Genomic DNA, 112558 nt, shown 5'->3' with positions numbered 1-112558 from the left:
CATGCGCAAACATGTCGAAGGCCGTGACGGTACCTGCCGGGTTGGCGGCTGTGGCAAACCAGCTTTCCTTAGCCAGTTGGATCATCGGCATAACTGGGCTGAAGGCGGGCCCACCCACCCGAAGAACCTAGCGTGTTTATGCCAGGGTCATCACAACATGAAAACTGATGGCAGCCTCAAATACCTGCTGGACCCGTATAGCGGGGATGTCATCTGGCTATATGAAGACGGTACTTGGACTATTACCGAAGCTGACGGGCCGCTAGCACCAAAGCAGAAGCGGTGGGCACAGACCGTAGCCCAACACATCACCGCCACCAGGAAACGCGTGCGTGAGGAAGCCCAACACTTAAAACAAGAACTCGACGACTACGCACAACAACAAGCCCAAGCCAAAGCAGAAGCCAAGCATGAGAGCAAGACCGACGCTGATGCCGGCACCGACGACATCCCCTTCTAACCCCGTCGTTTCAAACGACGAAACCCGCCCAAGGAAACTGAAAGGAAAAGAGAAAAACTACGAACCAGCGAACACACACCGTCGGATAAAACGACGAAGCAAAGCCACAGCCCAAAGTCCAGCACCGTCGAATCAAACGACGGCTACACCGCCAGGCTCTAGCCGAGGCTCCCGACTGCTGGCGAAGGGGCCGGCTGGTCTTCGTCATGCCGGTTAGGATGGAGTGAATGCAGATCTACATTGCTTCAGTGCCCGTTGATGATGTTGCCCGCGCTCACGACTTCTATGTCAATACGCTCGGATTTCGAGTGAAGGCTGACGTAACCCACGGAGACTTTCGATGGCTCACGGTCGCCAACGCTGAAGGCCAAGGGGATATGGAGCTCCTGCTCGAGCCCAAGGCACTCCCCGCGGCCAAGGACTACGCAGAAGCACTCAAGGCTGATGGTATTCCCGTCACCCAGTTCCTATCTGCAGACGTGGAGAGAGAATATAGCGAGCTCACTGAAAAGGGAGTGCAGTTCACTATGGGGCCTACCGACGTCGGCCCCTCCACCATCGCCGTCTTCGATGACACCGTAGGAAACCTCATCCAACTGGTACAGCTCAAGAAATAGAGAATAAAGAATGTCACACTCACCATCTTCCGTCGCCGTCATCGCAGCCATTAGCGCCGTATGCGTGATGCCTCTAACTGCGTGCGCGGAGCGCGGGTCAGACACGACTCCAGCGCCGCAGTTCAGTGCACTTCCTTCTAGCTCCGCCGCCACCGATGCGCCGGAGCCGCCGCCCAGCGACACGCAGGCTGCTCCCTCACAGCAGGGCGCAAACGTTGCGGCCTTTGCGGGGATGGGGACGGCTGCGCTCGATGACCAACACCACATGCCGGATCAGTTGGGCGGTCTCACTCCGACGGGCGTGCGCGTAGGCGATCACGACGGTTTCACGCGGGTGGTGGTTGATCTCGAAGGTGAAGGTGAGCCCGGCTGGTTCACCGCCTATACCGATGAACCTCGTCAACAGGCATCAGGTTATCCAGTCGAAGTAGAGGGAAACACTTTTCTCAATCTGGGGATCGAGGGAACCCCGTGGCCTTCCACACCGGAGCTCGAAGAAAAGTATATGAAGCCGGGAACTACTCCCGGTACCGGTGTGGTGAGCGAGGTCGTATACACCACCTCATTCGAGGCACAAACCCAATTGATCATTGGACTACAGAAGAAGACGCCGTACTCGGTGACTTTCCTGGAGGACCCTAAGCGGCTCGTACTCGACTTCCAGGATTAACAACGTGTGCAGAAACGATAAGGGCCCTGCCCCCAGCTAATTCCTGGGTTACAGGGCCCTTGTTCTAGGAGGTCCTAACAAGGAGGTCCTAACAGTCCTAGCTAGTCTGGGGATTAATCCTCCTCGACTGGGACCAGGGAGATCTTGCCGCGGTTATCGATGTCGGCGATTTCCACCTGAATCTTATCGCCAACGTTGACGACGTCTTCGACCTTTTCAATGCGCTCGTCGCCACCCAGCTTCGAGATGTGCACTAGGCCATCACGACCCGGGGTCAACGAAACGAAGGCGCCGAAAGCCACGGTCTTCACCACGGTGCCGAGGAAGCGCTCGCCCACCTTCGGCAGCTGTGGGTTAGCAATGCTGTTCACGCGGTCGATGGCAGCGTCAGCGGCTTCACCCGTAGCGGCCGAAATGTAGACGGTGCCGTCTTCCTCGATGGAGACATCGGCGCCAGTTTCCTCGGTGATGGCGTTGATGGTCTTGCCCTTCGGGCCAATGAGCTCACCAATCTTGTTCACCGGGATAGTCACCGAGGTAATGCGCGGAGCCAGGCCAGACATCTCGTCCGGCCCCTCGATGACCTCAGACATCGTGTCGAGGATGGCGGCACGGGCGTCGCGGGCCTGTTCGAGGGCGTCGGCAAGCACGTGCGATGGAATGCCATCCAGCTTGGTGTCCAGCTGCAGGGCGGTGATGAACTCGGAAGTACCGGCAACCTTGAAGTCCATATCGCCGAAGGCATCCTCAGCACCGAGGATGTCGGTGAGTGCCACGAACTTTTCCTTGCCGTTAACTTCACCAGAAACCAAACCCATGGCGATACCCGCCACTGGGGCCTTCAACGGAACGCCCGCGTTGTAGAGGGACAGGGTGGACGCACAGACGGAACCCATGGAGGTAGAACCGTTGGAACCAAGGGCCTCAGACACCTGGCGAATGGCGTAGGGGAAGTCCTCACGGGAGGGGATCACCGGCAGCAGCGCGCGCTCAGCCAGCGCACCGTGACCAATCTCGCGGCGCTTCGGGGAGCCTACGCGACCGGTCTCACCGGTGGAGTACGGCGGGAAGTTGTAGTGGTGCATGTAGCGCTTGGACTCCACTGGGGTCAGGGAGTCGATCTGCTGCTCCATCTTCAGCATGTCCAGGGTGGTCACGCCTAGGATCTGGGTCTCACCACGCTCAAACAGGGAGGAACCGTGAGCACGCGGGATGAGGTCAACCTCTACGCCGAGGTCACGGATATCGGTCACACCACGGCCATCGATACGGAAGCCCTCAGTGAGGATCTTGGCGCGCACGATGTCCTTCATCACGGCGTTGAAAGCGTTGCGGATCTGCTTGGATGCATCGGCCTCATCGAGGTCATCAAAATCGTCGATGAGCTTAGCCTCGACCTGCTCCATGAACTCATTAGTGGCGTCATCGCGGTCCTGCTTGCCCGGGATGGTGAGGAGCTTCTCCAGCTTCTTGGCGGCTGCCTTTTCGACGGCCGCATAAACATCATCACCGTAGGGCGGGAAGAGCGGGAACTCCTGCGTCTCCTTGGCTGCACGCTCCGCCAGACCTGCCTGCGCTTCACACAGAGACTTGATGAAAGGCTTCGCCGCCTCCAGCCCCTCAGCCACGGTGGACTCCTGCGGAGCCGGAGCGCCGTCCTTAATCCGCTCGGCTACGTTCACACCCGCGCCGGCCTCGACCATCATGATGGCGACGTCGTCCTTACGGCCCTTCTTCACGATGCGACCGGCAACGACCATCTCGAAGAGAGCACGCTCGTGCTGCTCGTTGTTCGGGAAGGCCACCCACTGGCCCTTCGGGTGCTTGTCATCGGCAATCAGTGCCATGCGCACGCCGCCCACCGGGCCGGACACCGGCAGACCGGAAAGCTGGGTGGCGGCGGAAGCACCGTTGATGGCAACGACGTCGTAGTACTCCTCCGGGTCCATGGAAAGGACCGTGACAACGACCTGGACTTCGTTGCGCAAGCCCTTCACGAAGGTTGGGCGCAGCGGACGGTCAATGAGGCGGCAGGCCAGGATAGCTTCGGTGGAAGGGCGTCCCTCACGACGGAAAAAGGAGCCCGGGATCTTACCCGCGGCGTACATGCGCTCCTCGACGTCCACGGTGAGCGGGAAGAAGTCGAAGCCTTCGCGCGGCTGGTTGGAGGCGGTGGTCGTAGACAGCAGCATGGTGTCCTCGTCCAAGTAGGTGGTCACGGATCCACCCGCCTGGCGAGCCAGCTGGCCTGTCTCAAAACGAATGGTGCGAGTGCCGAAATCGCCGTTATCCAGGGTGGCGATGGCCTCGGTGATTCCGTAATCGTCGTCGATAAGGAACTCGACGGAATTGTTTGGTTGCTTCTTAGCGTTCTTAGCGCTCATGTATGAAACTCTCCTTGGAGCTGTCATGGCGATCTTCGGTGCCGCCTCTTCTTCGATGTTTTCTGACAACGTCCAAGGATTTTAGCAGATGAGACAAGAAAACCCCCGCACACAAGGTGCGGGGGCCAAAAGTTAAGCGCTTAGCGGCGCAGACCCAGGCGAGAAATCAGGTCGCGGTAACGGTCAACGTCGTTAGCGGCCAGGTACTTCAGCAGGCCACGACGGCGACCAACCATCAGCAACAGACCACGGCGGGAGTGGTGATCGTGCTTGTGATCCTTGAGGTGCTCGGTCAGGTTGTTGATGCGGGAAGTCAGCAGCGCAACCTGTGCCTCCGGGGAACCGGTATCGGTCTCGTGCAGGCCGTACTCCTTGAGGATTTCAGCCTTCTTCTCGGTGCTCAAAGCCATGGAAAATCTCCTATTGTATTTCAGTCCACATGAAATGTTGCGCCATGAGGCGCTGCCCGTGACTACTGTGGACCGCAGTCAGCAAGCCGAAGTAGAAGTATAGAGGCTGCCGAGCTTCGACATCAAATCATCAACAAAGCGCGCGTCATCTACCGCAACGGCCACACGGGTGGTGGGGTTATCCAAGCGTTCCGGGTCACCGATTGTGCGGCCAGTATCCTCACACCGCAGATTGAGGTCGAGGCAGGTGACCAGCGAGGGATCGGCAGCCACAGCTACCGCTAAAGGGTCGTGGAGCCCGCAACCGCCAAGGTGCGGAGAGGTCGTCTTGTAGGCGCGAATGTAGTAGTCCACGATGTCTGCGTAGATACGACCAGTGGGTGTACCGCGCCATTGCTTCGTGTGCTCCCTGGTGAGCAACGTGCGCAGCGTGACATCGAGCCCCACCATCGTGAGGTCCTGAGCATGGCGGAATACATAGTCCGTGGCTTGGGGATCTTGGAAAACGTTGGCCTCGGCATAAGGAGTGACGTTCCCGGGTACGGTCAGCGCCCCACCCATCATCACGATGCGGGCGTTGCGGGCAAAGTCCGGGTCTTTGCGCATGGCGGCTGCAATGCTTGTCGACGGCCCCGTCGGCACGATAACCAGATCCTCGCCATGCTCACGGACCGAACGGATAAGAAAGCCCACTGCGTCCTCGTATGCCTTGCGGCGCGGCGGAGGCAGAAGTACTTCCCCAAGGCCATTGCGGCCATGGATGAAAGCAGAAATGGGAGCAACGCTAAAGCCCGGCCGCGTCGGACCGATGAAGACGGGGACATCCTCGGCGTCGAGAAGCTCGAGCAACGCCAGCGAGTTACGCACGCCCAACGCCACCGGAACGTTTCCATAGGTACCCGTAACCCCGATCAGCTCGAGATCGGGGTGCGCTAAGGCATAGGCGAGCGCAAGGGCGTCATCAATTCCGGTATCAAGGTCGAGGATGATCTTCATTTAAACCTCGCGGGCAAGAATTTCACGAACTCGGGCAACGTCACGTTCCATAGCTGTCAGGAGCTCCTCCACGGAATTGAATTTCTCCATGTCACGCACATGGTCGACGAAATGCACGGTGGCTTCGTGGCCGTAAAGGTCAGCGTCGCGGTCCAGCACGAAGGACTCCACCGAACGCTCCTCGTCACCAAAGGTAGGGTTGGTGCCTACCGAAATGGCTGCGGGATAAGGAATGCCGGGCTCCATGTCACCTTCCAGAGGGGCGCCGGTGGGCTCAACCACGAACCAGCCCGCGTAGACGCCATCGGCTGGAATGGCGACGGATTCCGGGAAATACTGGTTAGCGGTTGGGAAACCAAGCTCCTTTCCACCACGTCCTGCACCACGCACAACGGGCCCAGTCACCGTGAAATGACGCCCCAGCGCCCAATTGGCGCGCGCAATATCGCCCTTGGCAAGGGCGGCGCGAATGTTGGTGGAGCAGATGCGCTCGCCGTCGTCGTCAAGCAAGGGCACGATGTCAACGCCGAAGCCGAACTCAGCGCCGAATTCCGCCAGCGCCTCCGCGGTGCCGGACGCGCCCGCGCCAAAGGTGAAGTTCTCCCCCACCACGACGTGCTCTGTGTGCAAACGCTCCACCAGGAGATCCGTCACATAGTCGCGCGGCTCGACGCCCCGGAGTTCTTCGGTGAAGTCGATGACGAGCACGGCCTCGATGCCCATTTCTTCCGCCAGCTGCATGCGACGCTCGAAAGTGATCACGGAGAGAGGAGCGCGCTCCGGCAAGAATACGGAGACTGGGTGCGGATCGAAGGTCACCATGACCGCGCGCTGTCCATGTCTGTGCGCGTGCTCAACGGCCTTCCTCACGAGCTGTTGGTGCCCGCGGTGCAGGCCGTCGAAGACACCAATTGTCACCGAGGTCGGGCCAAGGTCAGTGGGGATGCTATCGATTCCGTACCAAATATCCACGGGCACCATGCTATCCCACTGCGGCCGGTGCCCTAGACTGCAGGGCATGACTGATCCGCTCGAACGTTCCGGCCTCGTGGTCGTCGACAAACCCGCCGGCATGACCTCGCACGACGTCGTGGGAAAACTGCGCCGCTTCTTCCGCACCCGCAAGGTGGGGCACGCAGGCACGCTTGATCCGATGGCTACTGGAGTGCTCGTCGTAGGCATCGAGCGCGGCACCAAGTTTCTTGCCCACATGGTGGCCTCCACCAAGGCCTATGACGCAACGATTCGTCTTGGCATGGCAACCCACACCGACGACGCGGAGGGGGAAGCAACGTGGGGCAAACCGGCAACCGCAGTGGAGGATTCCGCCATTGCGCGAGAAATTGCTGCCTTGACCGGCGATATTATGCAGCGCCCAGCAGCGGTCTCCGCCATCAAAGTGGATGGCAAGCGCGCGCATGAAAGGGTGCGGTCAGGTGAAGAAGTTGAGATCCCCGCGCGCCCAGTGACGGTCAGCCGCTTCGATATCCTCGATACGCGGCGCTGCGGCGAGTTCATTGATTTGGACGTGTCGGTCGCGTGTTCTTCGGGAACCTACATCCGCTCGCTGGCTCGGGATCTGGGTGAGGCCCTCGGCGTCGGCGGGCATCTCACCGCCTTGCGCCGCACGGAGGTGGGCCCTTTCACGCTTGACGACGCCCTCCCCCTCTCTGCTCTCGAGGACTCCCCGACGCTGTCCCTGAGTCTCGATGAGGCTCTCGCTCGCAGCTATCCGGTTTTAGAAGTCACCGATGATGAGGCCCAGGCCCTGGCTATGGGCAAGTGGCTGGAGCCGCGTGGGTTGAAAGGCACCTACGCGGCCGTCGATCCGCAGGGACGGTCGATCGCCTTGATCAAAGAAAAAGGAAAGCGCTTAACCACGGTTTTCGTCGCGCGGCCCTCGACGCTTTAATGACCCGGTTTACCTGTCAAAGTTGAGCGCTGGAACGGCAGCAGAAACGATGACATAGCCATCCCGGATGATCCAGTGCCCCGTAATGAACGGCACTGGAGTCGGCCGTGCCAAGAGGTAAGAGACCAGCGTTCCGTCTAGGCGCAGGTCAATTTCCGCTTGGTCAAAATCAAGCCACCGCCGGGTCATGGGGAACCACGTCTTGTAGGTGGCCTCCTTGGCACAGAACAACAGGCGGTCCGGGCAGGAAATACCCGCCGCTTGTAACTGAGCCAGCTGCGGCATCTCCCCCGGCCGAGCGATCATCGTCAGCACATGCTCCGGCAAAGGCTCCGCGGGTTCGGCATCCAGCCCCATCGAGCGCACGTGGGTGGTTGGCGCTGCTACCGCTGCACGCAGGCCTTCGGTGTGCGTCATCGATCCGGTATAGCCCTCCGGCCACAGCGGCATGCCTCGCTCGCCGCGCAGAATCGGCTCATTGTCGGTGTAGTTGAGCTCCTTCAAGGCTTGGTGGGCACACCAGCGTGCATCCCCAAATTCGGACTTACGCACGTCCACGGCTTGGGAGACCACGGAGCGCTCCTCCGGGGATAGGTGGTTGTAATTGAGCAGATCGGTCATCGACTCGTCTGTACGCACATAGCAATAGCGCGCTGACTCCGGGAAGAGGGAAGGCTCAAGCATGCTCTGCCCTCCCTGTCTTCTCATCGATACTCAGCACCGGATATGGCCACGGCTGGAGATGCCCGTGCGCTTGCCACTCACGCGGATAGCCCAGAGACACCTCAATGTGGTCTACTCCATCAATGTTGGCTCGGTTAGGCATATGGAGGTGACCGTAGATGACCGCCTTGGCGTTGTAGCGCCGCGGCCAGGAACGCGTGTGGCGGGTTCCACACCACAACGCCACCTCGGGCCAGCGCAGGTACAAGGTTGGCTCCTGCACCAGTGGCCAGTGATTGATCAGGACGGTCTCGCCCTCAACCCGTGATAGGCGCTTGATGGAATACGCCAAGCGGTCCCAGCACCACGCGCGCACATCGACGAACGGGGCGATAGCAAATTCATCAGTCATGATGATCTGCTTCTGCTTCGCGCTCGCAAGCGCCTGCTCTACCGTCGTTCCCGGCGGACGAAAACTGTAGTCATACAGCGTAAAAAGCGGGACGACAGTAACCCCTCCAAAAACCGGGAAAGGGTCTTCTGGGGTAACCACGCCAATCTCCCGGCAGCCTTCCACGAGCCGATCGTATTTTTCACGTCCCTGATACGCGTCCTGGCCGCGGGAGAAGAGCTCGTGATTGCCGGGCACCCAGATCACGGTGGCGTAGCGGTTTTTCAGCCGCGCCAAGGTGTTGATGACAAGGTCAATGCGCTCGGCCACATCGCCCGCCACAATCAACCAGTCATTCGGATTCGGCGGAACGAGTTCCTCGATACGGTCCCCGTTGACTCGCACCGCCGCGTGGAGATCGGAGACAGCCCACAACGTGGTCATAGCGCCTCCTTCACACAAACATTCTCTCTACTTTTACCACAGGGCTAGACCTGCGCCCACCGCATGGAGTAGAAGCGCCACACCACGCCCACCATGCGGATGAGGATGAACGCGGCGATTCCGCCCCACACCCCGGTCAGGCCGGTGCCGAAAACCAGGGCCAACCAGACACCGGGGAGGAAGCCCAAGAGCACCGATGCGAGGGTGAGCGTGCGGAGGAAGGCTGCGTCCCCAGCGCCTAGGAGAACGCCGTCTAGGGCGAAAACGACGCCGCCAATAATGACGAGGAAAGTCATAACCCACCACGGGCCGGAAATGACCTCGAGGACCTCCGGGCTCGTAGTAAAAATCTGCGGAATGACACCGGCGCCGAGGCCTAGTACCGCTGCGAGCGCGAGGGAGAAAGACGTCGAGTAGAGCGTCACCTTGGTTCCCACCGTGCGGGCATAGCGCGCTGACCCTGCCCCCAATGCCGCGCCGGTCAATGCTTGGGCAGCGATAGCGAGGGAATCCAGAACGAGGGACAGGAAGTTCCACATCTGCATCATGATTTGATGCGCAGCCAACTGGGCAGTTCCGATACGCGAGGCCACCGCTGCCGCCGACAAAAATGCCACTTGGAAACTCAACGAACGCACGATGAGGTCACGCCCCAACACGAGCTGCCGACGCACAACGCTCCAGCGGACCTCCCACGAACCGGCATGCTCGCGGCGCAGCTCCGCCACGAAGAACGCCGCGATGATCCCCATGCCCAGCACCGTGGCCAGAGCTGAGCCCGGCAGACCCCAGAAGTGCACGAAAATAGGCACCGCGATGGCGCCAGGAACCATACCTGCAAGGGTGAAGTAGAGAGGCTTGCGGGTGTTTTGAACACCGCGCATCCAGCCGTTGCCAGCCATGTTGATGAGGGTAAAAGGAATAGCGACGGCCGCGATTCGCAGCCACTGTGCTGTCCCCCGCGCCGTATCTGGATTGCCAGTCAACCACAGCGCAAAGACGCCGGCAAAGAGCCACATGATGATAGCGAGCACCAACCCCACGCCCACGGCAACCCACGTTGCTTGCACGCCCTCCGCCACAGCCTCTTCCCGCTTACCCGCACCGAATAAACGAGAGGCTCGCGCGGTCGTGCCATAAGACAAGAAGGTCAGCTGGGTCGTGACCACGGAATGTAGCGTGGCCGCAGCTCCCAGCGAGGCCAAATCCTCCGCTCCAAGCCGGCCCACCACCGCGGTATCCAGGAGCAAATAAAGCGGCATCGCCGCGAGAACGCCCAGAGCGGGCACAGCGAGGCGGAAAACCTCCGCGGCAGAAACCTTGACTGGTTGCTCGGAAGCCATTTAGGACAACGCACCTACCAGCTGCGCGATAACCTCCTCGGGCGTTCCGTGCGCGGTATAGCCAGCAGCCGGAACATGCCCACCGCCGCCGAAGGTGAGGGCCACTTCGGCGCAGTTGACCGCAGAGGAACGCAAAGATACTGCCCACACATTGGGCGCCTGTTCCTTGAAGACCACTCCAATGTCAGTGCCCTTCAATGCGCGGACATAGTCGACAAAAGACTCAATGGCGGAATCGGCATGAGACGCGACTTCCTCATGCGGCACGAAGAGAACCGCCAGGCGGTGCTCCCCTGCTTCCTCAATTCTGAGGCCTGAGAGCACACGTCCGATCATCTGCAGGTCATCGGCCGTGCTGGAGTCCATGAGTTCCAGCGCAATCTGCTTGGTGTCGAGCCCATAGAGCATCAGGCGCGCAGCGATATCATGCATCGCTGGGCGGCCCCACCGGAAGTTACCGGTATCGGTAACAAGGCCCGCGTACAGGCAGTGCGCGATGACGCGATCGATCTGGATGGAAAGCCTATCCAGGATATCGAGCAGAACCACCGTGGTGGACTCACACACTGGATCCACCACGTTGATGGCACCAAAGCCGTCGTTAGAAGCATGGTGATCGATACATAGGACGCGGCCGACGGCGGCCATTTTCTCGAGCCCCTGCGCTACCGAACCTGTCCGTTCTATCGAGCCACAGTCCACAGTGACATAAAGGTCGTAGCCCTGCGGAAGCTCATCCACCAACTCAATCTCGTCCACGGTAGGAATGGAGAATAGGTTGGCGGAAATATCGCGGCGCTGCCCGATCACGGTGCGGGTCTGCTTCCCGCGCTGGCGCAGCGCCAAGGTGAGGGCCGCCGCAGAGCCGACAGCATCGGCGTCTGGGCGCAAGTGCGTGATAATGCAAATACTGCTGGCCTGCACCAGAGCATCAACTGCGGCTTCGTAGTTGGTTCGTGACACTTAGTCCTCTTCCTTATCCGAGGTCTTGTACGGATTCGCATCACCAGCCGGCTGCGTGCCTTCCTTCAACTTGGCCAACTCCGCATCGCGGGCACGGGCGCGGGCGAGCAAATCCTCCATGTGAGCGGACGCCTCGGGGACAGTGTCAAGTTCAAAGGACAGCGTCGGTGTAAAGCGAACCGACAGTTCGTCGCCCACAATCTTGCGCAACTGCCCCTTAGCTCGCGTGAGAGCCTCGGCAGCCTGATCGTAATCCGGCTCGGATTCGATATCCGCGCCGCGCACCGTGTAGTACACGGTGGCATCGTGCAGGTCACCCGTAACGCGGGCATCCGTGATAGTCACAAGCTCAAGGCGACGATCCTTAATCTGGCGTTCAATAGCGCTGGCAACGATTGTCTGAATGCGCTTTGCCATGCGCGCGGCGCGTGCGTGATCAACCATGGTGAAGCTCCTTTGCGTACGGGTACTGGCAACTAGTCTAGGATACCGATTCTGCACCTTTCGGCCGAAATGATTAAAGCCCAGCCAGGAATGTTTCCTGGCTGGGCTTTTTATCCGAGCGCTCTTAGTGAGCGGAGAGCTCAGATGTGATTAGTCGCGGGGGACCTCGACTTCCTCGTAGGCCTGGATGATATCGCCTACCTGGATGTCCGGGTAGGACAGGACCATACCGCACTCGTAGCCGGCGTTGATCTCGTTTGCGTCATCCTTCTCATGGCGCAGGGACTCGATCTTGGCATCGGAGACGATGACGTTTCCGTCGCGCACGAGGCGAACCTTGCCGTTGCGCTTGACCTTGCCCTCGGTGACCATACAACCGGCAATGGTGCCGACGGCGGAGGACTTGAACAGCGCGCGGATCTCCGCCGCACCGGTATCCCGCTCCTCGTAGATGGGCTTGAGCATGCCCTTGAGAGCTGCCTCAACCTCTTCAATGGCGCGGTAAATCACGGTGTAGTAGCGGATGTCAACGCCCTCGGCATTCGCTTCCTCCGTCGCCTTGCCTTCAGCGCGAACGTTGAAGGCGATGATGACGGCGTCGGAAGCCGCAGCCAGGCTGACGTTGGTCTGCGTCACAGCACCGACGCCACGGTCGATGATGTTGAGCTGAACCTCGTCGTCGACCTCGATGTCCAGCAGGGCATCTTCCAGAGCTTCGACGGAACCGGCATTGTCGCCCTTGAGGATGAGGTTGAGCGTCGAAGTTTCCTTGAGCACTGCATCCAGATCCTCGAGGGAGACGCGCTTGCGGGCCTTGGCCTGCAGAGCAGAACGCTTACGCGCGTCACGCTGTGCGGCAATCTGGCGAGCGACGCGGTCATCTTCGACAACCAAGAGGTTGTCGCCGGCACCAGGCACGCCGTTGAGACCCTGCACCTGGACCGGGCGGGACGGGCCGGCCTCTTCCACGTCGTTGCCAAACTCATCGAGCATACGACGCACACGTCCGTGCGCATCGCCAACCACGATGGAATCACCAATGCGCAGCGTACCGCGCTGAATGATGACGGTAGCCACCGGACCGCGGCCACGGTCGAGGTGAGCCTCGATGGCAGAACCCTGCGCATCCATATCCGGGTTAGCGGTGAGCTCGAGTGCAGCGTCCGCCGTCAGGATGACAGCCTCCAGCAACTCGTCGATGTTGATGTTGTTCTTCGCGGAGATGTCCACGAACATCGTGTCGCCGCCGTATTCCTCCGGCACCAGACCGTACTCAGTGAGCTGACCACGGATCTTATCCGGGGAAGCTTCCGGCTTATCAATCTTGTTGACCGCGACGACGACCGGGATGTCCGCTGCCTTGGCGTGGTTGATCGCCTCAATGGTCTGCGGCATCACGCCGTCATCAGCGGCGACCACCAGGATGGCCAAGTCGGTGGACTTGGCACCACGGGCACGCATGGCGGTAAACGCCTCGTGGCCCGGTGTATCCAGGAAGGTGATGGTACGCGGGCCATCCTCGAGATTCACCGTGGTCTGGTAGGCACCGATGCCCTGGGTAATGCCACCGGCCTCACCCGCACCTTCGTTGGTCTTACGAATGGTGTCCAGAAGGCGGGTCTTACCGTGGTCAACGTGACCCATCACGGTGACGACTGGCGGACGCTTCTCAAGGGCTTCTTCGCCGCCCTCGTCCTCACCGAACTGCAGGTCGAAGGACTCGAGCAGCTCGCGGTCCTCGTCCTCCGGCGAGACGACCTGGACCTCGTAGTTAATCTCCGAGCCCAAAAGCTGCAGGGTGTCCTCGGAGACGGAGGCCGTAGCCGTCACCATCTCGCCGAGGTTGAACAGTGCCTGAACCAATGCCGCGGGGTCCGCACCGATCTTCTCGGCAAAGTCAGCCAGGGAGGCACCACGGCGCAGGCGAACCACCTTGCCGCCGCCGTCAGGCAGGCGTACGCCGCCTACCTCATGCTTCTGCTGCTCTTCAAACTCGTGGCGCTTCTGACGCTTCGACTTCTTGCCGCGACGCGGTGCGCCACCAGGGCGACCGAATGCACCAGCGGTACCACCGCGGCGACCGCCGCGTCCGCCACGGAAACCACCGTGGCCTGGGCCACCCTGGCCCGGTCCGCCGCCACGACCACCTCGGCCGCGACCGCCACCGCCGCTGCCTGCGGCCTTCGACGGCATGCTGGCCGGGTTCGGATGCGAAGGCATCATGGCCGGCGATGGGCGGCGTCCGCCGCTGCGATTGCCATCACCCTGCGGGCGTGCTCCGCCCTTGCCACCGCGGTTATCACCAGGCTTGCCGGCGGAGCGCTGCCCCTTGCTGCCGCCCGGACGTGGTCCGGGGCTGGGGCGATCGCTCGAGCCGCCCGTGGAGAACGGGTTATTGGCGACGCGACGGGTACCACCAGGCTTCGGCATGGAGCGCGGTGTAACTGCGCGCTCGCCAGGCTTGTCCGCATTCTTGCGCTGTGCACCCGGCTTCGGGGCACCGCCCGGCTTAGGCGCAGTTCCCGGCTTCGGGGCGCCGCCCGGCTTGGGAGCGGCACCCGGCTTCGGCGCTGCCCCCGGCTTCGGACCAGGCTTAGCGGCGGTAGCCGGCTGCTTCTCTGCTGGTTTCTTCTCTGCCGCCTTTTTGGCAGCAGAAGCCGGGGAGGCTGCCGGCGCGGTTTTCTCCGCCGGCTTGTCGTTGCCACCCTTAGCTTCATAATGTGCGCGCATCTTCTTGACCACCGGCGGTTCGATGGTCGAGGATGCGGTCTTGACGAACTCGCCTTGTTCCTTCAGCGTGGCGAGTAGTTCCTTGCTGGTTACGCCGAGCTGCTTTGCCAACTCGTGTACACGTAGCTTTCCGGGCACTTGTCTCCTCTTTAATCTTTCTAGGAGCCAAGGCCGCGGAATACGGCTTGACCCCTAGTTAATGGCTATGGACTTTCATCGCTGATGCTGCTTCATGGTTGTGCGCTCATCAGTGTTCGGTCTTCCTTTTTAACTCTGGGTCGCACGGGCTGTTGCCCGCCGACTGCACCTGCTGCCGAGCAGCGAGGTACTCACGTACGTGACCTGTGTCCACGTCTGTGGACAATCGGAGCGCGCGCCTGAAGGCACGGGTTCGCTCCGCCAGCTCTACTGCCTCCAGATCTGGCCTAATCCACGCTCCCCTGCCGGGGAGGCGGCGGCGCGGATCCGGAACAACACGGCTTCCTGTGGGATCGTCCCTATCGGCGACAATCCTGAGCAATTCCGTGTCGGGATGCTTTTGACGCGTGGCGATACAGGTGCGGAGTCGCTGTCCCTGAGACATCCCACTCCTTACGTCGAATCACCACTACTACTACGCCACAGCATTCCTGCATGTGGGCCGTTGTCTAGTCTACGCGAAAATAGGCCAAACCTTTAATCCCACCGCAGGCAGGTTGGAAAGCTAGTCACGAGCGGCATCGGAGTGAATATCAATCTTCCATCCGGTCAGGCGAGCTGCGAGGCGAGCGTTCTGCCCTTCCTTGCCGATAGCGAGCGAGAGCTGGTAATCCGGCACGGTTACCTTGGCTACCTGTGCTTCCTCGTCGAGGATTTCTACGCGCACGACCTTCGACGGTGCGAGAGCATTACCCACGTAGACGGCTGGGTCTTCGTTGTAATCGATGATGTCAATCTTTTCACCGCCGAGCTCACGCATCACGTTGCTGACGCGGGAACCCTTCGGGCCGATGCATGCACCCTTGGCGTTGAGGCCCTTGGCGTGGCCGCGAACGGAGATCTTGGAGCGGTGTCCAGCCTCACGGGCGATGGCGATGATCTCGACTGCGCCGTCGGCCACCTCTGGGACCTCCAGCTCGAAGAGGCCGCGAACCAGCTCTGGGTGGGTACGCGACAGCGTAATCTGCACCTTCGCCCCGTTGCGGTTTACCCCCACGACATAAGCCTTAACGCGGTCACCGTGCTCGAGCTTCTCCCCCGGCAGCTGCTCGGCCGGCAACAGGAAAGCATCCTGCGAATCGTGCTCGGTACCCAATTGCACCACGATAACGCCGCGCTTGTTGGCGTGGATATCGCGCTGGACGACGCCCGACACCACCGTGCCGATCAATTCTGAATAGGAATCATAGGTCCGCTCCGCTTCGTTTTCGCGCAGCTTGCGCAGGATGGCATCGCGGACAGCCTGGGCGCCGATGCGCCCAAAGTTATCCGGGGTGTCGTCGTACTCGCTGACGACCTCTCCGGTCTCCAGATCGCTTTCCGTCACGATGACGGCAACGGCGCCGGTATCGGCGTCGATATCCACGCGGGACTTTGTCCCCTCCGCCTTCGTCTCAGCGGACTCAGCACGGTGATCCAGGTAGGAATACAAAAGGGCACCCGCGATTGCTTCGAGCAGGTCCTTCACCGGGACGCCTCGCTCGCGCTGAATCGTGCGGAGTGCCTCTAGATCAATATTCACTTGTTAGTCCTCTCGGGTTGCCGAGTTCTGCTCGGCGAAGTCGAACGTCTGCATTGCCGCCTCCAGCTCCTGTGCTGAAGGTTGAGCAAATTCAATTTCTACCACTGCACGGCTCACATTTTCCAATCGCTCGACCTGATAGCGCACCTCCTTCTTCACGGTCGTGATGAGCGCCACTGATTCTTCGTCCGCGGAGAGAGCACCGATTCTGGCGACACGGGTGGTGCCGGGCTCGTCGCTCAACGCATAGCCGACCAGCCTTCCTTGGTTCCGACGCCAATGGCGTGGTGCGCTGAGCGGAAAATCCACGCCGGGGGTCGACACCTCTAGGGTGTAGCCTGCCCCAAAGTTAAGAGTGCCCGCTTCCTCCTGTGCATCAAAAAACTCGGAAATCTCCTGCGAAAGTTCCTCGATGAGATCGGAGCTCGGACGCTCATCACCATCAATGCGGATGATGACCTGCGACTTTTTACCAGCTCGTGTAGTCTTCACATCTTCGATGTCGAGGCCGCGTGCGGCGGCAACAGGCTGGAGGATTTCGGTCAGTTGCGCGGGTGTTGGGAATGCCATGCGCTCTAGACTAGGTCACACGGGTAGGGTCTATCGCGTGAACCGCCGAGTAGTTGTGCCCGCCCTCCTTGTCTGCGCCGCCCCATGGTTGGGCGGCTGCCAAGCCACCGACGCGATCGTGGACTATTTTGGCCCCCACGCGGACCCTACGTTGACCTCTCTGGCTCACGATGCCAGCGCCGACGCCCACGCACTGCAGGAACTCGATCCCGATGCCGCGTCCCTGCGCGCGCAGCACGCAGACGAGCTTTACTCCGAAATTGAGCGGCTCTGCGGCCGCGACGAGGAAGGACACGTTCCGCGCTCCTGCGAAGTGAATCGTGAGGGTGAAGCATACGAGGCCACTGATGCGGCTGCCGTGCTTGCCGCAGCTTCTTCATCGATTGAAGAGCAACTTGACGCGGTCTCCCCGGAATCTCGGCCCTTGCTCGTCGCCCAAGCCATCGCAATGGAGGCCCGCTCCACCGATGAACCGGGCGCTGTGCCGGAGCTGACGGAGGATGACGCTGACCTCGCCACCGAACTCTTGGACTGGGAATACAGGCAGGTGTATGCCTTGGACTTTGCTCGTTCCTATGTCACACCTGACGTCGAAGAGCTGGTTGATGAGCGCCTCGCTCTGCACGAGAACCGCGTCCTCGCGCTCCAAGAAGCAGTAGCCAAAATCGGACCAGTGCCACAGCCCGCAGCGGCCTACACCTCGACCTCCGGTGAGCTGCCCGTAGACGCCGCCTCAGCGCGCGCGTTCCTTGACGACGTCGCGCATAGTGACACGGTGACATGGGCCTCCGCCGCCTCACAGGAGGTGCCCGACCAAGCGGCACCCAATGCTGAATGGCGAAGCTGGCTTATTTCTGTAGCCGCCCAATCTCACCGCATCAGTGCAGCTTAATTCCTCCCTCGCGAGCTCGATTTTCCTAAGCTACCGACGTTTGGCGTTTTTTCGGCGTACAGCGACCAGGCATAGCGCATGACCGGAATCTGCAACGGCAGACGCACCGCATGGTAGATCTTCTTGCCGGTTGATGCCTTACCGCTTTCTAAGTCCCTGTAGGCTTGGTAGAAGTTCGCCGGCCACACGGCAGCGAGCAAAGCTAGGGCTGAAAGGCCGCCTGCAGGCCGCGTCGATGGGTTCGCCAGGAGTGCACCGGTCACCACTTCCCAGGCGCCAGAGGTGAAGTTGTAAAAGCGAGCCGACCCTGGAAGCTGTGGCGGGATGATGGACTCGAAGGGCTTCGGCTTAGCAAAATGCAGCACTCCCATGGCAGAGAGTGCTGCAGCCATTGAATATGTCAGTGCGGGGTTGTGGGAACTCATACCCGCGAGCCTACGCGCTTAACGCACCTAGCCGCGGATGAGCTCCGTTAAGGTGTCCACGATGGAGTCTGCGGGGACCTCACGGGTCTCGCCGCCGCGGATGCGCAGCTCGATGATGCCGTCAGCAAAGGCACGGCCCAGGATGGCGATGAACGGCATTCCCAGAAGCTCTGCATCCTTGAACTTCACGCCTGGGGAGACCTTGGGGCGATCGTCGAAAAGCACCTCCACGCCCGCACGGTCCAGATCCTCCACCAGCTTCTGGCCTGCCTCGAGGGCAGCGGCATCCTTGTTCGCTACGGCCACGTGCACCTGGTACGGGGCCACAGCCACCGGCCAGTTGAGGCCCTTCTCATCGTGGCGCTGCTCCGCCAGCACCGCGAGCATGCGCGTAACACCAATGCCATAGGAACCCATGGTCGGCACGGCGCGCTTGCCGTTCTCATCCAGAATCTGGACGTCGAAAGCCTCGGTGTACTTGCGGCCCAACTGGAAGATGTGCCCTAACTCGATACCGCGCTCCAGCGTCAGAGTGCCCTGGCCGTTCGGTGCCGGGTCCCCTTCCTTGACCTCGGCGGCCTCGATGAACTCATCCACAGTGAAGTCACGGCCAGCCACCAAACCGACGACGTGACGCTGCGGGGCATCGGCACCGGTAATCCACGACGACCCGGAAACAACGCGCGGGTCGGCATAAACCTTCACGTCGTGGGCATTAAGGGCACGCGGCCCAACGTAGCCCTTGACCAGGAAGTCGCTCTTCTTGAAATCCTCATCGCTGGCGAGCTCGAACTCGGCCGGTTCAAGCGAAGCCTCCAGGCGTTTTTCATCCAGCTCGCGATCGCCCGGAATGAGGACGGCCGCGAGCTCCCATTCCTTCTCTTCCTCCGTAGCTGCGGGGGCTGCCACCTTGATCATCATGCACTTGAGGGTGTCCGCTGCGGTGACCTCGCGGTCGGCGACAGTAATGCCGGCGCTCTTAGCCCACTCCACCAGCGTTTCGATGGTCTCGGATTTCGGAGTCTCATGCTCCTGTGCCTCCGGCAGGCCGTCGAAGGGGATTTCCTCTGGAGCCTGAGTGACCACGGCCTCCACGTTGGCGGCGTAATCGCCCTCGGTGGCCCGCACGAAGGTATCTTCGCCTACCTCAGACACGGCGAGGAACTCCTCGGAGGCCGAGCCTCCCATCGCACCAGAGGTGGCCTTACAAATCGCGTAATCAATCTCCAGGCGATTGAAGATGTTCTGGTAAGCCTTGCGGTGGCGGGCATAGGACTCATCGAGCCCCTCATCCGTCATGTCGAAGGAATAGGAGTCCTTCATGGTGAACTCGCGGCCGCGCAGCACGCCCGCGCGCGGACGTTCCTCATCGCGGTACTTCGTCTGGATCTGATACAGCGTGACCGGGAAATCCTTGTACGAGGAGTACATATCCTTCACTGCGGTGGTGAACATCTCCTCATGGGTCGGGCCTAGGAGCATGTCAGCGCCCTTACGATCCTTGAGACGGAAGAGGTTATCGCCGTACTCCGTCCAGCGGTTCGACTGCTCGTAGGGTTCGCGCGGCAGCAACGCCGGGAACAGCATCTCTTGGCCGCCGATAGCGTTCATCTCCTGACGGATTACGTCTTCGATCTTGCGCATGGCGCGCAGCCCCAGTGGCAGCCAGGTGTATACACCCGGCGCGACGCGGCGCACATAACCTGCGCGGACGAGAAGCTTGTGGCTGGGGACTTCGGCATCAGCCGGATCCTCACGAAGAGTGCGGAGGAAAAGCTCAGAAAGACGTGTAATCATGGTTGCTCAGTTTACATCGCTAGCATGTAGCCATGCTGATCATCCTCCCTCCTTCTGAGACCAAAGCACACGGCGGCAACGGCGCGGCCCTGAATTGGGACGAGCTTTCTTTTCCCGCGTTGAATCCGATCCGCCAAGAAATCGCTGCAGAATTGTCCTCCCTCGACGTCGATGAAGCGCTGGAAGTGCTCAAACTCTCTGAGAAGCTGCGTGGGGAAGCCGAGTCTAACCGCGAGTTGGCATCCTCCCCGACCATGCCCGCGCTGGAGCGTTTCACCGGCGTGCTGTACGACGCCCTCGACGCCCCCACCCTTCCCCCGGAAGCGCGGAGCTACCTCGCCGTGGGCGATGCGTTATTTGGTCTAGTGCGCGCCGATGATCTCATCCCGCACTACCGACTCTCCGGTAGTACGAAACTGGGCGGGCGGACGCTGAAGTCGCGATGGGGTACGGCCATCACGGATGAGCTGCGCGCGCTTGTCGCCGCAGGCGAGTTCCTCATCGACATGCGCTCGGGCACCTACCAGCAACTGGGCAAGCTCAAGGATGCCGCCACCGTGCGCGTGGAGACGGTGCAAGAGGATGGCTCCCGCAAGGTGGTCTCTCACTTCAACAAGCACTACAAGGGTGAGCTCGCCCGCGTGCTTGCCCTCCACGGTGAAGGCGTCTCCTCCCTCAAGGATGCGGCCAGTGTTGCGCAGGAGGCAGGTATGAGCACCGAATTGCGCGGCACCGAGCTCGTGCTCGTGGTCTGATTTATCTATTTATCAATTTATCAACGCTCGCCGATTTATCTATTTATCAATTTATCTGCCTCCGGAGAAGCGGGGCCATTCAAACCAATGGGTTATAGCGCAAGCTGTTGCGCTTGAGCTCGCACTCAGTGGCAATCGCGATACCGGAGGCAATCTTGCCGCGCTCGCGCAGGCGGAACATGGCATCCACGATGCGATCGCGCAATCCCCAGGGATCGATGGTGTTGATGTACACCTTCGTGCCGCCCTCAAAACCGGCCAGGGTCGATACCCTGAGCTTGATCATCACACGCCACGGCTGCGGCAGATCCACGCTGGGCGGGCGGTGGTGCCACTCTTCATTGCAGGCCACATCCGGACCCACAGCGGCATGCGCTGCGTGGATAAGGTCCGACATCCCGCGAACCTCACCGGGGGTCTGCTCCCAGGGCTCACAGCGCGGCGACTTGGAGAAGATCTCCAGTGTGGGATAGCGGTGGCCAAAGCCGGCGAAGAGAACCGCATAGTCGTTTTCGGCGATAACGAGGTTGCGCTTTGCCGCGTAGCCAACCGCCCAATCGTTGTACATATTCGGGTGCGCCCGCAGAATCGCGTTTTCCTGGTGGGCAGCCATACCTAAGGCGTCAATAGCGACGAGCTGCTTGTGCAGGTGATCGAAGGACGCGCCCGCCGGTGCTAGCCAGTTCTGGAACACGGCGACATAAGAGGCATAGCGGTTGCGCTGGTAGAGCTCGCGCGTCGATTCCGCAGTGAATGTTGTCAGCAGGAAGTGCTCATCGGGGCTCAGCGTGCCGGAGGACGCGAGCTGACTATCATCGACCGCACCCTCCACAAAGTGGCGCGAAGAAATGATGACGTCGTGGCCACCTCCGAAGAAGCCATCGGCGAGGGCGAGCAGGGATTCGTCGTCCAGCGCGGCATCCTTCCCCGCCGCCTTGAGCTTGGTGCGCACCACATTGAGCACATGCAGGCGCCCAGCTTCGTCGGACTCGTAGCGCTCCTTGTGGCGGGCCACGTCGGGGTCCATGGTGAAGCCATAGTTCTCGTGCCAATAGTCATAGGACACGATCTCAAAAAGGTTGGGCACGCGGCGAAAGGCTGGTACGGACTCATCCAGCTCGTGAGGAAGGAGGCCGCGCTGAATCTCCCCCGAAGCCAGAATACGGGACTTTTCCGGTGGGGTATCCAGCATGCGGCCTGAGCAAAAGGCGCAGGTGTGCGTGAAAGCATCGGCCGCCAGCGGTTGTGGGTCCTGTGCTGGATGCGCGAGCGGGCGGTTGCCGCGGCCAGGCACCGTCCACACCTCCGTTCCGGAGAAGGGGTTGACCTGCTTGACGGTCCCATCAGCCATGGTTTGGATGGGCTCGACGCGGCTAAAGAGTGCTTCGCTCATGCAGCCCAGCGTAGACCTCCGCACCCACCGGTGCGACTAGGCTTGGGGTCCATGCAGCACCGATTCTTTGAAGTAGATGTCTTCGCCACTGGTCCGTTCAGCGGAAATCCCCTCGCCGTGGTCGCGGATGCCGATGACTTGAGCACCGAAGAGATGCAGCGCATCGCGCACTGGACCAATTTCTCTGAGACGACGTTCCTGTGCTCGCCTACGGATCCACGCGCGGACTACCGGGTGAGGATCTTTACCCCCTACGAAGAGTTTCCTTTCGCCGGCCACCCCACGCTGGGCACCGCCCGGGTGGCAGCAGAGCTGCTTGAAAAAAGCGGCACCTTAATTCAGGAATGCGGTGTAGGCCTGGTCACCGTGCGCCAGGAGGACGGACGCTTCGCCTTCGCTACCCCACCCTTGGTGCGCGAGGGGGCTCTCAGCGATGCCGAACGAGCCGATGCAGCTGCAGTTCTCGGAGTTGACGTCGACCGCATCGTTGACTCCGGCTGGGTAGACAACGGCCCCGGATGGCGCCTCATCCAGCTGGATTCCGCCGAGGCAGTACGCGAACTCAACCCCACACCCACGCCTGGCGTGAAGGTCGGCGTGGTCGGCCTCACCGGTGGTGATGCCCCCGCGTATGAAGTACGAGCCATTACCGGGCACTTCGAGGATCCCGTCACCGGGTCCTTCAACGGCGGGGCTGCCCAATTCCTCCGCGCCAAGAATGCAGTTCCTGCTCGCTACACCGCGGCCCAAGGTCGCCAGGTAGGACGCGCTGGTCGAGTCTTCATCGATGACGACGGCGGGAACATCTGGGTGGGCGGCAACGTCCACGTGCGCGTTCGCGGCACTCTGGAGTCCTGCGATGCCTAAACCTTCCCTTCCCTTCGAGCTGCACACTGAGTTCGCCCACCGCCTGCCCCACTTCGTCTCCGAGGCCCGAGGGGAGGAACAGCCCGCGGCGCGGATCGTGGTGCTCAATGAACAGCTGGCTTCTGCGCTCGGGCTCGACCCAGACTGGCTGCGCAGCGACGAAGGCGTGGAGTTTCTCCTCGGCCGCGGCCCCATCGCTCCCCACGCCATGGCCTACGCCGGCTTTCAGTTCGGGCAGTACAACCCATCCATGGGTGATGGCCGCGCTCTCCTACTGGGAGAGGTCACAGGCCCCACCGCTCCCCATAACCCGGCAGGTCTGTGGGATCTGCACGCCAAGGGGACGGGACCCACACCGTACTCGCGCTTCGGCTCTGATGGTCGTGGCACACTGCGCTCGATGCTGCGCGAGTATCTCTTCTCCGAGTCGATGCATGCCCTGGGGGTACCCACTACTCGGCCCCTCGCGGTCCTTGCCACCGGCCGCCCCATTCAACGCCAAGTGGTGGAGGAGGCGGGCGTGCTGGTGCGCGTGGCCGCAAGCCACATTCGCGTCGGCTCCTTTCACTTCGCCGCGCAGTCTCAGCGGCCCGGATTGCTCGAACAGCTCGCTGACTACACCATTGAACGCCACTACCCCGGTGCCGACTATCAGGAATTGTTCATCCGTGCCATGGATGCGCAAGCCGCTACGGTCGCCGGATGGATGCAGCTGGGCTTTATCCACGGCGTGATGAATACGGATAACACCACGCTATCGGGCGAGACCATCGACTACGGCCCCTGCGCATTCCTGGAAAACTATGATCCCGATACCTGGTTTAGTTCCATCGATACGCAGGGCCGCTACCGCTTTGGCCGCCAGCCCGACATGGTGGGATGGAACCTCGCGCGGCTCGCTGAATCCCTGCTGCCGCTTCTCGACGACTCCCCTGACTCCGCCCTCGCTTGGGCCCAGGAAGCCATCAATTCCTTTGCGGAACGCTTCGAGAAAGCACGGCGAGCCGAAGCACTGCAGCGCTTGCAGATGCCTGAAGAGCTTTTTCGGGACTACAGCACCGCACTCACTGAGGCGAGCCCAGACCTCACTCAGGCCCACCGAGCTCTCGTCAGCGCCGCGGCAGGTACACCGGCAGCCGCTTATGAGGCGTTCGCGGGCACGCAGTTCGTTGACGCCTACTGCGCGAGTGGCCCCGACGTTGCGCGACTCGAGCGAAGCGTGCCGCGTGTGATTCCCCGCCCGCGTCTGGTCGAAGCCGCGCTGGGCGATCTTGATGAGTTCTCCCGCCTTCTCCAGGCCACGACCCACCCCTTCGACCCCGCACCGGACTATGAACAGCCCGGTGGCACGGAGGGGTATCTCACCTACTGCGGCACCTAAGAGCGCAAAATAGAAGGACACACACCACCGCCCCGAGTTCTCCGTAGGAAAGGAAACGGAGTCTCGGGGCGGTGGTGTGTCTCTATCTTTCACTGCCGCGCTCCCGGTCGGTTTCTCAGGCCGACCGCCCCGCGCGGCTGGGGTTCTCTCTATCTCTCGCATGCGCTCTCTCAAACGCACAACATAAGTATGGAGCATCCTCCTTGGCGAAGCGTTCCGATGCACTGGACGCTTCCTGCCAGTTACTGAGAGTTACCTGCGAAGCGAAAAGCGGGACTACTTGGACTCAAGCTGCAGGGTCTTCTGCGTGTACTCCCACATCTCCTCGTAGAGCTTCTTGTCCTTGGAGAGCTTGGTGCCGTAGGACGGAATCATTTCTTGGATCTTATCGCCCCACTGAATCATGTGCTCGCCGAAGCAGCGCTCCAGCAGCTCAATCATGATTGCCGGGGTGATGGAGGCACCCGGGGAAGCGCCGAGCAGGCCGGCGATATTGCCCTCGGGGTTGTTGATGAGGGTGGTACCGAACTCCAAGGAGCCGAATTGCGGTGCACCCGCCGGCTTAATGACCTGGACGCGCTGGCCAGCGATGACGGTCTCCCAATCGGCCGGATCGGCGCTCGGGACGTATTCCTTGAGGGTTTCGACGCGCTTGTCGAAGTCCTTGAGGACCTCGGTCACCAGGTACTTGGTCAGACCAAACTCCTGTGCTGCCACGCCCAGGTAAGAGGTGATGTTGTCGGGACGGATGGACTTGAACAGGTCCAGGTAGGAGCCCTTCTTCAGGAACTTCGGGGACCAGCCACCGTAGGGGCCAAACAGCAGGCCTTCTTCACCGTCGATGACACGGGTGTCCAGGTGCGGCACGGACATCGGCGGAGCACCGACGGCAGCCTTGCCATAGACCTTGGCGTGGTGCTGCTTGACCAGCTCCGGGTTCTTGGAGCGCAGCCACAGGCCAGAGACCGGGAAGCCCGCGAAACCAGAGACCTCACGGACACCTGCCTTGCGCAGCAGATCGAGCGCGTAACCGCCGGCGCCGACGAAGACAAACTTGGCGTGGACAGCTTCGTAATCACCGGTGTGCAGGTTCTTTGCTACCACACGCCACTTGGAACCGTCACGCTTAATATCGACGACCTCGTGGCCGTAGCGGATCTCGGTGCCTGCAGCCTTAGCTGCGGTGAAGAACTGCTTAGCCAGGGCGCCAAAGTTAACGTCAGTACCGGCATCGGTCCACGAGATGGCCACCTTCTGGGAGCCGAAATCGCGGCCCTCAGACATCAGGGGCAGCTTCTCCTGGAAGGTGGCGTCATCATCACTGAACTGCATGTTCGGGAACATGTGATTGTCCTTCAGCGCGTCGAAACGGCGCTTCAGGTAATCCACCTGAATGGAACCCTGCGCGAAGGACACGTGTGGAACCGGGTTAATGAAGGCCTTCGGGTCAGTGAGGATGCCGTTATTGAGCTGGTGGGACCAGAACTGGCGAGAAACCTGGAACTTCTCGTTGATGTTCAGGGCCTTGGAAACGTCAATGCGGCCGTTCTTCTCCGGGGTGTAGTTCAACTCGCACAGTGCAGAGTGGCCCGTACCGGCGTTATTCCACGGGGAGGAGGACTCAAGAGCAGGACCGTCCAAGCGCTCGAACACCATCTGAGTCCAGCTGGGCTCGAGTTCACGCAGCATGGCGCCGAGGGTGGCGCTCATGATACCTGCACCAATGAGTGCGACCTCAACCTCGTCTACTACTTGTGCTGTCTTCTTATCGGAGGACACTGTACTTATTACCTCTTAGAGTCGATGTATTCGATGTGGTCAAATGCCCTGCGCATGTGGGTGCGCAGGGCGCGGTGAGAAAGCGCTCGACGATGCTAAGGCCAAGCCGGCATACAGACCTCCACTCAGGAAGATCCGTCAAGCATTAATTCCACCTTACGCCCCTTCCTGCGAAATAGGCATTCCTCGAAACATAAATGCCCGAATCCCAAACCACCCCCCCTTTTGAGGTGCAGGGCATATCAGCTCAGCTCCCCGCCCATCCGGACGGATCTGACCGCACGACCTATCATGAGCTCCATGACATTTGACAAACTCGAATGGTCAGAAGATCTTCTCGGCCCAGACTTTCAGGCTGCCACGCTCGAACTCGGCACCGATCCCGATGGTGAAGGCGATGTCTGCGCGACTCTCGTGCGCTACTGCCCCGCCGCCAACGCCCACGACGATCGCCCCGCCCTAGTGTGGGTCCACGGCATGACAGACTACTTCTTCCACGAGCACGTTGCCCGCTACTTCTATGAGCTCGGCTACGCCTTCTATGCAGTCGATTTGCGCAAATGTGGTCGCTCCCGCCAGGAGGGACAAACCTGGCACTACATCAGTGATGTGCAGTATTACGATGCCGACCTCAACGCGGCCCTCGACGCCCTCCCCAACCCACGTGTCGTCATCATGGGACACTCCACCGCCGGCACCATCATCGCTCTGTGGCTTGATCGTCTTCGCCGCCACGACCCCGCGCGTTTCAGCCGTATCGCCGGTGTCGTTTTCAACAGCCCGTGGCTGGCCATGATGGGAATGTCGGACGGCGCTTATGAGGTGGTCAAGCGCATAGTTTATGCCGGCGCTGCTATCGCTCCACGCGTCGAACTACCCGCCGGGGATCTCACCACCTACGGAGAATCCATCCATTCCCACGAACAGGGCGAGTGGGATTTTGATCGCCGCTTGAAACCGCTGGGCGGGCACGCGAAATACTTGGGCTGGGTCGCTGCTGTTTTCCACGGCTTCGACGCCATCCATTCCGGGCGTATCACCATTGGAGTTCCACTGCTGACGATGACCTCGGCGCGCTCGCAACTTGATCAGCCCTATAACGAGTCCTCCAACACGGCCGATGTCGTCGTCGATGTCCGGCAAAGCCAGCGCTGGGCTAAGGAGCTGAGCTCGCGCTACACCCTCCACGTCGTCAAAGATGGCCGCCACGACCTTTTCCTCTCTCGGCCCGAACCGTTGGAGGACGCGCTGAATTCCGCGGCCGAGTGGCTTCGCGTCGTTGCACCGATAAACGCAGAACAGCGTGCTCAATAAGTGTGCGCGCTGCGCGCTCTTCGACCTCCAGAAGCCGCGGCTGTAGAACCTTTAGAATGGTCGCCATGACTTCTGCACAGCACTTTGATCTCGTCATCATTGGCACCGGGTCGGGAAACTCCATCCCCTCCCCCGAGTTTGACGATAAATCTATCGCCATCGTTGAAAAGGGAACCTTCGGAGGTACCTGCCTCAACGTGGGCTGCATCCCTACAAAAATGTACGTCTATGCGGCCGACGTTGCGCTTGCTGCGCGTGAAGCCACGCGCCTTGGCGTCAGCGCCCACGTGGGCGCTGTGGACTGGGAGGGCATTGTCAAGCGCGTCTTCGACAACCGCATTGATCTGATCGCCCAAGGCGGCGAAGAGTACCGCCGCGGCGAGGAGACCCCAAATATTACGGTCTTTGACCAACACGCGCGGTTCATCGGGCCAAAGACCCTGCAGGTGGGCGATGACATTATCACTGGCGACAACATCGTCATCGCTACCGGTTCGCGCCCGGTACTACCTGAACCCTATGCCAGCGCAACTGCCCCGATCCATACCAACGAAGACATCATGCGTTTGGATAAGCAGCCCCGCAGCCTCATCGTTGTCGGCGGCGGCTACATCGCCATGGAGTTCGCCCATGTCTTTGACGGCCTGGGCACCAAGGTGACCGTGGTCAACCGCTCGGAGACATTTCTCCGCTTCCTCGATGAAGACCTGCGCTCACGCTTCAACGACATCCTGCGAGAGCGTCTCGATGTCCGCATTGGTAGCGCGACGGAGGTGGAAGAAACCGCAAACGGTGTGCGCCTCACCTTGGATAACGGTGACGTCCTAGAAGCAGAGGCAATCCTTGTCGCCACCGGCCGCCAGCCTAACGGCGACCAGATGGATCTCTCCGCCAGTGGGATCGAGATACACGAAGACGGGCGCATCAAGGTCGACGAGTACGGCCGCACCACTTGTGAGGGCGTGTGGGCGCTGGGCGACGTCTCCTCGCCCTACATGCTCAAGCACGTCGCCAACGCGGAGCAGCGAGCAGTGCAGCACAACCTGTTGCACCCAGAGGATCTTCAGCCCATGCCCCACAAGCACGTTCCCGCCGCCGTCTTCACTCACCCACAAATTGCGACCGTGGGTCTCACCGAAGCCCAGGCCCGCGAGCAGGGCTACGACGTGACAGTAAAGGTACAGAACTTCGGCGATGTCGCCTATGGCTGGGCCATGGAGGATTCAACGGGCGTCTGCAAGCTCATCGCCGACCGCTCGACCGGTCAGCTCCTCGGCGCTCACCTCATGGGCCCGCAAGCCTCCACGCTCATACAACAGTTAATCACCGCAATGAGCTGCGGCCTCGACATGCGCACGTTCGCCCGTTCACAGTATTGGATCCACCCGGCGTTGCCGGAGGTCGTCGAAAATGCTGTTTTGGGACTAGAGTGGCTAGAGTGATCGTTACAGATAGTTCAGTGATTTATTTCACACTACCATTGAACTAATTTCCCCTTATTTACCTATTGGCATTACAAGGACGCCTTAACACCTGCAACATCACTCAGCCAGCTTTCAGGGTTTAACCCAATTTGGGGGTACCTCTGCCGCTCGCGTAAAAGAACGCTCCAACTAGCGTGCATTTTGACTGACCGTTGGATAGGTTTTATACAGACACCGGAACGAGTCGATGGTCTCTGTCGGCTCAGTGTGTTTTGGGGATACCAAACTCATCCCTATCCCTGTGAATCGAGGCTCCTCCGCCAGGAGGCCTTGCACGTACGACATTAAGGAATTTTGATATGCGTATCCGCAATGCAGCCCTCGCCGGCGCTACCGCTCTCGCAGTTGCCTTCGGCGGCTCCACCGTTGCCACCGCAGCCACCTTCGACGGCTCCAACACCACCGAAGCTGTCGAAGACGCAAAGGGCGGTCAGCCTTACGACAAGCCTGAGGGCTCCCTGTCCTCCAAGGTTGGCGGCTGGTTCAACGTCGACGAGAACGACAACATCGGCACCGAGGCTGACGGCCGTGCCATCTTTGGTTCCTCCAAGTCTGAGCACTGCGATGAGGGCGAAGCTGGCGAGTGCACCACCATCGGCGACCAGCCGACCTGGGCCAAGACCTTCTACGGCGTAGGCGTTGCTAGCGCCGTCGCTTCCATCGCCGGCCTCATCGGCGTGGTCTACAACTTCTTCGTCCACGGCCCGTCCTTCTAAGACGCCCCACACACACTTTCCGAAAGGCTTAAACTTCATGCGTAACTTCCGCACCGCCGCTGTTGCTGCTGCAACCGCCGCCTCCGTTGCTTTCGCTGGCACCTCCGTTGCTTTCGCTGCTGAGAACACCGAGGAAACCTCCCTCTCCTCCGAGCTGTCCTCCGCAAACGAGAAGGTCAAGGAGGACGACAGCGACGCTACCCTGTCCTCCAAGTGGGGCGACGCTACCGAGGGTGACAAGAAGGTCACCGGCGCTGACCTCTTCGGCGAGAACACCGCTGATGACACCACCAACCCGACCTGGGCTAAGGCTTGGCGTGAGGGCACCTACGCTGCTATCGGCTCCGCCATCGCAGGTGCCCTGTTCGCTGCGTACAACTTCGCTGTGTACAACCACATTATCCCGGCACACGTGCTGGACCCGATCTTCCGCCGCTAATTAGTACGCGGACTCGCTGATTAGCTCAGCGCCTTAGAAAGCGCCCATCTCCTTTTACGGAGGTGGGCGCTTTGTCTATCTCCGACCTCTGGCGCAACGGGCGCACGCACCCCCTCCAAACTGACGAAAGTGCTCCGGATCCTTGAAGAATCCGGAGCACTTTCGTCAACAAGGGCAGCTCTATGCGTCTTAAGAGGTACTGTCTTAAGACCGAGCCTTACCGCCTCTTAGGCTAGTCGAGTTCACCAGGCAGGGTAAGGATCTCGTTGCCGTCATCGGTGATAACGATGGTGTGCTCGAACTGGGCGGTGAACTTGCCATCGGTGTTCTGGACGGTCCAGCCGTTGTCCCAAATCTCATAGTCCAGCGATCCCAGGTTGATCATCGGCTCAATGGTCAGCGTCATTCCCGGCTCAAGGATGTCGCGGTAGGTCATCGAGTCGTAGTGCAGCACGACGAGGCCGTTGTGGAAGGTCGGGCCCACACCGTGGCCAGTGAAATCGGTAACCACGTTGTAGCCGAAACGATTGGCATAAGACTCAATAACGCGACCAATAACGTTAATCTCACGGCCGGGCTTCGCCGCCTTGATCCCGCGCATCATCGCTTCCTTCGTGCGCTCCACCAACAGCTTGTGCTCCTCTGAGACATTGCCGGCGAGGAAGGTGGCATTGGTATCGCCGTGCACACCATTCTTGAAGGCAGTGACGTCGATATTGACGATGTCGCCATCCTCAATCACCGTGGTATCCGGGATGCCGTGGCAGACAATCTCATTGAGGGACACGCAGCAGGATTTCGGAAAGCCCAAGTACCCCAGCGTCGACGGGTAGGCACCGTGATCGCACATATACTCGTGCGCAACGCGGTCAATCTCATCCGTGGTCACACCGGGAGCCACAGCCTTTCCGGCTTCCTGCAGAGCGTTGGCCGCGATGCGTGAGGCCTCACGCATGGCCTCAATGACCTCCGGGGTCTGCACAAACGGCTCGCCCTGCGCTTCCTGGACCGTATCCTTCCACACGTACTCTGGGCGTTCGATATCCTTCGGTACCGTGCGGATTGGAGTATCTTTTTCTTGTTTCAGCATCGCGCGCTTAGTCATAACTACTCATGGTAGCCCTCTTCCCCAGCACCCGACAAAGAGCACCATTGGCGCGCTCATGAGCGCGCGCTACTGCTCTTGTGCAGGAGCAACCTCGCCGTGGCCTTCCGCGCGGAGGGCATCCAAACGCTGCAGGAAGTTATCAGTGATGTTGACCGAAATCGTCGAGCCACCGCCCAACACCACGAGTGTGGCAAAAGCAATGTCATCATCGCGGAAGCCGGTAAACCACGCGTGCGAGCCGTCGTTGATTTCTGCCTCACCGGTCTTTCCATAAATGGTTCCCTGTGCCTGCATACCCGCCGCAGTACCGCTCGCCACCACCTGACGCATCATGTCCCGTACCTGATTCAGCGTCTCTTCACTCGGCGCGGGGACCTCCTCGGAAACCTTGGTCTCCCGTGTCTCGATGAGAGTCGGCGTCGGGGTCTTGCCAGCCGCTACCGTCGAAGAAACAAGCGCCATGCCAAAGGGAGAGACAAGGTCAAGGCCCTGGCCATAGCCGGCTTCCGTGCGTTCAAGCGGGGTTTCTCCCTCTGGGATCGAACCGGTAATCGTCGAGAGCCCCGGCACCTCGTAGTCGATGCCCAGCCCGTATTGCTTGCCCACGTCGCGAAGCTCACCCTTGGGGAGGTCGGTCGAGATCTGCGCGAACGTGGTGTTGCAGGATTGTGCAAAGGCTTGGCGCAGCGGTACCGAGCCGAGCGAGAACCCGTTGTAGTTGGTCACGGTGCGCCCGTACAGATCCATGGTGCCCGGGCAGGGCACGATGGAATCTGTGGACAGGCCTTGCTTGTCGACGCCCGCCGAGGCCGTAATAATCTTGAAGACCGATCCGGGAGGGAACTGGCCTTGGAGGGCGATGTCGCCCTTCTTATCTGCTTCCGGGGTTTGCGCCACGGCCAGAATTTCGCCCGTGGAGGGGCGCATGGCCACAATCATGGCCTCGTACCCGGGGTGCAGATTAATGGCTTCTTGCGCAGCACGCTGAACGTCATAATCCAGCGAAACCTTGATGGACGGAGCCGCTTCGGGCTCGTGATACTCGACGTCGGATAGCGCAGCCCCGTGTTCGTTCACGACAGAGACGGACCAACCATTCTTGCCATCGACTTCTTCAGAAACCATGGATCGCACACGGGAGAGGATGTCGGGTGCCAGGCCGGTATCGCGAGTGATGAGCGCCGGCTCCTCATTGAAGCGAATCCCCTTCTGGTTTTCCAGGACGGGACGCAGCCTCGCTGCCTGGGCCTCGTTGAGCATGGTGACCGAGTAGGAGCCATCGATTCCTTCGAGGTTTGTGGCAAGTTCGCCAGAATCAACCTCCGGAATGGAATCATCCTCCCGATGCGCTTGGCTCAAAGCGCCGGAAATCTTAGCTGCCAGCGGACGCGGGTCATCGACAGCGTCGGTATCGACAACAAGGCGGTATTGCAGCCCCGGTGACATCAGCTCGACGCCATCGGAGGAGACCACGCCCGCGCGCTTCGGCGCGACTGAGCGCAGCTCGAGGTGCTGGTGCGCGCCGAGATCGGGGTGAATGATGCTGGGCTGCCAGCGGACAGTCCAGTCCTTGTCCTTGCGAGTCAAGGCCATAGACGTGTCATAGCGGAGGGAACGATTACGCGGCAGAGTCCACGTCACTGAATAGTGCGCGGTGGCCTGAGCCTCTTCCTGATCTACCCCGGTCAGTTCGACGTCGAGGCCCTCTGCTTGCAGGCCCGCGAAGGTGGCGTCAAGGGTGTTCGTGGCGGTCGAGCCATCGTCGATCAGCTGCACCAGCTCTTCGTTGTTGCGAGTTTCCATGCTCTCGAGAAACTCTTCTGCAATTGGGCGTGCGGACACCGGCTTGGGGGTACATCCCACCACAGACGACGCCGCGAAACCTACCGCACCCAGCAGCGCCACGAACCTCTTCATGCTTGGGCAGCGTAGCAGCCTGGGGCGGCGCGGCGGCCACCCCACACCGCAGGCGTGCTACTTGGTAACGCGAACCTCAGCCTTGGCGCCTTCCACGGCCTCCAGGCCCTGTTCTTCTGCCAGGCGCATTGCTTCTTCGATGAGCGTTTCCACGATCTTGGATTCGGGCACGGTCTTGATGACCTCACCCTTGACGAAGATCTGGCCCTTGCCGTTGCCAGAGGCCACACCGAGATCTGCATCGCGGGCCTCGCCCGGGCCGTTCACCACGCAGCCCATAACGGCCACGCGCAGCGGGAATTCCATACCGTCAAGGCCCTCGGTGACCTCGTTGGCCAGCTTGTACACGTCCACCTGTGCGCGACCACAGGACGGGCAGGAGACAATCTCCAGCTTGCGCGGGCGCAAATTGAGGGACTGCAGAATCTGGTCACCGACCTTGATCTCTTCGACCGGGTCCGCGGACAAGGACACGCGGATGGTGTCACCGATGCCTTCGGCAAGCAGGGCACCGAAAGCGACCGAAGACTTGATGGTGCCCTGGAATGCGGGGCCGGCCTCGGTAACGCCGAGGTGCAGCGGGTAGTCGCACTGAGCGGCGAGCTGGCGGTAGGCCTCCACCATGACGACCGGGTCATTGTGCTTTACGGAAATGGCGATATCGCCATAACCGTGCTCCTCGAAGAGCCCGGCCTCCCAGAGTGCAGACTCGACGAGGGCCTCCGGAGTGGCCTTGCCGTACTTCTCCATGATGCGCTTGTCCAGGGAGCCTGCGTTAACGCCAATGCGAATCGGAATACCAGCATCGCCGGCTGCCTTAGCTACCTCCTTGACGCGGCCATCAAATTCCTTGATGTTGCCCGGGTTAACGCGGACAGCGGCACAGCCGGCATCGATGGCGGCGAAGATGTACTTGGGCTGGAAGTGAATATCGGCAATCACCGGGATCGGGGACTTCTGCGCAATTGCTGGCAAAGCCTCCGCATCCACAGTCTTCGGACAAGCTACGCGAACAATATCGCAGCCACTGGCGGTCAGCTGAGCAATCTGCTGAAGGGTGGCGTTGATGTCATGCGTCTTCGTCGTAGTCATCGACTGCACGGAGATGGGGTGGTCAGAGCCCACGCCAACCTGGCCGACCATGAGCTGACGCGTCTTGCGGCGCGGCGCCAAGGTGGGAGGTGGGCCGTCGGGAATACCAAGACCAATAGGGGTCGACATGTGTGCTCCTTGCTAATTGGGTTTTAACGCCCCTACTCTAGCACCGCGCACGACAGCGGGAGCAGGCAGCCAGATCACTAGCCAAACAGCCGAATTGGGTTGACCACGTCCGCAATCATGATGAGCGCACCCACCGCCATAAGAATGAAAGCCAACACATAGGTCACCGGCATGAGCTTGGTGTAATCCGCCGGGCCCTTCGGTTCCTTGCCCATGAGACGGCGCAGGGCATCACGGATCTTTTCGTAGAAAATCACGGCGATGTGACCGCCATCAAAAGGCGGTAGCGGAATGAGGTTGAACAACGCGAGGAAGAAATTGAGGGTGGCCAGCATCATAAAGAAGGAGGACCACAGACTGCGCTCCACCAGCTCGCCGCCCACACGGGAGGCGCCCACCACGGAAATAGGCCCGTTGACATCACGCTCCTGCCCGAAGATAGAAGCCACCACACCCGGAATCTTTGCCGGGAATTGGGCGATGCCCTGGACGGTGGCGTTCAAGGCATATCCCGAGTAGCGCGCGGTGGCCGGGATAGCGTCGACAAAGGAGTAGGTCTCCCTGATATCGATAATCTGGTTGGTCATGCCGATGGCGCCGACCTTCACCAGCTGTCCCTCCGCGTTGAGTCGAGTCACCGTAGCAAGCGTGATATCGAAATCACGCGCTGCACCATCGCGCTCGACGGTGAGGGTGACGGTGTCACCGGGGTAGTTCATGACGGTATCGCGAAGCTGCGCGAAGGAGTCCATAGTCTCGCCGTTGAGCGCGACAACGATATCCCCCGGCTCCACGCCCGCTTCACCGGCTGGGCCCAGGCCCTGGCAGGGTTCTAATTCACCCTCGGCATTCTGGTTCACAGCACAGGAGACCTCCCCTACGCGTGGACGAACATCCGCGTCTGGGTTAGGCAGGCCGGTGGTCATGGCAATGATCAGCAGGATAATGAATCCCAACAGCAGGTTAACCGTGATACCGCCGGCCAGAACGATGATCCGCTGCCACGCCGGCTTCTTATACATGGCATAGGGCTCTTCTTCCTCCGTGAGGAACTCATCCTGCGCCGTCATGCCCGCGATATCGCAAAAGCCACCCACTGGAAAAGCGGCAAGGCCGTATTCGGTGTGGCCACGTGTAAAGGAGGCGACGCGCGGCCCAAAGCCGATAAAGTAGCGCCGCACTCGCATCCCGAAGGCACGGGCGGTGAACATGTGGCCTGCCTCGTGTAGGGCAACGGTGATGCCGATCCCCAAAGCGAAGAGGATAATACCGAGGACATTTGCCATAAACTCTGAGGCTTTCTAACGAGCGAGCGAATCCACCAGCGCGTTCGCGCGACGGCGGGCCTCACCTTCCACAGCGAGGACATCATCGACGCTAGAGGGTACACCAGCGAACTCCGAGGCCTGACCCACGACGTGGCTAACCACGTCAACAATTTCCGGGAAGTGGATGCGACCCGCCAGGAAAGCCGCTGCTGCCTCCTCGTTCGCAGCGTTATATACAGCGGCATGCGTGCCGCCGGCAGCGGCTACCTCGCGGGCAAGGCGAACGGCTGGGAAGGCTTCGTCATCGAGCGGCTCGAAGCGCCAGTCATGAGCGGCGGAAAAGTCCAACGCCGGCTGAGCGCCGGGTACTCGGTGTGGCCAGTCCAGCGCCAACGAGATCGGCAGCTTCATCGACGGCGGGGAACACTGCGCAATCGTGCAGCCATCGGTGAAGGTGGCCATGGAGTGCACGATGGATTGGGGGTGAACGGTGACATCAATAAGGTCCGGGTGGATGTCGAACAGCAAGGTCGCCTCGATGAGCTCAAGGCCCTTATTCACCAAAGTCGCCGAATTCAGGGTGTTCATCTGCCCCATCGACCACGTCGGGTGCTGCGCTGCTTGCTGCGGGGTGACATCCCACATCTCCTCGCGGGTCCACCCGCGGAAAGGACCGCCAGAGGCGGTAAGAACGAGGCGCTCAAGCTCCACACCGCTGCCCGCGCGCAGGCACTGCGCCATGGCGGAATGCTCGGAATCCACCGGAATAATCTGCCCCTCCCCCGCCAAGCGGGTGACGATGGAGCCGCCGGCGACGAGGGATTCTTTGTTCGCCAACGCCAACAGCTCGCCCTTCTCCAAAGTGGCGATGGTGGATGCCAAGCCCATGGATCCAACAAGCGCGTTGAGAACCTTATCCGCATCGATGGCCTTGACAAGTTGTTCTGCGGAGTCTGGGCCCGACAGCACAGCGCCGCCGAGGGCCTCGGAAACGGTGTGGGCCGCCTCAGGCTTAGCGACGGCCACGTGGTCAAACGAAAGGTTGAGAGCGCGGGCCTGCTCTATGACGAGCTGTGGGTTGGACCCACCGGCAGCGATACCCACGACTGTGAATTTATCGGGATTATCCGCGATAACGTCCAGAGCCTGGGTGCCAATCGAGCCAGTAGAGCCGAGAATCAGAATGCGTTGGGTACTCACCCTGTTCACCCTAGCCGGAGTCATAGGTGCTCCGATAGCGAAAGGCGGGGGTGTTTAATCGCGGTTGTCGGCAGGATCATTTAAACTACTACACAGAATAACTGGCATTTTTCGTGCGCTCGCTCGACTCAACTAGTTCTATCCAGGGTGAGCTGCATGTACACGCAAAGGAGAGCAAGTGTCTTCCCACAAGCCGGCATCGCAGGTTTTCGACGGCGTATCCACCGATGACGTCCCGTCCGCAGGTTTCGGTTGGTCCCGCATCAGCCGCTCGGGCGTACAGATCGCCGGTTGGACGTCCGTCGTGTTCCTGCTTGCTTATAACTTTGGTAACCACAAGGGCCACGTGGAGACGATTTGGCTCATCACCTTGGCAGTCCTTATCGCCCTCGGTTTGGTGATTTACGCTCTGCAGCCGAAGCTCTCCCAGGTGCGCACCCTGACCGCCCGTAACAAGCCGGTAGGCCACGAGGAGCCGGACTGGGCATACGAGCAGAAGACCGTTCACAACGTCTACGCTTCTCTGACTGATGATGAGCTGCGTGCCCTCAACATCGAGCCTTCTCGCGTTGCCCACCTTCGTGGTGTGACCGAAGGCCGCCACGCTGCCAAGCCGGTGGCTAACTAACGCTTCTTCGCTTTAAATAAAGCTCCCTTTCTGCAGTTCACGAATGGCCTGCTAAAAGGGAGCTTTGTTTTATCTTTTCGCCCCCTAGGTCACGTAACGGTTGACCACCGCGTAGATTTCCGGGGTTCGCTCCTGCGCTCTGTTTCCGGCAAAGCGCCAGACAACGGCGTAAACCAGCGCCGGGACCAGCAGCGAAACCATCACCGCAACGTAAAGCAGCCAGCCTCCTCGCTCGTAAACGAGGGCAGAAACCACGATGCCGGGCAGCGCGGGCACCCATACCAACAGCATGCCGACGAACGCAGTGAGAAAAGCACCAGCGGAATAGCCAGATTTATCATTCCACCGGTTCTGCCCAGGAGCGGACAAGGGATAAGGGTTAAGCACAGTAAGGCCCAAGCCCACCGCCGCCGTGGAGATAAATACTCCTAGGGCCACAGCTGTGCTCAACATGCCCAAGGTGCCGTCATCACCAAAGACAAGAACCACTACGGCAAGCAGAACAAACCCAATCAAAGGAATAGTCACGTGTGCGAGGTGGCGCGCATGAAGTATGGTGCGCGGGGCAACCGGCGCCACCATGTGGACCCAGTTCGATGGCCCATCGAAGCCATAATCATTAGCCAAGAGCGAAGAGAGCACGATTGCGCTGAAGCACAGCATGAAATAGGCAGCGAAGTCCTCGCCCTTCCACAGCTGATAGAGCGTCACCACGCCGAACAGAGGCATCATGTACAGCATGCCTGTTTGCCGCTTGTCACGGGTGAGATAACGCAACGCGCGGGTATATTCCATCGCCGCCGGGCTGGAATAAGACCACGCGCCCAACTCCAACTTGGATACTCCCTTGCCCGTCACCTCGCTGGCTGCGTCACCACCCGCTCCCGGATTGCGCATAAGGCCGGTTATCTGACGGGACCACCCCCATACCAACAGGCCAAGGCTGGCCACCGCGATGAGCAGTTGGGCTAGGGCGGTGAGGAAGTGGCCGTCGGCAAGCGCGAGCGCCCACCCCACCCCTGCACCAAACGGGGTCCAAGCGCTGGCAGTGCCCACCGTGTTTAACGGCGGCAAAGACTCCAGGACGCTCTGCGCCTGCAGCATGCCAAAGACCAGCAAGCCCATGACCACCATCGCCGCGATTTGGGTGCGGGATTTCTGGGAATCCGCGATGGCGGAAGCCACTTGGCCAAGGCATTCGCCGAAGATGATGGTCGTCGCACACGAGAGAACCATGCCGACGACGAAGGGCACTGCGGCCCACCCAGGCCCCGTCAGTATAAGGAAGATGCTGCCGATGATCGCATATACCAGGGAAAAGACAACCGACATGATGGCGCGGGTGGTCAGCAAGCTGGAAAGGAAGAGGCCCGGAAGAACCTCGCGGGGAGTCAGAGGAAGAGCTCCCAGGGTTGTCGGGCTCAACTGGTTCTCCCCCGCCGGCATGAAAAGAGCGAGGAGTACGTAGATGAGCATGCCTCCTGCCACCCCGACGGTCAGCGCTTGGTAACCGTGTCCGGGTGTGGTGATATCGGTATACACCATGAAGGCGAGCGAAACGAGACCGATAGCCCCGTAGAGCAGCATCAACAGCCCCATGATGAGCGTCGACGGGTTGGAGGCAACACTGCGCCACCACAGAGTGCGATGAAGCCTGAACAGAGTGGATGTCATTCGCTATCACCCGCCGCTTGCGAGCGCAGCCACCCAAACTTCGAGGCGTCCAGGTCCCGTCCCCCAACGGCCGCGATGAACAGATCGCTCAGGCTTTGGCCCTGCCGGACATCATCCACGTGGCCTGCGGTGATGACTTGGCCGCCGTTGATGATGGCAACGTGGTCACAAAGCCCCTCAACAAGCTCCATGACGTGCGAAGACAAAATAACCGTGCCGCCACGCGCAGCATAGGCGCGCAGCATCTGCTGGATGAGGCGCCCGGAGACCGGATCCACGGCTTCCAGCGGCTCATCGAGAATGAGCACCTCTGGGTTGTGCAGGACGGCGCCGGCCAAGAGGATCTTTTTGGTCATGCCGGCGGAATAATCCGAGATGCGTTTGTCGGCGGCATCGGAGAGGGAGAGGGCGTCGAGAAGCTCCTGCGCACGGCGCAGCGACTCGGCGCGTTCCAGTTTGTGCAAAGCACCGAGGTAGTGCAAATACTCCGCGCCCGTCAGGCGGTCGAAGACCGGTGCCCCATCCATGAGCAGACCCATGGCCCGCTTGGCGGGGATGGGATCCTCCCACACATTGTGACCAGCGATGAAGCTGTGGCCAGAATCCGGGCGCTGGAGGCCACAGGCCATGGTCAGCATCGTGGTCTTGCCCGCGCCATTGGGCCCCACTATCCCGTAGATGGAACCACGCGGGACATCCAGGTTGAGGTGGTTGACAGCGATCTGAGAACCAAAGGACTTGCGCAGGTCGCGCACCGCAAGAGCTTGGGTGCGCGGATCAGCGGCTAAGTCCGCACGATAAGGATAAGTCATAAGCATTAACGGTATCAAGAACCATTAATGCTTTGTTCTCCGAAAAACTATCGTTAGGAAACTGTAAGCAGAGCCCTTAAGCGGTCTCGCGCTCATCAGCGGCGAGCTGGCCACAAGCCGCAGCGATTTCATCGCCCTTGGTATCACGCACGGTACACGGCACGCCCTGCGCGATGACGCGGCGAACGAACTCGTCCTGGCGCGCCTTCGGGGCAGCGTCCCACTCCGAACCCGGTGTGGGGTTGAGCGGAATGACGTTGACGTGAACCTTAGAGCCCAGTGCCGCATGCAGCTTCCGGCCCAGCATGTCGGCGCGAAAATCCTGATCGTTCTTATCGCGGATCAGCGCATACTCGATGGACACGCGGCGGCCAGACTTGTCGGCGTAGTACTTAGCGGCATCGAGCACCTCCTCGACCGGCCAGCGGTTGTTGACCGGCACGAGAGTATCGCGCAGCTCATCGTCCGGGGTGTGCAGGGACACTGCGAGGGTGCAGGACAAATCCTCATCCGCGAGCTTGCGGATGGCCGGGGCCAGCCCCACCGTCGATACAGTGACGTTGCGCTGGGACAATCCGAAGCCGCTGAGATCAGGTCCGGTAATCTGGCGCACCGCATGAACCACGCGCTTGTAGTTGGCCAGCGGCTCGCCCATGCCCATGAAGACAACGTTGCTTAAGCGCCCGCCTTCCTCTTCCAAAAGGCGAGCAGCGTGCCTAAACTGCTCCACAATTTCCGCGGTGGACAGGTTGCGGTCCAGCCCGCCCTGGCCGGTGGCGCAGAACGGACAGGCCATGCCGCACCCGGCCTGGGAGGAGATACACAGGGTGGCGCGCCCTGGGTAGCGCATGAGCACGGACTCCAGCAGCGTGCCGTCGTGCAAACGCCACAGGGACTTGGTGGTCTCGCCGTCGTCGGTGGAAGTCTGCCGAATGGGTTGCATGAGCGTGGGGAACAAACGCTCCTGGACTGCCTCGCGGGAGGCAGCCGGGATATCCGTCATCTCGGAAACATCGGCGGTGTGGTGGACGTAGTAGTGCTTGGCCAGCTGCTTTGCCCGGAACTTAGGCAGGCCAAGTTCCGCGAGCGCCTCAATGCGCTCGGCCTCGGTCAGGTCCGCGAAGTGCTTCGGGGGTAGCCCGCGGCGCGGAGCGGAGAAATTCAGTTTCAGTGGTTCAGCCATGGTAGAGCCCATTTTCCACGTTTTCAGCCACATTATCCAATCTAGGCTCTGCTGGAGTGGCGAAAGTGACATCTCAACCTATTTAATAGATGCATGACGAATCCAGAAAACTCCCCTGAGGAATTCCGCACCACCGCTCCGGCCGACGAGCCTCTGACCGACCTGTCTGCGGAAACCACTTCCGGTGGCGGTGCGGTGGAGCCGGCTCCGCGCGCAACCGACTATGACAATAAAAATGACGGAAAGGTCAAGGGCTCCTTCGCCGCCAGCACGTGGATTGCCCTCATCGTGGGCTTCTTGCTGCTCATCGTCCTTATCATCTTCATCCTGCAGAACCAGCACCAAGTACCGCTGAACTTCCTTAACTGGTCAGTGCAGTTCCCCGCCGGTGTCACTTACCTCATCTGCGCCATTGCCGGCGCGCTCATTATGGCCCTGGTGGGCGGCTGGCGCATGTTCGAGTTGCGCCGCCAGGTACGCAAGCAAGCGCGCCGGTAAGACCTACGGCGCCAGGGTGGTCAGGAAGCTCATTGCCACCCACGTGACCATCGCGGATGGCAGCATGCCATCCAGGCGGTCCATGATGCCGCCGTGACCGGGCAGCAAGGCAGACATATCCTTGATGCCCAATTCCCGCTTAAACTGAGACTCCACCAAGTCACCGAGAGTGGCGCAGAAAACGAGCCCGAGGCCCATGAGCGCGCCCACCCATGGAGTGTGGTGCAGCAGGAACGCGAAACTCAATGCACCGGTCAGGGTGCCGAAAACTACCGAGCCGGCAAAGCCCTCCCACGACTTCTTGGGGCTCACCGCGGGGGCCATGGGGTGCGATCCAAACATCACGCCGGCGATGAAACCACCGGTGTCTGAGGCGACGACGCAGAGCATAAACACGACAATCGACGCCGCGCCCGAGGCAAAGGGCGTCTCCACCCGCGAAAGCATCGCGGCAAAAGTGCCAAAAAGTGGGATCCAGGTGAGAACGAAAATACCCACGGACATATCGCGCAGATAGTTGATCGGGGGGCGGTGTCTGCCGTTGTGAAAGAGGCGGCCGAACATGAGCGCCAAGACCGCAACCACATAAACCGCGACGAGGCCGGAGGCATTAAGGAACCACGAGACCCACACCATGGCTTGGCCCAGGACGATGAGCAACGTCCGCGGAACGTAGTAGGAGTGCTCCCGCAGCCGAGTAAGAACCTCCCACATGGCTAGGCCCAGCGCTGTGGCTACGACGAGGTACCACACAAGGGGTCCAGCCCACACCGCAAAGACAACGAGCGCACCCAAACCAACACCAACGGCAATCGCCGCGGGCATGTCTCGACCCGCGGAGTTTTTGGGTTTGGGCATTCGGCTCGAGTGCTCAGTGCTCACGCGTGCTCCTCATTCAATCGTGGGGTAAGTCAAGGTCTACACAGAAAAGACCGCCGTGCTGGTCGGTGCCTGGCGCGGCGGCAAGTCAAAACTCTGTGAGTGCGGAGGCTAGACCTCCATGAGCTCTTCTTCCTTGTTGGCTACGAGCTGGTCCACCTGCTCGATGTAGCCGGACGTAATCTTTTCCATCTCCTTCTCGGCGGCGATAACTTCGTCCTCACCCGCGTCGCCATCCTTCTGCAGCTTCTTCAACTGCTCCATAGCACGGCGGCGGATGTTGCGGATAGCAATCTTGCCGTCCTCGCCCTTACTCTTGGCCATCTTGACCATGTCGCGGCGGCGCTCCTCGGTCAGCTGCGGGATGGTCACGCGCAGTACCTGACCGTCGTTCGTCGGGTTCACACCGAGATCCGAATTGCGGATTGCGTTCTCAATCTCATTCATCACGGACTGTTCATAAGGCTTGATGAGCAGCATGCGCGGTTCAGGGACCGAGATGGTGGCCATCTGGGTAATCGGGGTCGGAACCCCGTAGTACTCAGCGACCAAGCCGTTAAACATGGACGGGTTGGCGCGGCCGGTGCGGATGGTGAGCAGCTGCTCACGGGTGTGCTCTACCGAAGCGGTCATGTGCTCTTCAGCTTCGAGCTGGATCTCGTCGATCATGAGGGTTACAACTCCCTTGAAATAGTCAAAAGTTCTGGGAAAGAATTTAGCAGGTCGCAGCCCATTTGTACTAGGACTGAACCAGCGTGCCGATCTTCTCGCCGTTGACGGCACGCTTGATGTTGCCCTCGGTGAGGAGGTTGAAGACCAAAATCGGCATATTGTTGTCCATGCAGAGGCTGAACGCGGTGGCATCGGCCACCTTCAGACCCTTCTCAATAACCTCACGCGGGGTGATTTCGGAATACAGTTCGGCATCCGGGTTGGTCCGGGGGTCGGCCGAATAGACGCCGTCGACTGCCTTGGCCAAGAAGAGGACTTCCGCGCCGATCTCTAGGGCTCGCTGCGCCGCAGTGGTATCGGTGGAGAAGTACGGCATGCCCATTCCGGCGCCGAAGATGACGACGCGGCCCTTTTCCAAGTGGCGGTCGGCACGCAGCGGGAGGTAGGGCTCAGCGATCTGTGCCATGTTGATGGAGGTCTGCACGCGGCAGTCGATGCCCTGCTGTTTGAGAAAGTCCTGCAGCGCCAGGGAGTTCATGACGGTGCCGAGCATGCCCATGTAGTCGGAGCGCGCGCGGTCCATGCCGCGCTGGGAAAGTTCGGCGCCGCGGAAGAAGTTACCGCCGCCGATAACGACGGCGATTTCGGTACCCTGCTGCGCCACCTCGGCAATTTGGCGGGCGACGTTTTCTACCACATCAGGGTCGATGCCGACCTTGCCACCGCCGAACATCTCACCGCCCAGCTTGAGCATGACTCGCTTGTATCCGGTTCGCTTCGGTTCAGGGTTGGTCACGGTCTTCATCGTCTCCTTCACGCATGGCGACGCTTCAGTTAAGCGCTTGAATAATTCTGTTCCATCTTAACCATAGGAAGCCGCTTGCTAATACTCAGCTGCGTGCGAGCCCCACCCTCAGGGGCAGGCTAAAACAGCGAACTCCCTCCCCCACTTCTTTCCTTTGGCCACACGGCGTAGGGAAAAGGAGTGGAGGAGGGAACGGAAGGCAGCCGCCGCACGACATGCGGCCATGACTGCGAAAGCTTCAGAAGCGCTTAGACGCCGACCTCGTAACGGACGAAACCGGTAATGGTGGTGCCAACCTCGTCTGCGACCTGCTTAACGGTCTTCTTGGAGTCAGACAGTGCTGCCTGCTCCAGCAGGACCACGGACTTGTAGAAGCCGTTCAGGCGGCCTTCCACAATCTTCGGCAGGGCAGCCTCCGGCTTGCCCTCCTCACGGGTGGTGGCCTCAGCGATCTCGCGCTCCTTCTCAACGATCTCAGCCGGAACGTCCTCGCGGGTGAGGTACTCAGCGTTCATAGCTGCGATCTGGAGAGCGACTGCGTGAGCGCCTTCTGCGTTGCCCTCGTAGGACACCAGGACACCCACTGCCGGCGGCAGGTCAGCGGAACGCTGGTGCAGGTACACAGCTACGTTGTCACCCTCAATGGTGACGGCACGGCGGGCCTGCAGCTTCTCGCCGGTCTTTGCGGACTCTTCGTCGACGACCTCGGAAACCTTCTTGCCGTCAATCTCCAGGTTGTTGAGTTCCTCACCGGAGTTGACCTTGGCCTCACCAGCAGCCTCAGCGATCTTGGCAGCGAAGGACTTGAAAGCCTCGTTCTTGGCCACGAAGTCGGTCTCGCAGTTGATCTCCACCATCGTGTTGCCGGAGACAGCAATCAGACCCTCAGTTGCCTCACGCTCAGCGCGCTTGGACACGTTCTTTGCGCCCTTGATGCGCAGGTACTCAACGGCCTTGTCGTAGTCACCCTGGGACTCGTCGAGAGCCTTCTTGCAATCGAGCATGCCGGCGCCGGTGGCCTCACGCAATGCCTTTACGTCTGCAGCAGTGTAGTTCGCCATAGTTGGAGCGATCCTCCTTGGATTTAAACGGTATTCGTTGAAATAGCGTAGCTGAATCGCTACCACCACGTCGCGTTGAGGGGGTGTTAGCTTTCTCCCACTCCCCCAACGGAGGAAACCCTCTGCGTGGTGTTTCACCCCTGTGGTGTGTCACGCGCCTTCGCAAGCTTCGGAAAACACGTGAGAAAAAGCCCCCATCTCCGCGGACAGTAGGCGCCGCGCGGTACGGGGGCTTCAGGTATGCAGATTACTCTGCGGACTTCTCGGCGTCCTCGGACTTCTCAGCGGAAGCCGGGTCAGACGCAGCGGCAGCCTCAGCGGCGTCGCGGGCGTCCTTCTCAGCGGTGTCGCCGGCAGCCTCCTTGGCCTGTGCAAGCTGGCGCTCCTCGCGAGCCTTCTTGCCCTCATCCACAGCGGTGGCGATGATGCCGGAGAGCAGCTTGGTGGCGCGGATAGCGTCGTCGTTGCCCGGAATCGGGAAATCGACCTCATCCGGGTCGCAGTTGGTGTCCAGGATGGCAACAACCGGGATGTTAAGCTTCTGGGCTTCCTTGACCGCGATGTGCTCCTTGTTGGTGTCAACGATCCACAGTGCGGACGGAGCCTTGGTCATATCGGAGATACCACCCAGGACGCGCTCCAGCTTGGTGCGCTCGCGGGTCAGCATCAGAACTTCCTTCTTGGTGCGGCCCTTGTAGCCGTCCTCAGCTGCATCCATAGCCTGCAGCTCCTTCATGCGCTTCAGGCGCTTGGAGACGGTCTGGAAGTTGGTGAGCATGCCGCCGAGCCAGCGGTGGTTCACGTACGGCATACCAACGCGGGAAGCCTCTTCAGCAACAGCTTCCTGAGCCTGCTTCTTGGTACCAACGAAGAGGATGGTGCCGCCGTGTGCGACGGTTTCCTTAACGAACTCGAAGGCCTCATCGATGTAGGTCAGCGTCTGCTGCAGGTCGATGATGTAGATGCCGTTACGGTCGGTGAAGATGAAACGCTTCATCTTCGGGTTCCAGCGACGGGTCTGGTGACCGAAGTGGACACCAGCGTCGAGGAGCTCGCGCATGGTTACAACTGCCATGATTCGCTCGCTTTCTATACGTTGTTTCGGTTTTGCAAAAATTGTGCGGTGTTTTATTCCGCACCCTAGCAACGAAGGCCTTGGTCAACACCCCATCATTGTGGGGACCGCGTCAACCACAGACTGTCTCTTCCTTAACCCAGGAAGCGACTACTTCGCCGCGCGTAGTCAGTCCATGTGGTAACCATTCGGTGCCGAGCACAGACTGCTGTGGGCTAGCTTAGTACTGCACACACGGTGATTCCAAACGGCGCGACCGAATCACCTCCGCTGGATTGTTGACAGACTTAACAAACTTTTCCCTAGCGCACCATGAGTTTCTTCAGCACCAGTTTATCCACAGGCGGAGCGCAGCCCCTTCCCTCGAGCCGCGCTCACGCGCAGGCTTGAGGTCATGCGTCACCGTCTACTTTGTTTATCTGCCCTGCTATGCGTTTGGGCCGCGCTTGCCGACGTCCCCCTCGCCGCCGCCTTCGTCGACCCCACCACTGGGGAGCCGGTTGCTTCGCGTGTCTTGCGTGGCTTCGAACCTCCTGAGAAGCGGTGGATGGCCGGGCACCGCGGTGTCGATCTGGATCTACCTGTCGGCGGTAAGGTGCGTGCCGCTGGCGACGGCGTTGTGTACTTCGCAGGCTCCATAGCGGGTAAGCCAGCCCTTTCGATTGCTCATGGCAACGGCCTACGCACCACTTATCAACCAGTGTTCGCGCGGGTTAAGAAAGGTGACCGAGTGCAGGAAGGAGACGTGATCGGCACGCTCGCGCCGTCCGTGGATGGCTATCCGGGACTCCATTGGGGCGCAATTAAAGGTCGCGAGGACTACATCAACCCGCTGGATCTCCTCGGCGAGCCCGTCATTCGACTCAAGCCCGCGGGTGGGAGCGAGCGTAGACGTCCTTAAGGCGCTGGGCAGAAACGTGCGTATAGACCTGCGTGGTCTGCAGAGAAGAATGGCCGAGCAACTCTTGCACGATGCGTAAATCGGCCCCGCCCTCGAGCAGATGCGTAGCCGCGGAGTGGCGTAGGCCGTGCGGGGTGAGCCCCGGCGCGCCCGTGACTTGTGCGGCGCGTTCGACGACGCGGCGGACCTGGCGCGCATCGATTCGGCGTCCGCGCGTGCCCACGAAGACCGCTTCCGTTTCACCGGCGAGCTCGGGGCGCCCCGTCTTCAGCCAGGCGCGCAGCGCGTCGTGGGCCGCGTCCCCGAAGGGAACGACGCGCTGCTTATTGCCTTTACCGGTCACGCGCGCGGTGCTGCGGGAAAGATCCACATCCCCGATGTCCAGGCTCACCAATTCGGCTACACGCGCACCGGTGGCATAGAGAAACTCGAGCATGGCGCTATCACGCAGGAAATGGATCTCATCGGCGGAGACCGCATTGCCCATCAGTTCCCCGGCGGCAGCGGGCGACATCACAGTGGGCAGATGCTTGCCCACCTTGGGCGTAGCCAGGCGCTGGGCGACATCAGTCTCGAGGTGCCCCTCGCGCGCGGCCCACGTGGAAAAGGCGCGCACCGCCGCGGTACGCCGTGCCAGCGTGGAGCGAGACTTTCCCTCATCGACGGCACCCGCCAGCCAGGCACGGAGGGCGTTCAGAGTAAAAGACGAGAAACTCGGGACGTCGGCAGCCAGCAGGCGCAGGTCTGAGCAGTAACCACGGACAGTCGCCTCGGAGCGGCCGCGAACGATGCGCTGGTAATCCGCAAAGTCCTCGATCGCTTCCTCCAGCTGGCCGCCCACGCGCCGTTCGGCGTTACCACTTGCTCCACTCATGTCACATGAGTGTACTCAGGTGCGCTGCCACATCGCGCCCGAGCGCGTTATCACCCCCATCTTTTGCATCGCCACGAGCAGGTGGATGGTCAGCGCCACCCGCATTCCCGCAGCAGCCGCGATATCCTCCGCACTCGCTCCTTCCTCCGCGCTTTCCGGCGGAGTGGAGTCATACACTTTGAGCTCATTGCGGGACAAGCGTTGTACCGGGGTTGGCTGGAACTCAAGTTCATACTGACCCGCAGCGTCCACTTCCCCGACTTTGCCCACGAGTCCACGTATTTCGTCGACTGAGGCCACCAGTTGCGCTCGCCCATCCTGGATGCGTTGGTGGCACCCCAAGGACCCAGACGTCGTGACTGGGCCCGGCACCGCCATCGCAACCCGGCCCAGAGCCTCCGCCCAGTTCAGCGTGTTCAACGCGCCAGAACGAAACCCGGCTTCCACCACCACGGTGCCGCTGGTCATCGCCGCCACGAGGCGGTTGCGGGACAAGAAGCGGAAACGCTGTGGCCGTGTGCCCGGCGCGAACTCGGACACGATGCACCCATTCCCGGCAATCCTGTCAAAGAGACGTGCATTGCGCGCCGGGTAGGAAATGTCAATACCGCAGGCCGCCACCGCGACGGTCTGCCCACCTGCGTCGAGAGCTGCCTCGTGCACCGCTGTATCAACCCCCACTGCCCCACCGGACACCACGGTCCATTGGTGCGCTGCGAGGCCACCAGCCAGAAGTGAGCCCACCTCCCAGCCGTACCGGCTCACGGCGCGCGTGCCCACCAGGGCAACGGATTGGGCTACCGCTTCGCGCAGGTTCCCGCCGCGAACCCAGAGGCTGTGGGGCGGGACTGCTTGGTCATCAAACGTCGCCGGGGCATCGACGAGCCCCTGGTGGTAGAACCCAAAGGCACGGGCAAATTCCTCCCCGGGCCACTCCGCGTCATCGAGTGTGATGAGCCGGGCTCCGACCGCCTCTGCGGCGGCGAGGTCTTCGTCTTGTCGTAGCCAGTCCCGCCGCGATGCCGTAGCCTGCCGCAGGGGTCCGATCCAGTCCTCTCCCTTATAGATTCCTCGCGCTATCTCCTCAGCCGGGTATTGGGTCAGCAGACCGTGGAGGGTTGGTGAGGGTCCTTCCACCACGCGGTTGAGGTAGGCCCAGGTGTGACGGCTGGTCGACACGTTGAGTTCGCTCATGCGGCCAGCCTTTCGATCGTGTCAGCGCCACGGAGATCGAGTGCGCGGCTGACGTGGTCGAGCTCGGGACGGGCGGTTCCATCGAGGTCTGCCAACGTCCACGCCAAGCGCAGCACACGATCCACCCCACGCTGGCTGAGCTCCCCTTCAGCCAAGTAGGCAGCAAGCATAATCATCGCCGACTCCGCTGCTGGGCGATGACGCCGCAAATAGGAAGCAGACACGGCGCCATTGACTACGCTTCCCAGCCCATCGGCCTCCCAGCGCGCCTTCATTCGTTCCCTGGCGGCGGCCACGCGTTGAGCAATGTCTGCGGAGGTTTCCTCCCCTTCTGGGTGCAGTACCGCGGATTGCCCCGACAAAGACACAATGATGTCGAGGCGGTCGCGCAATGGGCCCGAAAGGTTGGATAGGTAGTTCATCCTGTCTGCTGCCCGGCATTCGCAGCGTGACGGTTCCTCAGCGCCACAGCGGCACGGGTTCGCAGCCAACACCAGTTGAAAGCGGGCGGGAAAGATTACCTCGCGGCTAGCCCGAGTCAGGCGCACCTGTCCTTCTTCCAGCGGTGCGCGCAAGCTATCCAGTACTTGCGCCGGAACCTCGCTGACCTCGTCGAGAAAGAGCACTCCATGGTGCGCCAGACTCACCGCACCTGGCCGCGGGCGCCCCGATCCACCGCCGATCAGCGCGGCCCTCGTGACCGAAGCGTGCGGCGCGATGAAAGGCGCCCGGGAAATCGCCGTGCCAACGGCTCCCGCCACCGAGTGGATCGCGGTAGCCTCCACCGCTTCTTCCGTGGTCAAGCGCGGAAGGATGCCCGGCAAACGCGAAGCAATCATTGATTTGCCGGAACCAGGTGGCCCCACCATCATCACGTGATGGCCGCCAGCCGCGGCAACCTCTGCTGCCCACTTGGCTTCCCGCTGTCCGGCTACTTCGCTGAAGTCTGCAACCTGTTCACGCGCGGGCGCCGCAGCGTGCGTGATCAGCTGCGCGTCCGGCAGGCAATCACTCCCGCATACCCAAGTGAAAGCATCCCAGAGGGTCTCGGCCACCAGCACTCGCATGCCGGGAACCAATGCTGCTTCCGCCGCATTACCAACCGGAATGACCAACGTGTCATAGCCTTGCGAACGTGCCGCCAGAATCGCCGGGATGATGCCGGAGACCGGGCGAACCTGCCCGTCCAGTCCCAACTCGCCGAGCACGAGCGCCCCGCTGAGCCGACTTTTCTCGCTCTGGCCTGCCGCTAAGATAGCCAGCGCCATGGGGAGATCGAAATGTGCGCCGGCCTTGGGCAACGATGCTGGTGACATGGACACCACGACCTTTGTTTTCGGCCACGGTAGGTGCGAGTTGCTCACCGCGGTCCGGATGCGATCCCGCGACTCCGAAATCGCGGCATCACCCAGTCCCACCACATGGACACCGGGAAGCCCGGGACCCACGTTGGCTTCCACGGTGACCACCCTGGCCAGCACGCCATCCAGCGCAATCGTGTCGCACCTACCGAGAGCCATGGTCAACCCCCTGGAAATACTCCACGTCGAAGGCCTCCCCCTTCTCAGCCCCTGTGGACACGAGCCCGAGTACATCAAAGCGAACCTTGCTTAAGGGCTGGGTAGTACTCCGCCTTGCGCTCAGCCACTGCGCGGCAGCCTTGCGAAGGCGCTTCAGCTTGCGCGGTGTTACCGCTTCAGCGACGCCAAAGTTGCGGGTTGCCCGGGTTTTAACTTCACAGAAGACGATGGTTCCATCAGGCTCGCGCACAACGAGGTCGAGCTCGCCCACACGGTAGTGGACGTTCGCGGCTATCACCTGAGCCCCGCGCGCTCGGTAAAAGTCAGCGGCGAACTTCTCCCCCGCTTTCCCCAGTGCATCCGCAGGGCGGATGGTCTGCCCCACGCTCGGTGAATGCACGGAAGTCGCTAGATTTTTTGTCATTATGGTGCTCCTTGGAATTGAACGTGTACACAACACGCCGCAAGCACGACACAAGACAATTCCTGTGCCGCACACCCCCTTACGGCACTTCCAGAACACCTCACTCGGCATCCCCCTGGCGAGAGCTTTGAGTCTCGCCACACCAAATCTGTGGATAACTAGTCCGGACTCACCACTTCATTGGCACCCGCACCCCGCACACGAGCTTTACTCTGGGAGGACAAAGTCCGGCTTGTCCAGCTCTTCAATGTTGACGTCCTTGTAAGTGATCACACGGACGTAGCGCACAAAGCGCGCCGAGCGGTACATATCCCATACCCATGCATCGGACATGCGGACCTCGTAGTAGACGTCCGGCCCCGATGTATGCGGAATGAGCTCGACCGCATTGGCCAGGTAAAACCTGCGTTCGGTTTCCACCACATAGGAGAATTGGCTGACTACATCGCGGTATTCGCGGTACAGCGACAGCTCGACTTCAGCCTCGTAGTTATCGAGTTCCTCAGCGCTCACGGTGTGCTTCTCCTTCGCTCACAATCAACCGGGATCACGGTGTCACAGATTGAGCACCAGCTTAGTTCCCGCACCCCGCCTCAGGCTTCAGGCGCGCGCGAGAAATTGCGCATGAGCCCCAGCAACGTTGCGATAACTCATGCGGTGCTCCGGCGTCGCTCCCAACTGCACGATGGCCTCTTGGTGTGCGGCGGTGCCATACCCCTTATGCGATTCCAAGGCATAGCCCGGGTAGCGCTGCGCGAGCTCATCCATCAAGCGATCACGAGACACCTTGGCCACAACGCTTGCCGCAGCGATGCAGCGTGCGGCAGTATCGCCGCCGATGATCGGCAGTTGCGGGGTAGGCAGGCCGGGGACAAAGAGGGCGTCGCTCAGCACATAGCCCGGTCGGACCTTAAGCTGTGCCACCGCGCGGCGCATCCCCGACAGGTTGGCGTGCTGGATGCCAAAGGCATCGATGTCCTTTGCTCCCACGTGCACCACCGACCACGCCAGCGCGCGACGTTTGATCAGCGGCTCCAGCTTCTCCCTGGCCGCCGGCGTGAGCTTCTTCGAGTCATCGAGCCGCTCCAAACCGGGAATGATGCGATCGGGCAAAATGCACGCGGCAATCGTCACCGGCCCGCAGCAGGCCCCACGCCCGGCTTCATCCACCCCCGCGACAGGCCCCAGCCCCGCCTTGGAGAGCGCAACCTCATAGGTTCTCTTCTGTTTGAGACGGCGCATAGCGTTTACACCGGTTGAGCATCGATAGTCTGGGCGCGGCTGAACGGCATCACCACGGCGGAAACCTTCCCGCGCACGTTCTCCACGGGTACGGTGCCCTGCAGTTTGTCTCCGAGGTGAGCGCGCGAATCCAGCGAGTTTGTACGATTGTCTCCCATGACCCACAGGTGACCCTCCGGGACCGTGACGGGACCAAAGTAGGCGCCACCGCAGGCCTGCGAGCCCACGCGTTCATCAACAGGTATCTCCGGCGGATTCAGAACGAAGTCCTGGTTGGTGGGCTTGCCATCCACCATCACGGCTGGATCCCCCTCCTGGCATGACACGGTCTGCCCGCCGGTGGCGATGACTCGCTTGACCAAGATGTTGTCGCCGTTGGGAACGAGCCCCACGGCGGCACCAAGGTTTTGTATGCCGCGCAGGAGCACGTTGCGGGAACGCTTCACCTCAAAAGATGTGTTCCACGAGTCTGGCCCGGAAAAGACCACGACCTCCCCAGGACGCGGGTCGTTGAAGTAATAGCTCACCTTCTGCACGGCGATGCGGTCATTCGTACATCCCGGGCAGCCATGCAGTGTGGGTTCCATGGAGGAGGACGGGATGAGGTACATCCTGCCCACGAAGGCCTGAATCAGCGCCAGCGCCACGAAGGTAACTGCCAGCGCCCATAAGACATCGCGAACTCTAGGACTGGATGTCCGGGTCATCGACTCCACCGATGCGGTTGAAGGGGAAGAAGATGAACATCACCTTGCCGCGAACGTTTTCCAGCGGGATAGTTCCTTGGTACTCATCCTGCATGTGATAACGCGAGTCCGCGGAGGCCGTGCGGTTATCTCCCATTACCCAGATATTGCCCTCAGGCACGGTCACGGGGCCAAAATACGCGCCGCCGCAGGCATAGGAACCGGTGGTCTCATCAACGCGATAGGTTGGCGGATCCTGCACATAATCCTGCTCAATAGGCTTGCCATCCACCATGACTGCCGGATCCCCCTCCTGGCAGGACACCGTCTGGCCACCGGTGGCAATGACGCGCTTTACCAGCGTGTTCTCGTCGGGCGGGGTGAGCGACACGTAGCTCAGGGCATCCTGGATACGGTGGATCACCGGGTTATCGGAGCGTGGCGACACCCAATTGCTGTCCCAGTCCGGGGTCCCCTTAAAGACCACGACATCACCAGGCTCTGGGCTCTTGTCGCCGTAATAAGAAACCTTCTCGGTGAAGATACGGTCGTTGTTACACCCTTCGCAGCCGTGCAGTGTCGGCTCCATGGAGCCGGACGGGATGACATACTGCCGGCCCACGAAGTTCTGGAAAACTCCAACGACCGCGAGCACACAGACCACCACGATGACAGTCTCCAGCAACCAAGGCATCTGCTTCTTGTCCTCAGTTGGGGATGCCGCGCTTTCCGACGCCTCTCCCCCAGCGCCCTGGGAACCTTCAGTAAAGTCGTTTTCTTTTTCCACGGACTAAATCCTAGCAATGTGTCTTATCCTCACGGGCCTTGTGGGCCCCGCGCGGCGCGCGCTAGACGGATGAAACCAAAAAGAAAGCCCTTCACCTTTCCTCGCGATGAGGATAAGGCGAAGGGCTGTGACGCGCTGTAAATTAGCGGCGCTCCTTGATGCGGGCCTTCTTGCCACGCAGGTCGCGCAGGTAGTACAGCTTGGCGCGGCGGACACGGCCGCGGCGGACTACCTCGATGGAGGCAATGTTCGGGGAGTGAACCGGGAAGGTACGCTCAACGCCGATGCCGAAGGAAACCTTACGCACGGTGAAGGTCTCGCGGATGCCGTCGCCCTGACGGCGGATGCAGACACCCTTGAAGAGCTGGGTACGCTCGGTGCTGCCCTCGATGACCTTGACGTTGACGTCAAGGGTATCGCCCGGGCGGAAGGACGGGATATCGTCGCGCAGCGAAGCTGCATCAACCTTATCAATGAGGTTTGCCATTGGTGTTTTCCTTTTCAGTTTAAGACAGAGGACCCTGGCGCCACCGCGAGGCGGCTGACCGGTTCGTGCCTATTACACAGAACATCGCTATCTTTCCACACCCCACCCCCGCAGAACAAATTGCCCCAAACGCCTGACACCTGCCCACCGGGGGCTCTAAGGTGGGTGACGCACTGATACCCCACGGGTGCCCACGGGAAGTGGGCTGAGAGTGGCGCTGATACCGCGCCTGCACCGTTCGAACCTGTCTGGTTAGCACCAGCGAAGGAAGAGAGGAGCAGCCATGACGGCTACCCATAACCCCATCCAGTCCACCGACTCCGGCGAGATCCACCCCAAGCACTCCTACTCCCCCATCCGGGAGAAAGGTCTGGAGGTGCCCGAGACCGAGATCCAGCTGGATGATTCCCCCACAGGGCCCAACGAACCCTTCCGTATCTACCGCACGCGCGGCCCGGAGTGTGAGCCTGAAGTAGGCCTGCCGGCCCTGCGCGCCGAATGGATTGCGGAGCGCGGAGACGTTGAAGAGTATGAGGGCCGCGCACGCAACCTTGCTGACGATGGCCGCTCGGCCGAGCGCCGCGGTGCGGCTTCCTTGGAGTGGAAGGGGGAGCGTCGCCAGCCGCTGCGTGCGAAGGAAGGCAAGCGCGTTACCCAGATGCACTACGCACGCCAGGGGATCATCACCAAGGAGATGGAGTTCGTGGCTCTGCGCGAGCACTGCGACCCAGAGTTCGTGCGTTCCGAGATCGCCCGTGGCCGCGCCATCCTGCCTAACAACGTCAACCACCCCGAGTCGGAGCCGATGATTATCGGCCGCAAGTTCCTGACCAAGATCAACGCCAATATCGGCAACTCCGCGGTGACCTCCTCTATTGAGGAAGAGGTGTCGAAGCTGCGCTGGGCCACCCGCTGGGGCGCGGATACCGTGATGGACCTCTCCACCGGTGATGACATCCACACCACGCGCGAGTGGATCCTGCGCAACTCACCGGTCCCCATCGGCACCGTGCCCATCTACCAGGCGCTGGAGAAGGTAAACGGCGTCGCAGAGGACCTGACGTGGGAAATCTTCCGCGATACCGTCATCGAACAGTGTGAGCAGGGCGTGGACTACATGACCGTGCACGCCGGCGTGCTGCTGCCCTATGTGCCGTTGACCACGAACCGTGTTACCGGCATTGTTTCCCGCGGCGGCTCTATCATGGCGGGCTGGTGCCTGGCGCACCATAAGGAGTCCTTCCTCTATGAAAACTTCGACGAACTCTGTGAGATTTTTGCGCGCTACGACGTCGCATTCTCGCTCGGCGATGGCCTGCGCCCCGGCTCCCTGGCAGATGCCAACGACACCGCCCAGTTCGCCGAGCTCAAGACCATCGGTGAGCTCACCCGGCGCGCCTGGGAGTATGACGTCCAGGTCATGGTGGAAGGCCCGGGGCACGTGCCGCTCAACATGATTCAGGAAAACAACGAGCTCGAGCAGGACTGGGCCTCCGATGCGCCCTTCTACACGCTGGGCCCGCTGGTCACCGATATTGCCCCGGGCTATGACCACATCACCTCCGCCATTGGCGCGGCGCACATCGCCATGGGTGGTACGGCCATGCTGTGCTACGTCACCCCGAAGGAGCACTTGGGGCTGCCCAACCGCGATGACGTCAAGACCGGCGTCATCACCTATAAGCTTGCCGCCCATGCGGCCGACGTGGCCAAGGGCCACCCAGGTGCGCGCGCCTGGGATGACGCGATGAGCAAGGCTCGCTTTGAGTTCCGCTGGCATGACCAGTTCGCGCTCTCCCTCGACCCGGACACCGCGCAGGCCTACCACGATGAGACCCTGCCCGCGGAGCCGGCGAAGACCGCGCACTTCTGTTCCATGTGCGGCCCGAAGTTCTGCTCTATGCGCATCAGCCAGGACATCCGAGATACCTTCTCCGACTCCCTTGGCATGCCAAGTTTCCCGGGTAAGGACGCCATCGATCCCGAGGTTGTGGCCGCTGCCCGTGCCGGTGAGAAGCAGATGTCGGAAGAGTTTAAGGCTCAGGGATCTCAGCTCTATCAGGAGGAAGAAACCACGCATGCCTGATCTTCGCTGCTACTTCGTCACAGGTGCAGGCACGTCTGCGGAGATCGTGCGCATCGCTACCGCAGCGGCCCGGGGCGGTGCCGGGGTGGTACAGGTGCGCTCCAAGCCGATTTCCGCCCGCGACCTCTACCATCTGGGTCGAGAGGTAGCCCGCGCGGTGGCACAGGCCAACCCAGAAACGCGCGTGCTTATCGACGACCGCGTCGACGTCGCCGCCGCCCTACGCCACGCCGGCGAGCCGGTGCACGGCGTGCATGTTGGCCAGGACGATCTGCCCGTGGCCGCCGCCCGCGCGTTGTTGGGGCCGGATGCGATTATCGGTCTGACCACCGGCACCCGCGAGTTGGTCGAGGCTGCCAATGACGTCGCAGATGTCATTGACTACATCGGCTGCGGCCCGTTCCGCGCGACCCCAACGAAGGACTCCGGCCGCTCGCCGCTGGGACTTCACGCCTACCCGGAGTTGGTGAAGCTCTCCCGCGTACCGCTCGTGGCTATCGGTGATGTCACTGCTGACGATGCCGCCGATCTGGCGGCAACCGGCGTGGCCGGCCTAGCCGTCGTGCGCGGCATCATGCACGCCGAGGACCCGGAAGCCTACTGCCGCGAGCTGCTTGCCGGTTTTGATGAAGGTGCGCGATGACTACTAGCTCTGAATCCTCAGTCATCGTCGTCGGCGCGGGCGTCATCGGTCTGGCCACCGCCGTGGAACTGGCCGCGCGGGGCTTTAAGGTCACGGTGCTGGATCCGGCGCCAGCCTCCGGAGCTACCCACTTCGCCGGCGGCATGCTCGCCCCTGCCGCCGAGGTGGTCTACCAGCAGGATCCTCTCTTCCCGCTGATGCGTGCCTCCGGCGCGTGGTACCCAGAGCTTATCGATCTGGTTGCCGCCCACACGGAGGTCCCCACTGGCTACCGCGCCGAGGGCACCCTTGTCATCGCCGCCGACCGCGCGGATGCTCAGCACCTCACCGAGCTGGCGGATTATCAGTCCCTCCACGGCATGGAGGTCGAGCGCATCACCGTGCGCGAAGCCCGGCGCGCCGAACCGTTGCTGTCACCACGCTTGGCCGGGGCCGTCAGCATCCCGGGTGACACGCAGGTCTTCCCCCGCCAGTGGACAGCTGCCCTCATCAGCGCTGCCCAAGCACTCGGTGTGCGTTTCTTCCGTACGGCAGCGCAGTCTATTGACGCCGCCACTGGCGTCGTGAGCACTCCCGCAGGCCAATTCCACGCCGACGATGTGGTGCTCGCAGCAGGCCTGGGAGCACGCGACATCGACTGGGCAGCCTCGGCTGGGCTCCATCGCTCCCCGCTCCACCTGCGCCCAGTATACGGAGATATCCTGCGACTGCGCGTACCGGACGAGCTCCAGCCGCTGCTCACCCGCGTGGTCCGCGGTTTCGTGGAGGACCGCCCCATCTACCTCATCCCCCGCGGCGATGGCACCCTCGCGGTCGGCGCTACAACCCGCGAGGACACGCTTGCCACGGCCCAGGCCGGCGGTGTCTACGCGCTGCTTCGCGACGCCATCCGCATCCTCCCCGCCATCGAAGAATGCGAATTCCTCGAGGCCAGCGCGGGTGCCCGCCCTGGCACTCCGGATGACTTGCCGTATCTCGGCCGCGTCAGCGACAAGCTCGTCATCTCCACCGGCTATTTCCGCCACGGCATTCTGCTGACGGCTCTGGCCGCGCGCTGTACCCGCGAGCTCATCGAAGGCACCGAACCCAGCATCGATCTCACCGCATGTGATCCCCTACGACACCTCAAGGAGCAACAATGATTCTGATCTTTAACGGTCAGCCCTATGACACGGCAGCAGACACCGTCGCCCAACTGCTGGAAGAAAAAGGCATCGACGCCGACGGCACCGCCGTGGCACTGTCCGAGCAGGTCGTTCCACGCTCGCAGTGGGAGTCCACCCCACTCACCGAAGGCGCGACCGTGGAAGTCCTCACCGCTGTTCAGGGAGGCTAGAAACTACATGCTCACCATCGCCGATACCACCTTTTCTTCCCACCTCATCATGGGCACCGGTGGGGCCACGAGCCATGAGGCCTTGGAGCGCGCGCTCGTCGCCTCCGGAACCGAGCTGACCACCGTGGCCATGCGCCGCCACGCTGGTACCCGTGACGGTGAGAGCATCTTCGACCTGTTGCGCCGGCTGGGCATCGCTCCGTTGCCCAACACCGCCGGCTGCCGCACCGCGCGCGAGGCCGTGCTCACCGCCCGCATGGCCCGCGAGGCGCTGGGGACATCCTGGGTCAAGGTAGAAGTCATCGCCGACGAGCACACGCTCCTGCCCGATGTCGTGGAGACCCTCGACGCCACCGAACTGCTCAGCGCCGAAGGTTTCACCGTGCTGGCCTACACCAGCGACGATCCCGTGGCCGCCCAGCGCCTCGAGGATGCGGGCGCTGCGGCCGTCATGCCGCTGGGCGCCCCCATCGGCACCGGGCTGGGCATCCTCAACCCGCACAACCTCGAGCTCATCTGCTCACGTGCCTCGGTGCCCGTGCTTGTCGACGCCGGCATCGGCACCGCCTCCGATGCCACCCTCGCCATGGAGCTCGGCTGCTCCGGCGTGCTGCTCGCCAGCGCAGTCAACCGCTGCCAAGATCCGGAAGCCATGGCCACCGCCATGCGCCACGCCGTCGAAGCGGGACGACTCGCGCGCAGCGCCGGTCGTATCCCGCAGCGCGAACATGCCCAGGCATCCTCCACCTTCGAGGGCCTAGCCTCCTGGGCCGACCAAGTTCTCTAGGCCCGTGACGCAGTTGACTGGATCCATGCTCAGCAAAGATGAACTCGCCCGCACCTCGCGCCAGCGCCTTCTACCAGGCTTCGGTGACGCGGCGCAGGAGCGGCTCCACGCGGCGCACCTGCTCGTCGTGGGCGCCGGCGGGCTGGGCTGCCCGGCTCTCCAGCAGCTCGCGGCGGCAGGCATCGGGCGCATCACGCTCATCGATTCCGATACCGTCGATATCAGCAACCTGCACAGGCAGGTGCTGTTTGGTGCGGGGGACGTCGGCAAGCCCAAGGCCGAGGTAGCCGCCGCGCGCGCCCGCGAGCTTGCCCCCGAGCTGCAAATCACCGCGCTCAACGCGCGGCTGACTTCCTCTACTGTTCTTGACCTCTGCGCCGAGGCCGACCTCGTCCTCGATGGCTCAGATACCTTCGACACGAAGTACCTCGTCGCAGACGCCTGCGAGCTCACCTCTACCCCGCTGGCTTGGGGAACCGTGCTGCGCTACGGCGGGCAGGCCGCGCTGTGGCATTCCGGTAAGGACTGCGCTGACGGGCGCGGGGTGGGCTTGCGTGATCTCTTCCCCGCCCCGCCGGAGGGCGAGGCGCTCGAGTGCTCCACGGCTGGGGTCCTGGGTGCTACGACGTCCGTCATCGCGGGGCTCATGGCCACCGCGACGCTGGGCTGGTTGGGGAAGCTTCCGCACCATGAGGAGCTGCGTGGCCGTGTTACGTCCTATGAGGCGCTGCCCGGTAGTTTCCGCACGCTCACAGTCGGCCCGGATCCTGCGCGCCCGCTGGTCAGCACCTTGCCCGGAGAGCGCAGCTTTCCGCCTGAGCTTCGCGACGGCCACGCCGCCCTCCTCGATATCTCCGAGAACACCGGCTTTCCTGATGCCACGGTGTCACTGCCCTGGCATACCGTCACCGATGATGATGCCGTGCGCCGTGCGCTCGCTTCGTGCTCTTCCGAACTGGTCTACGTTGCCTGCCCCTCCGGTGGGCGCAGCGCTGGCTTCGTCCTACGCTACGCCGATCTGGCAGCGGATATGGGCATCGAGCTGCGTAACCTTCCGGGTGGGCTCGCGTCTCGCGATTACTAGGCGTCGACCACCGCCGGAGCGCGGAAGAGGTGCTCGTCCACAATTCGGGCGGTGCCATGGTGGCGAGCCCGGAAGACCACGCAGGAAGCCACCAGTGCGAGGGCAGTCACAATAAACAACACTGCAATACCGGCCCAGAAAGTTCCGTCGTGGATGCCGTCGGTGGCGCGAGTAAAGGCATTCTTCGCATAGGACATCGGGTGGAAAGGATGCAGCATGCTCAACGGGCGCGGAATCGCCGCCACCGGCCATACACCGCCGAAGACCATGATGCCCAGAGCGAACGCACCTACGGCGAAGATGGCGCCGATCTTGCGTCCAAAGGTGACCAGGAAGAACTGGTAGGTCGCCGCCCCCACGGCGGCGATGGCGGCGATAACTAGCAGCATCATCGGCCAGCTCGCCGGTGACCATCCCATCATGGAGGACATGAAGGCCATGAAGGCTAGGACGAGGAAATTCAAGCCCGCCACGACTCCAAAGGCTGCGAGGATACCGCGCACCGGGCTCGTGGCCGACTCGCCCCGGCGCCCCAGGTAATAAGGCAGCGTCATTGCTACCAGCAGCATGACGAGGAATCCGAAGACGAGCACGAAGAGCATCGATACGCCACCGGTGATATTCTTCTGGGTTGGATCGACCGGGTCGACCACCGTCTGCACTGGGTGAAGGTTGGAGGAGGTGAAGTTGATGGGCACGGCCATGTTCTGCGCAGACGTATCCGGCTGGGTAATGGAGGGGGCCTTGGCGGCGCCGTCGACAAGCTTGGTGGCCAATTCGTTCGAGCCCGCCTTGAGCTGGTCCATGCCATCCTTCAGCTCGGTGCCACCGGCGGCGAGCTGGCTCGTGCCATCCTTCAACGTGCCGGTGCCCTCGTGCAAGCGGGAAGCACCGTCCTGCAGCTGGGCGGCACCGTCGCTCAGTTCGCCAACACCCGCGCGCAGCTGCTGGGAACCATCGGACAAGCGGTGCGCACCGTCATTAAGAGCCATCATGCCGCCCAGGTACTCCGAATTGGGATCGGCCAGGTTGTAGTAGAGCTGGCCGGTGCCGGCAGAAAGCTTCTCCAACTGCGCCACCATGTTGCCGCTGGCGGCCGGGTCCAGCTTGGAGACCAGTGAATAAAGCTGCTCAGCTTGTTGGTGCATGCCGAGGCCGCGGAGGACGTCGACAAGCTGCAGGAGTGCCGGGGCCACGGCCTGCGCCTGCTTGAGCACCGGGATGAGCATGCCCGTGAGCTGGTTAACACCGCCGTCGATCTGACCCGCGCCATCCGCCAGGCGGCCGGTGCCGGCAAGGAGCTTGTCGGAGCCGTCGGCAAGCTGGGCGGCGCCATCATCGAGCTGCGCGGCGCCATCGCTGAGGCGTCCTACTCCGTCATTCAGGCGGTTCGTGCCGTCCAGCAGCTGGCCCGTGCCGTTGTTGAGATCGCCCGCGCCGGCGTCCAGCTTGGCGATTCCCTCGACCGCACGCCCGCCGCCTTCCTGCAATTTGCCCGCACCCTCATCGAGGACGGCCGGCGCCCTCCGCCGCGGTGCCTAGGCCGTCGCTGAGTTTGTTGAGACCTTCGATGACCTGGTCGGCATATTTCTTGGAAATCGCATTTTCCACGCTGGTCTGGACCTGCGGGATGAGGCTGGAGGAAATCACCGAGCCATTCGTGCCGTAATAGTCATTGGTGGCGAAATGAATCTCCGGTTTCACCGGCTTATCGCTGATGATGGTGACGGCCTGCTCGGAAAAGTTCTTCGGGATGGTCACCACCATGAGGTACTTGCCCTTGAGCAGGCCCTCGTCCCCGTCACCCTTGCTGACCTCGGCAAAGTTCAGGTACCCCGTCTCCAACAGGCCTTCGACGACCTGATCACCGTAGTTGGTGTATTTGCCTTGCTTCTCGACGCCCGCGTCCTCATTCACCACCGCCAGGTCAATGTTGCGCATGTACTTTGACGGGTCCCACATGGCCCACATCATGGTGCCGGCGATAACGATGGGTGCGACGAGGAGAAAGACGATGAGCACGCGCGACACGGTACTCGTGGGGCGCCAATCCAGGACGCGGTGCCAGCCCATGGCTTCGCTGTCGCGGGTCGCAGCACTCCCCTCATTCGCCCGACCAGGCGAAGAACCATTCTTCCGGTCTTCTTCAGTCTCACGGCTCATTCCCGCCTCCTTATAGTGATAGCTCAGGTCCGCTCTTAACCTTCTGCCCAGGACTTTCAGCGGCAGAACAAAGATGAGCGGGACGCTAGTTCATTTGTTTCACCAAACATACCACTTGATATGTTGGCCCTGTGAACTTATAGCCATTCGTGTCATTGCGCCCAGTCCAGTTATTCTCGCGTGGATTACGACCTCGGGGCTGCGTTTGGCCGTGTGGGTGTTGGCCATTCCCGCGTGAGCGCCGAGTTATGAGGCATATGAACAGGGCGTTTTCTCCTCCGGTTGCGAGGCATTAAGGCCTGTTTTAGTCTCTGTGCCCATGGGGGATATCGAAACCTACCTCCGCCTTCGCAACTCGGGGATTGCGCTGGTGGAGGCAGCAACCAGCACACCCGAAGGCTTACGTGCGCTCGGTGCCTCGCGCGGTGATGCCGCGGAGCTGGCGTCGCTTCATGCCATCTATTTCGGCGAAACCCGCTTCACCGGAAAGCAGCGCGCAGCGCGTCGGGCGGCCCAACGCCAGGGCCACGACCTGGCCACGTTGAACCTGATTGAGTCCTACACCGCCAAGCTGAAGAAACAGCTCGATGTCTGGAATTTGCGCGTCGCCCTGGCATCCACGCCTTCAGAACGGGTTCCTTCTGTAGCGGCGGAGCGCTTGAAGGAACTCAGGCCCAAGCGCGTGCCTTCACCAGGTGTGCGGCTGACCTACCGCAAGAATGGCCCGCACTCGCTCACGGTTACCGATACCGCACTGAACATATCCACCATTCGCAGCACGCTCGAGTCCATCAACCCCGCCGACCTCCTGGACGCCACCCACCAGGTTTTCTTCAAAGAAGGTATCGGGTCTCGTCCGGCGGTGGGAACCAACGTCGTGATAACGCTCGACGAGCTCGACAAAGTCGTCCGCCATGACGGCGACGACATCGAACTCGAGCTCACCAACGGCGGGCGCATGAGTGGCGCAGAGTTTCTCACCTACAAGTTCGCCGAAACTGGCTACGCCACATTGGTCCACCCCACCATCGGGCCGGTGTGGTTGCACCGACTTTCGCGCTTTGCCAGCCTCGAGCAGCGCATCATGGCCAGCGCGGAGCACCCCACCTGCGCTATCGAAGACTGCAATAAACCGGCGGACTACTGCCAAGTCCACCACATCATTCCCTGGCAGGCAGGCGGAGAAACGAATCCGCCCAACCTAACCATGCTGTGTGCCTACCACAACGGCATCAACGACGATGACCCCACCAGCCCGACCGGCAGAGGCTATGTCTTTCGACTGAGGGGACCCGTTGACTACATCCCGCCCTGGGGAACGCCGATTACCGCGCAGCCGGCCTACCAAAAAGCGGTCAAACAACTCGCCGCCGACAAAACCCACGCCCAACCGCCAGATCCACCAAACGGTAGCCCACCGCCTGGGTAGCTCACACCCCAGCACCGTGCCGCCAGAGCAGCTCACCCCAGCATGGCGCCTAATCCACGCGGAGGCCCCGCAAAACCGCGAGGCTTTCCGCGCCTTCGGCGATCCCTCAGCTAAGTCTCATCCCGCGGTCTGCACTGAACGATCTCGGATTCTCAGGAGACGGACTCTAAAGCCGCCGCTGGGGCGAGAACACACAAAGCTCCGACCGTTTGAACGGTTAGAAGCCGGCCTTCTTGAGAGCGTCGGCCATCGAGCCACCGCCGCCGCGGCCCGAGCGGCCACGCCCACCGTCGCGAGGGTTGTTGCGGCGTCCGGAATTACTGCTGTTTCGCTCCCCCGAGCGTCCGCCGTTGTTGCGGCGCTTGGGGGTGGGTTGGCCAGGCTCGTCGTCAAGCCGCAGCGACAAACCAATGCGCTGGCGCTCCACGTCGACCTCCATGACCTTGACCTTCACCACCTGGCCGGAACGGACCACGTCGTGTGGGTCGGAGACGAACTTGTGGCTCATCGCGGACACATGCACAAGCCCGTCTTGGTGCACGCCAACGTCGATGAACGCACCGAAGGCCGCAACGTTGGTCACGGTGCCCTCGAGAATCATCCCCGGCTTCAAGTCCGAGACCTTGTCCACGCCCTCCTTGAATGTCGCGGTCTTAAACTCCGGGCGCGGGTCGCGGCCCGGCTTATCCAGCTCCGCGATGATATCCGTCACCGTCGGAACGCCAAAGGTGTCATCGGCGAAGTCTGCCGGCGACAGCTTCGACAACACGCGCGAATTGCCGATGAGCTCCGAAACCCCCAGCCCGGTCTTCTCCGCAATGCGCGCCACCACCGGGTAAGCCTCCGGGTGCACGGCCGAGGCATCGAGCGGATCCTTACCGCCATTGATGCGCAGGAAGCCCGCCGCCTGCTCGAAAGCCTTCGGCCCCAAGCGCGGCACCTTCTTCAGCTCCTTGCGCGAGGCAAACGTGCCATTCTCATCGCGGTAGGCCACGATGTTGGCCGCAATCGTGGAGTTCACACCAGCCACGCGCTCCAGCAGCGGGGCCGACGCCGTGTTCAGGTCCACGCCGACGCCATTCACCGCGTCTTCCACCACGCCATCGAGCGTGCGCGCGAGTGCGACCTGGTTGACGTCATGTTGGTACTGCCCCACGCCAATGGCCTTCGGGTCAATCTTCACCAGCTCCGCCAGCGGGTCCTGCAGGCGGCGCGCGATGGACACCGCGCCGCGCAGTGAGACATCCATGTCGGGGAACTCATCGGCCGCCAGCTGCGAAGCCGAATACACCGACGCGCCCGCCTCCGACACCACGACCGGGCTCGGCCGCTTCCCACCCGCCTGCGCGATGAGGTCCGCGACTTCACCGGCAAGCTTCTCCGTCTCCCGCGACGCGGTGCCATTGCCAATTGCCATGAGGTCCACCGAATGAGCCGCGCTTAACGACGCCAACTCTCTCACCGCCTCAGCCCACTTCTGCTGCGGCTGGTGCGGGTAGACGATGGTGGTGGCTAGGACCTTGCCCGTCGGGTCGACAACCGCACACTTGACGCCGTTGCGGTAGCCCGGGTCTAAGCCCAGCGTCGCGCGCTGGCCCGCCGGGGCCGCCAGCAGAACATCGCGCAGGTTGGTGGCGAAGACCTTGAGCGCGCCTTCCTCCGCCTTCTCTTTGAGGCGCATGCGCACGTCGAGGCCCGAGGAGATGGAGAGTTTGGTGCGCCAGCCCCAGTGGACGGCGTCGGCAAGCCAGCGGGAGGTGTCAACGTCTAGGTCGAAGCGATCTGCGATCATGCCCTCGTAGATGGCGTCATCGCCGGCATCGAGGTTGAGCTGCAGCACGCCCTCGTTCTCACCGCGCAGCAGCGCCAAGATGCGGTGCGAGGGAAGCTTGTCGAAAGGCTCGGAGAACTCGAAGTAATCTTTGAACTTTGCGCCTTCGGCTTCCTTGCCTTCCACCACACCGGCGTTCATGGAACCGCTGGTGTACATACGCTCGCGCACCTCACCGACGAGGTCCGCATCCAGCGCAAAACGGTCCACCAAGATGGCGCGAGCACCGTCGAGGGCCTTCTTCGCTTCCTCGAAACCTTCGGTGAGGTACTCCCCTGCCAGCTCGGCCGGATCCGCCGAAGGGTTCTCGATGAGCTTATCGGTCAGCGGCTCCAAGCCTGCCTCACGCGCGATATCCGCCTTGGTTTTGCGGCGCTTCTTATACGGCAGGTACAGATCCTCTAGGCGCGCCTTGGTTTCGCAGCCCTGGATGAGCGCGCGCAGCTCATCGGTCAGCTTGCCCTGCTCCTCAATCGCGGCGAGCACCGTTTCCTTGCGCTCCTCCAGTTCCCGCAGGTAGGTCGAGCGTTCCTCGATGATACGCAGCTGCGAGTCATCCAGCCCGCCGGTGGCTTCCTTGCGGTAACGGGCGATGAACGGAACGGTGTTACCTTCCGCCATGAGCTTGAGGGCGGCTTCGACAAACTGCTCTTTGACGCCCAGCTCTCCAGCGATGGTGGCTGCGATATTCACAAAACCTCTTTATGGGTCGGGGACTAAAAGACCTTCCTACCCTATACCCCGCCCTGCCACGCGCAGGAAGTACCCAGGCCAAACTCGGTGTGGCCGATCTCGGAGGTCCCGTACCACAATGTGTGCGGCGGCAAACAGTCCGCGACGGCCGCGGTGACCTTGGTCAGCGGCAGGTCAGAGGTACCGTTGACGATGACGCGCCACACGTGTTCGCTCACCGGCGGCTGGCCGTGCTTATCCATGTACTCGTTGACCAGAATGTTGTCGGGTTCGCAGGTAAATGACACGACCTCGGCGTTGATGTCCTGCGGTTCGACTCCGCCTTCACGCAAACGCTGCGGCATACCTTCGAGGACCTTGTTCCATTCAGCCTCAGTCATAAGTATTGACAAGTCAGTGCTGACGTCCATCTCAATCCTCCTTTAAGGTTTCCAGGTAGGCGCGATCGGCGTCACTTAGCTCCGCTGCATCCAGCAGCTCTGGGCGGCGCTGCCACGTCCGCGCCAGCGACTGCTCGCGGCGCCACCGGTCCACACGGGCGTGGTCACCGGAGGTCAGCACGTCCGGCACCGCCAGGCCACGCCACTCGCGCGGCTTGGTGTAGCTGGGCCCCTCCAGCAGGCCATCGGAGAAGGAATCTTCTTCGTGCGAGCGCCGGTTCCCCAGCACACCAGGGATGAGGCGCACGACGGCTTCGGCGATGACCAGCACGGCCACCTCACCTCCGATGAGCACGTAGTCACCGATGGAGACCTCACGTACGCGGTAGCGGTACTGCGCATCGTCGACGACGCGCTGGTCGATGCCCTCGTAGCGCCCGCACGCAAACACAATATGCTCCTCCGCGGACCACGCTTGCGCATCGGCCTGAGTAAAAGGCTCTCCCGCGGGCGTCGGCACGATAAGGAGCGGTTTGTCCGAATTCTCGCTTTCGCCATAGGAGCGCGCCTCGACGCCATGGATATCGTCGTGGCGCGGTTTGCTCAGGTGCGGCAGAGCGCTCTGCAGGTCCTGAGTGGAGGCGGTGCCGGAGGAGACGTCGTCAAGCGCGGGCCCCCACACCTCTGGCTTCATCACCATGCCGGGCCCGCCGCCATAGGGGGAATCATCGACGGATTTATGCACGTCGGTGGCCCACTGGCGCAGGTCATGCACGCCCACCGCGAGCTTCCCCTGCTCGATGGCCTTGCCCAGCAATGCGTGGCGCAGCGGGTCGAGGTACTCCGGAAAGATGGTGACAACGTCGATTCTCATAGGTCGAGCAGCCCCTCCGGTGGGGTAATCGTGCAGGTTCCTTCCTCCAGATCGACCTCCGGCACGATCTCCTCCACGAAGGGGACGAGCGCTTCTTTGCCATCGGTGAGCGTGACCTCCAGGAGGGACTGCGTGGGGCCGTGGGTCACGCCGGTCACCTCGCCCACCTCTATGCCATCGAGGAGGACGCGCAGCCCTTCTAACTCGTGGTCATAGAAGCCGTCATCTTCCGGATCATCCAGGGGCTCGGCAAAGAACTGGGTGCCACGCAGCGAGTCCGCGGCCGTGCGGTCCGGGATTTCCTTAAAGGTGATGAGCAGGCGCCCCTTGTGGGCACGCACCGCTGCGATGGTGAGTTCGTGCTCCTTTTTGCCTTGTGTGCCGTGGAGAACCTCGCCGACGGCGAATCGGATCTCCGGGGAATCGGTGGTCACCTCGACGGAGACCTCGCCTTTAATGCCGTGGGATTTCACCACGCGACCAATGAGTAGTTCCATGCCTGCTAGCTTAACGGGCTACGCTGGGGCGGCATGACTGAGCTTCCCATCAATGATGCAACCACCTTTGGCGACGCCTCCCACAACAGTGCCGCCCTCACAACGCTGAATCTGCTCGATGAGGCCCCCGAGCCGAACCCCACACGCCCCAGACCAGCCGTTAAGAGGGTCCTCAGTGCCGACGGCGCAAACCTCATCCTCTTCTCCTTCCTGCCTGGACAAGACCTACCTGATCACAAGGCCGCGCACCCCATCACCGTCCAGGTGCTCCAGGGATCGGTGATTCTTAGTTGCGGGGAACAAGATGAGGTGCTCGCTCCCGGACGCATAGTGCACCTTCCGGCGTACGTGCCGCATGCGGTGACATGTAGCGAGGAACCTGCACTCATGCTGCTCACCATGTTGACACCGAACACTGGCGCGAATGTCTAGACTTTTAGTACGATTCTAAGATCGTGAGTAGTTCGAAGCCGTATCACCATGGAAATTTGCATGAAGAGATCCTCCGGGAGGCCATTAAGCTCGGCCGGGAGGGCGGACCGGAGGCTGTGACGATTCGCGCCGCAACGCGCGCGGTGGGCGTCTCCCCCACCGCCGCCTACCGTCACTTCAAGGACCAAGCTGCGCTTCTCGACGCCGTCGGGGCCGTCGCCACCTACGAACTCATCAACAAGCTCAGCGATACCTTCGAAACGACGGAGGGCACCATCATTGACAAGATGATGGCGGCCGGTTTCACCTACTTCCACCACGCCTTGGAAGAGCCGCACTTCTTTATGTGCATGATGGCCGCGAGCAGCTTTGATATTCCGGCCGGGCTCGTAGCCGCGGCTGAGGGGCCCGGCGAAGATCCACGCGTGCAGGCAATGTTCAATTTCTACGGCTACATGGAGCAGTACGCGCGATCCATCGGCCAGCAACCCAAGAGGCAGCACATGATGCAGAATTGCCTGGCCGGCTGGTCAACGGTGCACGGTTTCACAGTCTTGTGCCTCAGCGGCCATTTGGGATCGCTACCGGAGGAAAAGGTGGAAGCTATGACGCAGTCAGTTATTGCCTCCGCTGTCCGCGGCTTGGACTTCGAAAACCCTCTGGAGGTCCGCCTCCCACGGCCGAAAAACTAGATAATCCCCGCGACCTACTGGTCAGCGGGGATATTACGTTTGGAGTGCAGAAATTACTCTGCGGACTCCTCAGCCTCAGCGGAGTCGGCCTCTTCAGCCTTAGCGGCCTCTTCCTCAGCCTTAGCAGCCTCAGCGGCAGCGGCTTCCTCAGCAGCCTTCTCGGCGGCAGCCTTAGCCTCAGCCTCTTCCTTGGCCTTGCGCTTCTTCTCGGTGATGGCCTCGATGGTCGGGCCGTTGTTGGCCTCAGCCAGAGCAGCGTTGAAGAGATCCAGCTTGGACGGCTTCGGCTCAGCAACCTTCAAGGTGCCCTCTGCGCCCGGCAGACCCTTGAACTTCTGCCAGTCACCGGTCACCTTGAGCAGTGCGAGAACCGGCTCGGTCGGCTGTGCGCCGACACCCAGCCAGTACTGAGCGCGCTCGGAATCGATCTGGATCAGGGACGGCTCCTGCTTCGGCTGGTAGATACCGATGTTCTCGATAGCCTTGCCGGAGCGGCGGGTGCGTGCATCAGCGACGATGACGCGGTACTCAGCGTTGCGGATCTTACCCATACGCTGCAGCTTGATCTTGACGGCCATGATTGGCTCCTTTTCTAGTCACCGGGCAGTTCAGACACGCGCCGCTTTCTGGCGCGCCGGTTCAACCCTTGGATTTATCCTGCGCGTGACGTGCCGGCCGTCCGTAGGCGGTACCGGCGTTACGCAGAGATGAAGTTTTACGTGTCCTCCACGCGGTGCGTGAACAACCTCAACAACTTTAGCGGAACCCACACGAGATAGGAAATTCCCTTTAGCTCTTGCATAGTTAGGCCTTACCCCGTGAAAGGGGTAGTCTGTAATGCGGTTATTTCGCCGCCACACAATCCTCCTTTTATGAATAAACAAGCACCCTCCACATTCCGCTACCGTTACGACCTTGACGGCCTCCGCGGCATCGCGATCGCCTTGGTTGTTCTGTACCACGTCTTCGTTGGTCGTGTCTCAGGTGGCGTCGATGTCTTCCTCCTGCTTTCCGGGTACTTCTTCTTGGGCTCGCAGCTGCGCTATGCCGCGCGGCCCAACGCCTCCCTGAACCCGTGGTGGCCCATCTGGCGCACGCTCCGCCGGCTTGTTCCTTCCCTCGTGCTCGTCATCGGCGTGAGCTATCTACTCGTCCGGCTTTTCGCTCCGAAGCTCATGAACACGGAGCTCACCAAGCAGATCACTGCGACGGTCTTCTACTACCAGAACTGGGAATTAGCGCGGCAGAACGCTGACTACGCCGCTGCCTCCGCAAGCACATCACCACTGCAACACATGTGGTCCATGGCGGTCCAGGGCCAGTTCTACCTGCTGGGCATCTTCTTCGCTCTCGGCCTGGCCGCTTTCATGCGCCTGCGCCCCAAGAACACGGGCCTGCGAGAACAGCGCTTCTCTTCCATTAATTCCATCGCTGGCCCGATTCTCCTCGTAGTTACCGTCGCTTCTTTTGCCTATGCATCCCGCGACGGGCTCTTTGGCACCCCGGAGAACTACTACTCCACATGGTCGCGCGCGTGGGAGCTGACTTTGGGCGCGGTGCTCGTTATCTATGGCTCGCACCTGCGCATGCCGCAACACTTGTCCAACCTCGCCACCGCCGTCGGTCTGGCCGCGCTCGCCTGCACCGGTCTGGTTATCTCCGATACCTTGGCATTCCCTGGGCCGCTGTCCCTGTTGCCGATCGGCGGCGCGGTGCTCATCATTATCGGTTCCGGCGGGTCTTTCTCGCGGGTGCTCACCACCCGGGTTTCTCGTTGGCTCGGTGATATCGCCTACCCGCTCTATCTGTGGCACTGGCCTCTGCTCATCATTTCCATCGCCGCCCTCGGCCTGGAAACCCCTCCGTGGTGGCTCGGTGCCATCATTATCGTGGTGTCGCTGGGCTTGGCGGACGTGACGCATCGTTTCGTCGAGAAGCCCCTGCGCCAACACCGCAAACGCCCGCTTGCCGACGACCTCCCCGTCCACCGCGGCCTCGCCGACCTCCGCACCCGCACCGGCGCTCTCCGCGGGGTCGGTGGCGTCGTCGTTGCTGCCTGCACCATTGCTCTCGTGGCCGTTCAGCCGCTGTGGCTGCGTAGCCTGCAGGAGGCCAACCGCGAAATCCTAGATCCGAGGCTCTACCCGGGAGCCACGACCTTCGTTGAGAACATCACGCCGCCTGAGAACGTAGAGATCAAGCCTGACCCGATTCTCGCGCGCGGCATCCAGCCGCCGGTCGCTGATAATTGGTGCTTCATTCCGGAGCAGGAACCAACGGACTACTTCATCGAGACGCAGAAAGACGGCGTGACGCCGTGCATCTTTGGTGACGTTGATTCCGACGTCGAGGTCTACTTGGTTGGTGGCTCGCATGCGGAGCAGTTCTCCTCGGCGCTGGATTACTTGGGCCGCGAGATGGGCTTTAAGCTCGTCCCGCTTACCCGCGTGGGTTGCCCCATCGAGTTGGGCGATGAACTGAGTGTGAAGCCCTCTTGCGCCGAATGGAGCAAGGAAGTGGTCAAGCGCATCATCGACGCGGACCCAGCGTTGGTTGTGTCCAATTCCACGCGGCCAGGACAGCCGTTCGGCCACGGCCCCGATGCTGTCCCACCAGGCTACATAGCCTTCTGGGACGAGCTGGCCAAGCACGATATCCCCTTTGTAGGCTTCCGCGACAACCCGTGGGGCTTCGATGAACACGGCAATGGCCGCCAGTTTGATGAGTGCTACGTGGCCACCAAGGATTCCCTCGGGTGTGGCATGCGTTTCGAGGAGGTCTACGCGCCCTATGACCCCGGCGCTGAAGTCCTCTCGCAGTACGACAACATGCTCGCCGTGGACACCTCGAAGTGGTTCTGCAACGCCGACGGCGATTGCCCGGTCATCATCGGCAATATCATGGTCTATCGCGATATGCACCACTTCACCAAGGCCTTCGCCGACTCCGCCATCCCGCTCATCCGTGAAGCAATCGCGCCTATCCTCAACGGCGAGCAGGTCAAACAGCAGCCCCCGCAGATTCCCGCCGATAGCCCCGTGATCCCCCAGTCCGCTGAGACGCCTCCGGCCACACCCGCGGAGCCCATCCCCTATCCGGCCTACCCCGCAGGAGAAGCCATCTAGTACGCAGAAGGGTCGGCGCTACAAAGCGCCGACCCTTTTCTCACCGAAGAAGGCTATGTTCTTCGGTTATTTCTTCTTGCCCTGACCAAAGTCCAGGTTGCTGAGGTCGATATTTTCCATGCCCTTCGGCATCTTGATATCGCCTAGTCCGGGCATGCCGCCGCCCATTTGCTCCTGCATCTTTTGCAGCTCCTGCATCGACGGCATGCCACCCGGCATACCGCCGCCACCACGACGCTTCGGCGGCTTGCGCTTGCCGTTCTTGCCCTTGCGGCCCTTCGGCTTCTTCTTGGTAGCGGAACGCCCACCGCCCATGCCCGGCATACCAAAACGACCGGCCATCTGCGACATCATCTTCTTGGCTTCGGTGAAGCGCTCGATGAGCTGGTTGACGTCAGAAACGCTCACACCGGAACCAAGGGCAATACGCTTGCGGCGCGAAGCGTTGAGAATCTTCGGGTTCTCGCGCTCCTCCGGGGTCATACCGCGGATGATGGCCTGGATGCGGTCGAGCTGTTTCTCATCGACCATGTCGGCGATCTGGTTCATCTTGTTGCCGCCCGGCATCATCTTGAGCAGGTTGCCCATCGGGCCCAGGTTGCGCACCATGAGCATCATGTCCAAGAAGTCGTTGAGCGTCATCTCGCCGGAGCCCATCTTCTTGGCGGCTTCCTCCGCCTTGGACTGATCCAGCTTGGACTCCGCCTGCTCGATAAGTGTCAGCAGGTCACCCATACCCAAGATGCGCGAGGACATGCGCTCCGGGTGGAAGACGTCGAAGTCCTCGAGCTTCTCACCTGTGGAGGCGAACATGATGGGCTTACCCGTGACCTCACGGATGGACAGGGCTGCACCACCGCGGGCATCACCATCCAGCTTGGTCAGGACGACACCGGTAAAGTCCACGCCATCGCGGAAAGCTTCAGCGGTCTGCACGGCGTCTTGGCCGATCATGGAGTCAATGACGAAGAGCACTTCGTCCGGGTTGACGGCATCGCGGATGTTGCGCGCCTGCGTCATCAGGGTCTCATCGATGCCGAGGCGACCAGCGGTATCGATGATGACGATGTCGTGCTGCGTACGCTTAGCCTCTTCGATGCCGCGCTTGGCGACGTCCACCGGATCCCCATGCGAGGTACCCATCTCATGCTCGTGGGAGTCCAGGGAGGTGCCAGGATCCGGCGCGTAGACGTCGACCCCGGCGCGCTCGCCAACGATTTGGAGCTGCTGCACCGCGCCCGGGCGCTGGAGGTCACAGGCCACCAGCATCGGGGTATGTCCCTTGGAGGCAAGGTGCTTGGAAAGCTTGCCCGCCAAAGTGGTCTTACCAGCACCTTGGAGGCCGGCGAGCATGATGACCGTCGGCGGATTCTTGGCTAGGTTGAGGCGGCGGGTCTCGCCGCCGAGAATCTCGATGAGCTCCTCGTTGACGATTTTGACTACCTGCTGCGCCGGGTTGAGGGCCTCGGAGACCTCGGCACCGGCCGCACGCTCCTTGATGCGCTTGATAAAGCCGCGCACGACGTTGAGAGAGACGTCCGCCTCCAACAACGCAAGGCGGATTTCGCGCGCTGTGGCGTTGATGTCCGCCTCGGTCAGCTTGCCCTTGCCGCGCAGACCGGACAGGGCTGATTGCAAGCGGTCAGACAAAGACTCAAACACGGTGCAGTGCTCCCTCAACTATCGTGGATAAATTTATAACTTCCCCAGCTTAGCCGTTGACCAGTGCTTGGGTCACATTCCGGACGAGGGCGGCGCGGGGGACGTCGCCAAGCGGCACGGCGTGGAGCACCATCGTGGCGCCCGGCGCGGCGGTGGATACCCACTCGCACTCGGGAAGCAGCGCCAGCACGTGGCCGAGGGTACCCGGGTAGTCATCGATCCGAACCTCGAAGACTCCACTGCTCCACATCGCGGTCGCGGGCCCCGGCACAAAATCGGGCAGCACGGTATAGGTGCCGGATTTATAGGACTGAACGAGGCGCTCCTCCACCGTGGCGAGATCGATAGCACCGTGGAGAGCGCGGATGTCGAACTCGCCGGCATAGCCCTCCTCGGTGCGCACGAGGCGCGAGGAAAGAATGTTCCAGCCCAACGCGGCAATCAGGGCCAGGGGGCGCACGGCCTCCCTTTGGTAGTTGCCACGCCACAGGACGGTAAAGCTGTCATCCTCCGGGTTGTGGCGCAGACCGATGTCGCGGTCGGCGGCAACCAGAGGACGAACTGGGCGCAGTGCCTCCAACTGCGCAAAAGCACGCCCGCTGACCGCTTCAATGCCCTGATTTAGCCTGCGGTTCCACACACCGGGCCCGGTGGATTCGGCATCGGCGCGGGCGAGCACGACGAGGAGAGCCAAGGTGAGGTAGTCATAGCGCACGGCTTCGAGGAGCTCGTCACGGGCTTCATCGGATGAAGGGTCCGTGCGGGAGACGATGCGCGCCAGCGTGGTGTGCTCAGCGACCACGGTTTGTACGCGGGAGCGATCCGCCAGGTCGAGACCAAGCTTGGCTGCGGCTCGCGCCACCATCTCCGCCCCCACCATCTCGTGCGGGCGCCCATAGCCTTTGCCGATGTCGTGATAGAGCCCCACCAGGAGCAGCAGGTCCGGCCGGGCCACGGAGGTGCGCGCTTCCGCACAGCGCGCGGCGGTAAGGATGGAGTGGTAGTCCACGGTGTGAGCGTGCGTGCGCTCGCGCGGCAACAGCCCCCGGATGTGCTCCCACTCTGGGACGAGCCGCTCCCACAATCCGTGAGCGTCCATCTCCTGGATGAGGCGCGGAGTGTTGAGCGGCGAGGACAACAGGCTGAAGAAGGCATCCGTCGCGGCGGCGGGCCAGCGTTCGGGCAGTTCCGGCAACTCGCGCAATTGCTCCCAGACGTGGGAGGGCACTGTTCTGCCCGAGCGCGCCGCAGCGGCGGCCACGCGCAGGAGCAGCCACGGCTCGTCGAGATCGGCGGTGCGAGCGAGGCGGATCTCGCCCCCGACATCAACCACCCCGATATCGAGGGGCTTACGTGTGCGGTTGTGGCTGCGCCTGGCCACCACGCCCCGCGCCGTTGCCAATGCCCGCTCCACGGCCTTGTCCACCGCTGCGGCGGCAGTCACGACGGCCGCAGACAAGTCATAGCGGTCGGCAAAACCCAACTCGTGAGCTATCTCCTCAGCGAATTCGGGATCGAGGACGTCGCGGTGTCGGCGGGCGGTGACGTGGAGGAGCGTGCGGACGTCGAGAAGCAGGGCCTGCTCTTCCTCGAGCGCTGGGGCGTCGGCGAGGTTGCCCAGGGCGAGGGCTCGCAAAAATTGGATGTCGCGCAGGCCTCCCCGCCCATTCTTGATATCTGGGTGGGTCATCGTGGCCAGGGTGCCGGAGCGGCGCCAGCGGGTGATTGCTAGGTCGACGAAAGCATCGAAGTTGCTCTGCAGTAGGCGGCGCCACGAGGCATAGACCTGGGCGCGGGTGGAGTCCACGAGCTGCTTGTCGCCGGCGACGAAAGCCAGATCCAGCTGCGCGAAGCCGGCAGCGGGATCAGATCCGGCGATGGCGCCGAACTCGCGCGGGGTGCGCACGGCGTAGTCAAGCCGGTATTTGGCGTCCCAGATGGGGTACCAGATTTCGGAGACGACGTCCTCGGGAAGCTCGGTGTCATCCGGGTGGAGGAGAATCAGGTCGAGATCCGAAAAAGGGGTCATCGCCCGCCGGGCAAAAGAACCCGTGGCGGCAAGCGCACAGCCGGGCGGAAGCTGCAGGGACTGCGTGAGGCGCAGCGCCGAAGCGTAGGCGTCCTCACGCAGTTGGGCGGCCGTAGACACCTTTTAGAGAGCGGCCTCGCCGCGTTCACCGGTGCGTACGCGGATGACGTCCTCGACGTGCGTGATCCAAATCTTGCCGTCACCGATCTTGCCGGTGTAGGCGGCGTCGACGATAGCGGAGAGGATGTCCTCCACCTGCTCGTCGGCCGTCACCACCTCAAGCTTGACCTTGGGTACGAAATCGGTGGCGTACTCGGCGCCGCGGTAGACCTCGCTGTGGCCGCGCTGCTGACCAAAACCCTGGGTCTCGGTCACGGTCAGGCCGTGCACGTCGTGCTGTTCGAGGGCTTCACGGATGTCCGGCAGCGTGAACGGTTTGACGATGGCAGTGATGAGCTTCATCTGTTACTCCTTAGCTCCGGCGGTGTCGACCCGCGGCTGGACGGTAGGTGCAGGGTTAATCCTAGCGTCGTGGGTGTGGCGACGGTGAGACGCCACGGACTCACGGAAGTCATAGGCGGACTCGCGGTGCTCGCTCAGGTCGATGCCTTGGTCTTCATCATCGGCCCTCCACCCCAGGGTGGCGCGGATGAGGAGCGCCACAACCAGCGTAACGGCAGCGGAGAACAGCATGGCGACGAGCGCGATGACCGCCTGGACGACGAGCAGCTTGAAGCCTTCCGAGAGGTGACCGGTGAGGATGCCGTTATCCGTGGCGAAGAAGGCCAACCCGATGGTTCCCCACAGGCCAGCGCACAGGTGCACGCCGACGACGTCCAGGGAGTCATCGAAGCCCCAGCGGTACTTCAGACTGATACACAGGCAGGCGATAATGCCGCCGAGGAACCCGAGGGCGATGGAACCGAGCGGGCTGAGTGCTCCTGCGGCCGGGGAGATGGCGACAAGACCTGCAATCGCGCCGGATGCAGCGCCGAGAGAAGTCGCGGCGTGGTCCCGGATTCTTTCCACGAGCATCCAGCCGAGCATCGCTGCGGCCGCTGCAACAGTGGTGTTGAGCCATGCCAGGCCAGCAAAACCGTCCGCAGCGAAAGCGGAACCGCCGTTAAAGCCGAACCAGCCGAACCACAGAAGCGCAGCGCCCAGCATCACCATCGGAAGGTTGTGGGGCCTATCGATGTGCTTCGGGAAGCCCGCGCGCGGGCCCACGACGATAGCCAGAACCAGGGCAGCCGCGCCGGCGGAAATGTGCACGACGGTGCCGCCCGCGAAGTCGATGGGAGCAATGAGAGCCTCACCGTTTGATACACCGAAGAGCCACGCTGCGAGGGAACGCGGGGCATGGGAGAGCACTCCCCCGCCCCACACCATGTGAGCGAGCGGAAAGTAGGCGAAGGTGATCCACACGCCCGCAAAGGTGAGCCACGCGGAGAACTTCACGCGGCCGGCGAGGGCTCCGGAGATGATGGCTGTCGAAATAATGGCGAAGGTTGTTTGAAAACCGATGTCGATGATGTTGGGGTAACCAGCACTGCCGGCAAGGTACTCGGCGGAGGGCCCGGTGATTTGGCCGCGTAGCCCCCAGGCTTCAAACGGGTTGCCCACGATACCGGCCAGCGAGCTTTCCGCATAGGACATGGACCACCCCCACAGAACGTAGAGCACGGGGACGAGCGCTAGTGCGCCGAAGGACATCATCATCATGTTGAGGACGTGACGGTTGCCCGCCATTCCGCCGTAGAACAACGCCAATCCGGGGGTCATGAGCAGCACCAAGGATGCGCTGATGAGCATCCATGCTGCGTCGCCGGAAGAAAATGCTTCAGGAGTCATACGTCAACCAACCTCGTTTCTATAGCTTGATAGGTAACGGGACTTAATATACCTATCGCACTATAGAATTAGGAAGGAAAGTGAGCTGCAGATCACACTTAAGATCGAAAAAGCGGCGAGGGAAGCACTCTCCTCGCCGCTTGTCCCAGCACGCGCCCTAGAGCTCGTCCTCGGAAGCCTTTACCGTTTGCTCACGCTCGCGCATACGCTTGGCATACTTCACGTCGGTGACGGTCACGCCGTAGATGGAACGGCCCATGTAGAAGGAGCCCACCGACGCGATGATCCACACGCCGAAACACGCGATCATGACCTTGATCAGCGACCACAGGGAAAACCCGTTCTCAGCAAAATCCACGACCAACTTCGCCACAAGCAGCAGCGGAACGGCCAAACCGACCGTCGGCCCCAGCAGGTTGACGCGGGTCAGGGCATCGGGCGCACGCCACAAGGCGATGGCGGTCCCAATGACCAAGACCGTGGCTACGACCAACAGAATCGAGGCGATAATCTCCGCGATAGTCATGGTCTTACCTCCTACCCTTCGAGATGATACGGGCCATCGACAACGTCGGCAGCACGCCGGCCGCTATAGCCGCGAGCATGGCGATGTCGTAAACGATGGACGCGTGATTAGTCATGGCCCACGAGATATACATGCACAACATGCCATAGAAGACCATGTCACTCATCACGGTGCGGGTGAGCTCGTCGCGGGAGCGCAACGCCAATACCAACGCCACGCACACCGATGCGCCGATGAGGAAAATACAGACAAAGACTACCCATTGAAAGGCGCTCATCGAGGAAAAATCAATCATTTCTTATCATCCTTTCGGGCATCCTTGTTCTGTGCAACCTGGCGCAAGGGCCACACGGAGTACTTCTCCACATCGTGCGCGGCCAGCGGGGTATCATCCGACTTCGCGATGTCCGGTGCGCGCATGTGACGGCCCAGCGTATCGAGCGTGTACTCGTAGAAGGTCGGGGCAAGTTCCTCCGTCGGGCCCTGGCCAGGTACGCCATAGTCAATGCCCTTCACCCGTGGCGCGAGGCGCTCCTCCATGTCCGCGAGATCCGCCATAACACTGGCTGGGTCATCCCCCATGACCGCTTGAACCAGCACGATACGCGGCAGGCCTTCCGCGATCGGCTCGCGCAAGCCCAGTGACAAGGTTCCAGGGGTTGCGGTAATGGACGAGGTGAACCAGAAGATCTCCCACGCGCTCGTCACGCGCAAGGGATATCGCAGCACCACGGGGCGGTATTTGTTCTGCGGTTTGAAGGATTCTGCGGCCAATGAAAAGCCCGCGACGAAGATTTCCTTGATCAGCCACAGCGCGTAGCCAACAGCATGCAACGCAGTCTTCATTTAACGGCCCTCCTGAAGGGAGTCGATATCGGGTAGGGCTACGGGGTCGTCGCCAAGCACAGCGTGTGCGTAGGCCTCCGTATCCAACAAGTCTGCAGAAGCTTCCATGGTGATGCTAATGACCGGCCCGGAGAGGATAAACATGGTCAGCGAGCCCAAGATGAGCGCGGCCGAGGGCGCCATCAGCTTCTTGCGGATCACCAGCTCATCGGGCACCTTCTCCTTGGGCAGGTCCTTGCCCCAGAAGACGCGGCGCCACACGCGCAACATGGCAAGGAACGCCGCGAAGGACGCGATGATAATCACCGCGATAACGGTCCAGGCCCATCCCCCGCCGGTACGGGCGATTTCCGCGACGATGAGAACCTTGCCCCACATGCCGGAGAAGGGCGGGAAGCCCACGACAGAGAAGGCACCGGCGGCGAAGATCCACGCGATGATGGGATCGCGGCGCGCCAAGCCAGAAAGCTTATTGAGCCCGCCCGTGCCGTAGGTCTCCTCAATGGCACCGGAGGCCAAGATGAGGGAGCCCACCGTGAGCATGTGGTGGATGGTGTACAGGATTCCGGCGGCCAGTGCGCGTTGTGCATCGTGGGTGGTAAAGGCCATCATCACCAGGATGAAGGGCATACCGTTGAGCATCTGGTAGCCCAGCACGCGGCGGATAGAGTTCTCAGCCAAACCGCCGAAGGACCCCACCACCATGGAGATGATCATGATGACGATGATGAGTGTTCCCCAGCGCTGGTCCATGTCGAACAGCTGCACCCACAGGCGGTACAGCATGTACACCGCGACCTTGGTGTGCAGGCCGGAGAACAAGCCCATGACCGCAGCCGATGTTCCCGGGTAGGTCCGTGGCAGCCAGGACTGCACGGGGAACACGCCGGCCTTCGCAGCGATGGCGATAACGATGATGCCCGAGGCCACCGTCACCGGGCCGTTGCCGGCGGCAGCGCCCGTGAGCGCCGCCAGGTTGACCACGCCGGTCACCGAGTAGATATAGCCCACGCCGACCACCAAAAGCGTGGAGGCGAACAAGTTCACCAGCACGAAGGCGCGGCCGGCAGCCAAGCGCGACCAGGTACCGGACATCGTGATGAGGCCATAGGACGGCAGCAGCATGACCTCGATGAACACGAAGAAGTTAAAGAGGTCAGCGGTCAGCAGGGCGCCGCACACACCAGTGATAAGGATTAGTGTCAGCGACGGGTAGTAGCGAGACTTGGTCTCACCGCCCACGATGGCAAACCAGTTGGCACCGAAGGCCACGATCATCGTCGTGATGAGCATGAGTGCCGAGAACGTATCGGCGGCGAAGGCAATACCCGCGTTGCCCAGGTAGTTACCCACGCTGTGCGCCACCACTCCGTTGCTCATGGTGTAGAGCAACAGCGCAAAGGAGGCGAAAATACCCACGCCCGGAACGATGAGCATGATGGCATCGCGCACGCGGCTCCATGGCGCGAGGAGCGCCAGCGCCGCCGATACGAGGGGAACCGCTGGGAAGAGCGGGAGGAGGGCGCTTACGGTGTCATACATCTAATTGTCCTCCTCTTGTTCGAGTTCTTTCAAACGATCCATCTTGTTAGCCGAGCGCTCCAGAATCTCCCGGTTCTGGGTGTCGCGTCCCAGCGTGGAGAAAGCGTGGTCAATGGTGTTGTCATCCACCGGCTCAACAACATCCGTGTCGTCGTTCGCGCCCATCGCCGCCATGGTCAGCAGGATGGTCGAGGTAGCCATGGAAATCACCACGGCGGTCAGGACGAAGGCCTGCGGCAGCGGGTCTGCCATCTGGTCCATGCCCACCTGCGAGGGAAAGGACTCTCCACGGTAGGAGTACACGCCGGTGGCCAGGAGCATGAGGTTGGCACCATGGCCGAAGGCCATCATGCCCAGCACGATGTGCACGAGGCCGCGCTGCTGGATGAGGTAGACGGCGCTACCGATGAGCAAAGCAATGGTCAGTGCGAGGATCATGAGTTCTTCTCCTCTTGAGCCGAGATTCGGTGGGACGAGGACGCACGGTGGCGTGCCTCGGAGTCATTGAGCAACGCCGTTGGGTCCGAAGACGGGTTGATGGACTCGGGATACGGGTCGTCGACATCCTCCATGACCACGCGCGGGGTATTCGGCAGCGCGGAATCATCGTCATGAACCCACGGCAAGTAGTCCCGCTCGGTGCCCGGGCGCAGGTAACCGCCCAAAGCGTTGATGGCCATGGTGAGCATGCCCAACACCGCAAGGTAAATGCCGAGGTCGAAGATGAGCGACGTCGTCCAGTGCTGCCCCAGGGCGTGGCCATGGATGGCTGTGAGGAAACCGCCGGAGCTATGCGACGTCGGGATGTAGCCGATGAAGCCTGCCACCAGTGCCACGATGATGCCCACGCCGGTGAGGTGAATCGGAGTCATGCGCCCGAAGACAATCTCATCGGTACCGCGGGACAGGTAGGTCAGGCCGATGGCCGCACCCATGATGAGCGCCGCCGGGAAGCCGCCGCCGGAAGCCTGGTGGCCACGGTAGAAGACAATGAAGGACATGACCACCAGGATTGGGATGGCCACGGCAATGCCCTTGCGCAGCGGCACCGAGTTGAGCTGCGACTGGCCGAACGGCGCCGGACGCGTACCGGAGGTGAACGGGAAGCGCGGCAGCGTCGAGGTGACCGCAGCGATAACCACGGCAGCCATGCCCAGCACCGACAGCTCACCCAGGGTATCGAGTGCACGGAACTCCACGATGATGGTGGCCACCACGTTGTCGCCACCAGTAATATCCGGAGCGTTGTTGAGGTACCACATGGCCAGGTCCGAGCGCTCGTGACGCCCCATCAGCGCCCACACGCCCAGGAATGCGGTGAGCCCAGCGAGCACGGCCACCACGATGGAACCCACCTTGCGGTTGTTGTTTTGTACTGGGTGGAATTTCTCCGGCAGATAGCGCAGGACCATCATCATGACGATGACGGACAGCGCCTCCACCGTGAACTGCGTCAGGGCCACGTCGGGTGCGCCGAGCAAGAACATCTGCAAGGTCACGCCGGTTCCCGCGGTACCAATCATGACCGCACCGGTGAGGCGGTTGCGTGTACGAACCAGACCAAACATGGACAGCGCCACGATGCCCAGCGGCAGCAGGTCCCACGGATTATCAAGGCCATCCACGCGCGGGTTGAGAGCCACACCGTCGACACCCGTGGACACCAGAGTGGAGCCCGCAAGGATGATGACTAGGAGGATGATCGGCAGGATCAGCTTCGACGGGTTGTGGGTATCGGACATGCGGCCAACGAAACGGCCGAAGGCTGCGCACACATCCTGGATCCACTTCAGAATCTGGTTACCGGTGCGCGGCAGGAGCTGGCGCTCCTCCATCGCGGTCCACAGCGGCCCGCGGAAGAACAACGCGATGATGCCAGCGATCAGCACCATCACAGAAATAAGCAGCGGGACGTTCAGGCCGTGCCACAGCGCAAGGTGGGAATGGCCCTCCATACCGATGGCCGCCACGATGTTATCGAGCGGCTTATCGAGTGCTCCCATAACGAAGATGATCGGAACCGACATCACGCCCGGCAGAGCCGCGGGCAGCCACAGCCGAACCGGTGCCTCATGGACATGCGACATGTTGCGCGGGCCATCGAAAAAGGCACCGAAGACGATCTTGGCGGAGTAAGTAAACGTGAAGAACGCACCCACGCCGGCGACGATGAGCAACAGCACCTGGCCGGTCGATCCGATGGGAGCCTCTTCGAAGGCGGTAAGCATCCCTTCCTTCGACACGAAGCCAAACAGCGGCGGGACCGCCGCCATGGAGGCAGCGCCGATGAGCATGGAGCCGAAGGTCCACGGCATCTTGTTCCACAGCACGCCGAGGCGGCGGATATCGCGGGAACCGGCCTCGTGGTCGATGACACCAATGAGCATGAAGATGGAGGACTTAAACAGCGCGTGCGCCAGCGTGTGCACGAGCGCCGCCGCAATGGCGAAAGGCGTGCCCACACCAATCGTGGCCACGATCCATCCCAGGTGGGACACGGTGGAGTACGCGGTCAGCTTCTTCAAGTCCGTCTTCTGCACGGCGAAGACCGCCGACATCACGGCGGTACCCATACCGGCGACGATGAGCAGCCAGTTCCACACGGCAACATCGTGGAAGATGGTGGAGAAACGAATCAACAGGTAGACACCGGCCTTAACCACTGCTGCCGCGTGCAGGAAGGCCGAGACCGGCGTCGCGGCCGCCATGGCTTCCGGCAGCCAGAAGTGGAAGGGGAACTGTGCAGACTTGGTAAATGCCGATACCGCAATGAGCACGGCAACCCCGGCGGTCAGGCCTGGGCGCTCCGCCCACACGTCGGAGGCCAAGATGCCCTCAAGGTTCGTCGTCCCCGCTGCGGTTGCAGCAATCGCCACGCCCGATAGCAAGGTGAGGCCGCCAACGAAGGTAAGGATCAACGTGCGCTGCGAACCCGCCTCACCTGACTTACCGCTGCGCGCAATGAGCATGAACGACGCCAGCGATACCAGCTCCCAGGCAAGGAAGAGCACCACGACGTCGTTAGCGAGCACGAGCAGGAGGATCGACAGCGTAAACGCGGTCATCAGGACATAAAAACTGACGTTTCCTTTTCCTTTAGGCAAGTAAGCCGCAGAATAAGTAAACACCACCGCACCGATGACGAGAGCCAGCATGGCGAAGAAGATGCCGAGTGCATCGCCGCGGAAGGCGAGGTTGACATCAACACCGGGCGCGATCACATCGCGCACCCACGTCACGGAATAGGTCAGTTCTTCGCCACGGGCAAGCGCCGGAAATTCTTTAGCCAACAGTGCCGCGGCGACAATAAAAATGCCGGCTAGCGGGTAGCCGGCTGCGCGATCAGCAACCTTGACGGCTACTGGTGCAAGCGCCACTGCGACAGCTGCGAGGAGGACAACATACAGGAGTGTCACGGAAGAGTAGCCTCACGAACCGTTGTTAGGGCTGTTTAATCAGCCTCACATAGACAGGACTTTCCCAGAGTATCATTGTGACCTCCCCCAAAGCACATCTTTAATGGGATGAAGACGACGAAAGCGCCCCACAAAGGAGGCGCTACGTCTCGAAAGAACTTAGGTCTAGCCCAGGGATCTATAAGGACTTACTTCTCCCCCAGCAAGGCATCAACAAATCCTTCAACCTCAAACGGCGCGAGGTCATCTGCACCCTCGCCGAGGCCCACGAGCTTGACCGGCACGCCCAGTTCCTCCTGCACCTGGAAGACGATGCCGCCCTTGGCGGTGCCATCCAGCTTCGTGAGGACAACGCCGGTGATATCAACAACATCACGGAAGATACGGGCCTGGGTCAGGCCGTTCTGCCCCACCGTCGCATCCAGTACAAGCAGGACCTCATCAACCTCGGTCTTCTTCTCCACCACGCGCTTGACCTTGCCCAGCTGGTCCATAAGGTCCACGGAGGTGTGCAGACGGCCAGCGGTGTCAACGAGAACAACGTCGACGCCCTGGTCAACGCCAGCGGCCACGGCATCAAAGGCCACGGAGGCCGGGTCCGCGCCTTCCTTGCCGCGGACAGTCGTAGCGCCCACGCGACGGCCCCAGGTCTCCAGCTGGTCCGCAGCCGCTGCACGGAAAGTATCCGCCGCGCCGAGCAAGACGTTGTGCCCCATGGACACGAGCACGCGGGCCAGCTTGCCGGTCGTGGTGGTCTTGCCGGTGCCGTTGACGCCGACGACCATAATGACGGCCGGCTTGCCTTCATTCGGCATGGCCTTGATAGAACGGTCCATCTCCGGGTGGCCCACCTCGATGAGGGCCTCGCGCAGCATCGCACGCGCTTCGGCCTCAGAACTGACTCCGCGCTCTGCAATCTTGTCACGCAGGGAGTCGGTAACTTGCATGGTGGACTTCGTACCCAGATCCGCCATGATGAGGGTGTCTTCGATTTCCTCCCAGGCATCATCATCAAGGTCACCAGCAGAAAGAATGCCCATGAGGCCTTGGCCAATGGCGTTCTGCGAGCGCGACAGACGCCCGCGCAGCTTGCCCAAGCGGCCGGCAGCCGGCGCAATGTCCTCCTGCGGCTGGGCTGCCGGGGCCTCGACAACCTCGGCGTCGTCGGATACTTCGAGCTCCTCCGGCTCAGCCTCGAGTGCCGCGCTTGCCGACGCCGCCTGCGCCCCCGCTGCCGCGGCGGCCTCCTCTGCTTCGGCTTCCTCAGACTCGGCCGGTGCTTCTGGCTCAGGCAGTGCTTCTACCTCTTCTTCGGCCTCAGACTGGGCGGAAGGCTCCTCCTCGGCCGGAGCCTCAGGTACCTCCGGTTCCTCCTCTACCTTCGGAGTCTCAACTACCGGCTCCGGTTCAGCAATCTCTTGTTCGGCGGCCGGGACATCCTCTTCCGTGTCTTCGTCATCCTTGTCAACAGCAGCGGCGCCGGATACGGCAGCACCAGCGGCGGCAGCGCCCGCAGCTCCTGCAGCGGCTACACCAGCGGAAGAATCCTTATCCTCTTCTTCCTTTGCCGGTTCGTTCTGCGCAGCCGGTTCCGGCTCGCTCACCGGCTTCGCGTCTCCGACGGGTTCCGGCTTAGGCTCTGCCTGAGGCTTCGGTTCCGCCGCAGGTTTCGCTGCCTTCGGGGTCTCCTCTTCACCCTTGAGCTGAGCATTCGCCAGATCAGTGGCATCACGCTGCTCCGCCTGCGGCTCAGGCTTGGGCTTGGGCTCAGCCGGGGCCTGCGCGGGCTGCTCGGCAACTGGCGGCTGTGGCGCCGGCTGCTCGGGCTTCGAGGCGGTGACAGGCTCCTTAACTGCACCGCCGCCAGCCGGGGCAAAATTAAAACCAGACTTGGCTTGGTAGTTGCCGGACTTCTGCTGCTGGGTCAGCTCCTTCGGCTCCTCCGCGGGTTTTACGAAGGAGACCTTCTTTGATTCGCCGCGCTTCTTGCCTAGGACAACGAACAAGACCACGAGCAGAATCAGGACGATGACTGCTATCGCAATCCACATAAAAGTAGTATTCATGCCTTCCATAGTGCCAGGGTTGTCCACGTACGGCACGACAAGGAGGGTGAAAAGTGCTGGGCGCAAGCCCCGCCCTAGCGCGGGGCATCCACACCGAGGCGCGCGGCATCCTCCGCCGCCTGTGCTGTGCCCGGCGCCTCACCGGCGCGGGACATGCGCTGCGAAATCACGCGCGTCACGCCATCGCCGCGCATCGTGACGCCATAGAGCACGTTGGCCACGTCCATCGTCGGCTTCTGGTGGGTGATGACGATGAGCTGAGAATCCTTACGCAGCTCCTCGAAAAGGGCGATGAGACGGCGCAGGTTGACGTCGTCAAGCGCGGCTTCCACCTCGTCCATGACGTAGAACGGTGAGGGGCGCGCGCGGAAAATCGCCACGAGCATAGCCAGGGCTGTCAAGGACTTCTCGCCACCAGACAACAGCGACAAGCGCTTCACCTTCTTACCCGGCGGGCGGGCCTCCACCTCGATGCCGGTAGCCAGCATGTCATCCGGCTCCGTGAGGATGAGGCGACCCTCGCCTCCGGGGAATAGCGTCTGAAAGACCTTGGGAAACTCCGCTTCCACGTCGTGCCAGGCATCCGTGAACAGCTGCAGGATTTGCGCGTCCACATCTTCGATAACGCCAGTCAGATCCTTGCGCGCTTGGATGACATCGTCCAGCTGCGTGGACAGGAAGCTGTAGCGCTCCTCCAGTGCCTTGTACTCCTCCAAAGCCAGCGGGTTGACCTTACCCAAGGAATTGAGGTCCTTCTCGGCCTGCTTCAACCGCTTAGTTTCGGCGGAACGATCGAAATCCTCACCCGGGGTGTAGTCCTTGAGCAGGTCGGGAATCGCAATGCCGAGCTGCTCCACGATTTTTTCCTCGGCCTCATCCACGCGCACCTGCGCCTGGCTGCGGGCGATCTCGGAGTTATGCGCGGAGTCGGTCAAGCGATCCAGCTGCTGGCGGGTCGAGGAGACCGCTTGCTTCGCCGATTGTGCACGGCCTTGCAGCACGCCGCGCTGGGTGACCAGCTCATCGCGTTCCTCGGCGGCCCGCTCGAGTGCCTGCGCGGTCCGGGCGGCCAAATCTTGGGCATGCTTGTCGACGGCCCCCGCCAACCTCGCCTGCGCTTGCCGGCGGGCCATGGCCTGATCGTGGCGAGCTTTGGCCTGGCGCTCGTGCTGGGCTTGGCGCCGCAGAGCCTCTCCCCTGCCGGCCGCCTGGCCGACCTTCTCTTCGGCGCTGCGGGCCGCCAGCTGGGCCTCCACCTCCATGGCCTTGACCTGTTCCAGGGCCGTCGAGGCAGCATCGCGTTCCACCGAGGAGGGTTCATCAGCCTGCTCTTCAGCGTCCACGCGCGACAAGCGGTCACGCGCCTCCGCCAGTTCCTCGCGTAGGCGGGCCAACTGCACCTCGATATCCGTGGCGCGGGCGGCGGCCTTTTCGTGCTCAGCCTTGTTTGCTTCGTACTGCTTGAGCAAGCGCTGGTGATCGCGCTTCCACGCCTCTAACTCGTGATCGTGTTCCCGTAGCGCGGCCTTGGCGCTCGCCGCACCCACGCGCGCATCGTCCGCCGCCAGCTTCGCGCCTTCCAGCGTGCCGGATAGTTCTTCCAGCTCATGGGTGGCGGTCTCCAGCTGTTGCTCGGCCTCCGCAATCTGGCCGCTCACCTCCACCGTTGAGGCAGCTCCAGTTCCGGCCTCTACCCAACCTTCGCCGACGAGCAGGCCCTCAGGGGTCACAGCTCGCAGGCGCGGATCCTCCGCGATGAGTTCACGGGCTGCGGCATAGTCGTCGACGAGGACCACGTCGGAGAGCAAGCGCGTCACCGCCGCTGAGACTTCTGGGACCAAGACCATCTGGTCCAGCAGCCAGCGAGCACCGGAAGGCAAGTCCGCGTCAAGGCGCCAGGCTGAACCGGTGGGCTCCGCGGCGACGTCGATCAGCGGCGTGCGGCTCGCCTGCGCCAAGTCGCGCACGATGTCCCCGCTCACCGCGCCGGCTTGTGCTTCGGCGAAAGAACCCAGCGCAGCGGCAACGGCCGTCTCATAACGCGTGGAGATGAACTCCGCGAGAGGTTTAAAGCCCTCACCGAGATCCAGCGCTTCCGGAACGGTCTGGCCCAGAGTGTCGATCCGAGCGCGCAAGCTGTACACGCTTCGCTCGTGCTCCCGCTGGGCATCACGCAGCTGCTCCAAGCGTTTATCGGCCGCAGCAGATTCGCTGGCCGCGCGCACATGTGCTTCCTCCAGCGGCTCACGCTCAGCAGCCAAGTGCTCCAGCTTGTCCGCCACCTCATCGGCTTCCGCCTGCGCTCCCCTAGTGCGCGCCTTCGTATTCGCTAAGGTCTCTTCCTGTCGCGCCAACTCGGACTCCGCGGAGCTGACCTGACCCGCCAAGTTCTCCTCGGCGGCGATGAGGCGAACCACGCCTTCACGGCGATCCGCAATGGCGCGCAGTTGCGCCATGTGTTCTTTATCAGCAGCCTCGAAGGCTTCCCGGCGCTCAGCCACTTCCTCCCGGATCGATTCCAGACGCTCCGCCGCCTCCTCGGCCGCGGCCAGCAACTCATCATGCTCCTCGTCGGCCCGCTGGGCGCGTGCCTCCAACTCATCCGGATCCTGGCCCGCGTAGGCGACCTGTGAGCCAACGTTGCTGGCGCGCTCGGCCGCGATGCGCTGCGTAGCGGAGATACGCTCCGACAGCGTCGAGAGCTCAAACCACAGCTTCTGCGCGGCCTCCGCGCGCGGAGTGACATCCCCCAACTCGGCTTCTACCTCGAGCTGGATTTCGGTCGCCTCTTCCAGCTGGGCTGTCACTTCCTCGACCTGCTCGGCGAGCACCGCCGCGCGCTTTTCAGCGTCGTCGAATGTCGCGCGCAACCGCACCACGCGGTCGCCGGCAAGACGCAGGCGGGCATCCCGCAAATCCGCCTGCACGGTTGCTGCGCGCTGGGCGGCCTCCGCTTGGCGCGCCAAGGGCTTGAGTTGTTTGCCCAGCTCATCGGTCAAGTCCTGCAGGCGATCCAGGTTGGCCTGCATGCCGGTCAGCTTGCGCTGCGCTTTTTCCTTGCGGCGACGGTGCTTCAGCACGCCCGCGGCTTCTTCGATATAGGCGCGGCGATCCTCCGGGCGGGATTCCAGAATCTCCGCCAGCTTTCCCTGGCCCACGATGATGTGCATCTCGCGGCCAATGCCGGAATCAGACAGCAGCTCTTGAATATCCATGAGGCGCGCCTTCGCCCCATTGATCTCATATTCGCTCGCGCCATCCCGGAACATGCGGCGGGTGACGGAGACCTCCGAATACTCGATGGGCAAGGCGCCATCGGAATTGTCAATCGTCAGCGTAACCTCGGCGCGGCCGAGGGCCTTGCGGTCCCCGGCGCCGGCAAAGATGACGTCCTGCATCTTGCCGCCGCGCAGCGTCTTGGCGCTGCCTTCACCCATGACCCACGCGAGCGCATCGACGACGTTCGATTTACCCGAGCCATTTGGGCCCACCACGGCGCAGATGCCGGGCTCGAATTTCAGGTTCGTCGCGGACGCGAAGGACTTGAATCCTTTGAGCGTGAGCGATTTGAGGTGCATTCGGTTTAGTTTAGCGCTCGATGAAGCCCGACTCACCGCGCGGTGCGGCCCACTGCTCCACCACGGCGTTCACTACGCCTGGGCGGTGGGTGGTCGACGGTTCTTCACGCAGCAAGGCCAGCAGCTTCTCGCAATCAGCACGCGGCCCTTCAGCAACCACTTGGACGCGGCCATCCTGCAGGTTCGTCGCGTGTCCTGCCAGCCCTAGTTCGAGTGCCCGGGAACGCGTCCACCAGCGAAAGCCCACGCCTTGGACGTGGCCATGGACGAAAGCCGTGAGCCGCTCATTCCCTGTGGCCGCTGCCTGCTGCGTCATCTAGTACTCCCTCAAGTTCGTGCGGTCACCCAAGTCATGCTCGTGCTTGAGACGGCGGCGGTCCTCCGCGCTGCGGCGGGTTACCGGATCCGTGCCATCCCAGCACTCGACGTTCTGCAGTTCCGGCAGCATATCACGGTGGAAGACGGGATCCAGGCCCTTGCGGCGCTGTTCGTTGTAGTTCTTCAACAGCTTGATGGCCACGCCCGACAGCGGCACGATGGCGCACACGTTGAGCAGAACCATGATGGCAGCGCCGGTATCGGCCAGGTCGAACACGGTGCCCAGCGGGGCCACTGCACCGTAGAAGACGAAGGCCAACACGATGAGACGGAAGATCCACAGCACCGACTTCTTCTCAGAGAGGTACTCCACGTTGGACTCGGCAAGGTAGTAGTTGCCCAGAATCGAGGAGAAGGCGAGGAAGAAGAGGATGAAGGTGACAAAGTGGATGCCCCACTCACCCACCACACCGGAGAGCGCATTCTGGGTCAGGGTTACACCCTCAATCGCATCGGAACCGAAACGCTCGAAATCAGTACCCAGCAGGATGATGAAGGCGGTAATCGTACACACCACCAGGGTGTCGAAGTACACGCCGAGGGTCTGCACGAGGCCCTGCTTGACTGGGTGGGACACCGTCGCGGTAGCTGCTGCGTTTGGAGCAGAACCTTCACCCGCTTCGTTGGAGAACAAACCACGCTGGATACCCTTGAGCATCGCCATGCCCACGGTCGCACCGGCGGCCTCGCGGAAGCCGAACGCAGAGCCAATGATGGAGGCAAGCATGTCCGGCACCTTGTCAAAGTTCAGGACCACCACGATGATGCCCATGATGAGGTAAGCACCGGCCATGAAAGGCACGATGAACTGAGTCATCGAGGCGATGCGCTGCACGCCACCGATGATGATGAGACCGGACACTGCGACGACGGCGATGCCCACGCCTGCCTTGAAAGCACTGGAATCCTGCCCGAAGGAGGCCGCCAAGGAATCGGAGATAGCGTTGGTCTGGAAAGCGTTGTAGAACCAGCCAAAAGTAATGGCGATGGCGACGGAGAAGATGGTCGCCAGAGGCTTCCAGCCCAAGCCGCGGGACATGTAGTAGGCGGGGCCACCACGGTAGGTATCCCCTTCGCGCACCTTCCATAGCTGCGCCAAAGTGGACTCGACGAATGCAGTCGCACCACCAAGGATGGCGATGAGCCACATCCAGAACACCGCACCGGGTCCGCCCACGGAGATGGCCACGGCCACGCCCGCGACGTTGCCGGTGCCCACGCGGGAGGCTGCCGAAATGGTGAATGCCTTGAAGGCGGAGATTCCGCCATAGTCGGCATCCTCATCGGCGCCGACGCCCTTGGGCTTTTCGACGACCGCCTTGAACATGTCCGGCACCATACGGATCTGCACCAAGACGGTGCGGATGCCGAAGAAGAGGCCCGCGGCAATGAGCAGCCATGGCAGGACATAAGACCACAGACTGTCGTTAATGACACCGATCACGGTGCTGAAGATTTCTTGCATGCGTTACACATTAATAACTCACACCAGAATCGTCCTAGTTGGCCGCGGGCAGCCTCCCCTCTCCGCGGCGCTGACAGGACGGGCAGTAGTGGGTCCCACGCCCGCCAAGCACGGTTTTCACGATTTCCTCACCGCAGCGATCGCAGGGCTGGCCACCCCTGCCATAGGCATGTAAGGAACGGTCAAAATATCCGGATTCACCGTTGACGTTGACGTACAACGCGTCAAAGCTGGTTCCGCCAACGGCGAGCGCCGCGCGCATGACATCACCGGCCGCGGATATCACCGCGACGGCATCGCGCTGCCGCAGGGCGCTAGCCTTCTTGAGCGGAGAAATCTGGGCCGCCCACAACGCCTCATCGGCATAGATATTGCCCACCCCGCTGAGCACCGTTTGGTCGAGCAGAGCTACCTTGACCGCGGTGCGCTTCGCGCGCAGGCGCCGCCCTGCCGCTGTAAGGTCAAAGTCTGCTTCGAGAGGATCGGGAGCGATATGCGCCATGGTCAGCCATGGCCCGAGACGCCAATAGCCGAAGGTGCGCTGGTCCACGAAGCTGAGGCGGGTGGCGTCGTCAAGCACGGCGGCGATACGCACATGCGGCGAATCTACCTCACCGATCCGCACCTGCCCCGACATACCGAGGTGGATGAAGAGCACATCGCGTGCCGGGTCAGTGTGGTCCTCGTCGGCGAACTCCAGCCACATGAACTTGCCGCGGCGCGCCACCGCGGCAATCTTCCTGCCCACCAGCAGCGCGGACAGCGGCGCTTCCTGGCCCCGGTTAGCGCGCGGGTGGAGAACCTCTACTGCTGCGAAGGAGCGCCCCACAACATAAGGCTCGAGCCCGCGGCGGACGGACTCAACTTCGGGAAGTTCTGGCATCGAGTCCTCGTGTTTTAGCTTTCTTTGCCGGCGGTGCCCTGCACCAGCAACGGCGTCTCACGCAAGGTTTGGCACGCTTCCTCCGCCGCCTGCTGCTCAGCGAGCTTCTTGTTGTGGCCCGTCCCCCGGCCGACGGTCAAACCGGCCACGGTGGCCACGGCGTTGAAGGTTTGATCGTGCTCAGGACCCGTCGACGTGGCTGAATAGACCGGCATCGCGGCCTTCAACTCAGCGCACAGCTCCTGCAAGGTCGTCTTCCAGTCCATGTGCCGACCGGACACCACGGCGTTGTCGATCTTGGCGGCGAACAGCTTCAGCACCACCCCGCGGGCGACCTCGAAGCCATGTTGACGGTAAATAGCGCCCAGGATGGCCTCGGTGGTATCGGCCAAGATGGAATCCTTGTCGCGTCCTCCAGTGGCTTGCTCGCCTTTGCCCAACAAGACGTGGTCGCCCACGCCAATCTCACGGGCCACGTCAGACAACCCGTAGCGCGACACGATGGACGCGCGCATCTTGGAAATATCCGACTCGGGGCGCGAGGGGTACTTGTCGTAGAGCTTGGCCGCGACGGACAAGCCCAAGACCGCGTCCCCCAGGAACTCCAAGCGCTCATTGTTGGGAAGGTGCCCGTTCTCATTAGCAAAGGAGCGGTGTGTCAGCGCCAAACACAGCAGCTCATCGCTGAGCTCCACGCCGAGTGCTTTCAGCAACGGGGCGTGGTCTACCTCCGCGAATGCTGCGGCAAGGGCCTGCTCACCGGTCAGTTTCTTCTTCTTGCTCATAGGAATTTCTCCAGCCCGGACCACCGCGGATCAACGCGTTCTTCTTCCCCGGATACCCCCGTGGTCACACCTTCGGGCACGTCCACCTCGCAGCCGCCTTCGCACGTTGGGGCAAACGGAAGGGACAACCCTGCCTCATCGATCACGGTCTGCAGGAGGTCAAGAATCCCGTCCTGAATCTCGGGTACCTCATCGCCCGAACCGCGATCCTCTTCCTCGATCTCATCCCCGCCGACGAAGGATTCGTCTGCGGAAAACACCTGGGACACGTGGAGATCCATCTCTGGGTGTAGCTCAGCCAAGCAGCGTGCGCATTCGCCGCTGAGGGTGCCGGTGACATCAGCGTCCACCAACACGCCGGAGCCCAACGGGGTCAAGGTGGCTTCCACCGTGACTTCAGCGCCTTCCGGGACGCCGATCATTTCCACGCCGATGCGCTCTGGCGCGGGTCCGGTCTGCACGCGGTGCTCAGGCAGCGCCTCGGTTCCTTGGCTGCGGAGCAATTCCGTCACGTCGAACTTCAATGGTGATTTCATAGCGCCCACCAGCTTACCCTGTGCTGCCCCCTGCGCCCTAGACTGGCAAGGACCTGAACGCAGGGTCATAGCCACTTAAGCACTTGCACAAAAGCCTCGATTCTTCCGCTTCAGGCTTTTAGCCTAAAGGCCCATGAGCTACACCGCTACGGGCACGGCGCCTCTGGCCGCCACGGCACGCGACCTCGCACTCAGCTTTCCGCTGCAGTGCCTTGTCCCCGCCGTAGCACTGGCCGTTGCCGGGGTGGCATGCCGCCACGTCATCACTCGACACCGCCCCAGCATCTTTGGCGATGCCGGCCTTTCCTTGCACCGCGTGGCTCTCGCCAGTGCCCTCGCAGGTGTGATCGTCGGCGCCGTGTCTCTTCTCCCCCTGCACTTTGGGCCAATTGTCATTATTTCTTCAGCGCTGTTCTCGCTTTTTGCTGCGCTCATCGCCTGGGGCGCGCGGGAGTCCTTTTCGGCCGCCAGCATGGGGATTGGATTGATGATGCTCACCGTCGGGGCGGTGGATGTGTTGCTGATGCTTGCCGACGCCGCCTGGGGCCCTCTCTCAGAACCCCACGCCGTAGACACGAATTTCGGCATCATGTGGCTGCTCTATGCACTCCCAGGCCTCATCTCCGCCGGACTTGCCGCAGCACTGAGCACCATGTCAGCTAAGGAAGCCGCCCGTATCCGCCGCGCGGAGGAGGCACGCGCGTTAGTTCACGTTAGTAGTCGCGCGGCGCGCGGGGTGCACGGCGCCCCGGCTCGCGGTGTTCGCGCGCACTAGTGCGCCCCTCGCCGCGGGACTCCCCGCGGGAGCGCACACCGGCGCCTCGCCGCAGGGCAGAGCGATCGTTGTTGACGGTGCGCAGGAGATCCGACAAGGTGGTTTCGAATTCCGCCAGCTTGGCGTCGACGAATTCATCGCACTCGGTGCGCAGTCGGTTGGATTCGGAGTGGGCGGATTCCACGATGCGGTGCGCTTCGTCGTCGGCGCGGCGCACAACTTCGGATTCAGAGACCAAACGGTCCTGCTCAGCTTGGCCCGCAGCAACGGTGCGCTGGTACTCCTCATCTGCCTGGGCGCGGGTGCGCTCGGCATCAGAGCGCGCGTTTTCTACGAGGTTGGTGGCCTCATCTTCTGCCTGGGCCACCATGGTGGTGGCGCGGTGCTGGGCGTCAGCCAGCATGGCGTCGGAGTCCTCGCGCGCACGGGTAACGGTGTCATCGGCTTCTGCGTTGGCATCGGAGATGATTTGGTTCGCGCGTTCCTCGGCACCCTGCAGGATCTCATCCTGCTTGTCCAGAACATCTTGGGCATCATCCATTTCAACGGGGAGGGCGTTGCGGAGATCGTCGAGAAGCGCCAGCATCTCGTGGCGCGGAACCATGCAATTGGAGGTCATGGGAACGGCATAGGCCTGTTCCAGGTTGCGAACAAGTTCATCGAGGGACTCAAATACGCGGTACATGGCACCAGACTATCCAAGCAAGAGCGCACCACCACGTATCCCACGCGGGCAAAACGGCGAAAACCTCCCCGCTAGGCGGGGAGGCTCAACCTGGCAATAGAGGACAGGAGCGGGGCTAGATAACGCCCTGTGCCAGCATGGCGTCGGCCACCTTCTTGAAGCCTGCGATGTTGGCGCCGGCAACGTAGTCGCCCTCCAAGCCATATTCCTTGGAGGTCTTGTCAATGTTGCGGAAGATGTTGGACATGATCTCGTGCAGGCGCTGGTCGGTGTATTCGAAGGACCAGGAGTCACGGGACGCATTCTGCTGCATCTCTAGCGCGGAGGTCGCCACGCCGCCCGCATTCGCGGCCTTACCCGGCGCGAAGGCGATGCCGCTTTCCACAAAGTAGTGCGCTGCCTCCGGGGTACAGGGCATGTTCGCGCCTTCGGCAACATAGCGGACCTGATTCTTCACCAGAAGCTTGGCATCGTCACCGTCAAGTTCGTTTTGGGTAGCGCACGGCAGGGCAACGTCGGCGCTCACCTCCCATACGTTGCCGCCTTCGTGGTACTCCACGCCCGCACCCGCTTCGCCGGCGTAGGTGGAAATGCGCTCGCGGCGGACTTCTTTAATCTCCTTGAGCAGCTCCAGGTCCACACCGTTCGGGGTGGTGATGTAGCCGGAGGAGTCAGACATCGCGACGACGGTACCGCCGAGCTGTTGCACCTTTTCAGCAGCGTAGATGGCGACGTTGCCGGAGCCGGAGACAATAACCTTGGCACCGTCGAAGGACTCACCATGGGTCTTCATCATTTCCGAGGTCAGATACACCAGGCCGTAACCGGTAGCCTCGGTACGCACGAGGGAGCCACCCCAGGACAGACCCTTGCCGGTAAGAACGCCAGACTCATGCTTGCCTTCCAGCCGGCGGTACTGCCCGAACAGGAAACCGATTTCGCGGCCGCCCACGCCGATATCGCCGGCCGGGACATCGCGGTATTCGCCGATGTGGTTGTGTAGCTCCGTCATGAAGGACTGGCAGAAGCGCATGACCTCGGCATCGGACTTACCCTTCGGGTCGAAGTCGGAACCGCCCTTGCCACCACCGATAGGCAGGCCGGTCAGGGAGTTCTTAAAAATCTGCTCGAAGCCGAGGAACTTGATGATGCCCAAGTTCACACTCGGGTGGAAGCGCAGGCCGCCCTTGTAGGGGCCGAGGGCGGAGTTAAACTGCACGCGGAAGCCACGGTTAACCTGAATCTGGCCGCTGTCATCTACCCATGGAACGCGGAAGATGAGCTGGCGCTCGGGTTCGCATAGACGCTCGACCAGGCCGTAATCAGCATAGTGCGGGTCCTTGTTGAGGACGATCTTCAGGGAGTCAAGCACCTCAGCGAGCGCCTGGTGGAATTCCGGTTCGCCCGCATTACGCTTGAGGAGCTTGCTGTAATAGTCGGAGATTTGCTGGTCGATGGACATGGCTATCCTTTCATTCGACACCGTGCCTCGCGGTCGGTGCGTCATCCATTGAACAAACGATAGTTTTCTATCAATTGACCTAAATTGCAAGACGTCCGTACTGCGGCGCGCCTTAAAGGCTGGTCAGAGCGCGAAAATTTTTTCTCACATCTCTGCCATATACTCGTGAACATGCGCATTCTTGTTGCCCCCGATTCCTTTAAAGGCACCGCCACCGCCGCCGAAGCCGCTGCTGCCATTGCACTCGGCGCGCGCCGCGCGCTGAGCTCCTCCCCGTATGCCGACACGGCGAAGGTACATGCCCTTCCCACGGCCGATGGTGGCGAGGGAACCGCGGAGGTTCTCGCTAGTGCCGCCGTGGCTCGCCACGGCACTGCGGGCCAGACCATTACGCTGCCAACTACCGATGCTGTTGGACGCCTCACCGAGGCCAGCTATCAGCTCGTCGGCGATACAGCCTTCATCGACGTCGCCGCCGCCACTGGGCTGCCTGCTGTCTCCGATGCCCTCGACCCGCTGCATGCGGACTCCTATGGCACGGGCGTGTTGGTGGCCGATGCCGAATCGCGCGGCGCCAAGCACATCGTTCTCGGCCTCGGCGGTAGCGCCAGCATCGACGGCGGGCTCGGCATCCTCGCCGCACTCGGCGCCGCCGCACACGATGCCCGCGGCTATGCCCTCCCCAAAGGGGGTGCTCCGCTGGTCAACCTCGACCACATCGACACGGCGCAACTAAACATGAAGGCGGCCATGTTGGACTACACTTTGGTCACCGATACCCGCGCCGTGCCCATCCAGGCCGCAACAATGTATGGGCCGCAGAAGGGGGCCAAGGGCGACCAGGTCGCGCTCCTGGCCGGCGCGATGCTGCGATTGTGCGAGGTCACGGACACCGATCCGGAGGCCGAGTTCTTTGGTGCCGCCGGCGGTATCCCCATCGCCCTGAGCTGGCTTTCGCGCACACTCTGGGGCACCTCGGAGCACTGCCGCATCGTGCCGGGCGGCCGCTATGTAGCTGAGGCCCTCGATCTTCCCGCCCGCATCGCCGAGGCGGACCTCGTCCTGACCGGCGAAGGCCGCTTCGACGAACAATCACTCACCGGAAAGGTGGTAGGCACGCTGGCCGAGCTCACTGGACCGCCCACTCTCGGCATCATCGCCGGCTCCGCTACCGCCCCGGCACCGCAGGGAACGCTACTCGAAGAGCTCGACGGCGACACGCACGCTAGCGTGGCCGAGCAACTTAGCGCCGCGGCCGAGCGCCTAGTGCTGAACTTCCTCCAGAATTAGAGCTTTCTGCGGGACTAAGGGGCGACCTGCACCGCCCACGGGAAGATAGCCGGGCGCTCGTGGGCGAGCTCATCTTCCAGCAACACATGATCCTTCGGCAGCACCGCATGCGGGGTCAGCAGGCGCGCGAGGACCATCGTCAGCTGGTTAACAGACCCCGTCACGCCATCGACGGCGATGGCGTAGCGATACACGCTCGCCCCCTCTAGGTCCCGCTCTTCGTGTTCCTCACGGTAAGTCTGGCGCAGCTGCTCTTCCAACCCCTCTGGGAATACAGCCTCAGGCACACGAGTAACCTCTGCAGAGGCCAGCGAGTTGTTTTCCACCAACTTACGGGTGGCAGTGCTAAAGATTTCGGCCACACGCTCCGCTTGGGCATCCGGCACCAGAACATCAAAGTGAATCATTGGCATGTAGGTAACCCTACCCAAACTTCAAGGACGGTAACTATGGCAGATCCCACACTTTCCACGCTGACTGCACTCCTTTCGGAGGACGCCGTTGATCTCAGCTGGCAACGCGCCTTCTACGAAGATCTGCATGCCCATCCAGAGCTGTCCCACGAAGAGGAACGCACCGCCGGGCGTATCCTCGACCAACTAGAGAACTACAACTGCGAGCTCGTCACCGGCATCGGCGGCCACGGCATCGTCGCCATTTTTCGCAATGGCGACGGCCCCACCGCCCTCATGCGTGCCGACTTTGATGCCCTCCCCGTGGCCGAGGAAACCGGCGTGCCCTTCGCCGCCACCAACGGGGCAATGCACGCGTGCGGGCACGATGTACACGCCACCGCACTGCTCGGTGCGTGCGCGATTCTCGACGCCCACCGTGCGGCCTGGCGCGGCACCTTCCTAGCACTATTCCAGCCGGCGGAGGAATCATCCATGGGCGCCAAGTACATGATTGCTGACGGACTCACCGACCGAGTCCCCACCCCGGATGTTTGCCTAGGACAACACGTCATGCCCGGTCCCGCCGGCCAAGTGCAGTCCACCGCCGGCCCCATCCTGGCCGGTTGCGACTCCCTCCGCATCCGCATCACGGGGCGCTCCGCGCACGCCTCCATGCCGCATGAGGCCATCGATCCGTCCTACGTGGCCGCCATGGTGGTGACCCGCCTGCAAGCCATCGTCGGCCGCGAAGTACCTCCCCATGACTTCTTCGTCATCTCGGTAGGCGAGCTGCACTCGGGCGATAAGAACAACATCATTCCGGGCAGCGCCGAGCTGGTGCTCAACACCCGTTACTACAAGCCGGAGTTGGCCAAGCGAGTCTACGCCTCCCTCGAGCGCATGGTGCGCGCTGAATGTGAAGCAAGCGGATGCCCCGCTGAACCTACCTTCGAGTATTTCGCCCACGGCGAAGTCACCGACAACGACGCCACCGCACATGAAACCGTTCGCTCGGCCTTCGACGCGGTCTTCGGTGATCTCTCCGTCACTGCCACGCCCTCCACCGTGTCCGAGGATTTCTGCTACCTCCCGCAGGCCTGGGGCGTGCCGTATTACTTCTGGTTCATCGGCTCCACACCGGAGGACCTCCTAGACAACCCGCCGGTCAACCATCAGTCCACGTTCCTTCCGGACTATGAGCCCACCATGCGCTCAGCTACCCGCGCTGGGGCTGCCTCCGTGCTGTCTTTCCTTGGGAACTAGTTTTCCGTACTCAACGCGATCTGCGAGTGAGTACGGAACTGGTTAAGCTTGGGAGTTGGTATTTTTCCGCATTTTTTATGCCTAAGGTGAAGGATTCTCATGAGTCAACCCCAGCACTCCGATTTTCAGTCCGCAGTTCCCGGACACGTCCGCGCCGCCGCCGGCGTCTCCCCCACCGCTGCCACCAACCGCAAGTTCTGGTCCGGCCTGTCCTCCTCGGTAATGGAGCAGATTGCGGACAACTGGGAAGCCACCCGCAGCGCCTACGCCGCCACCCGCCAGCAGCACTACTTCTCGGCTGAATTCCTGCAGGGTCGAGCCCTGCTCAACAACCTCACCAACATCGGCCTCGTCGACGAGGCCCGCGCCGCCACCCAGGCCACCGGCCACGAGTTGGTCGATGTCCTCGAGGCCGAGCATGATGCCGCGCTAGGAAACGGCGGTTTGGGCCGCCTGGCTGCCTGCTTCCTCGACTCCGCTGTCACCCAAGACTTCCCCGTCACCGGCTACGGTCTGCTCTACCGCTACGGCCTGTTCCGTCAGTCCTTTGACAACGGCTTCCAGCGCGAAGAGCCGGATGCGTGGATGGAGAATGGCTATGACTTCATCATTCGCCGCGCCTCCGAGCAGCGCCTGGTCCATTTCGATGACATGGATGTCCGCGCTATCCCCTATGACATGCCGATTACCGGCTATGGAACCGACAACGTGGGCACGCTGCGCTTGTGGAAGTCCGAGCCCATCGATGAGTTCGATTACGACGCCTTCAACTCGCAGCGCTTCACCGAGGCCATCGTGGAGCGCGAGCGAGTCATGGATATCTGCCGTGTCCTCTACCCCAACGACACCACCTACGAGGGCAAGGTTCTGCGCGTTCGCCAGCAGTACTTCTTCGTGTCCGCCTCGCTGCAGCAGATGATCGACAACTACATCGAACACCACGGCGAGGATCTCACCGGCTTCGCCGAGTACAACTGCATCCAGCTCAATGACACCCACCCGGTGCTTGCCATTCCAGAGCTGCTCCGCCTGCTTCTCGACGAACACGGAATGGGCTGGGACGAGGCATGGAAGGTCGTCACCGAGACCTTTGCCTACACCAACCACACGGTGCTGGCAGAGGCCCTGGAAAGCTGGGAGATCTCCATCTTCCAGAAGCTCTTCTGGCGCATCTGGGAGCTCGTGGAAGAGATTGACCGCCGCTTCCGCGAGGACATGGCCCAGCGCGGCCTCGACCAGGGCCGCATCGATTACATGGCCCCGGTGTCCGATGGCCACGTCCACATGGCATGGATTGCTTGCTACGCCGCTTATTCCATCAACGGCGTGGCGGCGCTGCACACCGAGATCATCAAGGCAGACACGCTGTCTGAGTGGTACGAACTGTGGCCGGAGAAGTTCAATAACAAGACCAACGGCGTCACCCCGCGCCGCTGGCTGCGCATGTGCAACCCGCGTCTGTCCGACCTGCTCACTGAGCAGGCTGGTTCCGATGCCTGGGTCACCGATCTGACTGAGCTGGCCAAACTGGATTCCTTGGCCGAGGACGAGAAGGTGCTGCGCCAGCTCATCAACATCAAGCGCGCCAACAAGCAGGACTTTGCCGCATGGATTGAGGCACACCAAGGCGCCACGGTGGATCCGGATTCGATCTTCGACGTCCAGATCAAGCGCCTGCACGAGTACAAGCGTCAGCTGATGAACGCTCTGTACATTCTGGACCTGTACTTCCGTATCAAGGTCGACGGCGAAACCGTTCCGAAGCGCACCTTCATTTTCGGCGCGAAGGCCGCCCCGGGCTACGTTCGCGCAAAGGCCATCATCAAGCTCATCAACACCATCGGTGACTTGGTCAACAACGACCCGGCCACCAAGGACGTGCTCAACGTGGTCTTTGTGGAGAACTACAACGTCTCCCCTGCCGAGCACATCATCCCTGCCGCCGATGTCTCCGAGCAGATCTCCGTGGCCGGCAAGGAGGCCTCCGGCACCTCCAACATGAAGTTCATGATGAACGGTGCACTGACCCTGGGCACGATGGATGGCGCCAACGTCGAGATCGTCGAGGCAGTGGGCGAAGAGAATGCCTACATCTTCGGCGCCCGCAACGAGGAGATTCCGCAGCTTCGCGCCGAGTACAACCCGGGCGAGCTCTACAACACGGTTCCGGGCCTGTCCCGCGTCCTCGATGCCTTTACCGATGGCACGTTGGGCTCTGAGAATGCCGGGATGTTTGGGGATCTGCGCTCCTCGCTGCTCGATGGCTTTGGTGAGCACGCTCAGGACACCTACTACGTCCTCGGAGATTTCGCAGACTACCGCGAGACCCGTGACCGCATGGCTGCCGACTATGACGCCGACGAGATGGCATGGGCCAAGAAGGCTTGGCTCAACATCTGCTACTCTGGGCGCTTCTCTTCCGACCGCACCATCGCTGACTATGCCAACGAGGTGTGGAAGCTGGCCCCGACCCCCATTTCCAACGTCTAGATAGACAGGGGGTAATAGACACACTGTTGCCTATTAACCCCTCGACGGGCTTTCCTCACAGACAAAGCGCCGCCTCACCACCGTTCCTCCTTCCCACTTAGTGGTTAAGGAAGCAACCGGGGTGAGGCGGCGCTGTCTGCTTATCTGCGACAGTATTACTTATCGCGCAGGGTCTGGCCCAGTTCGTGGACCTGAATCATATTCGTGTTACCGGAGATTCCAGGAGGGGTACCGGCGATGACGATGATCATATCGCCTTCCTTGTACTTATCCATCCCCAGCAGCGCCCCATCGATGGCGGCCATCATGTCATCGGTGGACTCAACCGCGTCACTCAAGAAGGTCTCCGCGCCCCACGTCAAGGCCAGCTGCGAGCGCACCGCCGGGTGCGGGGTAAAGGCCAAGAGCGGCAACGGGGAGTGCAGACGAGCCACGCGCTTAGCGGTATCACCGGACGTCGTAAAGGCCACGATAGCCTTCGCGTTAAGGCGCTCAGCAATATCGCGTGCGGAGTAAGACACAACACCGCGCTTGGTGCGCGGGACGTGCGTCAGCGGAGGAACCTGGCCGCCCTGCTCAGCATTCATCACGATCCGGGACATCGTGCGCACAACATTGTGGGGGTCGATGCCGACGGAGGTCTCACCGGAGAGCATGACCGCATCGGCGCCATCGAGCACTGCGTTGGCAACGTCGGAGGCCTCCGCACGAGTCGGGCGCAGGTTGGAGATCATGGAATCGAGCATCTGCGTTGCCACGATCACCGGCTTGGCATTCTCACGAGCGATCTGGATAGCGCGCTTCTGGAACAGCGGAACCTGTTCCAGCGGAACCTCGACGCCGAGGTCACCGCGGGCAATCATGATGGCATCGAAGGCTAGGACGATGGACTCGAGAGCGTCGACTGCTTCCGGCTTCTCGAGCTTGGCGATGACAGGAACGCGGCGACCTTCCTCATCCATGATCTCGTGGACCTTGTCCACGTCGGCCGGGGAGCGCACGAAGGACAAGGCAACCATGTCTACGCCGAGCTTCAAGGCGAAGCGAAGATCTGCGATGTCCTTTTCCGACAGCGCCGGAACAGAAATGTCCATTCCCGGCAGGGACACGCCCTTGTTATTCGAGACCGGTCCGCCCTCGGTAACCTCGCAGACAACGTCGTTGCCGTCGACTTCCTTGCACACGACGGCGACCTTGCCGTCGTCGATCAGCAGGCGGTCACCCGGCTTCGCGTCTTTCGCCAGGTTCTTGTAGGTGGTGGACACGCGGTCGTGCGTGCCTTCGACGTCATCAACGGTGATGCGGACGATTTCGCCGTCCTTCCACATCTCTTCACCGTTGACGAAACGGCCTAGGCGAATCTTCGGGCCTTGCAGGTCCGCCAAGACGCCGACTGCGTGGCCGGTCTCATCGGTGGCCTCGCGGACCCAGCGGTAGTTCGCCTCGTGGTCCGCATGCTCGCCGTGGGACATGTTCAGACGCGCCACGTTCATGCCTGCTTCAACAAGCCCAAGGATTCCTTCCTTGCTTGCGACTGCAGGACCCAACGTACAAACGATTTTGGTTCTTCTATCCAACATGGAGTGCCTTATTCACATCGGGAGTTTCTAACGGTTCCTAAACTACCCCCATTTACTGGTCTCGGCCACCACGAACGAAGCTCATGCCGGGTTTTCGACCCGTAACGCCGGTATTCCAAGCGGAAAATGCGACGCCCACATTGCAGCTACAAACGGTAATAACCGGGCACATCCGGGCATTTCAGTTCCGCCGCACCGGTCTTTAGGTTGCCGTGTTAGGCACCGCAAAAGCCACGTGTGATCCCGGCTACTCCACAGAATCTCAAGGCTTTGCTCCGGTGGGCACTACCCGCACCGTCACCATTTAGACTCACCGGGGGCTACCCTCGGCAGCACTGCCCACCGCAGTCTCGGTGGTGCGGGTGGGATCGACTTCCTCCGGCGATTCCTGCCCGCGCGGCAACCGGAAATACACGATAAGCGCCACGACAAAGCAGACCACGGAAACGATGACGTTGACCCGGAGGCCGAAGATGTGCGTGGCGTCGTCCGCACGCATGTTTTCCACGACGAAGCGGCCCGCGGTGTACCCGGCAACATACAGCGCGAAGACACGACCATGGCCAAGCTTGAACGCCTTGTGCGCCCAAAGCAGGAACACGCATACCGCCACGTTCCACACAAGCTCATAGAGAAAGGTCGGATGCACAGAGGCCACTACTTCCCCAGTCGAGCGGCCGCTGATGGGCGCATACTCGCCGCTTTCATTAACTCGGTAGTAGATGTCGAGGGCCCACGGGACAGTGGTCTCACGGCCATACAGTTCCTGATTAAACCAATTGCCCAAGCGGCCGATGGCCTGGGCCAGGATAAGCCCTGGGGCGACGGCATCAGCAAAGGGCCCCAACGGAATACCCTTAATCTTGAACATGATCCACAGTGCCACCGCGCCCAGCGCGACTGCTCCCCAGATACCGAGCCCCCCGTTGGTGATTTTCACTGCATCGATGGGATCACACGTGGAGCAAAAGTACTTATCGTAATCCGTAATCACGTGATAGAGGCGCCCGCCAATGATGCCGGCCGGGATCACCACTAGGGCAGCATCCCACACCACGTCAGGGTTGCCTCCGCGAGCGGTATAACGGCGCAGCGTCATCCACATCGCGACGAGAATGCCGACGATGATGCACATGGCATAAGCACGAATCGGGACCGGGCCGAGATGCCACACGCCTTGTGGCGGGGAAGGAATATTGGCGAGGTTGTAAATCTGCACGGGAAACAGTGTGCCTGAAAATGACGGCCGCTACAACGCGCTTAGCTTCTACGCGAAGGGCACGCAGGATGTTGGCCTGCGGCCACCAAGGAACGGGCCAAGGTCATCGGGTCCTGGGCAGCCATGATGGACTCACCAACGAGGATGGCATCAGCACCTTGCGAGGCATAAGACAGCACGTTGCGCGGGTTATTAACACCGCCCACCGCGATGCGAGTGATGCTCTCAGGAAGACCGGGCGAAATAGCAGAAAAGGCCTCCCGATTAATAGCATCGGAGGCCAATGACCACGCGTTGATCGCCACGACAGTTCCCCCTGCCTTGATAACGCGATCCACCTCGGCACAGGTGCGGACTTCCAGGATGGCGGTCATCCCGAGGGATTCCACGCGATCGAGAAGTGACTCGAGGCGAGCTTGACTGAGCAGCTCCACCTGCAAGGGAATCGCGTCTGCCCCATAACACCGCGCCTCATGAATCTGATAGGGATCAACGATGGTGTCGCGGCACAGCATCGGTATGTCGACGGCTGCACGGGCGACCCGCATGTCCTCGAGTGACCCGTGGAAGCGGCGACGATCTGTCTGACAGGCCATCACATGAACCCCTGCTTCCTCCAGGCTATGTGCCAGTTCTGCCACCGACTTCGGGCTATCCAAGTGGGCAATTTCACCGCCATAGGGCACGGCGCGCTTGATTTCGGTGATGATAGAGCATCCCGGGCGCAGCAGAGCTTTCGCGGCATCGCGCGGAGCGTCCATGTCGCGGGACCTTGCTTTAATTTCCTTGAACGGGACACGGGCCTCCCGCGCGGCTACATCAGCCAGCACTCCGGCCACGAGGTGATCGACGGCGATCGGGGTAGGCATGATTCCACCTCCCTTCCCCGAAGGAGACTCAAAGAAAGAAACAGGGGCGTTCGAGATCACATTTAGGCTAGCGCGCCCCCACCTCTAACTAGAAATCCGGGGCACCCGTTCCCCGCAACAGGGCCTTTCTCACCAGGCTCTCCGTCACTATGCTCGCCGTCGCGGCGCGTGTGTTTAGGCGGAACGGGGAGTTTAGGAGGAGCGGGGATCTGTGGGATCAATATCAGCATCCAGCGCGTCCCACATCACGCGGCCGGAATCTTGGGAGGTTTCGAGTTCTTCCTGCAGGCGCTCCTGCCGTACCGCCGGGGTTTCGTATTTGGCTGTGCGGGGTTTATCAGCACCCGGGTTGCTCGCCACCAGCACCGCCCCAAAGAGCGCCAGGGCGGCGCCGACGAGCGCGAGAACTGGGCCCGCAGTCGACGCGTCCGCGGTGAGGACGACGGCCCAATCGGAAATAGTCGTCGTATCCACGGAGGTATCGTTGGTCCCGCCTTGCAGAAGCTCCTGGGCACGCTCCGCCTCGGAGCCGGCGGTCAACAGCGCCACCGGACGCCATCCCGCAGCCGCAGCAGCGAGGGCGGTGATGACGGAGACGATGCGCCGGCCAGTCCGCCGGAGAGCGAAGGCAGCCACGCCACCGGCCAGGACCACCACGCTCAGCGCGATGAGCTCAAGGGACCATAAGGAGCCGGATAGCTCCACCACGCTCGATCCGGCCTTATCGTCTTCGACCGCCGCCTTCACCCACGTCATGCGGGAGGATAGCCACAACAAGATGGCGCCGACCAACATCAGTACGGGTCCGCCGCGCTTAGCCATGATCTTCCTCCCCAAGAAGGGTTCGCGCGTCGAAACAGGTCCGGTCGCCGGTATGGCATGCCCCGCCGCGCTGACGCACGGTGAGCAGAATGGTGTCACCATCGCAATCTAGGCGCGCACCCACTACCTCTTGGGTATTGCCGGACGTCAGCCCTTTAATCCAATACTCTTGACGCGAGCGTGAGTAGTAGGTCCCGCGGCGCGTCGCCAGCGTGTAAGCCAGCGCGTGGTCATCCATCCACGCCAGCATGAGTACCTCACCTCGTTCCGACTGCACGATAGCCGGGACTAGGCCCGCCTCATTGCGCTTGAGCTGCAGGGCAATGTCGTCGCTCAGCTCATAGTCCCCGACGTTCGTGGTGCTGGCGGAGTTAGTGCTGTCCTCTGTCATTGACGGACCTCCTTTCCTGCAGCAGCTAATGCCTGCTTGACCTCGGAAATCTCCACCTCGCCGAAGTGGAAGATACTAGCCGCGAGCACGGCATCCGCTCCAGCGTCGATAGCCGGTGGAAAGTGCTCGGCCTTCCCGGCCCCACCCGAGGCGATGATCGGCACCGAAACCGCTGCACGCACGGCCTCAGTCAATTCGAGGTCGAAGCCTGCCTTGGTTCCGTCACCATCCATGGAGTTCAGCAGAATCTCGCCGACCCCCAATTCCTCGCCGCGCTTGGCCCATTCCACAGCGTCGATCCCCGCGGAGCGTGTGCCGCCATGCGTGGTGACCTCAAATCCGCTGGGAAAGCCCGCCGCACGGCGAGCATCGACGGACAACACGATGCACTGAGAACCAAACACATCCGCGAGCTCGCGCAACAACTCGGGGCGCGCAATGGCGGAAGAATTAACGGACACCTTATCGGCACCAGCCCGCAACAGCTCACGAACGTCCTCCACCGACCGCACGCCGCCGCCGACGGTTAGTGGGATGAACACCTGATCCGCCGTGCGGCGAACGACGTCGAGCATGGTGCCGCGGCCGTCCTTGGACGCGGAGACATCCAAGAATGTCAGCTCATCAGCGCCCAGCTGACCATAGCGAGCGGCCAGCTCCACTGGGTCGCCGGCATCACGCAGGTTTTCAAAGTTGACGCCTTTGACCACGCGGCCATTGTCAACGTCCAGACACGGGATCACGCGCACGGCAAGCGCCATGGTGACAATCCTCCTCATAGCTAAAGGTGAGATGAACAGCAGTCCACTTGGGACCACCGAACGGTGATGAGCATAGTAGGAAAACGGTAAAACGTTAAAGAATAAGTCCGGGATTCAGCGCCAGTGCTGAGCACCGGTTTCAGCCCCGGGACGGGGCCTATTTAGCGGTCCCCACGGGGATTTCGAGCAATGGCCTCCAAAATCGTGGCATGCACCTGCGGGGTCCCGCCCACGAAGCCCTTCGAGTGTGCAGTCCACTCATTGCCCTCGGGGTCGCTCACGCGGCCACCGGCAGCCTTAATGATGAGCGCGCCCGCCGCGTTATCCCACGGGTGCGGCGAGAAATTCACTGCACCGTCGAACACGCCCTGAGCGACAAAAGCGTTGTCCAGCCCTACCGACCCAGTCATACGGGGGCGCAGCCCGGTCTCTCGTAGGTCGTTGAATAGGCTCGTGGGCAGGTGCGAGGAGCAGCCCACGTGTCCGCGCGCTTCGTCGAATCCTAGGGCCTCCTCTCCTCCCCCGAACCCGGTCGCCGGGCCGCCGGTCGTACGCAGCGGCATCCCTTGCGCCGCAACAACACGGCGGTTCAACAATGGAAAGTCGGCGACGGCGACGACCGGCTTTGCATCGTGCAGGAGCGAAACAAGAATGCCGCAGCACGGATTCCCAGCCGAGTAGTTCGCGGTTCCGTCTACCGGATCCACAACCCACACCGTCTCCTCCAAGTTGCCACCGGACTCTTCACCGAACACCGGAATGCCGGTGAGCTGGCCCAATGTCTGGCGCAACTGCTGTTCGATGAGCAGATCCACCTCGGTAGCAAAGTCTCCTTCGCCTTTGAAACGCGCGGGTGCCGCGCCAAGGCCCCTGCGGAAGAGTTCATCAACCTGGTCCACTGCGGCTTCCGCAAAGGCAACAAGTTCGCGCGGATCCGACGCTGAAGTTCCTGTCATCGGGGCCATAGGCCTACTTCTCCTCGATCGGGTCGATGTATTCCTCTCCCGGCAGCGGGGTAACCTCCGCAACGGCTGCAAGAGCCTCCTCCAAGGTGAAGCGCTCTTCGTAGAGTGCTTTACCGATGATGGCGGAATCGATCCCCTCGTTCTCGTAAAGAGCCAACTCGCGCAGATCGTCGAGAGTGGAAATGCCGCCGGAAGCAGTCACCTTGGCGTCCGTGGCGGCCGCCACCTCACGCAGCAGCTCGATATTGGGCCCCTGGAGCGTGCCATCCTTCGACACATCCGTCACCACGAAACGGGTGCAGCCAGCTGCGTCAAGGCGCTCGAGCACCTCCCAGAGGTCTCCGCCATCGGATACCCAGCCGTGACCGCGTGTGCGCCACTCACCATCCACCATCCGGACGGCGAGGTCCACTGCAATGCGGTCGCCATGCTCTGCGAGGACCTTGGCAATCCATTCTGGGTTTTCCAGCGCCGCGGTTCCAATATTGACGCGGCGGGCACCAGTGGCCAGTGCGCGCGCCAAGGAATCGTCGTCCCGGATGCCTCCGGTCAATTCCACGTCTAGGTCCACGCTCGTCGTAATTTCAGCGAGCAGCTCGTGATTGGAGCCACGACCGAAGGCGGCGTCCAAATCCACCGCGTGCAACCACTGCGCGCCTTGGGCCTGCCATTTGAGGGCGGCCTCCCGCGGCAATCCATAGGACTTTTCGGTTCCTGCTTCTCCTTGGTCGAGGCGTACTGCCTGACCATCAACGACGTCAACCGCGGGCAACAGTGTAAAGCTCATGGTGGGTAGTCTACCTTTCACGCGGGCTCTTTAGAGCGTTCCAATCCAGTTCTTTAGCAGCTGCGAGCCCACATCACCCGATTTCTCCGGGTGGAACTGCGTGGCCCACAACGCACCGTTTTCTACCGCGGCGACAAAGCGGTCACCGCCATACTCCGACCACGCCACCTTCGGCGGCTCAGTAATCTCGGTCTCGAGCTCCCAGCTGCGCGCGGCATAGGAGTGCACGAAATAGAAGCGGTCATCCGCGCTCACGCCTTCAAACATGCGGCTTCCGCTGGGAAGCTCCACGCTGTTCCATCCCATATGTGGGAGGACGGGAGCCTGCAAGCGGGAGACCTCCCCCGGCCACTCGCCGCAGCCTTCTGTATGAATGCCGTGTTCGGTACCGGACTCAAAAAGAATCTGCATACCCACACAGATTCCCAGGACGGGGCGCCCGCCAGCCAAGCGTTGGCCGATAATCCGTGGTCCCTGCGCGGCGCACAGCCCCTCCATGCAGGAGGCAAAGGCCCCCACGCCGGGTACCAAGAGGCCATCGGCCTCCACGGCGGTCTTGGGGTCCGCGGTGACCGTCACGGTAGCGCCGACCCGCTCCAGCGCGCGCACTGCCGACCGGACATTGCCAGCACCATAATCTAGGACTACTACGTCGTATGAGCTCATCGTGGCTCCTTTCCGGGCCTCCTCGGCCTTCTAATCATGCGCAGGCGAGTCTGAATATCATTCAGCTCGCTCACACGGGTCTTGCCCAAAGCGCGGTCAGCCACGGACATGAGCAGGCCAACCGCAATGATGACGGCACCAGCCGCGAAGGCGCCATCGTATCCGGACATAGCCACGACGGCGCCGAGAACCGTCGAACCAAGTCCAGTTCCACCGTCGTAGAAGATATTCCACACCGCAGAACCTTCGGACAGGCGCTCGCGAGGGAGACGGTCGAACATCGACAACAAGGCCTCGTTCTGGACGATGCCGAAACCCGCACCATAGATGACCGTGCCGAAGACGAGCAGCCATACTGACCATTCTTGCCACAGCACGGCGGCGATTAGACCCACGCCAAAGACTGAGAAAGCCTGGGCTGGAATCATCAACGTGCCTGGCTGGCCCACGCGGTCCGCCACGACACCGGCGACATAGCGTGAAATCATGGCCGCGCCACCGATCACGGACAGCATGAGGCCACCCAGGACAGCGCCACGCTCAGGATCCAGCTCGCGCACCGCCGGGGAAATGAAATTGGAGGCGACGCCGTAGCTCACGGAGAAACTGGTCAAAGCGAGCGCTGGGACGAGCACAAGCTTCCACATTGGTGCCCGCGGAGTGGTATCCGTTGGGTCCGGCAACCCCACTGGAGCTGCCTTGATTTGCGGTACCAAAATGCAGGTAAAGAATCCCAGCAGGCCAAGGCCAGCGGCTAGGAGATACACCGTGTTGTAGTTAAAGGCTGAAGCCACTGCGAGACCCAAAGGCAAGAACGCCATCTGGGCTGCACCGATGAACAAACCGAAGATACCGGTGGCCTTGCCCAGCAAACGCCGCGGCGTAATTTCTGCGATGAGAGCGTTCTCCGCCACTGTGAGAGCGCCAAAACCGATGCCGCGCAGGGCGGAGAATCCCAGGGCGATCGGGGCGGCATCGCCCAGCATGTGCCCCAATGCCGGCAGCCCCAGCAACAGTGCCGAGGCCGCCATGATCGGACGGTACCCAAAGATGCGCAGCAGCATCGGAGTCGCCATCTGGGTAAGCACCGTCGCTAACATGAACACGCCGGTGGTGGCGCCAGCCAACGTGGCGGAGCCACCGGAGTCCAGCACGGCCAGGGGCACCACTGGAAGCAGGACCGACCAGGCACCGAAGGCGGAAACCACCGCGATCATGGTTTCCTTAAAGCCGGCGACCTTCCATACGCTCTGAGGGGTCTTTTCCGTCACTTCGCTGCCACCCCCGCTGAGAAGATGTCAAGCATCCAGGCCAGCGCCGCGATCGCGGAGACCGCCGCGAGCGCACCCGCGACCACGGTCATCAGCACCGAGCCATTCTGATACGCCGCCCACGCGCCGCCGACGAGCAAACCGGTGACCAGAAAGAGAATGAGAACCAACAAGTTCATAACGGCTTAGAGGGCTCCCTTCGTCGAAGGAACTCCGGTCACGCGCGGATCCCGCTCAGTAGCCTGGCGCAGGGCGCGGGCCACCGCCTTGTACTCAGCCTCCGTGATGTGGTGCGGATCGCGGCCGTACCGCACGTTGACATGCAGAGTCGTCGCCGAGTGCGTGGCAAAGGTTTCGAAGAAGTGACGGTTGATCACCGTGGCGTAGTGCCCGCCGATGACCTGCCACTCCATGTTTTCCGGTTCGCCATTCATCACGAAGTAGGGGCGCCCAGAAATGTCGACGACGGCCTCCACCAGCGCCTCATCCATGGGCAGCAGCTGGGACCCGAAACGGCGGATACCGGACTTGTCCCCCAATGCTTCCAGGAAGGCACGGCCGAGAACAATCGCGGTGTCTTCGACGGTGTGGTGGGCATCGATGTCGATATCGCCGTCGGCGTGGACGCGAAGGTCGAAGGAGCCGTGGGTGCACACAGCATTCAGCATGTGATCAAAGAACGGCAGCCCCGTCGAAATATCCGCTTGGCCGGTGCCATCGAGGTTGATTTCTACAGAGATTTTTGTCTCCCCAGTAACGCGCTCGGCGCGGCCAATGCGGTCGCCGCCATCGCGGCGTGCAGCTTCATCAGCGCTCATCGTCCCCACGCTCCTCCTTCAAATCGTGCCCCATAGGAGGGGCTCAGTTAATCATCTCTACTGTATCTGCCAAGTCCTCTGCGGCCGAAAGGAAGGCATCATTCTCTTCAGGCAGGCCAATCGTGGCGCGCAGGAGTCCCGGTACGCCGTTATCTCGGATCAAGACATCGCGGTCCAGGAACCCCTGCCACACCGCGTGCTGATCGGCAAAGCGTCCGAAGGACACGAAGTTGGATTCGCTCGGCACCACGTAGTACCCGAGCTCCTGGAGCCGTGCGACAACCCGGTCTCGCTCCGCCGACAGCTTCGCCACGGTACCCAAGGTCTCCTCCTTGTGTGCCAGAGCCACAGTGGCCGCG

Annotated in this window: 108 protein-coding genes and 1 riboswitch (1 of these 109 running past the window's edge); of the genes, 29 read left to right on the top strand and 79 right to left on the bottom strand. The window is 61.8% G+C overall.

All coding sequences use genetic code 11. The annotated features are described in order from the left end of the window. The 3 genes from HMPREF2565_RS03315 to HMPREF2565_RS03305 all read left to right on the top strand — a co-directional run. The coding region (locus tag HMPREF2565_RS03315) for an HNH endonuclease signature motif containing protein (RefSeq protein WP_141745880.1) at positions 1-460 on the top strand (460 nt) is incomplete at its 5' end. Positions 461-687: 227 nt separating this feature from the next. Further along, positions 688-1077 (top strand): VOC family protein, encoded by a 390-nt coding sequence (locus HMPREF2565_RS03310; protein WP_070516268.1) that lies wholly within the window; start codon positions 688-690, stop codon positions 1075-1077. A 10-nt stretch (positions 1078-1087) separates the two neighbouring features. Then, a complete protein-coding gene (locus HMPREF2565_RS03305) occupies positions 1088-1747 on the top strand; it encodes an AMIN-like domain-containing (lipo)protein (RefSeq protein WP_070516267.1) in 660 nt (219 codons plus the stop codon). A 113-nt stretch (positions 1748-1860) separates the two neighbouring features. Here HMPREF2565_RS03305 and HMPREF2565_RS03300 read toward each other — a convergent pair whose 3' ends face one another. The 4 genes from HMPREF2565_RS03300 to HMPREF2565_RS03285 all read right to left on the bottom strand — a co-directional run bounded on the left by HMPREF2565_RS03300 (position 1861) and on the right by HMPREF2565_RS03285 (position 6518). Beyond that, positions 1861-4131, bottom strand: coding sequence for a polyribonucleotide nucleotidyltransferase (locus HMPREF2565_RS03300; protein ID WP_071406866.1), 2271 nt, complete (start codon positions 4129-4131; stop codon positions 1861-1863). 140 nt (positions 4132-4271) lie between these two features. After that, positions 4272-4541: a 30S ribosomal protein S15 gene (rpsO, locus tag HMPREF2565_RS03295; protein WP_010190317.1), complete on the bottom strand. Its 270-nt coding sequence runs from the start codon at positions 4539-4541 to the stop codon at positions 4272-4274. A 78-nt stretch (positions 4542-4619) separates the two neighbouring features. Continuing rightward, positions 4620-5537: a nucleoside hydrolase gene (locus HMPREF2565_RS03290; protein WP_070547207.1), complete on the bottom strand. Its 918-nt coding sequence runs from the start codon at positions 5535-5537 to the stop codon at positions 4620-4622. Beyond that, entirely contained in the window at positions 5538-6518 is a 981-nt protein-coding gene (locus HMPREF2565_RS03285; RefSeq protein ID WP_070445677.1) for a bifunctional riboflavin kinase/FAD synthetase, read from the bottom strand. A 37-nt stretch (positions 6519-6555) separates the two neighbouring features. Between HMPREF2565_RS03285 and truB the strand changes: the two genes are divergently transcribed. Next, positions 6556-7449 carry a tRNA pseudouridine(55) synthase TruB gene (truB, locus tag HMPREF2565_RS03280; protein ID WP_070547206.1) on the top strand — a complete coding sequence of 298 codons (894 nt, stop codon included), beginning with the start codon at positions 6556-6558 and terminating at the stop codon, positions 7447-7449. Between the two features lie 9 nt (positions 7450-7458). On the opposite strand, the gene HMPREF2565_RS03275 is transcribed toward truB, so the two are convergent. The 9 genes from HMPREF2565_RS03275 to rimP all read right to left on the bottom strand — a co-directional run bounded on the left by HMPREF2565_RS03275 (position 7459) and on the right by rimP (position 16717). Further along, positions 7459-8133, bottom strand: coding sequence for a 4'-phosphopantetheinyl transferase family protein (locus tag HMPREF2565_RS03275; protein WP_046648085.1), 675 nt, complete (start codon positions 8131-8133; stop codon positions 7459-7461). Next, the gene (locus HMPREF2565_RS03270) at positions 8126-8947 is read right to left on the bottom strand and encodes a metallophosphoesterase family protein (RefSeq protein ID WP_049155431.1); all 822 of its coding nucleotides are present in this window, start codon (positions 8945-8947) and stop codon (positions 8126-8128) included. Before HMPREF2565_RS03270 ends, HMPREF2565_RS03275 begins: the two co-directional genes overlap by 8 nt. A gap of 44 nt (positions 8948-8991) precedes the next feature. After that, a complete protein-coding gene (locus HMPREF2565_RS03265; protein WP_046648083.1) occupies positions 8992-10290 on the bottom strand; it encodes an MATE family efflux transporter in 1299 nt (432 codons plus the stop codon). After that, positions 10291-11253, bottom strand: coding sequence for a DHH family phosphoesterase (locus tag HMPREF2565_RS03260; RefSeq protein WP_046648081.1), 963 nt, complete (start codon positions 11251-11253; stop codon positions 10291-10293). It abuts the gene before it with no gap. Continuing rightward, complete coding sequence (gene rbfA / locus HMPREF2565_RS03255; protein WP_071406865.1) at positions 11254-11697, bottom strand: 30S ribosome-binding factor RbfA; 444 nt, start codon at positions 11695-11697, stop codon at positions 11254-11256. Positions 11698-11847: 150 nt separating this feature from the next. Then, positions 11848-14565 carry a translation initiation factor IF-2 gene (infB, locus tag HMPREF2565_RS03250; RefSeq protein ID WP_070512680.1) on the bottom strand — a complete coding sequence of 906 codons (2718 nt, stop codon included), beginning with the start codon at positions 14563-14565 and terminating at the stop codon, positions 11848-11850. 109 nt (positions 14566-14674) lie between these two features. Continuing rightward, complete coding sequence (locus HMPREF2565_RS03245) at positions 14675-15010, bottom strand: YlxR family protein (protein ID WP_046648078.1); 336 nt, start codon at positions 15008-15010, stop codon at positions 14675-14677. A gap of 120 nt (positions 15011-15130) precedes the next feature. Further along, positions 15131-16147: a transcription termination factor NusA gene (gene nusA, locus HMPREF2565_RS03240; RefSeq protein ID WP_046648077.1), complete on the bottom strand. Its 1017-nt coding sequence runs from the start codon at positions 16145-16147 to the stop codon at positions 15131-15133. Positions 16148-16150: 3 nt separating this feature from the next. After that, the gene (rimP, locus tag HMPREF2565_RS03235; protein ID WP_070515633.1) at positions 16151-16717 is read right to left on the bottom strand and encodes a ribosome maturation factor RimP; all 567 of its coding nucleotides are present in this window, start codon (positions 16715-16717) and stop codon (positions 16151-16153) included. 37 nt (positions 16718-16754) lie between these two features. Here rimP and HMPREF2565_RS03230 point away from each other — a divergent pair, with 37 nt between their 5' ends. Next, complete coding sequence (locus tag HMPREF2565_RS03230; RefSeq protein ID WP_070515635.1) at positions 16755-17609, top strand: hypothetical protein; 855 nt, start codon at positions 16755-16757, stop codon at positions 17607-17609. Here HMPREF2565_RS03230 and HMPREF2565_RS03225 read toward each other — a convergent pair. Next, the gene (locus tag HMPREF2565_RS03225; protein WP_070515637.1) at positions 17606-18034 is read right to left on the bottom strand and encodes a DoxX family protein; all 429 of its coding nucleotides are present in this window, start codon (positions 18032-18034) and stop codon (positions 17606-17608) included. The genes HMPREF2565_RS03230 and HMPREF2565_RS03225 overlap by 4 nt on opposite strands. Before the next feature lie 27 nt (positions 18035-18061). After that, positions 18062-19831: a proline--tRNA ligase gene (locus HMPREF2565_RS03220; protein WP_070547205.1), complete on the bottom strand. Its 1770-nt coding sequence runs from the start codon at positions 19829-19831 to the stop codon at positions 18062-18064. Positions 19832-19863: 32 nt separating this feature from the next. Here HMPREF2565_RS03220 and yaaA point away from each other — a divergent pair, with 32 nt between their 5' ends. After that, positions 19864-20586 (top strand): peroxide stress protein YaaA, encoded by a 723-nt coding sequence (gene yaaA, locus HMPREF2565_RS03215; RefSeq protein ID WP_070547204.1) that lies wholly within the window; start codon positions 19864-19866, stop codon positions 20584-20586. A gap of 79 nt (positions 20587-20665) precedes the next feature. On the opposite strand, the gene HMPREF2565_RS03210 is transcribed toward yaaA, so the two are convergent. Next, positions 20666-21979, bottom strand: a complete 1314-nt coding sequence (locus tag HMPREF2565_RS03210; RefSeq protein ID WP_180963892.1) for a DUF4921 family protein — start codon at positions 21977-21979, stop codon at positions 20666-20668. Positions 21980-22030: 51 nt separating this feature from the next. Here HMPREF2565_RS03210 and HMPREF2565_RS03205 point away from each other — a divergent pair, with 51 nt between their 5' ends. Together HMPREF2565_RS03205 and HMPREF2565_RS03200 are read left to right on the top strand one after the other, a co-directional pair. Continuing rightward, the gene (locus HMPREF2565_RS03205) at positions 22031-22846 is read left to right on the top strand and encodes a PhzF family phenazine biosynthesis protein (protein WP_070512662.1); all 816 of its coding nucleotides are present in this window, start codon (positions 22031-22033) and stop codon (positions 22844-22846) included. After that, positions 22839-24227, top strand: coding sequence for a protein adenylyltransferase SelO family protein (locus tag HMPREF2565_RS03200; RefSeq protein WP_070512658.1), 1389 nt, complete (start codon positions 22839-22841; stop codon positions 24225-24227). Before HMPREF2565_RS03205 ends, HMPREF2565_RS03200 begins: the two co-directional genes overlap by 8 nt. A 276-nt stretch (positions 24228-24503) precedes the next feature. Here HMPREF2565_RS03200 and mqo read toward each other — a convergent pair whose 3' ends face one another. After that, a complete protein-coding gene (gene mqo, locus HMPREF2565_RS03195) occupies positions 24504-26006 on the bottom strand; it encodes a malate dehydrogenase (quinone) (protein ID WP_070682006.1) in 1503 nt (500 codons plus the stop codon). 300 nt (positions 26007-26306) lie between these two features. Between mqo and HMPREF2565_RS03190 the strand changes: the two genes are divergently transcribed. From HMPREF2565_RS03190 to HMPREF2565_RS03175, 4 genes are all read left to right on the top strand, one after another. After that, positions 26307-27320, top strand: coding sequence for an alpha/beta hydrolase (locus HMPREF2565_RS03190; protein ID WP_070515800.1), 1014 nt, complete (start codon positions 26307-26309; stop codon positions 27318-27320). A 56-nt stretch (positions 27321-27376) separates the two neighbouring features. Further along, positions 27377-28762, top strand: coding sequence for a mycothione reductase (gene mtr / locus HMPREF2565_RS03185; protein WP_071406864.1), 1386 nt, complete (start codon positions 27377-27379; stop codon positions 28760-28762). 341 nt (positions 28763-29103) lie between these two features. Beyond that, on the top strand, positions 29104-29520 hold the full coding sequence (locus tag HMPREF2565_RS03180; RefSeq protein ID WP_046648066.1) for a hypothetical protein: 417 nt from the start codon (positions 29104-29106) through the stop codon (positions 29518-29520). Between the two features lie 37 nt (positions 29521-29557). Beyond that, a complete protein-coding gene (locus HMPREF2565_RS03175) occupies positions 29558-29959 on the top strand; it encodes a hypothetical protein (RefSeq protein WP_070512652.1) in 402 nt (133 codons plus the stop codon). A gap of 232 nt (positions 29960-30191) precedes the next feature. Here HMPREF2565_RS03175 and map read toward each other — a convergent pair whose 3' ends face one another. The 5 genes from map to dxr all read right to left on the bottom strand — a co-directional run bounded on the left by map (position 30192) and on the right by dxr (position 36697). Further along, the gene (gene map, locus HMPREF2565_RS03170) at positions 30192-31064 is read right to left on the bottom strand and encodes a type I methionyl aminopeptidase (RefSeq protein WP_046648064.1); all 873 of its coding nucleotides are present in this window, start codon (positions 31062-31064) and stop codon (positions 30192-30194) included. A 69-nt stretch (positions 31065-31133) separates the two neighbouring features. After that, positions 31134-32984 (bottom strand): penicillin-binding transpeptidase domain-containing protein, encoded by a 1851-nt coding sequence (locus HMPREF2565_RS03165; protein WP_071406863.1) that lies wholly within the window; start codon positions 32982-32984, stop codon positions 31134-31136. 57 nt (positions 32985-33041) lie between these two features. Further along, positions 33042-34205, bottom strand: coding sequence for a flavodoxin-dependent (E)-4-hydroxy-3-methylbut-2-enyl-diphosphate synthase (gene ispG, locus HMPREF2565_RS03160; RefSeq protein WP_070701698.1), 1164 nt, complete (start codon positions 34203-34205; stop codon positions 33042-33044). Between the two features lie 77 nt (positions 34206-34282). Then, positions 34283-35491: a M50 family metallopeptidase gene (locus tag HMPREF2565_RS03155; protein WP_071406862.1), complete on the bottom strand. Its 1209-nt coding sequence runs from the start codon at positions 35489-35491 to the stop codon at positions 34283-34285. 15 nt (positions 35492-35506) lie between these two features. Beyond that, on the bottom strand, positions 35507-36697 hold the full coding sequence (gene dxr, locus HMPREF2565_RS03150) for a 1-deoxy-D-xylulose-5-phosphate reductoisomerase (RefSeq protein WP_071406861.1): 1191 nt from the start codon (positions 36695-36697) through the stop codon (positions 35507-35509). A 154-nt stretch (positions 36698-36851) separates the two neighbouring features. Between dxr and HMPREF2565_RS03145 the strand changes: the two genes are divergently transcribed. Continuing rightward, positions 36852-37301: a DUF2631 domain-containing protein gene (locus HMPREF2565_RS03145; RefSeq protein ID WP_046648059.1), complete on the top strand. Its 450-nt coding sequence runs from the start codon at positions 36852-36854 to the stop codon at positions 37299-37301. An 84-nt stretch (positions 37302-37385) separates the two neighbouring features. On the opposite strand, the gene HMPREF2565_RS03140 is transcribed toward HMPREF2565_RS03145, so the two are convergent. From HMPREF2565_RS03140 to rlmN, 3 genes are all read right to left on the bottom strand, one after another. Then, positions 37386-38975 carry an ABC transporter permease gene (locus tag HMPREF2565_RS03140; RefSeq protein ID WP_071406860.1) on the bottom strand — a complete coding sequence of 530 codons (1590 nt, stop codon included), beginning with the start codon at positions 38973-38975 and terminating at the stop codon, positions 37386-37388. Then, positions 38972-39793, bottom strand: coding sequence for an ABC transporter ATP-binding protein (locus HMPREF2565_RS03135; RefSeq protein ID WP_071406859.1), 822 nt, complete (start codon positions 39791-39793; stop codon positions 38972-38974). Before HMPREF2565_RS03135 ends, HMPREF2565_RS03140 begins: the two co-directional genes overlap by 4 nt. A gap of 70 nt (positions 39794-39863) precedes the next feature. Next, on the bottom strand, positions 39864-40970 hold the full coding sequence (rlmN, locus tag HMPREF2565_RS03130) for a dual-specificity RNA methyltransferase RlmN (protein ID WP_070512717.1): 1107 nt from the start codon (positions 40968-40970) through the stop codon (positions 39864-39866). A 93-nt stretch (positions 40971-41063) separates the two neighbouring features. Here rlmN and HMPREF2565_RS03125 point away from each other — a divergent pair, with 93 nt between their 5' ends. Further along, the gene (locus HMPREF2565_RS03125) at positions 41064-41468 is read left to right on the top strand and encodes a LapA family protein (RefSeq protein WP_046648056.1); all 405 of its coding nucleotides are present in this window, start codon (positions 41064-41066) and stop codon (positions 41466-41468) included. A 3-nt stretch (positions 41469-41471) separates the two neighbouring features. Here HMPREF2565_RS03125 and HMPREF2565_RS03120 read toward each other — a convergent pair whose 3' ends face one another. The 5 genes from HMPREF2565_RS03120 to rpsB all read right to left on the bottom strand — a co-directional run bounded on the left by HMPREF2565_RS03120 (position 41472) and on the right by rpsB (position 45960). Continuing rightward, entirely contained in the window at positions 41472-42326 is an 855-nt protein-coding gene (locus HMPREF2565_RS03120) for a phosphatidate cytidylyltransferase (RefSeq protein WP_175973262.1), read from the bottom strand. 132 nt (positions 42327-42458) lie between these two features. After that, complete coding sequence (gene frr / locus HMPREF2565_RS03115; RefSeq protein ID WP_046648055.1) at positions 42459-43016, bottom strand: ribosome recycling factor; 558 nt, start codon at positions 43014-43016, stop codon at positions 42459-42461. A gap of 70 nt (positions 43017-43086) precedes the next feature. After that, the gene (gene pyrH / locus HMPREF2565_RS03110) at positions 43087-43824 is read right to left on the bottom strand and encodes a UMP kinase (RefSeq protein ID WP_046648054.1); all 738 of its coding nucleotides are present in this window, start codon (positions 43822-43824) and stop codon (positions 43087-43089) included. A gap of 248 nt (positions 43825-44072) precedes the next feature. Beyond that, the gene (gene tsf / locus HMPREF2565_RS03105) at positions 44073-44885 is read right to left on the bottom strand and encodes a translation elongation factor Ts (RefSeq protein WP_070515657.1); all 813 of its coding nucleotides are present in this window, start codon (positions 44883-44885) and stop codon (positions 44073-44075) included. Positions 44886-45132: 247 nt separating this feature from the next. Continuing rightward, positions 45133-45960, bottom strand: coding sequence for a 30S ribosomal protein S2 (gene rpsB / locus HMPREF2565_RS03100; RefSeq protein ID WP_010190382.1), 828 nt, complete (start codon positions 45958-45960; stop codon positions 45133-45135). 394 nt (positions 45961-46354) lie between these two features. Between rpsB and HMPREF2565_RS03095 the strand changes: the two genes are divergently transcribed. Further along, positions 46355-46861 carry a M23 family metallopeptidase gene (locus HMPREF2565_RS03095; RefSeq protein ID WP_070515659.1) on the top strand — a complete coding sequence of 169 codons (507 nt, stop codon included), beginning with the start codon at positions 46355-46357 and terminating at the stop codon, positions 46859-46861. Here the strand turns inward: HMPREF2565_RS03095 and HMPREF2565_RS03090 are convergent. The 9 genes from HMPREF2565_RS03090 to rplS form a co-directional block, all read right to left on the bottom strand. After that, positions 46824-47735 (bottom strand): tyrosine recombinase XerC, encoded by a 912-nt coding sequence (locus HMPREF2565_RS03090; RefSeq protein ID WP_070682018.1) that lies wholly within the window; start codon positions 47733-47735, stop codon positions 46824-46826. The genes HMPREF2565_RS03095 and HMPREF2565_RS03090 overlap by 38 nt on opposite strands. Positions 47736-47750: 15 nt before the next feature. Continuing rightward, the gene (gene dprA / locus HMPREF2565_RS03085) at positions 47751-48929 is read right to left on the bottom strand and encodes a DNA-processing protein DprA (protein WP_049155388.1); all 1179 of its coding nucleotides are present in this window, start codon (positions 48927-48929) and stop codon (positions 47751-47753) included. Beyond that, positions 48926-50449 carry a YifB family Mg chelatase-like AAA ATPase gene (locus HMPREF2565_RS03080; RefSeq protein ID WP_070545796.1) on the bottom strand — a complete coding sequence of 508 codons (1524 nt, stop codon included), beginning with the start codon at positions 50447-50449 and terminating at the stop codon, positions 48926-48928. The genes dprA and HMPREF2565_RS03080 overlap by 4 nt, the downstream gene beginning before the upstream one ends. Next, complete coding sequence (locus HMPREF2565_RS03075) at positions 50436-50873, bottom strand: YraN family protein (protein WP_070545794.1); 438 nt, start codon at positions 50871-50873, stop codon at positions 50436-50438. Before HMPREF2565_RS03075 ends, HMPREF2565_RS03080 begins: the two co-directional genes overlap by 14 nt. A 207-nt stretch (positions 50874-51080) precedes the next feature. Next, a complete protein-coding gene (locus tag HMPREF2565_RS03070; protein ID WP_005528899.1) occupies positions 51081-51386 on the bottom strand; it encodes a DUF2469 domain-containing protein in 306 nt (101 codons plus the stop codon). 87 nt (positions 51387-51473) lie between these two features. Next, positions 51474-52115: a ribonuclease HII gene (locus HMPREF2565_RS03065; protein ID WP_046648047.1), complete on the bottom strand. Its 642-nt coding sequence runs from the start codon at positions 52113-52115 to the stop codon at positions 51474-51476. 5 nt (positions 52116-52120) lie between these two features. Continuing rightward, the gene (lepB, locus tag HMPREF2565_RS03060; RefSeq protein WP_070545791.1) at positions 52121-52822 is read right to left on the bottom strand and encodes a signal peptidase I; all 702 of its coding nucleotides are present in this window, start codon (positions 52820-52822) and stop codon (positions 52121-52123) included. Then, positions 52800-53495 (bottom strand): signal peptidase I, encoded by a 696-nt coding sequence (gene lepB, locus HMPREF2565_RS03055; RefSeq protein ID WP_158396197.1) that lies wholly within the window; start codon positions 53493-53495, stop codon positions 52800-52802. Before lepB (HMPREF2565_RS03055) ends, lepB (HMPREF2565_RS03060) begins: the two co-directional genes overlap by 23 nt. Positions 53496-53730: 235 nt before the next feature. Then, on the bottom strand, positions 53731-54075 hold the full coding sequence (gene rplS, locus HMPREF2565_RS03050) for a 50S ribosomal protein L19 (protein WP_046648044.1): 345 nt from the start codon (positions 54073-54075) through the stop codon (positions 53731-53733). A gap of 173 nt (positions 54076-54248) precedes the next feature. Further along, positions 54249-54363: riboswitch (TPP riboswitch) on the top strand. Between rplS and thiC the strand changes: the two genes are divergently transcribed. From thiC to HMPREF2565_RS03020, 6 genes are all read left to right on the top strand, one after another. After that, entirely contained in the window at positions 54359-56161 is a 1803-nt protein-coding gene (thiC, locus tag HMPREF2565_RS03045; protein ID WP_046648043.1) for a phosphomethylpyrimidine synthase ThiC, read from the top strand. (Overlaps the previous riboswitch by 5 nt.) After that, positions 56154-56804 (top strand): thiamine phosphate synthase, encoded by a 651-nt coding sequence (locus HMPREF2565_RS03040; protein ID WP_071406858.1) that lies wholly within the window; start codon positions 56154-56156, stop codon positions 56802-56804. The genes thiC and HMPREF2565_RS03040 overlap by 8 nt, the downstream gene beginning before the upstream one ends. Continuing rightward, entirely contained in the window at positions 56801-57946 is a 1146-nt protein-coding gene (gene thiO, locus HMPREF2565_RS03035; protein ID WP_049155378.1) for a glycine oxidase ThiO, read from the top strand. The genes HMPREF2565_RS03040 and thiO overlap by 4 nt, the downstream gene beginning before the upstream one ends. Continuing rightward, a complete protein-coding gene (gene thiS / locus HMPREF2565_RS03030) occupies positions 57943-58140 on the top strand; it encodes a sulfur carrier protein ThiS (RefSeq protein ID WP_046648041.1) in 198 nt (65 codons plus the stop codon). Before thiO ends, thiS begins: the two co-directional genes overlap by 4 nt. A gap of 7 nt (positions 58141-58147) precedes the next feature. Then, the gene (locus HMPREF2565_RS03025; protein WP_046648040.1) at positions 58148-58927 is read left to right on the top strand and encodes a thiazole synthase; all 780 of its coding nucleotides are present in this window, start codon (positions 58148-58150) and stop codon (positions 58925-58927) included. A gap of 25 nt (positions 58928-58952) precedes the next feature. After that, entirely contained in the window at positions 58953-60011 is a 1059-nt protein-coding gene (locus HMPREF2565_RS03020) for a ThiF family adenylyltransferase (RefSeq protein ID WP_046648039.1), read from the top strand. On the opposite strand, the gene HMPREF2565_RS03015 is transcribed toward HMPREF2565_RS03020, so the two are convergent. Together HMPREF2565_RS03015 and HMPREF2565_RS14150 are read right to left on the bottom strand one after the other, a co-directional pair. After that, positions 60008-61501 (bottom strand): ABC transporter permease, encoded by a 1494-nt coding sequence (locus tag HMPREF2565_RS03015; RefSeq protein WP_246819110.1) that lies wholly within the window; start codon positions 61499-61501, stop codon positions 60008-60010. The two genes, HMPREF2565_RS03020 and HMPREF2565_RS03015, sit on opposite strands and share 4 nt — an antisense overlap. Before the next feature lie 13 nt (positions 61502-61514). Next, the gene (locus tag HMPREF2565_RS14150) at positions 61515-62174 is read right to left on the bottom strand and encodes a YhgE/Pip domain-containing protein (protein ID WP_246819109.1); all 660 of its coding nucleotides are present in this window, start codon (positions 62172-62174) and stop codon (positions 61515-61517) included. 319 nt (positions 62175-62493) lie between these two features. On the opposite strand from HMPREF2565_RS14150, the gene HMPREF2565_RS03010 reads away from it, so the two are divergent. Further along, positions 62494-63603 (top strand): HNH endonuclease signature motif containing protein, encoded by a 1110-nt coding sequence (locus tag HMPREF2565_RS03010; RefSeq protein ID WP_071406857.1) that lies wholly within the window; start codon positions 62494-62496, stop codon positions 63601-63603. 217 nt (positions 63604-63820) lie between these two features. Here the strand turns inward: HMPREF2565_RS03010 and HMPREF2565_RS03005 are convergent, their stop codons facing one another. Genes HMPREF2565_RS03005 through rimM form a run of 4 tightly spaced genes read right to left on the bottom strand, consistent with a single transcriptional unit; the run spans position 63821 to position 67878 of the window. After that, positions 63821-66127 (bottom strand): Tex family protein, encoded by a 2307-nt coding sequence (locus HMPREF2565_RS03005; RefSeq protein WP_071406856.1) that lies wholly within the window; start codon positions 66125-66127, stop codon positions 63821-63823. Between the two features lie 41 nt (positions 66128-66168). Continuing rightward, positions 66169-66507, bottom strand: coding sequence for a hypothetical protein (locus tag HMPREF2565_RS03000; protein WP_232761126.1), 339 nt, complete (start codon positions 66505-66507; stop codon positions 66169-66171). A 31-nt stretch (positions 66508-66538) separates the two neighbouring features. After that, complete coding sequence (gene trmD, locus HMPREF2565_RS02995; protein ID WP_070821705.1) at positions 66539-67381, bottom strand: tRNA (guanosine(37)-N1)-methyltransferase TrmD; 843 nt, start codon at positions 67379-67381, stop codon at positions 66539-66541. After that, positions 67378-67878 carry a ribosome maturation factor RimM gene (gene rimM / locus HMPREF2565_RS02990; protein ID WP_070682041.1) on the bottom strand — a complete coding sequence of 167 codons (501 nt, stop codon included), beginning with the start codon at positions 67876-67878 and terminating at the stop codon, positions 67378-67380. Before rimM ends, trmD begins: the two co-directional genes overlap by 4 nt. Before the next feature lie 33 nt (positions 67879-67911). Here rimM and HMPREF2565_RS02985 point away from each other — a divergent pair, with 33 nt between their 5' ends. Together HMPREF2565_RS02985 and HMPREF2565_RS02980 are read left to right on the top strand one after the other, a co-directional pair. Beyond that, positions 67912-68310 carry a cupin domain-containing protein gene (locus HMPREF2565_RS02985; RefSeq protein WP_071406855.1) on the top strand — a complete coding sequence of 133 codons (399 nt, stop codon included), beginning with the start codon at positions 67912-67914 and terminating at the stop codon, positions 68308-68310. A 56-nt stretch (positions 68311-68366) separates the two neighbouring features. Beyond that, positions 68367-69002: a TetR/AcrR family transcriptional regulator gene (locus tag HMPREF2565_RS02980; RefSeq protein WP_246819108.1), complete on the top strand. Its 636-nt coding sequence runs from the start codon at positions 68367-68369 to the stop codon at positions 69000-69002. Between the two features lie 53 nt (positions 69003-69055). Here HMPREF2565_RS02980 and rpsP read toward each other — a convergent pair whose 3' ends face one another. After that, positions 69056-69580, bottom strand: coding sequence for a 30S ribosomal protein S16 (gene rpsP / locus HMPREF2565_RS02975; protein ID WP_046648030.1), 525 nt, complete (start codon positions 69578-69580; stop codon positions 69056-69058). A 294-nt stretch (positions 69581-69874) separates the two neighbouring features. Between rpsP and HMPREF2565_RS02970 the strand changes: the two genes are divergently transcribed. Beyond that, positions 69875-72127 carry an acyltransferase family protein gene (locus tag HMPREF2565_RS02970; protein WP_070545754.1) on the top strand — a complete coding sequence of 751 codons (2253 nt, stop codon included), beginning with the start codon at positions 69875-69877 and terminating at the stop codon, positions 72125-72127. Positions 72128-72193: 66 nt separating this feature from the next. On the opposite strand, the gene ffh is transcribed toward HMPREF2565_RS02970, so the two are convergent. The 17 genes from ffh to HMPREF2565_RS02885 form a co-directional block, all read right to left on the bottom strand. Continuing rightward, positions 72194-73789: a signal recognition particle protein gene (gene ffh, locus HMPREF2565_RS02965; protein ID WP_049155367.1), complete on the bottom strand. Its 1596-nt coding sequence runs from the start codon at positions 73787-73789 to the stop codon at positions 72194-72196. A gap of 49 nt (positions 73790-73838) precedes the next feature. Beyond that, positions 73839-75938: a [protein-PII] uridylyltransferase gene (locus HMPREF2565_RS02960; RefSeq protein ID WP_070545751.1), complete on the bottom strand. Its 2100-nt coding sequence runs from the start codon at positions 75936-75938 to the stop codon at positions 73839-73841. A 3-nt stretch (positions 75939-75941) separates the two neighbouring features. Continuing rightward, positions 75942-76280: a P-II family nitrogen regulator gene (locus tag HMPREF2565_RS02955; protein ID WP_046648027.1), complete on the bottom strand. Its 339-nt coding sequence runs from the start codon at positions 76278-76280 to the stop codon at positions 75942-75944. Positions 76281-76283: 3 nt separating this feature from the next. Continuing rightward, positions 76284-77669, bottom strand: a complete 1386-nt coding sequence (locus tag HMPREF2565_RS02950) for an ammonium transporter (RefSeq protein WP_071406853.1) — start codon at positions 77667-77669, stop codon at positions 76284-76286. 157 nt (positions 77670-77826) lie between these two features. Then, positions 77827-78195, bottom strand: coding sequence for a Na+/H+ antiporter subunit G (locus tag HMPREF2565_RS02945; protein ID WP_046648025.1), 369 nt, complete (start codon positions 78193-78195; stop codon positions 77827-77829). Between the two features lie 4 nt (positions 78196-78199). Next, on the bottom strand, positions 78200-78490 hold the full coding sequence (locus HMPREF2565_RS02940) for a cation:proton antiporter (RefSeq protein ID WP_071406852.1): 291 nt from the start codon (positions 78488-78490) through the stop codon (positions 78200-78202). Further along, entirely contained in the window at positions 78487-79041 is a 555-nt protein-coding gene (locus HMPREF2565_RS02935; RefSeq protein ID WP_071406851.1) for a monovalent cation/H+ antiporter subunit E, read from the bottom strand. The genes HMPREF2565_RS02940 and HMPREF2565_RS02935 overlap by 4 nt, the downstream gene beginning before the upstream one ends. Beyond that, on the bottom strand, positions 79042-80583 hold the full coding sequence (locus tag HMPREF2565_RS02930) for a monovalent cation/H+ antiporter subunit D family protein (RefSeq protein ID WP_071406850.1): 1542 nt from the start codon (positions 80581-80583) through the stop codon (positions 79042-79044). Further along, on the bottom strand, positions 80584-81021 hold the full coding sequence (locus HMPREF2565_RS02925; protein WP_010190439.1) for a cation:proton antiporter subunit C: 438 nt from the start codon (positions 81019-81021) through the stop codon (positions 80584-80586). It abuts the gene before it with no gap. Continuing rightward, a complete protein-coding gene (locus HMPREF2565_RS02920) occupies positions 81018-83999 on the bottom strand; it encodes a DUF4040 family protein (protein ID WP_070545739.1) in 2982 nt (993 codons plus the stop codon). The genes HMPREF2565_RS02925 and HMPREF2565_RS02920 overlap by 4 nt, the downstream gene beginning before the upstream one ends. Positions 84000-84187: 188 nt before the next feature. Then, the gene (gene ftsY, locus HMPREF2565_RS02915) at positions 84188-86065 is read right to left on the bottom strand and encodes a signal recognition particle-docking protein FtsY (protein ID WP_071406849.1); all 1878 of its coding nucleotides are present in this window, start codon (positions 86063-86065) and stop codon (positions 84188-84190) included. Between the two features lie 74 nt (positions 86066-86139). Then, positions 86140-89643, bottom strand: a complete 3504-nt coding sequence (gene smc, locus HMPREF2565_RS02910; protein WP_071406848.1) for a chromosome segregation protein SMC — start codon at positions 89641-89643, stop codon at positions 86140-86142. Between the two features lie 10 nt (positions 89644-89653). Next, the gene (locus HMPREF2565_RS02905) at positions 89654-89959 is read right to left on the bottom strand and encodes an acylphosphatase (protein ID WP_046648019.1); all 306 of its coding nucleotides are present in this window, start codon (positions 89957-89959) and stop codon (positions 89654-89656) included. Continuing rightward, positions 89960-91486 carry an alanine/glycine:cation symporter family protein gene (locus HMPREF2565_RS02900; RefSeq protein WP_046648018.1) on the bottom strand — a complete coding sequence of 509 codons (1527 nt, stop codon included), beginning with the start codon at positions 91484-91486 and terminating at the stop codon, positions 89960-89962. A 34-nt stretch (positions 91487-91520) separates the two neighbouring features. Further along, positions 91521-92369, bottom strand: a complete 849-nt coding sequence (gene mutM / locus HMPREF2565_RS02895; RefSeq protein ID WP_046648017.1) for a bifunctional DNA-formamidopyrimidine glycosylase/DNA-(apurinic or apyrimidinic site) lyase — start codon at positions 92367-92369, stop codon at positions 91521-91523. Between the two features lie 14 nt (positions 92370-92383). Further along, positions 92384-93154 carry a ribonuclease III gene (gene rnc, locus HMPREF2565_RS02890; protein WP_046648016.1) on the bottom strand — a complete coding sequence of 257 codons (771 nt, stop codon included), beginning with the start codon at positions 93152-93154 and terminating at the stop codon, positions 92384-92386. Further along, the gene (locus HMPREF2565_RS02885) at positions 93151-93690 is read right to left on the bottom strand and encodes a YceD family protein (protein ID WP_046648015.1); all 540 of its coding nucleotides are present in this window, start codon (positions 93688-93690) and stop codon (positions 93151-93153) included. The genes rnc and HMPREF2565_RS02885 overlap by 4 nt, the downstream gene beginning before the upstream one ends. 133 nt (positions 93691-93823) lie before the next feature. Here HMPREF2565_RS02885 and HMPREF2565_RS02880 point away from each other — a divergent pair, with 133 nt between their 5' ends. Then, positions 93824-94465 carry a hypothetical protein gene (locus HMPREF2565_RS02880; protein WP_230308876.1) on the top strand — a complete coding sequence of 214 codons (642 nt, stop codon included), beginning with the start codon at positions 93824-93826 and terminating at the stop codon, positions 94463-94465. Here the strand turns inward: HMPREF2565_RS02880 and HMPREF2565_RS02875 are convergent. Both HMPREF2565_RS02875 and gdhA read right to left on the bottom strand, forming a co-directional pair. Further along, positions 94404-95150, bottom strand: coding sequence for a DivIVA domain-containing protein (locus HMPREF2565_RS02875; RefSeq protein WP_046648014.1), 747 nt, complete (start codon positions 95148-95150; stop codon positions 94404-94406). The genes HMPREF2565_RS02880 and HMPREF2565_RS02875 overlap by 62 nt on opposite strands. Before the next feature lie 115 nt (positions 95151-95265). After that, positions 95266-96612, bottom strand: a complete 1347-nt coding sequence (gene gdhA, locus HMPREF2565_RS02870; protein WP_070512568.1) for an NADP-specific glutamate dehydrogenase — start codon at positions 96610-96612, stop codon at positions 95266-95268. Between the two features lie 171 nt (positions 96613-96783). On the opposite strand from gdhA, the gene HMPREF2565_RS02865 reads away from it, so the two are divergent. Beyond that, entirely contained in the window at positions 96784-97902 is a 1119-nt protein-coding gene (locus tag HMPREF2565_RS02865) for a glycerate kinase (protein WP_070701818.1), read from the top strand. A 14-nt stretch (positions 97903-97916) separates the two neighbouring features. On the opposite strand, the gene HMPREF2565_RS02860 is transcribed toward HMPREF2565_RS02865, so the two are convergent. Continuing rightward, positions 97917-98315 carry a hypothetical protein gene (locus HMPREF2565_RS02860; protein WP_070701754.1) on the bottom strand — a complete coding sequence of 133 codons (399 nt, stop codon included), beginning with the start codon at positions 98313-98315 and terminating at the stop codon, positions 97917-97919. Between the two features lie 36 nt (positions 98316-98351). Between HMPREF2565_RS02860 and HMPREF2565_RS02855 the strand changes: the two genes are divergently transcribed. Both HMPREF2565_RS02855 and HMPREF2565_RS02850 read left to right on the top strand, forming a co-directional pair. Next, positions 98352-99560 (top strand): amidohydrolase, encoded by a 1209-nt coding sequence (locus HMPREF2565_RS02855; RefSeq protein ID WP_071406847.1) that lies wholly within the window; start codon positions 98352-98354, stop codon positions 99558-99560. Between the two features lie 99 nt (positions 99561-99659). Then, the gene (locus HMPREF2565_RS02850) at positions 99660-102050 is read left to right on the top strand and encodes a glycogen/starch/alpha-glucan phosphorylase (protein ID WP_071406846.1); all 2391 of its coding nucleotides are present in this window, start codon (positions 99660-99662) and stop codon (positions 102048-102050) included. Positions 102051-102205: 155 nt separating this feature from the next. On the opposite strand, the gene pyk is transcribed toward HMPREF2565_RS02850, so the two are convergent. The 13 genes from pyk to HMPREF2565_RS02785 all read right to left on the bottom strand — a co-directional run. After that, positions 102206-103627 carry a pyruvate kinase gene (gene pyk / locus HMPREF2565_RS02845; protein WP_049155447.1) on the bottom strand — a complete coding sequence of 474 codons (1422 nt, stop codon included), beginning with the start codon at positions 103625-103627 and terminating at the stop codon, positions 102206-102208. Between the two features lie 313 nt (positions 103628-103940). Then, positions 103941-104849, bottom strand: coding sequence for a prolipoprotein diacylglyceryl transferase (lgt, locus tag HMPREF2565_RS02840; protein ID WP_046648009.1), 909 nt, complete (start codon positions 104847-104849; stop codon positions 103941-103943). 41 nt (positions 104850-104890) lie between these two features. Next, on the bottom strand, positions 104891-105718 hold the full coding sequence (locus HMPREF2565_RS02835) for an indole-3-glycerol phosphate synthase TrpC (RefSeq protein WP_070546767.1): 828 nt from the start codon (positions 105716-105718) through the stop codon (positions 104891-104893). Positions 105719-105910: 192 nt separating this feature from the next. Next, positions 105911-106540 carry a TIGR02234 family membrane protein gene (locus HMPREF2565_RS02830; protein ID WP_070546770.1) on the bottom strand — a complete coding sequence of 210 codons (630 nt, stop codon included), beginning with the start codon at positions 106538-106540 and terminating at the stop codon, positions 105911-105913. Further along, a complete protein-coding gene (hisI, locus tag HMPREF2565_RS02825; RefSeq protein ID WP_049155332.1) occupies positions 106533-106931 on the bottom strand; it encodes a phosphoribosyl-AMP cyclohydrolase in 399 nt (132 codons plus the stop codon). Before hisI ends, HMPREF2565_RS02830 begins: the two co-directional genes overlap by 8 nt. Continuing rightward, on the bottom strand, positions 106928-107692 hold the full coding sequence (gene hisF / locus HMPREF2565_RS02820; RefSeq protein WP_070546773.1) for an imidazole glycerol phosphate synthase subunit HisF: 765 nt from the start codon (positions 107690-107692) through the stop codon (positions 106928-106930). Before hisF ends, hisI begins: the two co-directional genes overlap by 4 nt. 161 nt (positions 107693-107853) lie before the next feature. Further along, the gene (locus HMPREF2565_RS02815; RefSeq protein WP_070546776.1) at positions 107854-108657 is read right to left on the bottom strand and encodes an inositol monophosphatase family protein; all 804 of its coding nucleotides are present in this window, start codon (positions 108655-108657) and stop codon (positions 107854-107856) included. 4 nt (positions 108658-108661) lie between these two features. Then, the gene (gene priA, locus HMPREF2565_RS02810; protein WP_071406845.1) at positions 108662-109444 is read right to left on the bottom strand and encodes a bifunctional 1-(5-phosphoribosyl)-5-((5-phosphoribosylamino)methylideneamino)imidazole-4-carboxamide isomerase/phosphoribosylanthranilate isomerase PriA; all 783 of its coding nucleotides are present in this window, start codon (positions 109442-109444) and stop codon (positions 108662-108664) included. 30 nt (positions 109445-109474) lie between these two features. Next, entirely contained in the window at positions 109475-110110 is a 636-nt protein-coding gene (hisH, locus tag HMPREF2565_RS02805) for an imidazole glycerol phosphate synthase subunit HisH (protein WP_071406844.1), read from the bottom strand. Then, entirely contained in the window at positions 110107-111327 is a 1221-nt protein-coding gene (locus tag HMPREF2565_RS02800; RefSeq protein ID WP_070682083.1) for an MFS transporter, read from the bottom strand. Before HMPREF2565_RS02800 ends, hisH begins: the two co-directional genes overlap by 4 nt. A 50-nt stretch (positions 111328-111377) precedes the next feature. After that, positions 111378-111560 carry a hypothetical protein gene (locus tag HMPREF2565_RS02795; protein ID WP_049155322.1) on the bottom strand — a complete coding sequence of 61 codons (183 nt, stop codon included), beginning with the start codon at positions 111558-111560 and terminating at the stop codon, positions 111378-111380. 6 nt (positions 111561-111566) lie between these two features. After that, positions 111567-112199 (bottom strand): imidazoleglycerol-phosphate dehydratase HisB, encoded by a 633-nt coding sequence (hisB, locus tag HMPREF2565_RS02790; protein ID WP_049155321.1) that lies wholly within the window; start codon positions 112197-112199, stop codon positions 111567-111569. Between the two features lie 43 nt (positions 112200-112242). Continuing rightward, positions 112243-112558: the final stretch of a histidinol-phosphate transaminase gene (locus HMPREF2565_RS02785; RefSeq protein ID WP_071406843.1), read on the bottom strand. Its footprint extends 788 nt past the window's final position; 316 of the gene's 1104 nt are visible here — the last part of the coding sequence; its start codon lies beyond the right edge, outside the window; the stop codon is at positions 112243-112245.

This window comes from Corynebacterium sp. HMSC072A04, from assembly GCF_001809235.1.
Classification (GTDB): Bacteria; Actinomycetota; Actinomycetes; order Mycobacteriales; family Mycobacteriaceae; genus Corynebacterium; species Corynebacterium hiratae.
This window is presented reverse-complemented; position numbering and strand designations above follow the sequence as displayed.

Coding starts and splice junctions, on each gene's coding strand:
- HMPREF2565_RS03310 (WP_070516268.1), top strand. CDS start 688: ATGCAGATCTACATTGCTTCAGTGCCCGTTGATGATGTTGCCCGCGCT.
- HMPREF2565_RS03305 (WP_070516267.1), top strand. CDS start 1,088: ATGTCACACTCACCATCTTCCGTCGCCGTCATCGCAGCCATTAGCGCC.
- HMPREF2565_RS03300 (WP_071406866.1), bottom strand. CDS start 4,131: ATGAGCGCTAAGAACGCTAAGAAGCAACCAAACAATTCCGTCGAGTTC.
- rpsO (WP_010190317.1), bottom strand. CDS start 4,541: ATGGCTTTGAGCACCGAGAAGAAGGCTGAAATCCTCAAGGAGTACGGC.
- HMPREF2565_RS03290 (WP_070547207.1), bottom strand. CDS start 5,537: ATGAAGATCATCCTCGACCTTGATACCGGAATTGATGACGCCCTTGCG.
- HMPREF2565_RS03285 (WP_070445677.1), bottom strand. CDS start 6,518: ATGGTGCCCGTGGATATTTGGTACGGAATCGATAGCATCCCCACTGAC.
- truB (WP_070547206.1), top strand. CDS start 6,556: ATGACTGATCCGCTCGAACGTTCCGGCCTCGTGGTCGTCGACAAACCC.
- HMPREF2565_RS03275 (WP_046648085.1), bottom strand. CDS start 8,133: ATGCTTGAGCCTTCCCTCTTCCCGGAGTCAGCGCGCTATTGCTATGTG.
- HMPREF2565_RS03270 (WP_049155431.1), bottom strand. CDS start 8,947: ATGACCACGTTGTGGGCTGTCTCCGATCTCCACGCGGCGGTGCGAGTC.
- HMPREF2565_RS03265 (WP_046648083.1), bottom strand. CDS start 10,290: ATGGCTTCCGAGCAACCAGTCAAGGTTTCTGCCGCGGAGGTTTTCCGC.
- rbfA (WP_071406865.1), bottom strand. CDS start 11,697: ATGGTTGATCACGCACGCGCCGCGCGCATGGCAAAGCGCATTCAGACA.
- HMPREF2565_RS03245 (WP_046648078.1), bottom strand. CDS start 15,010: ATGTCTCAGGGACAGCGACTCCGCACCTGTATCGCCACGCGTCAAAAG.
- rimP (WP_070515633.1), bottom strand. CDS start 16,717: ATGGCATTCCCAACACCCGCGCAACTGACCGAAATCCTCCAGCCTGTT.
- HMPREF2565_RS03225 (WP_070515637.1), bottom strand. CDS start 18,034: ATGAGTTCCCACAACCCCGCACTGACATATTCAATGGCTGCAGCACTC.
- HMPREF2565_RS03220 (WP_070547205.1), bottom strand. CDS start 19,831: ATGATTACACGTCTTTCTGAGCTTTTCCTCCGCACTCTTCGTGAGGAT.
- yaaA (WP_070547204.1), top strand. CDS start 19,864: ATGCTGATCATCCTCCCTCCTTCTGAGACCAAAGCACACGGCGGCAAC.
- HMPREF2565_RS03210 (WP_180963892.1), bottom strand. CDS start 21,979: ATGAGCGAAGCACTCTTTAGCCGCGTCGAGCCCATCCAAACCATGGCT.
- HMPREF2565_RS03205 (WP_070512662.1), top strand. CDS start 22,031: ATGCAGCACCGATTCTTTGAAGTAGATGTCTTCGCCACTGGTCCGTTC.
- HMPREF2565_RS03200 (WP_070512658.1), top strand. CDS start 22,839: ATGCCTAAACCTTCCCTTCCCTTCGAGCTGCACACTGAGTTCGCCCAC.
- HMPREF2565_RS03190 (WP_070515800.1), top strand. CDS start 26,307: ATGACATTTGACAAACTCGAATGGTCAGAAGATCTTCTCGGCCCAGAC.
- mtr (WP_071406864.1), top strand. CDS start 27,377: ATGGTCGCCATGACTTCTGCACAGCACTTTGATCTCGTCATCATTGGC.
- HMPREF2565_RS03180 (WP_046648066.1), top strand. CDS start 29,104: ATGCGTATCCGCAATGCAGCCCTCGCCGGCGCTACCGCTCTCGCAGTT.
- HMPREF2565_RS03175 (WP_070512652.1), top strand. CDS start 29,558: ATGCGTAACTTCCGCACCGCCGCTGTTGCTGCTGCAACCGCCGCCTCC.
- map (WP_046648064.1), bottom strand. CDS start 31,064: ATGACTAAGCGCGCGATGCTGAAACAAGAAAAAGATACTCCAATCCGC.
- HMPREF2565_RS03165 (WP_071406863.1), bottom strand. CDS start 32,984: ATGAAGAGGTTCGTGGCGCTGCTGGGTGCGGTAGGTTTCGCGGCGTCG.
- ispG (WP_070701698.1), bottom strand. CDS start 34,205: ATGTCGACCCCTATTGGTCTTGGTATTCCCGACGGCCCACCTCCCACC.
- HMPREF2565_RS03155 (WP_071406862.1), bottom strand. CDS start 35,491: ATGGCAAATGTCCTCGGTATTATCCTCTTCGCTTTGGGGATCGGCATC.
- dxr (WP_071406861.1), bottom strand. CDS start 36,697: ATGACTCCGGCTAGGGTGAACAGGGTGAGTACCCAACGCATTCTGATT.
- HMPREF2565_RS03140 (WP_071406860.1), bottom strand. CDS start 38,975: ATGACATCCACTCTGTTCAGGCTTCATCGCACTCTGTGGTGGCGCAGT.
- HMPREF2565_RS03135 (WP_071406859.1), bottom strand. CDS start 39,793: ATGCTTATGACTTATCCTTATCGTGCGGACTTAGCCGCTGATCCGCGC.
- rlmN (WP_070512717.1), bottom strand. CDS start 40,970: ATGGCTGAACCACTGAAACTGAATTTCTCCGCTCCGCGCCGCGGGCTA.
- HMPREF2565_RS03125 (WP_046648056.1), top strand. CDS start 41,064: ATGACGAATCCAGAAAACTCCCCTGAGGAATTCCGCACCACCGCTCCG.
- HMPREF2565_RS03120 (WP_175973262.1), bottom strand. CDS start 42,326: ATGCCCAAACCCAAAAACTCCGCGGGTCGAGACATGCCCGCGGCGATT.
- frr (WP_046648055.1), bottom strand. CDS start 43,016: ATGATCGACGAGATCCAGCTCGAAGCTGAAGAGCACATGACCGCTTCG.
- pyrH (WP_046648054.1), bottom strand. CDS start 43,824: ATGAAGACCGTGACCAACCCTGAACCGAAGCGAACCGGATACAAGCGA.
- tsf (WP_070515657.1), bottom strand. CDS start 44,885: ATGGCGAACTACACTGCTGCAGACGTAAAGGCATTGCGTGAGGCCACC.
- rpsB (WP_010190382.1), bottom strand. CDS start 45,960: ATGGCAGTTGTAACCATGCGCGAGCTCCTCGACGCTGGTGTCCACTTC.
- HMPREF2565_RS03095 (WP_070515659.1), top strand. CDS start 46,355: ATGCGTCACCGTCTACTTTGTTTATCTGCCCTGCTATGCGTTTGGGCC.
- HMPREF2565_RS03090 (WP_070682018.1), bottom strand. CDS start 47,735: ATGAGTGGAGCAAGTGGTAACGCCGAACGGCGCGTGGGCGGCCAGCTG.
- dprA (WP_049155388.1), bottom strand. CDS start 48,929: ATGAGCGAACTCAACGTGTCGACCAGCCGTCACACCTGGGCCTACCTC.
- HMPREF2565_RS03080 (WP_070545796.1), bottom strand. CDS start 50,449: ATGGCTCTCGGTAGGTGCGACACGATTGCGCTGGATGGCGTGCTGGCC.
- HMPREF2565_RS03075 (WP_070545794.1), bottom strand. CDS start 50,873: ATGACAAAAAATCTAGCGACTTCCGTGCATTCACCGAGCGTGGGGCAG.
- HMPREF2565_RS03065 (WP_046648047.1), bottom strand. CDS start 52,115: ATGCGCCGTCTCAAACAGAAGAGAACCTATGAGGTTGCGCTCTCCAAG.
- lepB (WP_070545791.1), bottom strand. CDS start 52,822: ATGACCCGGACATCCAGTCCTAGAGTTCGCGATGTCTTATGGGCGCTG.
- lepB (WP_158396197.1), bottom strand. CDS start 53,495: ATGCCTTGGTTGCTGGAGACTGTCATCGTGGTGGTCTGTGTGCTCGCG.
- rplS (WP_046648044.1), bottom strand. CDS start 54,075: ATGGCAAACCTCATTGATAAGGTTGATGCAGCTTCGCTGCGCGACGAT.
- thiC (WP_046648043.1), top strand. CDS start 54,359: ATGACGGCTACCCATAACCCCATCCAGTCCACCGACTCCGGCGAGATC.
- HMPREF2565_RS03040 (WP_071406858.1), top strand. CDS start 56,154: ATGCCTGATCTTCGCTGCTACTTCGTCACAGGTGCAGGCACGTCTGCG.
- thiO (WP_049155378.1), top strand. CDS start 56,801: ATGACTACTAGCTCTGAATCCTCAGTCATCGTCGTCGGCGCGGGCGTC.
- thiS (WP_046648041.1), top strand. CDS start 57,943: ATGATTCTGATCTTTAACGGTCAGCCCTATGACACGGCAGCAGACACC.
- HMPREF2565_RS03025 (WP_046648040.1), top strand. CDS start 58,148: ATGCTCACCATCGCCGATACCACCTTTTCTTCCCACCTCATCATGGGC.
- HMPREF2565_RS03020 (WP_046648039.1), top strand. CDS start 58,953: ATGCTCAGCAAAGATGAACTCGCCCGCACCTCGCGCCAGCGCCTTCTA.
- HMPREF2565_RS14150 (WP_246819109.1), bottom strand. CDS start 62,174: ATGAGCCGTGAGACTGAAGAAGACCGGAAGAATGGTTCTTCGCCTGGT.
- HMPREF2565_RS03010 (WP_071406857.1), top strand. CDS start 62,494: ATGGGGGATATCGAAACCTACCTCCGCCTTCGCAACTCGGGGATTGCG.
- HMPREF2565_RS03000 (WP_232761126.1), bottom strand. CDS start 66,507: ATGACTGAGGCTGAATGGAACAAGGTCCTCGAAGGTATGCCGCAGCGT.
- trmD (WP_070821705.1), bottom strand. CDS start 67,381: ATGAGAATCGACGTTGTCACCATCTTTCCGGAGTACCTCGACCCGCTG.
- rimM (WP_070682041.1), bottom strand. CDS start 67,878: ATGGAACTACTCATTGGTCGCGTGGTGAAATCCCACGGCATTAAAGGC.
- HMPREF2565_RS02985 (WP_071406855.1), top strand. CDS start 67,912: ATGACTGAGCTTCCCATCAATGATGCAACCACCTTTGGCGACGCCTCC.
- rpsP (WP_046648030.1), bottom strand. CDS start 69,580: ATGGCCGTCAAGATCAAGCTGCAGCGTATGGGTAAGATCCGCAACGCT.
- HMPREF2565_RS02970 (WP_070545754.1), top strand. CDS start 69,875: ATGAATAAACAAGCACCCTCCACATTCCGCTACCGTTACGACCTTGAC.
- HMPREF2565_RS02955 (WP_046648027.1), bottom strand. CDS start 76,280: ATGAAGCTCATCACTGCCATCGTCAAACCGTTCACGCTGCCGGACATC.
- HMPREF2565_RS02950 (WP_071406853.1), bottom strand. CDS start 77,669: ATGACTCCTGAAGCATTTTCTTCCGGCGACGCAGCATGGATGCTCATC.
- HMPREF2565_RS02945 (WP_046648025.1), bottom strand. CDS start 78,195: ATGACTATCGCGGAGATTATCGCCTCGATTCTGTTGGTCGTAGCCACG.
- HMPREF2565_RS02940 (WP_071406852.1), bottom strand. CDS start 78,490: ATGATTGATTTTTCCTCGATGAGCGCCTTTCAATGGGTAGTCTTTGTC.
- HMPREF2565_RS02935 (WP_071406851.1), bottom strand. CDS start 79,041: ATGAAGACTGCGTTGCATGCTGTTGGCTACGCGCTGTGGCTGATCAAG.
- HMPREF2565_RS02930 (WP_071406850.1), bottom strand. CDS start 80,583: ATGTATGACACCGTAAGCGCCCTCCTCCCGCTCTTCCCAGCGGTTCCC.
- HMPREF2565_RS02925 (WP_010190439.1), bottom strand. CDS start 81,021: ATGATCCTCGCACTGACCATTGCTTTGCTCATCGGTAGCGCCGTCTAC.
- ftsY (WP_071406849.1), bottom strand. CDS start 86,065: ATGAATACTACTTTTATGTGGATTGCGATAGCAGTCATCGTCCTGATT.
- smc (WP_071406848.1), bottom strand. CDS start 89,643: ATGCACCTCAAATCGCTCACGCTCAAAGGATTCAAGTCCTTCGCGTCC.
- HMPREF2565_RS02905 (WP_046648019.1), bottom strand. CDS start 89,959: ATGACGCAGCAGGCAGCGGCCACAGGGAATGAGCGGCTCACGGCTTTC.
- HMPREF2565_RS02900 (WP_046648018.1), bottom strand. CDS start 91,486: ATGCAAGAAATCTTCAGCACCGTGATCGGTGTCATTAACGACAGTCTG.
- mutM (WP_046648017.1), bottom strand. CDS start 92,369: ATGCCAGAACTTCCCGAAGTTGAGTCCGTCCGCCGCGGGCTCGAGCCT.
- rnc (WP_046648016.1), bottom strand. CDS start 93,154: ATGAGCAAGAAGAAGAAACTGACCGGTGAGCAGGCCCTTGCCGCAGCA.
- HMPREF2565_RS02885 (WP_046648015.1), bottom strand. CDS start 93,690: ATGAAATCACCATTGAAGTTCGACGTGACGGAATTGCTCCGCAGCCAA.
- HMPREF2565_RS02880 (WP_230308876.1), top strand. CDS start 93,824: ATGAGCTACACCGCTACGGGCACGGCGCCTCTGGCCGCCACGGCACGC.
- HMPREF2565_RS02875 (WP_046648014.1), bottom strand. CDS start 95,150: ATGTACCGCGTATTTGAGTCCCTCGATGAACTTGTTCGCAACCTGGAA.
- gdhA (WP_070512568.1), bottom strand. CDS start 96,612: ATGTCCATCGACCAGCAAATCTCCGACTATTACAGCAAGCTCCTCAAG.
- HMPREF2565_RS02865 (WP_070701818.1), top strand. CDS start 96,784: ATGCGCATTCTTGTTGCCCCCGATTCCTTTAAAGGCACCGCCACCGCC.
- HMPREF2565_RS02860 (WP_070701754.1), bottom strand. CDS start 98,315: ATGCCAATGATTCACTTTGATGTTCTGGTGCCGGATGCCCAAGCGGAG.
- HMPREF2565_RS02855 (WP_071406847.1), top strand. CDS start 98,352: ATGGCAGATCCCACACTTTCCACGCTGACTGCACTCCTTTCGGAGGAC.
- HMPREF2565_RS02850 (WP_071406846.1), top strand. CDS start 99,660: ATGAGTCAACCCCAGCACTCCGATTTTCAGTCCGCAGTTCCCGGACAC.
- HMPREF2565_RS02835 (WP_070546767.1), bottom strand. CDS start 105,718: ATGCCTACCCCGATCGCCGTCGATCACCTCGTGGCCGGAGTGCTGGCT.
- HMPREF2565_RS02830 (WP_070546770.1), bottom strand. CDS start 106,540: ATGGCTAAGCGCGGCGGACCCGTACTGATGTTGGTCGGCGCCATCTTG.
- hisI (WP_049155332.1), bottom strand. CDS start 106,931: ATGACAGAGGACAGCACTAACTCCGCCAGCACCACGAACGTCGGGGAC.
- hisF (WP_070546773.1), bottom strand. CDS start 107,692: ATGGCGCTTGCCGTGCGCGTGATCCCGTGTCTGGACGTTGACAATGGC.
- HMPREF2565_RS02815 (WP_070546776.1), bottom strand. CDS start 108,657: ATGGCCCCGATGACAGGAACTTCAGCGTCGGATCCGCGCGAACTTGTT.
- priA (WP_071406845.1), bottom strand. CDS start 109,444: ATGAGCTTTACACTGTTGCCCGCGGTTGACGTCGTTGATGGTCAGGCA.
- hisH (WP_071406844.1), bottom strand. CDS start 110,110: ATGAGCTCATACGACGTAGTAGTCCTAGATTATGGTGCTGGCAATGTC.
- HMPREF2565_RS02800 (WP_070682083.1), bottom strand. CDS start 111,327: ATGATCGCGGTGGTTTCCGCCTTCGGTGCCTGGTCGGTCCTGCTTCCA.
- HMPREF2565_RS02795 (WP_049155322.1), bottom strand. CDS start 111,560: ATGAACTTGTTGGTTCTCATTCTCTTTCTGGTCACCGGTTTGCTCGTC.
- hisB (WP_049155321.1), bottom strand. CDS start 112,199: ATGAGCGCTGATGAAGCTGCACGCCGCGATGGCGGCGACCGCATTGGC.